Here is a 115,343-nt window from a genome sequence, read left to right on the forward strand (position 1 = left end):
TTTTATTTTTATTTTTAGTTTTATTTTTATTTTTCTTTTTATTTTACTTTTTCGTTTTCGTTTTCGTTTTCGTTTTCGTTTTCGTTTTCGTTTTCGTTTTCGAACGCGTCTTTGTCGGGGAAAATTCCAGAACTTCGTTTCGGATCGAGGTAAAATTTCGGATCGTTGTGTTTTCCGATGGAGAGGACGTTGTTTTTACGGATCTAACCTTTCGATTCGAAAGGTTTCCAACTCGCTTTCATAAAAAAAATCAGAGTTTTGAAATACGATTCGTTTTGAAATTTCCCAAAGTAGTTCGGAAGAAAAGGTTCCCCATTCTTCCCAAGGAGCTGGATGGATCAGAGTGGAATGGCGCAATCGTAACGCGTCCGGTCGAAAGGGCACGAATAAACCCGGGGAATAGTATAAATTTCCGTTTTCTTTTTTTTGAAATACATAGACCGAGGTTTCCGGTCGTATGAAATTCCATTCCCCCGCACATACCGAAACGTACGGATATTCGAGAGAAACTCCCGTTTGGTTTTTTCGAATTCTGGAAATGAAAAAATCTAAAAACGCAGGATCTTTTAACTCCGATTCTTCGTGATAGAGTCTACCGCGGGCGTCCATTCGATAGAAGTAGGATCGACCTCCGCTCACGAAACCCCCTCCGGATGGGAACCGTGACGGTTCGTGTGTCGATCGTTTCCGGCAAAACTCGGTTTGTGAACAGGCTGTGCGGACTTTTCTATTGACACCGAACTTTCCCTTAAAATCATACCGTATAACGGCGTCGTGGCCAAGTGGTAAGGCATGGCTCTGCAAAAGCTTGATCCCCGGTTCGAATCCGGGCGACGCCTCGACACTTTTGCATTCGCCTGGATGGTGGAATGGTAGACACCCAGGACTTAAAATCCTGTGAGAGCAATCTCGTGCGGGTTCAAGTCCCGCTCCAGGTACCAGCATTTCGTTGACGTTTCTACCTCGTCAACGGAAGTTCCGTATCACACATTCTCCCGAAATACAACCTCGGAACATCCGCGTTTTCCCCGTTTCTGTATCCGGTGAACCGGATTCTGAAGTCATGGAAGAAAACTCCAACCGGAAATCCGGGGGAATTTTGTTGCGGTAGGCGATCCTCGGGTTGAATCGGATTTTTCCCTCGTTTGAGCTCGAATCGAGTCGTCTTGATTTCCCGCTCCGCGTGCGCCCAATACGCCTGATCTTGGTCGAAGGATTCCCGTTCTACCACGGTTACTTCGGCTCGTGTAGGAGGATTTCGATCCCCTTCGGGTACGTAGATTCGAAACGTTAGCGGCTCGGTTCTCGGTCGCGGAGGATCCGGATATCTGTGCGTCAGACATCCTTCGATTTGAATTGGAAGTTCCGCCTGTTGTGGAGTAAGCGGCGACCCGTCCCGGGTCCGTTTTTGATTCCAATCACTTTCGAATTTTATGATATTCTTTTGTATTTCCCGGATCAGTCCCGGGTCCGTAGATCGGACTCTGCGATTGTACACCTCCAGAGGCTCCAAATTCAAACGCGGAATCCAGAAAATCCAATAGAGGAGTAAGGGAATTCCCAAAACGAAAGCCGTCTGCGCCGAATTTCGAAATCGTTGCGGAAAGGATGCGCTCGTCGGTTCCGGATCGTTTGCGGATGTTTCGTTTGGCGTTTTCGTTTCGGAAGAGGTGGAATCCGCATTGTTCCCGGCCAGAAAAAATCCACAAAATACGAAAAAAGGCAAAACGACTTCGTCGTCCAATAGATAACACTGAAAGAATCCGGCCGGAAATAAGGTTAGAATTCCGATCGATCGTAATGAAAGCGTTTCGAAACGCTCCTCCAGTTTTTTTCGGAAAAAAGTAAGAAAGATCCTTCCCCAGAAAATCAAAAATAGAATCCCCGCAAAAATTCCGCCGACGGTCGTCCAGTGGAGCAAATCGTTGTGCGCGTGCCCTCTCGGTGTGATGGAAAGTTCGTACCAAAGTTGTTCTTCCCTCTCGATCATCGTTTCGGATTGGCGGCGATGAGACTCGGAATAGTTTCCGCCTCCCACTCCGAACCAGAAATTTTCACGTATGATCGGAAGCGTGTTTTTATAGATATAATATCTCTGATTTTCCGTATTATGAATTTCGAATATTTGAGAGACCGATCTGCGTATGAGCCAGTTGTCCTTGAGAATATATGCGGAAGAAAGTAGAAGGGCGATTAAAAGTCCCGCCGTGATCCAGAGCCCCGGTTTGGAAACGGAAGGCAAACGATTTCGGAGGGATCGGTGGGCGTGTAGTAGACAACACAAAAATAGAAAAATCACCCCCAACCAAATCGATCGGCTTTGGTTGAGTAACAATACGAAGAGGCCGACCGCAACCGCGCCGGTCTGTAACCAAAAAGACGCGTTTCTCTTTCGATTCCAGGTTCCGAACCATTCCAAGATCAGACCGGGTAGAGCCAATCCCAAAAGTCCCCCGTAGGTGAGATGTGTGTTCATCATTCCGAGGGGAAGATACAACTGGATCGGGCCTACGTTTCCGGAGTAGTGTTGGAGTCGATCGCCTAACGCGTATTTGAATCCGTTCGAGACGAACTTCCCGAGTCGAACTTCCGAAAACAGACTGATGCATCCGGTCGCGATGAGCAAATACGCGGAAAAAAAGATCCAACGTTTGAGAACCATTCGATTCGTTTTCGAAGACGCGATCCGCGCGGAGATCGGCAACAGAAACAACATCCAAAAATCGCCGACCTCGGATCGTTTTACATAGGTTGAAAAAAAGGACGCGGAGGATTTCGTTTCGGAATTCGCCAAGGAAGATACGAATGCGAGAACGTAAATTCCCAGAAACAAAAGGAACAAACGAACGGAGGCGATTTCGGAATCATGCCCGTTTTTCCTGAACAACAACGCGGGAAGTCCTGCGGCGATCGTAAGCCCCGCGAAAATCTGGGAAACGCTGACCGACAAGGGAAAGGCGAGTAGAAAAAGACAAAGAGAAAAAAGGGAAACCTTTTCCATCGTATTCCAAACCGTTTCTTTCATGGGTCCTCTCGGAAGTTCTCCAAAATTACTCTAAAAAACCAATGACAGAGAAAGAATTCATTCTACCATTAGAAAAAAGACCGTTTAGGATTCATTCGGACAGATGGGAAAATCGATTCCAGCCAAGAAAAAAAAAGCCTCCTCTCCCAAAACAAAACCTGCCTTGGATTCCGCCGAAAAAAAAATTTCCGTGGCGATCATTACCTACAACGAGGAAAAAAACATTGCGGATTGTATTCGCTCGTGTTTGGAAATCGCGGATGAAATCTTGGTTTTGGATTCGATCAGCTCCGATAAAACGGAATCGATCGCCCGCTCTTTTCCCTCGGTACGATTTTTGAAACAGAAGTTCAAAGGTCATATTGAACAAAAAAACGACGCGATTTCCCTTTGTAAGTTCGATTGGATTTTGTCCCTGGATGCGGACGAACGGATTTCTCCGGAACTCAAGGATTCGATTCTAAACTTCAAAAAAGAACGAGAGGAAACCGGGATAAACGGATTTCTGGTCTCGCGTCTTACGTTTCACATGGGACGGTTTATCCGTCACAGCGGTTGGTATCCTCAGTTTCGTTATCGTCTTTTTAAAAAGGGAAACGCGGTTTGGGTCGGTGAAAATCCTCACGATTACATCAGCATCCAAGGGAAGGGGGCAAAACTCAAAGGAGATATCATTCACTTTAGTTTCCGTGATCTGACGCACCAGGTCAATACCATCAATCAATTCTCTTCCATCGTGGCGTTGACTCGTCAGAAAAAGGGGAAAAAGTTTTCCCTTTTGCGTACGATCTACAAACCTTTCTCCAAATTTTTGGAAACGTATTTTTTTAAATTCGGTTTTTTGGACGGATTTCCGGGTTGGGTCATCGCAGTGTCTTCGGCGTATTCCACGTTTCTCAAGGACGCGAAACAATTCGAACTCGAACAAAAGTTTGTGGACCGTCCTTCCAACGTAAAAGAGGATTATGGGAGTTAAATCTTTTTTCGGAAGATTGTTTTTCCGGTTCTTCCGCAAACGTAAACCCCGATCCGCTACGGAACAAACTCCTCCGGTTCGCGATAGCCTCGGTTACAAAACGGAACTTTCGCAACTTCGGGACAAGGCGGATCGTTTTTTCGTTACCAGAAAAAAAAACTCCGGTCTCGTTCACGAAACGAAATTTTATAAACTCCAAAAAAACGGTCCTAAGTTGTTCCGTTTGGAAGGAAGGGAAAAAGGGGGTCGAGAATACAACATCGTCGTTTCCACCGGAAATTTTTTGAGTCTACAAGGGGATAAAATTTCCGGAGTCGTTTTTCTACCGGAAGCGGAACTCAACCGAATTCTTTCCTACGAACATTCCGATTTAAAAAGTGTATTCTCCCGATTTCAACCCGAAGACATCGAAGAGGATCTGAAACTGCTTTACGGAGATCAGACTTCTTCCGGCGATTCCTGGAAGGACGTCTACGACTGGGAGCCGTTTTGGAAACAACAGATTCTCGTTCGTTTGAAACCGAGCGTTCTCGCGGTGTTGTTGGTCTATATGGGGCAGGAGTTCGAACAATTCTTCCAGTCTAATTCGACGAAGAGGTTGAAGTCGATCATTTCGGACGAGTTGTATTTTTTGAACGTAAGCGGAAATCAAAAAGAGAATTCTCCGAACACGGAAAATCTTTCCCTTCAGGATTTTGAAACTGCGAAACGGCAATTTTTCCGCACGATCGAACAGATTCGATACAAAAGAGGTAAAACCTACAATGGGCACTAAAGAAATCGCTCTCGGTCAAATTCGCGATTCCATTTCCACCAAACAGAAGTTAATCGATTCTGTCTTGGACGACGTCGTCAAAGCGGGTGAGATCGTCTCCAAAGCGCTTCAGAGCGGGAATACGATTTTTCTTTGCGGAAACGGGGGTTCTTCCTGTGACGCTTCCCATATCGCCGCGGAACTCGTGGTTCGTTATAAATCCGGAAACGAAAGGAAGGCTCTTCCGGCCCTTTCTCTTTCAGCGGATTCTGCCGTTTTAACGGCTTGTTCCAACGACTACGGTTACGAGGAAGTGTTCGCCAGACAAATCGAAGCCTTCGGTAAAAAAGGGGACGTTTTGATCGGTCTTTCCACGAGCGGAAATTCCAAAAACGTTTTGCTCGCTTTGGAAAAAGCCAAAACCAGAGGATTGAAAACCATATCGTTGTTAGGCGGTGACGGCGGAAAGATGAAACATCTGGCCGACTTGGACGTGCTCGTTCCCAGCAAGGTGACCGCCCGAATCCAGGAGTCCCATATTCTCATCGGACATATCCTCTGTAGCGTAGCGGAATACAATCTTTTCAAAATGGAATGAACGTTCTTGATCCGTTCGAATCCGATCGTAATCGATATCGAAAATCTCAAGGTTTCCACTCCGGGGCATCCGATCCTGAAAGGAATCGACTTTCGACTTCTTCGCGGAGAATTTCATTGTGTGGTCGGGGAATCGGGGAGCGGAAAAACGACCTTCGCGTCCTGTCTTCTGGGAATGATCGATCCTCCTTTGTTCCAAAGGACGGACCGTTTTTCACTGTTCGATCACGACGTACGGTATTGGAGTGAAACGGAATGGACTTCGCTGCGCGGGAATCGGATCGCTTTGGTTCCTCAAAATCCGATCTGGGGATTTCATCCGTATCGAAGGATCGGTTCCCAGATTTTGGAAGCCTTCTCTCGAACCAATCCTTCGATCGCGGACAAAAAACAGGTTCTTTCTTTATTAGAATCCATTCATATACACGATCCGGAAAAGGCCTTTGTCTCCCGACCGAATTTCCTTTCCGGCGGAGAAAGACAAAGGATTTTGATTCTGATGGCGGTTTATTCGGGCGCGGAAGTTTTGATCGCGGACGAACCCACGGCCGCTTTGGATCCGATCAGTGAAGCCGGAGTATTACAACTTTTGCTCCGATTTCGAAAAGAAAAGGGACTTTCCATCATTTTTATCACGCATGAAATCGCAATCGTCCAGGCTCTGGCCGATACTGTAAGTATATTGTACCAGGGAAATTGGGCGGAAATTTTGACTCGATCCGGCGACGACGATCGGATGAATCCCGTTTCGGAGTACGGAAAAAAACTGTTTGAATACGGAAGCTGATCTAAGATAGTTCGATCGATTTTATGGGACGAGTAGTTATAATATTGTTGGTTGCGGTTTTGTCTTGTCCCGTTTGGGCGCAAAAATCCCCGTTTCTTTTAGAGGATGTGGATGCGTCCTCCTATCCTTCCGTTCGTCTTACCGTACGCGATAAAAAACAATATCCTCTCGAACGGGAAAATTTTCTCGTCCGAGAATCCTCGGGAACGGAATCCAGAACCGTACTCGGAACGAAGATACTACGTAAGGAAGGGGTTCGCCCGATTCACGTCGTATTTTTAGTTCAATCGGGGATCACGTTGGAAGAGAACAACTCCAACACTCGTTTCTTACAAAAGACGGTCCAGTCTTCGGGAGAGGAGGATCGTTTTAGTTTCGTATTTTTTTCGGACGATCTGCTCGTCGTGGAAAAAGATTTGGATCGACAGTCAGCTCTTTCCAAAGCGAAGGTTCCCGGTTCGCTGAGCAACCGGAATACCGGCGTCAATTTGGATCTAGTATTCCAAAAATTGAATGGAGTTTTGACGAGAGATTCCTTCATCGTCTTACTTTTGTCCGACTCGGAATACTCCCTTCCCCGGGGAATACGACAGGGACTTTCCACCTCCGGTCTTCCGATTCAACTCGTAGGAAAAAGGAATTTTTCCAATTTCGAGCTGATACGAATTTACGGAGGGGAGTTTTACGATCTCCTCGCGGCGGATTCTCAGTCCCGGTTCTTAAGCGATTTGGAATATTTTAGAAAACACCCGGCGGAGATTCGATACGAGTCTCCGTTTCGGGAGGATTTTTGGAAAGGCAACGGAGAATTTTTGAGAGGGGATTGGGAATCGATCCGCGGCGGAAAATTCAATTTTACTTATAAACCTGGAACGATGAAACGGATCCGGTTTTTGCTTCTCAGTCCGGGGGTGTTTCTTCCGACGATCGGATTTTTACTCATACTCACTTTGATCGGACTTTTACTTTTGTTTCGCAGGGAAGGGGAAACCGACGTTTCGGGAGAATCCGAAATCGGAGAGGCGGAGAGACGTTTTCACGCGAGAGGGGAAGAACGGGAAGTCTATCAGAGGATGTACGGAGATCAATTCCATTCCTCTCCGTACGCACATCCGGAACAGGTGGTCAGCGCCCGTTCTCTTCCCGTCTACGAGTCCGAGTTCGAATCCGCGGAAGCCTACGATCTCGCCACTCTGATTCAAAAAGAAGGACGTTCCCCCGGAAAACAAGTACCGATTCGAAAGGCCGAAACCACGCTCGGCAACGGAGAATTTTCGGACGTTCTCGTATCCGATCCGGGAGTGAGTCCGGTTCACGCCCGCATTCGTAAAATCAAAAACCGCTTCGTATTGTATGATCTTATCTCCGACGGTGGAACGTATTTGAACGGGAAAAAAGTACTTCGTCCTAGGGTTTTGTACGACTTCGACGAAATCAGCTTGGGCAAAACCGTGTATGTGTTTCGCGCTCGCTGAGAATTTTCCGGCCTTCAAAACCGTTCGTGTGTCCTGAAAATAGATCCGGGTAGACGAAATGACCCGATCTTCCGACGATGGAAATTCAGAAGGATATCTTTTCTCAATTTCGAGAAACAAATCCAATCCATAAATTCCGAAAGAATTTCTTTCGGGGAGTATCAGAATCCAATGAAGACAATGTTCGAAAAAATCTGGGAAGATCATCTGGTGGGCGAGCTGGATGCGGGATCGTATTTAATTTACATCGATCGTCATCTCATTCACGAAGTCACGAGCCCCCAGGCTTTCGAAGGACTCAAACTCGCGGGCAGAAAGGTCCGCCGTCCCGAGGCGACGTTCGCCACGATGGATCATAACGTTTCCACTCGCACTCGGGATTTTAGTCTCGCCGATCCTGTTTCGGCGATTCAGATGCAGACGTTAAAAAAGAACTGCGACGAAAACGGAATCCGTCTCTATGACTTTCAAAATCCGGATCAAGGAATCATTCACGTGATCGCTCCCGAGATGGGGCTGACTCATCCCGGGATGACGATCGTATGCGGGGATTCTCATACTTCCACACACGGAGCCTTCGGCGCGCTCGCGTTCGGAATTGGAACCAGCGAAGTGGAACACGTTCTCGCGACCCAAACCCTCGTTCAAAAAAGAGCGAAGACCATGGAGATCCGCGTGGACGGAAAACTTTCCGATAAGGTCACTGCGAAAGACATCATCCTCGCGATCATCGGTAAGATCGGAACCGCGGGTGCGACCGGTTATGTGATCGAATATCGAGGTTCCGCGATTTCCGCTCTGAGCATGGAAGCCAGAATGACGATCTGCAATATGTCGATCGAGGCCGGTGCGAGAGCGGGACTGATCGCTCCGGATGAAATCACGTTCGATTATATCAAGGGAAAGGATTTCGCACCGAAGGGAGCGGAATGGGATCTCGCCGTAAAGAAGTGGAAACACTACGTGACCGACGAAGGCGCGAAGTTCGACACGACCGTAATTCTTCACGCGGACGAGATCGCTCCTATGGTCACCTGGGGAACTTCTCCGAGTCAAGTCGTATCCGTCAAAGGAACCGTTCCGAGCCCGAGCGACGCAAACGATCCGATCGAAAAAATAGGAATCGAATCCGCTCTCAAATACATGGGTTTGACTCCGGGCGAGAAGATCGAAGACATCACGATCAACAAAGTATTCATCGGTTCCTGCACCAATTCGAGGATCGAAGACTTAAGAGCCGCGGCGGCGACGATCAAAGGAAAACAAGTTTCTTCGAAGGTTCAGGCGATCGTGGTTCCCGGTTCCGGAAGAGTCAAACGACAAGCGGAACAGGAAGGATTAGATAAGATTTTTACCGCCGCCGGTTTCGAATGGAGGAATCCTGGTTGTTCCATGTGTCTCGCGATGAACGACGACGTGTTGGAACCGGGGGACCGTTGCGCTTCCACCTCGAATAGAAACTTCGAAGGGCGCCAGGGAAAAGGGGGAAGAACCCATCTCGTAGGTCCGGAAATGGCCGCAGCCGCAGCGGTGGAAGGCCGTTTCGTGGATATTCGGCACTGGAAATAATCGTTAGGAATATAAGAATATTATGAAACCTTTTACTGTATTGAACGGAATCGCCGCGTTACTCGACAGGCCGAACGTGGACACGGATCAGATCATTCCAAAACAATTCCTCAGAAAAATCGAAAGAACCGGATTCGGGGTCCATCTTTTTCACGACTGGAGATATCTGGACGACGCGGGAACCAAACCGAATCCGGAATTTTCCCTGAATCAAGACCGTTATCAAGGCGCTACCGTTTTAGTGACGAGGGACAACTTCGGCTGCGGTTCCTCGAGAGAACACGCGCCTTGGGCGTTGGAGGATTACGGATTTAGGTCCATCATCGCACCTTCTTACGCGGATATCTTTTTCAACAACTGCTTCAAAAACGGAATGCTTCCGGTCGTTTTAAAATCGGAGGAAGTGGAAGAATTGTTCCAAGCGGTTTCCGCCAACGTGGGCGCGAAAGTGATCGTGGATCTCGACAAACAAACCGTGACCGGTCCAACCGGAAACGTATATCGGTTCGAGGTGGATTCTTTCCGCAAATACTGTCTTTACAACGGACTCGACGATATCGGTCTAACTCTGAAACACGAAAGTAAGATCGGGGAGTTTGAAAAAAAGCAGAAAGAAGTTGAACCTTGGTTGTACGCTCTATAATTCTGTCGAAATCCTATGTTTGACGAAATATCCCGTTCGATCGACGAGTTCGGTAACAGTTTTCTCGGTGCACTCAATAACATTCAAAAATCGTTCGGGAGAGAGCTGAGCGTAGCGAAACCCGTAAAGGAAACGATCTTACAGATGATCGGAAACACTCCGCTCATCCGTTTGAATCAGATCGGTTCGCATATTCCCAACGTAGAGTTTTATCTCAAAGCGGAATTTTGTAATCCCACCGGTTCCGTAAAAGATAGGACGGCCCTTTCCATGATTCTTTCCTCCGAGCGCAGGGGAGAACTAAAACCCGGAGGGCAGATCGTTCAACCGGGTTACAATACTACCGCGATCAGTTTGGCTTGGATCAGTACGATTCGTCAGTATAAATTTCGTTGTCTCGTGGCGAGTGATACCGATCCCCAAAAGATCAAGGACTTACAGACCTTCGGCGCTCAGGTGGAAGTCGTCGCCGACGCAAAAGGGAATTGGGACGAAACCCTTTTGAAAAAAGCGAGAGAGCTTAAAGATAAGGAAAAAAACACGGTCATCCTCAACGAATACAAGGACATGGCCAATACAAACGCACATTATCTTTTTACGGGTCCCGAAATTTGGAGAGATCTCGCCGGGAACGTAGATGCGTTCGTAGCGGGCGGAGGTTCGGGAGGAACTCTTTCGGGAGCGGGGCGTTTTTTAAAATCCAAAAAATCTTCCTTGCGTGTGATTATGGGGGTCAGCTCCAAATCCAGATTCATCCGTAAGATGTTACAAAACGAAACTTCGATTCAACTTCCCGAATCCTTCGATCCGAAAATCGTGGACGAATACGTTGGGGTAGATCGGGAACAAGCCCTTTTGTATCAATCCGACCTTTATCAAAAAGAAGGAATTTTCGCAGGACAAACCACGGGCACAACTCTCGCCAGCGCGATCCGTTTTGCGGAAGGACTTCCCACCCGGGAAGATCAAAAATCACAAGTCTACCGAATCGTAGTGTTGTCCCCGGATCGATTTTGAAAGAACGGGACTTCTCCGATTCTTTGGAAGAATTGGAATTCGTCTATGAATCACTCGAACGCGAGAAACGGGAAGAGGAATCCATTTTTTCCAAGGATTGGCTTTCGGGTCCTTTGCAGGACAGGATCCAACTCGGAATAACGATCTATCCTCTCGTTTACGAGGAACAATCCCTGGGTCGGGACGGAAGTTGGAACGTTACGTTTCGTCTTTCCAATCCGAAAGAAATTCCGCCTAAATTTCAATCCGGGGTTCCGGTCCAGATCGGTAAGGAGAAAGAACGGATCAAAGGAGTTTTGATTTCCGTTCATCCGGAAACGGTCCGGATCGCCTTGGAAGAAGTACCCGAGTGGTGCGAGGAAGGAAAGTGTCAGTTCGATCTTCTTCCGGACGAAACCTCCTATCAGGAAATGTTCCGCGTTTTGGAAACCGTAAAGGAAGCCAAAAAAGGAACCCGCTTGTTTCATCTTCGGGAAACGTTGCTCGGATACAAACGACCCGATCCGATTCCCGAGCGTGCATCGGATATCTCCCGGGTTTCGCAACGGATCGGCGGAACACTCAACGAATCCCAAAAGAAAGCTGTGTTAGCTTCCGTATTCTGCGAAGACGTGACCGTGATTCACGGACCTCCCGGTACGGGAAAAACCACCACGTTAACCGAAATCATATACCAACTCGTAAAGGAGGAGAAACAAATTCTCGTATCCGCTCCTACCCACGCCGCCTGCGATCTTCTCGTAGAGTCCGTAAGTTCCCGGGGAATTCCGACGCTTCGTTTGGGACATCCCGCGAGGATTTCCGAAACGGTCCTACATTCCACCTTGGATTATAAACTCTTTCATCATCCGGACGGAAAATTGTTAAACGAATACAGAAAGCAAGCCGTCGAATTGAACCGGCAGGCTCGCAAATACAAACGAAACTTCGGCGCGGCGGAGCGGGAAGAGAGAAAAAATCTGCACCAGGAAGTCAAAGAACTCAAAAAGACGATCCGCACTTTGGAAAGCGGATTGATCGACCGTATCGTTTCCTCGCATCCAGTGATCGTCGCGACGCCCCTTGCATCCGCAAAATCGTTGTTAAACGGAAAAAACTTCGACGTATGCGTTTTGGACGAAGGATCCCAGGGTTTGGAACCCGCGTTTTGGATTCCGATCTCCAAAGCGGATCGTGTGATTTTGGCGGGCGATCACAAACAACTTCCGCCGACCCTATTTTCGGAAAAGAACGGGTTGGAAACCACCTTATTCGAAAAAGCAGCGATCCGCTTACGGGATTCGGGTCATGTTTTTTTACTCGATACCCAGTATCGGATGAAGGACGAGATCGCCGAGTTTTCTGCCCGGGAATTTTACGAGGGAAAACTCATTTCCGGAAGAACGGATTCGGAAAAACAAACGTCCTTTCCGGAAGGATTTCCCTTTACGGGCTCCTTCCAATGGATCGATACCTCCGGAACGGATACGGAAGAGGTTTCCGTGGAGGAAAGTCTCGCCAATCCGTTCGAAGCGGATTTGCAGATCGTTTTGTGCGGGCTTTTGATCGGTTCCGGTTGGAAGGAAGAGGAGATTACCATCCTCTCTCCGTATCGGGCGCAGGTTCGCCTCCTGGAAGAACGTTTGCGACAGGCCGGGTTTCCAAACGTTTCCGTTTCCACGATCGATTCCTTTCAAGGACGGGAAAATCGTTGTATTATACTCGGGTTTGTACGTTCGAACTCCGAAGGTAAGTCCGGATTTTTGAAGGAATCCAGACGGATCAACGTCGCTATGACCCGTGCAAGAGATCTCCTCCTTTGTATCGGAGACGGTTCGACTCTTTCGGAGGACGTGTTCCTCTCCAGATTGATCCGATTCGCGGAGGAAACGGATCGTTTCCGAACGGCCTGGGAATTCCTTTGATTGGGGCCCGGGACCGGAGGAAAGACTGAAATTTCTTAAGATATTCCGTTTTTAACGGACGAAGTTTCGTCGGCCCGGTTGCTTCGGTTTGCGTATTTTAGAATATTCCATATTTTGAATGCTTTGACGAAGGGTCGTCCGCGGGTCTTGTCTCGTTTTTTTTTTTTTGAATATTCTGTAATTTTAATGTATTTCCGACGGAGCGACGGGATATTCCGTTTACCACTTTAGAATTTTTTGAAATAGAAAAAAACCCGCGAAAAAAAGGATCAAACTCGGTGTTACGTGCGAAAAAAGGATGTGATACGAGGTTTGATCCCCGCAGAAAAATTTGAGACAAAAATTCGCCGAGGCCAAACCGAAAACGGCCGTGGTAGCCGCGGTCAGAACCGGTTTTCCGGGAAATCCGTTCCGCAAAAGAAACAAACCGGAACCGGAAAATAAGACGCTCGCGATCAAAATGACCCAGGCGCATTTTCCGATATGCGAGCCGATTTCGTGCCCTGTGATCAGATCCCAACCGAACAAACCGGCCGAATAGACGATCCAAAACAAACCGGAATAAATCGGAAAACGCACCCAACCCGAAAAGGATTCTTCCGGAAAACGCAGCCGGGACAAAATCCAGAACGATCCGATTCCGATCACGGCGATCCAAAGAAAGTCCGGAAAAAAAGAAGGAACGTGAATCCACCGAGAAGTGGTAGGAAGCCGGGAAAGAAGAATCAACCCCGCCGTCGTACCCAAGAGCGGTACGAGCCAGGACTTCGTGCGTTTGCGATCGGTGGCGGAGGGAGGTTCCGTTCCCAATTTTCGAATCAACGATTCGGTGGTTTGTTTTCCGTTTTCTAAGGTCATGGTAAAAATTTTAGAAATTTTCCGATTTTACGGATTCGGTTGGACAATAAATTCTTCCCGGATCCAATGGGAACGAATTTTTAATCGAACTCAACATCGTATTCGAAAGTTCCAAGCCGATCGTTACATGTCAGTCAAAAAAGAAATCTGGGAAGAATGTTCGACCTTGATTCGCCTTTCGAGAGAAGGCGATGCCCGGGCGTACGAACGTTTTCTGCGTTTGGTGACGGGGGTTCTTCGTTCGTATTTGGTTCCCAGAATCAACAACGGAGAGGATCGAGAAGATCTGATTCAAGAGATTTTGATCGGTTTGCACAAGGCTCGGGATTCCTATCGAAGCGACAAACATCCAGCGCCTTGGGTTTTCGCGATCGCCCGTTATAAGACCATCGATTTTCTGAGAAAGAAAAAAAACGGAGAGAAAACCTACACGACCGACCTTTTGGAAAATTTCCCTTCTCCCGAACCGGAAACGAATTCGGAAGAGCCGGAACGGGTCCGGGAAATCCTACAAGAATGGCTGACCGTTTTGGACGAACGGCAAAAGTTGATCTTTACGCACGTGAAGTTGGACGGAATGAGCGTAAAAGAGGTTTCGGAAAGAACGGGCCTTTCCGAATCGAACGTCAAAGTCATCACGCATAGGGCCGTGCGAAAGATACGAAAGCATTTTTCTCCCGATCACTGACAAAACGGCGAGCAGGCAAGTCCAAAGAGAAAGAATGTCCTCCTTTTCCAACGATATCCGAGTCGAATTCCTAAATTCCGTTCGATCGATTTCCAAAGAGGATTGGGATTCCGTTTCCGATCCGAAAAATCCCTTTTTAGAATACGACTTTTTGTCTTCTTTGGAGGAATCGGGTTGCATCGGTACTTCCACCGCTTGGGAAATTTCCTTTTGTACGTTTTGGAAAAACGGAGTTTTCGGCGGAGCGATTCCCTTTTTTAAAAAATACGATTCCTACGGAGAATATATCTTCGATTTCCAATGGGCGCAGTTTTACGCACAATCCGGTTTGCGTTATTATCCCAAAGGTTTGGTCGCCGTTCCGTTTACTCCCGCCAACGGAAAACGGATTCTCCATACGTCCCGAATTTCTTTGGAGGAGGTGGCCTCGATTTTGATCCCGGAACTGCTTCGTTTTTCCGAGGAGGTGGGTTTGTCCGGGATTCACTTTTTGTTTTTGGAATCGGAAGAAGCGGAGGTTTTACGCAAGTACGGTTTCGTTACGAGGCTTTCGCATCAGTATCATTGGAAAAACAGGAACTATTCGGATTTCAACGAGTTTCTGGCGGATTTTAAATCCAAAAAAAGGATGCAGATCAAACGGGAACGAGAAATCGTCCGCGGTTACGGTTTGAACATCCGGGTCGTGGAAGGGAATGAAATACAAAAAACGGACATGGACGCGATCTGGAATTTTTATTCGGATACACATTCCCGCAAATGGGGATCCGCGTATTTAAACCGACGTTTTTTCGATTTGGCTTGGGAGCGTTTACGCGATCGTATCGTACTCGTTCTCGCGGATAGAAACGGAACTCCGATTGCGGGGACGCTGAATTTCCGCAAAGGGGATGTTTTGTACGGAAGGTATTGGGGTTGTGTGGAATATCTTCCCCATCTTCATTTTGAATGTTGTTTTTACCGTTTGATCGAATACGCCATCGAACATAAACTTCGTCTTTTCGAAGCGGGTGCTCAGGGAGAACACAAATTTTTACGCGGGTTTCCCGCGGTTTCGACGTTTAGTTCCCATCGTATTTTTCATCCCGGAGCGCGAAATGCGATTGAACGTTTTTTGAACGAAGAGAGACTGCACATGCGGGAAATGATCGAGGACACAAACGAACAATCTCCTCTGCGCGAATTGCGGATCGATCCTCCTTCCGAGGACACAACGCGTTCGGAGGAAAAGGAACGGAATTTATGAGCGATATCTTCCGTTTCGATATAGAAGAACAAACCTTAACCAAAGAAAAGGTCAATCTCAAACGTCCTTCCAAATACAGAGTCATCCTACTCAACGACGATTTTACTCCGATGGAATTCGTCGTATGGATTTTACAAGTAGTCTTTCACAGAAGCAGCGCCGAAAGTCAGCAGATCATGCTCAAGGCGCATATCACCGGTAAAGCGTTATGCGGCGTTTACTCGCACGACGTGGCAAGAACCAAAGTCATACAAGTACAACAATTGGCCGAACAACACGGATACCCTCTACATTGTACGATGGAAGTGGAGGAAGGAGAAGAAGAATCATGATTCTTACCGAAGAAATGGAGCGCACCTTAAAAAAGGCCTGGGAAGAAGCCAAAAAAAGAAGAAACGAATTCATCACACTGGAACATATCCTTTTGGCGATCACGTTCGACGGAGTGGGTCAGGAGGTTTTGGAAGCCTGCGGCGCCGACTTGGAACGTTTACGACAGGAATTGAGTCAGTATTTGGATCGGGAACTCGAGTCCTTTCCGGAATCCTCCGGAGAAGTGGATCCGATTTATACGATCGGAGTGCAACACGTATTACAACTCGCCGAATTCCACGTTCAGTCCACGCGCAATAAAAAGATGGATGCGGGGGACGTGCTCGCGGCTTTGTTTCGGGAGGATCAGTCCAACGCAGTGTATTTTTTGGGAACTCAGGATGTATCCAGATTGGATATAGTTCGATACATTTCTCATGGAATCCGCAAGGATAGAAAACAACGGGAAAAGGAAACCATCAACGAGGACGGGGAGAAAATCCAGGATCCGCTGCGGGCGTTCTGCGTCGATCTCACGGCCAAGGCCCGGGAAGGAAAGTTGGACCCGATGGTAGGAAGGGAAGACGAACTGGACCGGACGATCCACATTCTCTGCAGAAGAAGAAAGAACAATCCCATCTTCGTTGGAGAGGCCGGGGTGGGAAAAACCTCCATCGTGGAAGGTTTGGCGCAGAAGGTCGTAGACGGAAAGGTTCCGGAACCGTTGAAGAATCTGAAGGTTTATTCGTTGGACATGGGACTACTTTTGGCGGGAACGAAATTCCGAGGGGAGTTCGAGGAACGACTCAAGAACGTGGTGACTCAGATCACTTCCCAGGAAGATCATGTTTTGTTCATAGACGAAATCCATACGATCATAGGAGCGGGCGCGGTTTCGGGCGGTTCTTTGGACGCTTCCAATCTTTTAAAACCCGCTTTGTCCAGCGGAGAATTACGTTGTATCGGAACGACCACATACAAGGAATATAAATCCATATTCGAAAAGGATCATGCGCTTTCGAGACGTTTCCAAAAGGTGGAAGTCGGCGAGCCTTCCGTTTCGGAGACGGTCGAGATCCTGAAAGGATTACTCGGAAAATACGAATCGTTCCATCGGGTGAAGTATTCCGCTTCGGCCGTCGAACAAGCCGCCGAGTTATCCGCACGATACATTCTCGATCGTAAACTTCCCGACAAGGCCATCGACCTTTTGGACGAGGCGGGAGCGAGGGTTCGTTTACGCGAGAATGGAAAAAAGACGGTGACCGTTCGGGAGATCGAGGAACTCGTTTCCAAAATCGCGAAGGTCCCTTCGGTGACGGTCAAAGCGGATGATCGGGAAAAACTCAAAAATCTCGATCAGGATTTGAAGCAAAAAATTTTCGGACAAGATTCGGCGATCGATCAACTCGTCCAATCCATTCGACTTTCAAGAAGCGGTTTGTCGGAGCCCGGGAAACCGGTGGGCTCCTTTCTTTTCGCGGGACCGACCGGAGTGGGAAAAACCGAACTCACACGGAAACTTGCCGAGATACTCGGAGTGGAGCTCGTTCGATTCGACATGAGCGAATACATGGAAAAACATACGGTCTCCCGTTTGATCGGTTCCCCTCCCGGTTACGTAGGTTTCGAACAGGGAGGACAATTGACGGACGCGGTGTATCGCAATCCACATTGTGTCCTGCTTTTGGACGAAATCGAAAAAGCTCATGAAGATATTTATAATATTCTGTTGCAGATTATGGATCACGCCACCCTTACCGACAACAACGGTCGTAAGTCGGATTTCAGACAGGTGATTCTGGTCATGACCACGAATACGGGAGCGAGGGAAAGAGCGACCAATCCGGTCGGTTTTGGCAACGACGTTTTGGAGGATCGGAGCACCAAGGCGATCGAACGTCAATTTTCCCCAGAGTTTCGAAACCGTCTTACCGCGGTGATCGAATTCTCTTCCTTGAATCCGGAAAATGTAACCAAAGTAGTTGCAAAACAGCTTGCTCTTTTACAGGAAAGATTAAACGTTAAACAAATCGAACTGGAGTTTCAGGAAGACGTGTTGCAATACGTTGCTACGCAGGCATATACGCCCGAGTTCGGAGCAAGGCCCGTACAAAGATGGCTGGACACTCATATCTCCAAACGAATTTCGGAGGAAATTCTTTTCGGAATTTTGAAAGCCGGAGGAAGGGCCAAACTCAAAGCCGGCAAGGACGGCATCGAATTCGAGTTTTTCGCCGGAAAAAAATCCTGAAATCGTTTCCGAAATATAAACCCCGATGAAATCAAAAACCGTATCGATCCTTATCCTTATTTTATTCGTTTCCTGTAGGGAACTTCCTCTCACCGTAGAAGGCAAAAAAATTTCCACGGATTTGCTCGTCCTTCCGGCGCACGAAAAACGACATTCCGATTTTTTCAGCGAAAGCGAATCACTTATGATCGCCTCCGATTCTCCGGAAGCCACCGCGGCCGGCGTGGAAGTCGGCAAGTTGGGCGGAAACGTCGTGGACGTAACGATCGCGACCTCCTTCGCGATTTCGGTTACTCGACCCCATTCCACCGGTTTGGGGGGAGGCGGGTTTTTGGTATTGTATCTGAAGGAGTTTCCGGAACCGATTGCGTTCGATTTTCGGGAACGTGCCCCCGGAGCGGCGTCTCGAAATATGTATCAGAAGAAACCGAAAGAGGATTCTCTTTTCGGTTATCGGGCCGTAGGTGTTCCGGGTAACGTGGCCGGTCTTGTGCAGATTCACAAACGATACGGAAAACTTCCCTTAAAAACCGTGATCGCACCCGCGATCCGGTTGGCGGAACAGGGGTTTCCCGTTTATCCCGATCTTCGTTCTGCGATCCAAAAATCCGCAAAGGATATGGACGAAGAAATGAAGTCGATTTTTCTCGTAAACGGGAACGCCCCGAAAGTCGGCGAACTTTTGATCCAGAAAGATCTTGCCAAAAGTCTAAACCTCATCGCCGAATCCGGGGACAGGGAATTTTATCGCGGAAAAATCGCATTGTCTCTCATTACGGCCATGCGTCTCAACGGAGGATTGGTTTCCTCTCGGGATTTGAACGATTTTAGAGTTCTGGAAAAGAAAACGCTAAAATCGACTTACAGAGATTATACGATTTTTACGATGCCTCCGCCTTCCTCGGGAATTCACCTTCTTACGATGTTATCGATGGCCGAAACCAAACCTCTTCGGGAACTGTATGAAAAGGACGCGACGGAATATTATCATTTCCTTGCGGAAGTTATGAGAAGAGGATACGCGGACCGGGCCATTTTAGGAGGAGATCCCCAGTTTACGAATATTCCCGTGGAACTGCTGCTCTCGAAAAAATACGCGGAACAGAAAATCTCCGACTTCGATCCGGAATCCGCTTCCGAAAGTTCCTCGTATTTGAAGGATCTGAATCCGAGGGCGGAATCTCCCCAGACCACGCATATCTCGGTCATGGATCGGGAAGGCAACGCGGTAGCGACGACTCAATCGATCAATTTTCGTTTCGGCGCCTCGGTCGTAATCCCGGGTTACGGGATCGTACTCAACGATACGATGGATGATTTCAGTCGGGCTCCGGGAGAACCGAACGTCTACGGTTTGATTGGGGCGGAGGCCAATTCGATTCTTCCGAAAAAAACTCCTCTGAGTAGTATGTCTCCCACGTTGGTTTTCCGAGGAAAGGAAACCGTTTTAGCTACGGGTGCTCCGGGAGGTTCGTATATCGTAAACGCGGTATTGCAGTCCTTGATTTACAATTTGGATTTTAAACTCACTCTGTACGAATCCGTAGCGAGGGGAAGGATCCATCATCAATTTTTTCCGGACGCGGTTTTTATCGAAAAACCGGTGAACGAACGGAACGTATTCGACGGACTTTCCGTGAGGAAACACGATCTTAGAATCGCACCGAACTTCGCGAAGTTGTTTTCCGTCAAACGGGAGAACGGAAAACTCTTCGGAGCTTCCGATCCACGTGGAGAAGGAGCCACAGGCGGATTTTGAAAACGAACCTACGAACCAGACCGGATTTGGAGGAACTTTCCCTCGAGCTACTTCTGAGACACGCCGTCAAAGCCAAACACGGTTTGGAAAAAGAAAGTATGCGGGTCAAACCGGACGGCACCCTCGCGGACACGCCTCACCCGGAACATCTCGGATCCAGTCTGACCAATCATTATATCAAAACCGATTTTGCGGAACCGCAGTTGGAATACGCGACCCATCCCCGACCCCGAATCGAAGCGAATATTAGAGAATTACAGGATTTGCATATCTATACGATCCGAAAGCTGAACAACGAACTGATTTGGCCATTCAGCATGCCTCCGATTTTACCCGAGGACGAATCCAAAATTCCTCTTGGACAATACGGAACTTCTCCTTCGGGAAAGTGGAAAACGATTTATCGAAACGGACTCGGGCTTCGCTACGGTAGGAGGATGCAGACCATATCGGGGGTTCATTACAACTTCTCTTTTTCCAACGTTTTTTTGCGGCAGTTTTTGCGTAAGGAAATCTCCCAGTTCACCAAAGAGGAAATCTCTTCCTTGTATCTGCACGTCATTCGAAATTTTTTAAGAAGGGTGCACTATCTCACGTATTTGACCGGTTCTTCCGCGGTTTTCGATTCCACGTTTTTAACCGATCCGAACGATCCTCGTTTCGATAAACACAAGAACTTTACGCGTTATTGCCTACACGCGACCTCGCTTCGTATGAGCGAAATCGGTTATACCAGCAGCGTTCAGGACAGTCTGGGAATTCATTACAATTCCCTGGGGGAATACGTGGATCGTATGTGTTATGCGGTTCATACCCCGTATGAGGAATACGAAAAATTTCAGACTGGACCGGACAGACAACTCAATCCGAATTATCTTCAGATAGAAAACGAATTTTACTCGCCCGTACGTCCGAAACAGGTTCCCAAAGGCGACGAACGTCCGTTAGACGCTCTTTTGCAACGAGGGATAGAATACGTCGAAATTCGTTCTCTCGATATCGATCCGTATTCTCCCGTGGGAGTATGCAGACACAATCTCGCGTTTACGCAACTGATCCTTCTGGATTCTCTTTTGAACGATTCCCCTCCTATAGAAGAAGCGGAAAGAAAAATACATAAGGAAAATCTAAATAAGGTGATCTGGGAAGGGCGGAAACCGGAACTTACCGTGGATGTGGACGGTAGTCAGAAAAATTTTCTTCAAACGGGAGAGGAATACTCCGAATCTCTGCGAAACTACGCTAAGTTGTTGGATCGACATACGGGACGCAGAACGTATCAGGATGCGATCGATTTTCAGATCAAAAAATGGAAGGATCCGCTCAAAACCCCTTCCGGAAAACTTCTTTGTGAAATCCTAAAACGGGATATCGAATTCCGGGACAAGGGGATGGAATTGGCGCGGGAAAATAGAAGAGCGCTTTCCTATTTGGAATATTCTCCGGGAACCTTGTCTCGGATCGAAAAGGAAGCGTTACGTTCTTTTCAAGAGAAGGAACAATTGGAACGGGAAGAATCCCAAACTCAGTATCCAACGGTTAAGTTATGCAATCATTGAAGTTGGGATCGGGTGAGCGGCTTTCTCCCGATCTTTTTATCCTGGAAGGTTTCGAGGATTTGGAAATTTCCTCTCAGATCGTGATCCGGGACGCTCTCAATCGAGGTTTAGAAGTTCAGATCCTGGATCGTAAGAGTCATTTTATACGGATCAAAAACGATTCCGGAAAAACCGAATACGTGAAAGAGGCTTCTAAAACGGATCTGGATTCCTACATGACCTTCTTGATCATGGAGAACAAAACGATTACGAAAATCAAACTGATCGAAGCCGGTCTGCTTGTGCCCGCCGGAGATGCGTTCGGGGATCCAGTCGAAACATTCGAATTTTGGAATCGACACTCCTCCCAAAAAATGGTGGTAAAACCTGTGACCACGAATTTCGGAATCGGAATTACGATCCTTTCCCCCGGAGCTTCTGCGGAAGACGCAAAGAAGGCGATCCAAATCGCGTTTCATCATTCAGAGTCCGTCATCGTGGAGGAATTTGCGGAAGGAAACGAATTTCGCTTTTTGGTGATCGGGGAAGAGACCGTTGCGGTCTGCAATCGAATTCCGGCGAACGTTACGGGAGACGGAATCAGTTCGGTTGAACGTTTGGTGGAAATCAAAAACGGGGACCCGAGAAGGGGAATCGGACACGTTACTCCATTGGAAAAAATTCAACTCGGCGACACCGAATTGGAAGTTTTACGCCAATCCGGTTTGGATCAGAATTCGATTCCGAAGTCCGGGGAGAAGATCTTTCTTCGTAGGAATTCCAATATCAGTACCGGAGGAGATTCTCTCGACGTTACTGACCGAACCCATCCGTTTTATAAGGAACTAGCGGTAAAAGCCGCTCGGTCCGTAAATGCTAAAATCTGCGGAGTGGATATCATTCTCAAGGATTTGGAACAGAAGGGCGATTATAGAATTTTGGAATTGAACTTTAATCCGGTTTTGTACATACACAATTATCCGTACGAAGGGAAAAACCGGGACGTAGGAAATAAAATCCTGGATCTTTTGGGATTTTAAAACCCCCGTTTCCGACGTACATAAGCGACGATGTCCCGCGATTCATACAGTTTCGTATCTCCATCTACCAAAAAAGGAACCTGACTCAAACCTCCGAGGCGAATCACCTCTTCTCTTCCGGGAGTTCCCCGGCTGGCTTCCACGAGTTCGTAATCCTTTCCCGGAACCAAACCCATTTTTTCGAATTCCTCACGGACGTACGAAGAATACGGGCAGGTTCTGTATTGGTAGAGTTTCATTACGCCGGGATCGTTCCCACCTTCTTTTGAAGTTCCCCGGTTCTGGCCATTTCCACTACGATGTCGTGACCTCCGATGAATTCTCCGTTGACGTAAAGTTGCGGTATCGTCGGCCAATTCGCGTAGTCTTTGATTCCTTGACGGATCGATTCGTCCGATAATACGTTAAACGATCCGAATTGGATCCCCAAACTTCGCAATACGTTAGACACACCGGCGGAAAAGCCGCACATCGGAGCCTCCGGAGTTCCTTTCATAAAAAGAAATACCTTGTTTTCTTTGATCAATCCTTCGATCGTATTTTTTGCGGTTTCGTTCATTCTTGTATCCTCGTTTCGAGTGCGAGCGCGTGCACTTCCTGTTTTAGTTCTTCCTTAAGAGTTTCGTATACCATTCTGTGTTGTTCCAACATCGACTTACCTTGAAATCCTTCGTAAACCACGATCGCTTTTATATGGACCCCGTCCTTGTGGGGATCCAGGATCGTTACCTTGGAATTGGGAAGTCCCGACTGGATTTTGTTTTTTATTTCTTCGATCGTCATCGTTCTTTTTTTTAGACCTTTCATTTCGTTTCGAGGGCATTTCAAAACGTTTTTCGTTTTAGCTTTTCCGATCCCCGTTTTGTTACAATCCTAAATTATACGGGCTCCGAGGTTTCGAGCGTGATCGCGTGTAGTCCGGATGTAATCCAGGGACGAAGTAGATCGTATACCATTCTGTGTTGTTCCACTTTGGATTTGCCGGAAAAAAGTCCGGATACGACCGTAATTCGAATATGGGTTCCCTCGAGTTTGTGCCCCGGGTTTCCGGAATGCCCCGCGTGTTCGGAACTGTAATCGTAAACCTCGATCGAGGAAGGTAGTAGTTCCGTTTTCAGTAGACGCAGTATTCCTTCTTGTACGCTCAGGGACGATCCGCGCAAACGTTCAGCTTCTGATTCCATAACCTCTCCTTAGAAGTATTACGGAAATCGAATATGTGATTATCGTGGATATTACGATCATCCCCAAGGCGAATCCCGGGTGGATGTCGCTTACTCCCAAAAAACCGTATCGGAACGCGTTCACCATATACAAAATCGGATTCAGTTGCGAAAGATTCCGCCAAAAAGGAGGAAGCATTTCGATCGAATAAAACACGCCCCCGAGGTACGTAAGCGGGGTAAGTATGAAAGTGGGAATGATGGTCACGTCGTCGAATTTTTTCGCGAACAAAGCGTTTAAAAATCCGCCCAGGGAAAACAGAAAGGAGCTGAGGACGACGGTTCCGAGCAGCATAAAAACGTTATATACTTCCAGTCGTGTGAAAAACAAGGAAACCGCGATTACTAGTAAACCCACCAAAATTCCCCGTACGATTCCGCCCACGGTATAACCCAATACGATGAGAGACGGAGGAGTGGGAGATACGAGTAGTTCCTCGATGTTTCTCTGAAACTTTGCCCCGAAGAAGGAGGAAACCACGTTGTTGTACGAATTTATGATCACCGACATCATCACTAAACCGGGAACGATGAATTGAATATACGTGTGATTTCCAATGTTTCCTATCTGCGATCCGACTAACTTTCCGAAGATGATGAAATAAAGAGTGATCGTGATTCCGGGAGGGATCAAGGTTTGAATCCAGATTCTCAGGATACGAACGGTTTCCTTGATGACTATTGTTTTGAACGCGTTGAATTGTTCCGTTACGGTCATGGTTTTTTCTCCACCAATTTCAGGAAAAGCTCTTCCAAACGATTGGATTTATTCCTCATACTTTCGACTTTGATTCCGCTCGATTCCAAAATCCGAAACAGATCGTTTAAGGACGCGTCTTCGTAGAGGGACGCTTCTAAAGTGGAGTCGTCGATCTGTCTGATTTCCACCCCCGGAACGTTCGTATGCGGAAGGAACGTTCCCTTGAAATCCAAAAGAAATGTTTCGTGATCCAGCTTCTGCAGAAGTTCCTTCATCGTAGTGTTTTCCACGATTTTTCCCTGGTCAATGATCGCGATATTTCTGCATAAACTTTCCGCCTCTTCCAGATAGTGTGTGGTCAGGATCACCGTGACCCCGGAAGCATTCAGTTTCTGCAAAAATTCCCATAGGGATCTGCGCAGTTCTATGTCCACACCGGCCGTTGGCTCGTCCAGGATCAGAATTTTAGGATTGTGGATGAGGGCGCGTGCGATCATCAATCTTCGTTTCATTCCACCTGAAAGTCTTCCCGCTCCTTCCTTTCTTTTTTCGTACAAGCCGAGTTGGTTTAAGTATTCAGCGGCGCGTTCGACGGCGAGTTTACGTTCCATTCCGTAGTAACCGCCTTGGTTGACGACGATCTGTTCCACTTTTTCGAAGATGTTGAAGTTGAACTCCTGAGGAACGACTCCGATGTAGGATTTCGCCTTCGCCAAATCGACGTCAATGTCCGCTTCGAAGATGCGGACTTTTCCGGAAGTTTTATTTACGAGAGAACTTAAGATTCCTATGGTCGTGGACTTTCCCGCTCCGTTCGGTCCTAAAAGCGCGAAGAAATCTCCGCTTTCCACGTTGAGATCGATTCCACGGAGCGCGTGAACACCTCCGGAATACGTCTTAGTCAGGGCTTCGATTTGAAGAGCGAATTTCATGATCTGTTTTTTTCCGTCCTTAGTTCGTTTGTAAAAGTTCTTTGGCCTTTCGAGCCGCGTTACGCGCAATCTCCGGAAGCGCGGGATGGATGTAGATCATCCTCAGCAGGTCGTCTACGGTTCCGTTCATAGTCATCAAAAGAATGAAGAGGTGAATGACGTTGGAAGCCTCGTCTCCGATCGCGTGTGCTCCAAGAACACGACCCGTTTTTTTCTCCGCCAGAAGTTTGATAAATCCGGAATCCGAAAGACGGGCCATTCCCGTGGCGCTCGCGCTGTACGGATTTTTCACCGAGATATAATCGACGTTTTCGAGGATCAATTCCTCTTCCGTTTTTCCTACCTTGGCCACCTGCGGATGAGTGAAAACCGCGTGAGGGACCGGAGGATATTCGATGGGAACTCGCTTTTTTTCCCGGTATAAGGTGCGGAATAAAAATTCCCCCTCGAAGTTGACCGAATGTCTGTAAAAATATCTTCCGATTACGTCACCCAACGCATATACGTTGGGAACGGAGGTTTCCAGGTATTCGTTGACCCGAATGTAACCGCGCTCGTCGGTTTGGATTTCCGTGTTCTCCAAACCGAGAAGATCCGTGTTCGCACGGACGCCGGTCGCAACGAGAAGCGCTTCGGCCTCGAGGCGGACCGTTTTTCCGTCGGCGATGACGTCCGCAAAAAACATATTTTCAGAATATTCAATTTTTTGAATTTTAGAGCGCAGTAATACGTTGTGGCTTTGGGTGAAAATCCGTTCGAATTCGTCGGTGATTTCCTTGTCTTCGTGTTTCAACATTCGATCCCGCACCAAAAAGGTTACGTCGGTGCCGAACGCGGAATACGCGAACCCTAATTCCAAGGCGATAAAACCTCCTCCGATTACGATCATGGATCGGGGGAGTTCGGTTCTGCGGAGCGCTTCTCTGCTGGTCATAAACGGAACCGAATCCAAACCCGGTATGTCCGGAATCGCGGGTCTGGCTCCCGCCGCGATGAAAATCCGATCGGCCTTTAGGGTTTCTCCGTTGACGGAAATCGTATCGTTGGAAAGAAAACGCGCGGTGCCGGCGAAATAATCGATGTTCGGATTTTTTTCATACGCGGGAAGAATCGAAGCGGAATCGTCGTCCACGGTTTTGGAAATACGTTCGATCAATGTTTTAAAATCGACCTGCGGTTTCTCCGGGAATCGGATTTGAAACTTTTCCGATCGGGCGGCGAGGGTCATGATTTCCGCGGGATAGAGGAGCATTTTAGACGGGATACAACCTCGGTTGAGACAGGTTCCTCCGAGGCTTTCCTTTTCGATCGCGGCCACCTTGTACCCCAATTTCGAAGGAGGGGTGACTAGTTTGGTTCCGCCCCCGGTTCCGATTACGATGATGTCGTAGTGTTTCATAACGTTTAGCGTCTCAATGCGAAATCCTTGCGAATCTCGGTTTCAAAACGAATACCGATCGGCGTGAACGGAAAGAGATTCGTATCGAATTCTTAAAAAAGAACCGTAATAGTTACACATTTTGCTCGCCTTGTTTTAGGGCAAACGATTTCCGGAAGAATTACCATTTGTCGCGGAGCGTGCGTAAGGAAACGAAGAAGTTTTTGGGAAGACGCGGATCCCAGCTTTGACCGGTTTTTTGGAGGACGGCTTGCTTCAAATCCGAGGAGGGATCCTGACAACGCAAGAATACGTTGATTTTTTTTTCCAAGGCCAAATCGTTCGTCGGAAAATCTTCGTCGGGTGCAAAGGTTTCCAAACGCCGGATCTCCTCGAGAGCCGAGGGGTTGTTGGGATCCAAGGAAAGGGTAAATCGAAGATTGGTCTCCCAGTAGTCGTGTCCCGGGTACAAAAGAATCTCGTCTTCCATCGGATAAAACTGCTCCAAAACGGTTTTGGCCAGGATTTCCGCGTCTCCTCCTCGGTAACAATTACCGACGCCTGCGTTGAACAAAGTGTCACCCGTAAAAATCGCCTTTCGTTTTCCTGCTTCAACGAGCAAAAGACAAACGTGGCAAAAGGTATGTCCGGGAGTATCCAGAATTTCCAAATGAGAGTTTTGGGACGCGAGAATTCGATCCCCCTTTTTTACGGGATGGGTCGCGTGGGGAATTTTGCCGATCGCCCCGGGATGAGCATAAACGATCGGAGAATACAAATTCACCAAACCCTCGTTGCCCGAGGTATGATCCGCGTGTTCGTGCGTGTTGAGAATGAAATCCAAGTTCCATCCTTTTTCTTCGAGGAATTTCCGGATCGGAGCGGAATCGTACGGATCCAGAGAAAGGGTTTTCCCGAGTTCCGGATTATGAAGGATATACGTGAAATTTCGTAGGGGGCTGCGGGTATAAAACCGAAAGATTTCCAAACGGATTTAGCGGATGATATCCAGATGTTTATCCAGATTGGCGATTTTTAGGATCGTCATCACGTCCCGGCTGATGTTCTTGAGTTTGAGGGAGCCGCTGCGTTCTGTGACGTATTTCTGGGAATTGAAGATCGCACCGATTCCCGAAGAATCCAAATACGCGTCTCCGGAAAAATCGAGCACGATATCCGTGAATCCCTCTCCGTGTTTTTTGATAATCAATTCCTTCAGAGCGAACGCGTTTTTGAGACTGATGCTCCCTTGAATCCGAATAGTGCAGGTAATTCCTTCTGTGAGGATTTCTGTGTTAAAGTTTTCCACGATTGCTTTGCTCGGAACTTGTTTTGAATCCTATTCGATCGGCATACTCGGTAAACAAAATTTTTTTCCGAGCCTTCCTACTGGAAGAAATTTTTCATAAATAAAAAGAATTAGCTGGAAATCCTAAAGGAATCGATAATTTTAGACAACATTTTCCTGAAAAATCCTCTTCGTTTCAAGGCTGTTTTTTTAAATTATGCGCATAAAATTTTGGGGTGTTCGCGGTTCCATTTCCTCTTCCGTTCGTGGGGAATCGATCCGAAATAAGGTTCAAAAAATCCTCAGTTTGGCGACTCCGGCCGATATCCAAAGTCCCGAGGCCATCGATACTTTTTTGGACTCGCTTTCTCTTTCCAGTTGGAGCACCTACGGGGGAAACACCACCTGTATCGAAATCCGAGATCAAAAAGACAATCTTGTCATCGTGGACGGAGGAACCGGTTTACGCGAACTCGGAAATTCGATTTTGCACGAAGGTTTTTTGGAGGGAAAGGGAAAGGCAAAATGGATCTTCACCCACACACATTGGGACCATATCCAAGGGATTCCTTTTTTTGTTCCTTTGTATTCGCCCGGAAATGCGTTTGAATTCATCAGCTCCGTGGACAACCTGGAGGAACGGCTCAAATACCAACACGCGTTCACACATTTTCCGGTTCCTTACGAAGGGTTTCGTTCCACCAAAACGTTTAAGTTCATTCCCGAAGGAAAAGCGTTTCCCGTTACAGAATCCATTTCCGCGATTTCCAAATCGGTCCGTCATCCGGGGGGAAGTTTTTCGTATCGTTTCGAGGAAAACGGTAAGTCGTTGATCTTCGCTTCGGACGCGGAATTCAATCTGGATGAAATGGAAAATATCCAGGACTACCTCAATTACTTTCGAGGGGCGGACGTGCTCGTGTTCGACACACAATATACGTTCGAAGAGTCGCTTCAAAAAATCGACTGGGGTCACAGTTCCGCGTCGATGGCCACCGACATCGCGTTGCGTGCGAACGTGAAAAAACTGGTGATGTTCCATCACGATCCTTCGTATGACGACGAAAAGTTGGACGCCGTTTATCTACGCGCCTTGAAATACAAGGAAATGTTCGACCCGGACAATCAACTGGAAATCATCATGGCTTACGAAGGATTGGAACTCGAAATTTGAAGTTCCTATTCTTTTCGTAAAGCGGAATCGAATCTTATAGTTTAAAGTTAGGGAGAAGGAATTTGCCCATGAGCGAGTATATCATCGGTATCGACGCGGGAACCACAGGGATTCGAACTTTTTGTTTTAATCGATCCGGAAACGTCATTTCCAGCGCGTATTCCGAATTCAAACAACACTATCCAAAACCGGGATGGGTGGAACACGACGCCGAGGAAATCTGGGTGAAAACCGAAAGACTCATTCTTACCGCGATCAAAAACGGAAAGTTAAAACCGGAAAACGCGGTCGCAATCGGTATTACGAATCAGAGAGAGACTACCGTACTTTTCGACAAGGATACCGGCAAGCCGGTGTACAACGCGATCGTATGGCAGTGTAGAAGGACTTCGAATACGTGTATGGATCTGAAGTCCAAAGGTTTGGAACCTCTTTTTCGGAAAAAGACGGGTTTGGTGTTGGACGCCTATTTCAGCGGAACGAAAATCCAGTGGATTTTGGAGAACGTAAAAGGGGTCAAGACCCGCGCTGAAAAGGGTAAGGTCCTATTCGGAACGATAGACACGTATCTTCTCTACAGACTTACCAACGGAAAGTCGCATAAGACGGACCATACGAACGCAAGTAGAACATTGATTTATAATATAGAGAAAAAGGAATGGGATCGCGAGCTCACCCAGGCCTTGGGAATTCCGGAAGCGATTCTGCCCGAGGCGCATAATTCCAGTTCCTTATTCGGAAGAACGGAAAAGGTAAAAGGGCTTCCCGACGGAATTCCCATTTCCTCCTTAGTCGGGGATCAGCAAGGAGCTTTGTTCGGGCAACTTTGCACCGAACCGGGAGAGGCGAAAAATACGTACGGAACGGGTTGTTTTTTGCTGTTTAACACCGGAAATAACTTTCAAATTTCTAAGAATAATTTATTGACTACGTTGGGCTGCGGACCCGAGGGAAAAACCGTATATTGCCTGGAAGGTTCCGTGTTTATAGGAGGCGCGGTCGTTCAATTTTTACGGGATAATTTGAAATTCTTTAAGGAATCCAAAATTTCGGAAAAGCTGGCGGCTTCGGTAAAGAAAGAGGACGACGTGGTTTTCGTTCCCGCCTTTGCGGGGTTAGGTGCTCCCTATTGGGATATGAACGCGAGAGGAGCGGTTTTGGGATTGACACGCGATACAACGGCGGAGCAGATCACTCGTGCAGCGCTTAAGTCCATCGCGCTACAATCGTACGAGCTGGTGGAAGCTATGGAGAACGATACCGGATCGAAACTTAAGGTGTTGAAAGTGGACGGAGGTGCTACCGGAAATTCGTGGCTCATGCAGTATCAATCCGACATACTGGGAAAACGAGTCGTTCGGCCGGCAAACGTGGATACGACCGTATTGGGCGCGGCATTTTTAGCCGGATTGGAACGAGGATTTTTTCCCTCCGTCAAGGATCTCAAGAAAAAGCTGAAAACGAGCAAAGAATTTTCTCCCCAGATGAAAGGGCCGCAGAGGGAAAAAGAGATTCGGATTTGGAAGGAAGCAGTATCCCGGATCAGGACCAATCAATAGTCGAAACTCAAAACGCAACATTCGAACGTTTTTTTTTCCGTCGTTACCCCGGCTCCACAAACGAGTCGGAATGTCGGGTAATACGGAATTTCCAGGATTCTTCCGGGTGGAATTTTTAAAAAGAACTGTTCGTCCCGTTCCCGTTTGGAGATCAGAGTGTCGAAACGGAGGATTTCGATCCACTCCGACACGCGGAAAAGGATCATACGTTCCGTAACTGCGTAGAGTTCGATGGAATTTTTTCCGCTGATCTGAAAATTAAATTTATCCGGATTAGAGACGCTGCGGAATCGAACTTCCTGCGCGGTATTCGGATCGGTTTTTATTTCCCGTTCGTTTTCACGATAAATCGAGAATATTCCATCTTCGTAATATATTTTCCTAGAAAAATTCCTGTAGATCTCCCTTTCGATCGTCTCTTCTAGAGATTCTCCCGATTCAGGTTTTTTTATCGGAGATGCGAGTACGGATTTTAGTTTGTTTTTAGAGATATTGTTTTCTATCATACTCCTGACCGGCGGGGAAAGACGGGCCAGAGAATAACGTACGATTCGTTCATCCATCGATATCAGTATCCGATTTAAGAACGGACCGTGGATCAAAGGTAGGATTTCGATTTGAAAGATTTTATCACGCAGAAAAACCGCGAATTCGGGTTCGTGGCTGAATAAATTGGATACGATCGTCTGTTCTTCGGAGGCGGTACCAGAGTACAGGATTTTAACGAGTCTAAATAGAAAATTTTTCCCTTTTGCGTCGAAATACAGGCTTTCTATTTTTTTTTCCACGTCGGCTTCCGATAGTTCCGGGTTTACGATATCCTTCAATGAAAGATAACGTGTCGAAACCGTTTTATTCCTTCTTTGACGAAAGAGTTTGAATTCCCCGTTTCTCGACGTTCCTAAGGTTGTGAGTTCGTTTTCCTCTCTGGATATGGAAAAAGGAATTTTTCCCAAAGGGCGGTGTGGATTCTGTTTCACGGGATACCGGGAACCTTCGACGATTTCGAACGTGGTTTCCGGAAAACGTTCGGAGGGTGAGTGAATCGTGCCGTTTTCGTAACGAAGATACGCCTTGCTGCGCATACTTCGGGAAGGATACGAGTTACGATTGTATTCGACCGAATATAAAAATCTAGGTATCAGTCCAAACGACGCAAACAGATGCGGAAGTTCCTCGATGTCCGTCGTATTGAAATCATAGAAAAGATCCGCCTTCGCTTTGAGTCGAACCACGGAATCCGGATTGGCAAGAATGAAAAAGTAATTCGTTCCTTCCTGAAATATCATACGTAGGGTCGGTCAATGCGTGGATTTTTCTTTTTTCGATGAAGATACGATGAAAACTTGCCTTCACGGGTTAAAAATCGAATTTTTCGATTTCCCACGAAACGGTCGTTTGATCTTTCAAAGCGTCACGATCTTCGAACATACGAGACTTCCCATTTCCCTTACGAATCAAGATAGAACTTTTTTCCCGTTTTTTTGGAGTGGAAGAAATTTCTAATTAAGAAGGTCGAATCGTTTCCGGAATCGGTTCGGATAAACCGGGAGGGGAATACGTCCGTTTTGTAAGTTTGGATACGAGAGCTTTTTTGAAGGCGGAGAAATTGTATTCCGTTTGGAGAATTTTAATTTCCTCCTCGAGACCGAACGGGAGGAAATCTATGATTTCATCTTCGCTCATGCCTGTCACGAGAGCGGTGTCTTGTAGGATTCTTCCCAATTTGCGTGTGTCTCGATCTTCCAAAACGACTATCGAAAGGATTTTTTTTTCAAGCTCGGTATATTCCAACATTTACTTCTTACGCATCATCAGGATGGTCATATCGTCTTGGATTCTTCCACCTGTATGAACCAATATCTCCTCGAATAAATCTTCCGCAATTTTTTTCAGACTATTTTTCGGAACTTCGTCGATAAAGCGAAAAAGACTTTCTCCGAAATAAAGATTTCCGTTTCCCTTCTGCTCGTAAAGCCCGTCCGTAAAACAAAAGACGATGTCGCCCGGTTTCATGTCGAATTTTCTCCGGCCGTGGACGTTTTTTAAACTTGCATTCATCGTGTTGGAAATGAATTTCCCGTCCGTTTCCACGAGCTCCGTGGTTCCTGTTTCACTTTTGTAATGTACGAAACTCGGATGAAGCCCCGAGTGTTCCACGTTTCCCTCCGAATCGGCTTTGATCAGAAGGAAAGTAGCGTATAAACTCGAATTGAACGAAGGATAACGTTCTATCCTTCGGGAAAGTTTTTCGTTGATCTCTTCGATCACGTCGTAGGGTGCGGAATGTGCGTGAACCAAAAGGGACATTTGCTGAAAAATCATCATACTGAAAAGGCCGGCCAAGTAACCGTGTCCGACCGAATCGCCGATTCCGATCCAGTAATTTCCGCGGGAGTCTTTTAAAAAATTATAGAAGTCTCCTCCGATCGGATTGTAGGTGAGGGTCCTCGCGAAAATTTCATAGTTTTCGTCCTCCAAGTCCGTAGGAAAAAGATAGTTCTGCATTCTATCGTCGCCTTTGCGGTAACGTTTCATGATTTTTCCGCGCACTTCCTCGGAGGGGAATACACGTTTGATCAGGTTGAATATAATAAATATATAATTTACTAAGTAAAGGAGCACCACGGATAACGTTCCGAATACGATCTTTTCCTTGACGGTGATCTCCAATCCGAGGATCGTAAAAACGGCCGCCAAAAGAAAAATCAGGTTCGCTGCGGGCACCAACCAACCCAATCTTTGTAAACGGACTTTCATGGAATTTTCGAAATTCATGGTTTATAAAAATATGCGTGAAACTGGAATTCCTTTTTGAGAAGATTGCGTCTTGCGATCGCAAAAAAACGATCCTCCGCGTAAGGAGCGCTCATTCCGTCCAGGAGCCCGTAGCTTTTTTCCTCGTATCCGGTTTCATACAATAATGGGACGAGGGTTTTCGTTTCGGAATCATAGTGATACAATAATTTATGCGAAAACGGGGCGTATTCAACTTGAAACGGTTCCGAATTTCCGGAATACGATAGTTCCGCCTTTTCCTGTGTTTCTAATAAGACCCAGTTTCCGGAAACGGAATAGATCCCTTTGCCGACGACGATCGTGGTCCTATACTCGTTTTTATCCTTAATTTCCCTACGAGTCGATTTTTCGAATCTTCCGGTTCCCGAATTCAAAAGTATATTTTCGTGTACTATATTTTTATAATATAGCGTGTTTCTATGGGAACGTTCCGGACGATTTCTCACATAAAGTCCGGCCGGAATCGTGGCGAGCGAAATTTCCGATCCGGAGTAGGGAAGGGTGCGAATCCAGGATGAGGAGGCACACTGGGACAGGAAGAGAATCAAGAAAAAGCGGAAAAGAGCGGTTGTGGTCCGCCGTAGGTTTCTCATCCATTCCTCCTCTCGGGAAAGTCCTTCTTTTAATTTCGGAACAACTTAGAATTGGAAATAAATAAATTCCCCTCCGCCGTCCCCGAAAACACCCAATAACAAAAGTAATAACACGCTTAAAACGGGAATCAGAAACGCGGAACGTTTTTCCAATTTACCCATCCAATTCGGATAATACTGGAAGAAGTTAAACCCCATCGTAAGTAGGATGAATAAAAATAATTCCTCCCAACGAGGAAGTATTTTTCCGGTAAAAATATTTCCGTAACTCGAAAGAAGATCCCGCATAAACGGAACCGCATTTTTACCGGCCGATCCGCCTCGGAAAAAAAGACCGGAAAACATAAAAAGGTGAAGCGTAAACGCGATTCGCAACGTTTTTATCCAAGTAAACGCGGGTTTTGTTTCGGTCGAAACAAGGTTTTGCCTAGGTTCCAAAATCCGTTCCAACGCCAAGATCAATCCCAGATAAGCTCCCCAAAGGACGAAGGCTATGTTCGCCCCGTGCCAGAGTCCACCTAAACACATCGTCAAAAACATGTTCCATTGGGATCTGAATTCCCCCTTTTTGCTTCCGCCTAACGGGATGTAGATGTAGTCGCGGAGCCAGGTCGAAAGAGTGACGTGCCACCTTCCCCAAAATTCCCGAAAGGAGGAGGATAAAAACGGGCCTCGAAAGTTTTCCGGAATGTCGTATCCGAGTAAGAAAGCTGATCCGCGGGCGATGTCCGTATAACCGGAAAAATCGCAATAAACCTGACACGCAAAACCGAACATGGCGAAGTAGGTCGAAGCCGCGTGGTATGTTCCCGGCTCCAAGAACAAAGGCCCTACGATTCCCGCGATCGAATCCGCTAAAATGGATTTTTTGAACAATCCGAAGATAAGGAGCCACAGGCCACGTTTCATTCGATCCTTGTCGATCTCGGGATGATCCAACTTAGGAAGAAAATCCGTGGAACGCATGATGGGACCTGCGATCAACTGCGGGAAAAATAGGATGAACAAAAAATAATCCCTCGCTCCGATCCGATCGGGAATCAAACCCCTGTGGATGTCCACCTGCAACGCGATCAGCTGAAACGTATAAAAACTGATGGCCAAGGGGAGCAGGATTTCCACCGAACTTCCTAAACGTTGCCAAAGTTGCATCCCGGTCACCGCGGAAAGGGAATCCATTAGAAAATAATAATATTTGAAAAAGGCAAGATTGATCGCGTTTAATACTACGATCCATTTCAGAAGGGCGGAGGTGGATCCTCCTTTTTCCCGGATTTCAAAGAGTTTATTGGAAAAGTAGAAGTTGCCTCCGATGATCAAAAGGAAGTGTAAGAGAAACGCGATATGGGAGTAACCGTAAAAAATCACGGAAGAAACGAGCAGGACCCTTTTTTTCCAAAGCCCGGAAACGTTCCAGTAGATCAGATACGTGATTAAAAAAAGGAAAAGATAGGGTAGGGAATTGAATAACATCGATATACCGGAACGTAAATTCTAAATTTATAATGTTTTTTTCAGTACGACCATAGATACAAAAAACGTACCCTTCTTTCCGATCCGAGTATTTTGGAAATCGTGGATTCGGGTTTTAACTCGGTGGATTGCACCTGATAAAAATTCGCGCGTTTGTCCAAACTCTGCGTATAGTAGATGATCCTCGGAGCGGTATTCCCGGGGGTTTTGCGATAATTCGGAAGAGCCATCGTTTCCTGAACCGCGTTTTCGAAATATCCGATACGATCGATCAGACCGTGGTGTAGCGCTTGGGACGCGGTGAAAATTCTTCCGTCCGCGAGTTTTCGTAGATCGCTCGGATTTTTTCCGGGCCTTCCGGTTTTTACCACTTCGAAAAACTTTTCATACAAATCGTCTACGATGGCTTGGAGCAGTTTTTTCTGTTCGGGAGTCAGGTCTTCGAGGGGGGAGCCGATCGTTTTGTTGCCGCCGGATCGGATGGATTGGTCTTTAATCCCCAATTTATCGAGACCTTCCTTTACGTTGATTCCGGAGAGGATGACTCCGATGGAGCCGGTCACCGACGTGGGATGCGCCATGATGAGATCGCTCGCCATCGAGATATAATAGGCTCCGCTTGCCGCTGTGTCCATGTAAAGAGAAACGACCGGAATTTTTTTCTTGGTCTTAAACTGAAGCACTTCTCGGTAGAGGATGTCGCTCGCGGTCACGGAACCTCCGGGAGAATTGATTTTGAGAATGACCGCTTTGATTTCCGGATCATTTTCCGCGATTTCCAGTTGTTTTTTTACTCCCGCGAGAATGGAATCCTCCTGACCTCCGAGGAAACTCTTTTCTCCGTCGTCGCTGATCACTCCGTCGATCGGGATGATCAGGATTTTATCTTCGTGTTTTCCGGTGAGAAGTTTTTCCCTCAAATCGCCCGCTTTGCCGGAGCCGCCTAAATTGATCGTAAAACAATGGGTGAATAAAAAGGAAAGAAGTAAGGCGTGAATCCAAAATAAAATCCGTCGTTTCAAAGAATTTCTCCTGTGGAATCGTCAGTTTTCATCACGAAAGCTGGTTTTCAATTCCTTTCCTTAAAAGCCCCCGTTTTTAAAAAAGAACGTAAAATGAATGGAAAGGATCGGGAATTCGTGCAGTTTGGACGATCGTGTCGGAAATTTTCAGCGAACGTTCCCGGATTCGATTTACCGAAAGAGGGAATCAAATCCTTTCCTGGTCATGGAAACATCCTCTGAGCGGTCAGTCCTTGGAGATTCTTTCCGGATATGATCCGAACGAGCCTTTTTTTCATTCCGGTTCTTTTCTCATGTATCCTTGGGTCAATCGTCATACGGGGGATTCGATCCAACTCGGGGAAGAGGTCCTTTCTTTAGCCGGCTTGGGAGTGCGGGACGCAAACGGATTCCCATCGCACGGACTTGCGTTCGATTGGAGGCGGAAGTTGATCGATCATTCTTCCAAGTCCTTGTTGTTCGAATTGGTTCCGGACGATGTATGGACGGATACGAGTTTGTACCGTGTGCGAATTCGAGAAGAATATTCCATCGATCGAATTTCCAACGAGGAAGTTCTGACTCTCAAAACGTATTTTCTCAATCGGAATCCGTTTCCGTTCCGTTTTTGTTACGGGTATCATCCGTATTTTAGAATGAAATCTTCGAAACGAAATCCTCTGCTTCGGTCTAATTTGAAAAAGCAGATCCCTTTGCAGGAAACTCTGATTCCGGTGTATCCGATCTACGGCAAAATGACCGATCGTTTTGAACAGGATCGGATTCCTCCGTTGGATTCCCTGTTTTACGGAGAGGAACCCTTGGTACGACTTTTGATTCCGGAAGAATCGTATCAGGTTCGGATTCAATCTTGGAGCGGAAGTTCCGATGAAATTCCTCTTTCGTATGTGCAGATTTATACGGACTTTGCCGGAGCACGGATCGCCGTCGAACCGATGAGCGCTCCGGGAGATGCGATCTCCCATGGATTTTCACTTACCAACTTACTTCCGGAGGAAGAAAAGAGCGGTTGTTTTCAGATTCTTGTCTCTCCTTTGTGAAAAATCCTTATTGTCGCATTCTACTTGACAGAAAGGGGTCGATTTTCAGTCTAAACAAACAGGAAACCAGACACAAATGAGCAAACCTTTAATCGTTCAGAGTGATAAAACCATGCTTTTGGAGGTCGATAACCCCGAATTTGAGGCCTGTCAGAGCATTGTTTCCAAATTTGCAGAACTAGAAAAAAGTCCCGAATACCTTCATACATACAGAATTTCACCGCTTTCTCTTTGGAACGCGGCTTCCATAAAAATGAGCGCGGACGAAATCGTGGAATGTCTGGAAAAATTCTCCCGTTATTCCGTTCCGAAAAACATAGTCAACGAAATCCGTGAACAGATCAGCCGTTACGGAAAAGTAAAACTCGTTAAGGAAGAATCCGGAGAACTCGCAATCATCTCGAATGAAAAAGGATTTCTTCAGGAAATCGGAAATCATAGAGCGGTTCAACCGTTCATAGAAACGACCTTCCCCGATAAGATTTATATCAAAAAAGAATACCGCGGTCATATCAAACAGGCGCTGATCAAGATCGGTTTTCCCGTGGAAGATCTCGCGGGTTACGACGAAGGAAACAAATACGGATTCAACCTAAGACCGGAAAGTATCAGCGGCAAAAAGTTCGGAATGCGCGATTACCAACGGGCTTGTGTGGAAGTTTTTCACGCGGGAGGCGGAAACGAAGGCGGTTCCGGAGTTGTGGTGCTTCCTTGTGGTGCGGGGAAAACCATCGTTGGAATCGGAGTAATGCAGATCGTGGGTGCGGAAACTTTGATTCTCGTTACAAACACTCTTTCGATTCGCCAATGGAGAAACGAAATTTTAGACAAAACCGACATTCCCCCCGAGGACATCGGCGAATATTCCGGCGAAGTCAAAGAGATTCGTCCGATCACGATCGCCACTTATAATATTCTTACCCATAGAAAGAAGAAGGGGGGGGATTTCACGCACTTCCATCTTTTCAGCGCGAACAACTGGGGATTGATCGTTTACGACGAGGTTCACTTGTTGCCCGCTCCGGTGTTTCGTATGACGTCGGAACTCCAAGCGAAACGAAGACTGGGATTGACTGCGACGCTTGTGAGAGAGGACGGTTTGGAAGAAGACGTATTCTCCCTGATCGGACCGAAAAAATACGATGTTCCTTGGAAGGAATTGGAAAGTAAATCCTGGATCGCGGAGGCCAAATGTAAGGAAATCCGAGTGAATATGGACGAGGATCTTCGTTTGAAATATTCCATAGCCGACGACCGCGAAAAATTCAGGTTGGCCTCCGAAAATCCGGAGAAAATGAAGGCGATCGAGCTGATTATGAAAAAACACTCCGAGTCGCACCTTCTCGTGATCGGACAATACATCAATCAGCTGGAAGAAATATCAAAGAAATTTAATATTCCTTTGATTACCGGTAAAACCCCTTTACCGGAAAGACAAACTTTGTATGATGCGTTCCGTTCCGGAAAAATCAAATCCCTCGTGGTCAGTAAGGTTGCAAACTTTTCGATCGACCTTCCGGACGCCAACATCGCGATTCAGGTCTCGGGAACCTTCGGTTCCAGACAGGAAGAGGCGCAGAGGTTGGGTCGGATCCTCAGGCCGAAAGGACACGACAACACGGCCGTTTTCTATTCTCTGATTTCCAGAGACACCAACGAGGAACGTTTCGGTCAGAATCGTCAGCTGTTTCTTACCGAACAAGGATACGAATACGAAATTTACACCCTCGATCAGTTCCGGGAAGCTCAGGAAGAGTTGGCGCAGCTTGCTGCTCAATGATTCCGATCTTTCGGTTTCCATCGATCGAACGACGGACTTGATACAAGTTAAAAACATACAAAGAGGAACAGCATGGATCTCAGCGCAAAAAGGCTGAACGTCATCGAGCCATCTCCCACGCTCGTAATCACCGCAAAGGCGAACGAGTTGAAAAAAAAGGGAGAGGACATTGTTAGTTTCGGAGCCGGGGAGCCGGATTTTGAAACTCCGTCCCATATCAAAGACGCCGCGAAGAAGGCGATCGATAAGGGAATGACGCGTTATACGGCTGTTTCCGGAACCGTCGAACTTAAGGAAGCGATCGTACAGAAATTCAAACGGGATAACGACCTCGCCTACGATAAAAGTCAGGTAATCGTCGGAACGGGCGGTAAACAGGTCATCTACAACTATTTCCTGGCGACGTTGAACCCGGGCGACGAGGTGATCATTCCTTCTCCGTATTGGGTGAGTTATGCGGACATCGTCCGTCTCGCGGAAGGGGTTCCGGTTCTCGTTCCCACTTCACCGGAAGGCAACTTTCAGATGAGTCCGGAACAACTCAAAAAAGCGATCACAACAAAAACGAAATGTCTGATTCTCAATTCTCCCTCGAATCCTACCGGAGCGGCGTACTCCAGAAAGGATCTGGAAGCGTTAGGCGAAATCGTGTTGTCGTCGGGTATCCAGGTCATGAGCGACGATATCTACGAAAAGATCGTCTACGACGGATTTTCCTTCTCCAATCTCGCGATGTTGTCGCCCGATCTTAAGGCCCGCACGTTCGTCATCAACGGGGTTTCTAAAACGTATTCCATGACCGGCTGGAGAATCGGCTACGGAGCGGGAGATATCCAGATCGTAAAAAATATGGATACGATCCAGAGTCAGTCCACTTCCAACCCCTCCTCGATTTCACAAGCGGCGGCGGAAGCCGCGATCGCGGGGGATCAGGTTTGTGTTGAGGAAATGAGAAAGGCTTTCGAAGAAAGAAGAAACGTCATCGTTTCCCTTTTGAACGCAATCCCCGGAGTGAGCTGTAACAAACCGCAAGGCGCATTTTATGTTTTCCCGTATCTCACGGACGTTTATAAAACTCCCGGATTCGAAAGACTAAAACGGGAATCCTCAGAAAAATCGCTGAGTAAACTTTTCTGCAACGTTCTATTAGAAAAGTATAAAGTAGCGGCGGTTCCCGGAATCGCCTTCGGAGAAGACGACGCTCTGCGTCTTTCCTATGCGATGGGCGAGGTGGATATCAAACGCGGGGTCGAAAGAATCGCGGAAATGATACGGGACCTGAGCAAGTAGACGATGAAACGGATCCTTCCGATCCTGATTTTGACCGCGATGATCTTCTCGTCGCAGTTGCGGGCGGGAGATTGGCTGGTAACCAAACCGAACGCGCCTTTGTATCTTTTCCCCGATAAAAAGTCGGAAATACTAAGGCGGTTGGGTTTCGGAGAAGTCGTAAAAAGCAAAAACGAAAAACCGAACGATAAAAATTTCCGATTCGTAACGGATAACACCGGTTTGAGCGGGTGGAGTGAAACGGCTCTTTTGTTCGACATGGAAGAGAAAGGCGGTTATCGAATCGTAGTTCGTTCCATCGATAGAATGTTGTATTCGACGAATACAGGAATCAACGAGCTGGAATCCGTGTTTCAATATCTAAGCGGTTTGGAAGAGAACGGTTTGTATCACGGCGACGAATATCTCTATCTCAAAATCCGTAGATCTGTCGTTTTGTCCAAAATTCTGGAACTGCTACAGGATGGGGAAAGTAAACGAAGGGAAGCCAAACTTCTGGATTATCTTTCCAAAAGTCCTGGCGAAATCATCCCCGGAGAACGGGGAAAACCGGCTCGTGTGAATCCGGAAATTTTTTGGAAGATCGGAGAGGAATTTAAGGACAAAGGTCCGGGCGATTTCGCGTCGTTTTTAGGGGTAAAATTCACGCCGGAAGCCGGTTGTAAACGGGACGTCTTCTGTTTTTTGAACGAAGAACGAAAACGAAGACTACGTTATCTGCAACTACAGCCGAACGGAAATTATTCAACCGTATTCGCGTCTCAGATCTCGAAACGGATGGAATCCTTTGTCAAAGATCCGGAGACGATTCCTTGCGGATCCGATCCTACGAAAAAGGAGATTTTCGAATCGTTTCGTAAGGATTTACAACTCCTTCCTTATCGTTACGGAAAACGCTATCATTCCTTTTTGAAACTCGTCCAGAAAGAATGTCTGCAATCGAATTAAATCATAAAAAGATTCCCTTCAAATCGGACGAGACCCAAACACCTCTCTGCGGTCCGATTATCGTATTACACGGATTATTCGGTTCTTCCAAAAATTGGCTGAGCGTGGGCGAATTTTTAAGCGCTTATTCGGATGTTTATCTTTTGGATCAGAGAAATCACGGCGATTCTCCTCATACGTCCGAACAATCTCTCGTTTCCATGGTGGAGGATTTGGAACTTTGGATTTCCCAAAGAAATCTTTCTTCTCCCGTGATTTTCGGACATTCCATGGGAGGTTTGACCGCCATGGGATTCGCATTAAAAAATCCGAATATTCCGGAATCGATTCTGGTTCAGGACATCGCGCCCCGCGATTATCCGTTCCGTTATGAAAGGGAATTGGCTTGTCTTCGCACCGACGTTTCGGAATTCAAATCGAGAAACGAAATCGACGCCGCCCTGGCAAAAATCCATCCGGATCCGTTTATACGCGGTTTTTTGGAAATGAATCTGGAACGGTCCGAATCCGGCGGATATCGATGGAAACTGAACGTAGAAGGGATAGCGGGTTCACCCCGTCTGTTGGAGGATTTTTTTTCACGTTATGCGGAATTCCCTTTTGCGGGTGAAACCTCGTTTATCATCGGAGGCGCTTCGGATTATTTTTCGGAGGGTGACCGAGACGTGGCCCGTTCCTTTTTTCCGAATGCAAAATTTTATTCCATCCCCGACGGTGATCATTATATTCACTTTACGAAGGCGGAAGAATTTAAAAGGGTTTTAACGTCTATTTTTCGGAAAGACGCAGATTCTGAATTTTTAACGCGATAAATCCGAGAAAAAAACAGGTTCCGATTCCGAAAGGAACCAAATACGTAAACCCGAGCCCGGTCCATTTTCCGAATCCCAGGGTGAAAACCGGAGTCGCTAGTATACAGATCGATGCGGTTGCATCCCTTAATTTTTGCATATAAGAAAAAACTGAAATTCTTCCGCTTAAAAAAATCGCGATGATCGGTCCGACGGTGTAAGAAGCGATGGACAAGCCCAGTTCCACGAGTCCGGTTTTGCGGGTCGTCAAAAACAAGGGAAGTAAGGAACTCAATAAAAGAATCGCCCCCCAAAATAAACTCAATACGTTCGATCCGAATCGTTCGATTTTTAGGTCCACTTTCGTCGTTAGAGAGAGTGAATTGATCGAACTGGATAACGTGGACATGGCCGATGCCAAAATCGCAGCCAATAAAAAGCCTGTGATCGGCGAGGGGATCTCCTCTAGGATGAATTTGGAAAAAACCTTGTCCTTGGGTAAGGCGGATCCTATATAATAAAAATATAATAGAACTCCGATCAATAAAAACAGGAAAAATTGAAAAAATACGAAAATTCCAGAAGAGATCATCGCCTTTTTCGCGTCGGTTTCTGATCTACAAGCTAACACGCGTTGTACGAACATCTGATCCACTCCGTGTGTTCCTAACGTCAATAGGATTCCTCCGAACAAAGCCGTCGGAAAGTAGTAGGGAGACGAGATCTGGGTCCATTCAAAAACCTTCAACTTTCCCGATTCGTTTGCGAGAGCCAACAAATCGAATCCGTTCTGTCCGCGTTTCCAAAGAAGATAACTCAAAAAGAAAAACGCGAAAATTCCTCCGGCGACGTAAATCAAAAACTGCAGCGAATCGACCCAAACGACCGAGCGAAACCCTCCTTGTACCGTATATAGAACCGTGATCGCTGAAATCAGGATTAGGCTCAGGATTTCGATCGATACGCCGGAGAATCTGGAAAATCCGTACTGTTTTAGGAACACTTCCAAAAGAATCGCGACGGGAATCGCAGAGGCGTACATTCGTACTCCGTCGCCTAAGATACGGGTCAGTTTAAACAGAAACGTAGTCGTCTTTTGTGCGGTTTGTCCGTAATTGGCTCCGACCCATTCGTATACGGATACGAATCCGGATCGATAATACATAGGGATAAAAAGTTGAGCCACGATGATCCTTCCCAGAACGAAACCGAGGCCTAGTCCGAGAAAGGTTAGATTTCCCGAATAACCGAGTCCGGGAATATTCAAAAAAGTGAGTGTGGAGGTTTCCGTCGCGACGATCGAAAAGCTGAGCGGAATCCAGGACAGTTCTTTTCCCGCTAAAAAATAAGAGGAGGAAGCTTCCTTGTCTTTTTTTTTCGAAGTGAACCAGCCCGAGAACAATACTAAAACGACGTATAAAAAGACCACGAGCAGATCGGCGAGAGTGAAGTTCATATCGGGCAGAATCCGTCCGCTTCTACGGTAGAAAACTCTTTTTCTTACTTCTTAATTTCGAAAAGCAAATGACGTTTTGCTTTGGAGCGAAATCCTGGTCTTAACTTTTACGTTTTCGATTCCGGGTTCGCGAAGATTGCGAACTTCGTTTTCGCCTCCTTTTACAGAATGGTTTCGATCCGTCAATATTCCATACGTGTTCCCGGAACGTCCGCGAATTTAGGTCCGGGTTTCGATTTGTTCGGTCTTGCGTTTCGTATTTACAATCGTTTTCAGTTTCGTTTTCTTCCGGAGGGCGAATTTCATACGTCGGTAAAAGGAATGGATTCGCTTCCGTTTTCTCCGGACGAAGACCTCGTTTTGGAATCGTATCGTTCTTACTTTAAGACCTTTTTGAATGACACCGCTCCCGTTCCGTATTCCCTTGTTATGGAACTCGGACTTCCGATGAAAGGTGGATTGGGTTCGAGCGCGAGCGCGGCTGTCGCAGGATTTTGTGCCGCGCGGTTCGCCCACAAAAATTTTTTTCCTAAAATTCCTCTTCCTTCCGAAAACGGCTTTTTGTATCATCTGGCTCGTATCGAAGGTCATCCCGATAATACGATTCCAGCGTATCTGGGCGGGTTTGTGTTTTCTTATTTTAACGGCGAACGTCTGGAAACGATCAAAAAGAAATTTCCGAAACGGGTGCGTTGTTTTTTACTCGTTCCGGGTTTGGAAACTTCCACACACCAATCCAGAAAGTCGCTTCCCTCGGTATATTCCACGGAGGATGTGATCTTTAATATGAGTCGCGTCGCCACGTGGATGGAGTTTTTGGATTCCGGAAAAACGGAACTCTTACGTTTGGCTTTGGAGGACAAGGTTCATACCCCGTATCGTATGCACTCGGAATTCGAATTAAATCCTTTGTTAAACGAAGTGGAAAAACATCTCATCGGATATTCGCTTTCGGGAAGCGGACCGTCCGTCCTACTTTTTTGCGAAAGAAAAAAAGCGGTTCGAGTGGAATCGATCCTACGTGAAAAAACTGCCGCATTCGCGGAACGGACGCATTTCGATTGCCGTCTTCTTTCCTTAAAAGTGGAGGAAGGGGGGGTCGAGGAATCCTTCAAGAATATTATAAATTTCTAAAATATTTCGGGGGGTGTCCCTTCGTTTCGTAATTTTAGATAAAAAACCGAAATCCAAAAAACTCCGGAGCGGCCTTCCAGAATTGTTCCCGGGCTGAAAGAGTTTTTTTTCCTTTGCTTGCATTTCGTCGATTTCCGAGGTCGATCATTCCTCTTCTTCCCGCTCCTCTTTTCCGAAAGCGTACAATCCTTTTTTTACCGGAGTTCTGCGGTTCAGTCCGGGGTGAATTTTCGTTACGGTAAAAATGAAACGCATTCTTTCCTTCCCGTAGTTGTTGATGAAAAATTCCGAGGAAAGACTGATTTCGAAATACTGGGTCATCCTTTCCTTCACCACCTTATCCGAAATACGAAAGTCCGCGTTTTTACCGATGACTTCGTAACTATCCAATTTTTCGGTGGATTCCATTTTAGAAAACGTGGGCATCGCGGGAGGTTTGAAAAGAGCGGGGGCGTTTCTAATGATTTGTATCTCGTAGTCTTCCGTATCCTTCGCCTTTTTGAAATTGAATACTAGGTGATCGTCGGAAATAGCGTTGCAATAGGTTTTGAGTTCACCGGAGGTTTGTCCGATGGTATAACGCACGTTTCTTTGGCTTTCGGAGACCACGAGTACGAAACGATCTCCTTCTTCAGGCGGAGTTCCCGAACCGGCGCCTTGTTTTTTTAGTGCGGGGTAGATGATTTCTTGAAAGAAGAGAAAGGCTAAGCCTGAAAACGCGACCAATCCCGTCAGGATCAGAAGGACGTCCAAGCCAATCGTATAGATCAAACCTAAAAAAAGGAACAAGCGGATCCTATCTTCTTACGTCGATTTTGTGTTCTGCGACATCTTCTCCCATTCGGGAACGAACCATCATGGAAAGAAGATTTTTCATTTGTTCCGGGCTGATCACTTGATTCATCCTTTCTTCAAAAGAAACGGGAGAAGGTTTCATCACCAATTCCTCGGGTTTGATCTCCTGTTTTTCCCGGAGACTCTCGGATGGCTCCGGTGAAGCGGTTTCGTTTTCCCTCGTTTGTGTAGAGTGCGGTTCCGAATTCGTTTCTCGAGCCGTCTGGGGCCAGGAGAACGAAATCGCACTGCCGTTTAATCCGGTAATCGTCATAAACCCGAACCTCCTTTTGGGTATCGTTTCTTTTCCAATTTCGAAAAGAACTTTCTCTATTAACTCTATCGGTAATAGGAAATTGACTTTAGGGTTTTTTCGTTTTTTTTTCGAAAATCCGCCCGGTTTCAAAATACAACGAACGAGGAAAACCGGTACGAAAGCCCAGCCGGAACATCCGGCAAACGGTTAGGGAAGTCGCCGAATTTATCGTTTGCCAGTGAGCCTCGGGTTTCTACTCTGGTTCGTAGGGAAGCCATTCTGCGGTTTTTCGAGCTCCTCGGGAGAAATATTTCCATGCAAGACATAATTGACAAACTTAAATCACGAGAGTTGAGACCTGTGCTCATCGTTTCTTCCGTATTCCTACTTTATATAGCGCTTACGAGTCCTTTGGTCGTGAATTTCTTTTCCCCGGATGGAATCGCCGAAATCAACGGAAAAACATATACGATCCGGGATGTAGAAAGCGAAAATCCGAAATTGGCGCGTAAGTATCATTCCGAAAACGGAGACCGTTTGTACCGTTTGCTTTCGGAATTCGCCAGTAAAAAGGTGATCGCGATGGCCGCAAAGGAGCGTAACGTCTCCGAAAAGGAATTGATGGAACCCGCCGTGGAAGAACCCACCGCGCAGGAAATGAAGGACGTCTACAATCAATTCAAGGACACTCCCGCGCTCAAGGGAAAATCCTTCGAACAGGTGAAAGCGGACATTCAAAACCACCTGATTTCCCAAAAAAAAGAGGAGGCACGTAATTCCCTCTTCGCCCAACTCCGCAATCAATATAATATTTCCGTAAAGGTTCGCGAAAAGGATTTTCCTCCCGTTCGTGATACTACTATCGCAGCGGGAAACAATCCTTCCTTGGGACCGGAAAACGCAAAAGTAACGGTCATCGAATTTTCCGATTTCGAATGTCCGTATTGCAAACGGAGCCAGGACGTGAACTCCCAATTGAGAGCGAAATACAAGGATCAGATTCGTTGGGTGTTTCGGGATTATCCTTTGTCCTTTCATCCCAACGCGATGTTCGCTCACATAGCGGCGAATTGTTCCGCACCGCAGGGGAAGTATTGGGAATTTTTCAACGTATTGTTCGAGAATTCCGGAAATCTTTCCAAGGAAAGGGTTTTGGATTTAGCCAGAAACAACGGTTTAGAGATGAAGGCGTTCAGTCAGTGTGTCAATGACGCTTCGGTTCGTAAGGAAGTGGAAGCGGATTTGGCGGAAGGAGAAAAATACGGGGTCGGCGGAACTCCCGCTTTTTTTATCAACGGAATTATGGTGGAAGGCGCTCAACCCATCGAAGCGTTTACCAAAATCATCGATCAAGAACTTAAAAATTAAATCAGAAATTAGGAGTCAGCCGACTATGAGTAAAACGGTGAAGGTCGCTGTTACGGGCGCTGCGGGACAAATCGGATATTCTCTGCTTTTTAGAATCGCTTCCGGACAAATGTTCGGATCCGATACGGCGGTGGAAATTCAAATGCTGGAATTGGAAGCGGCTCTTCCTGCGGCAAAGGGTGTGATTATGGAGTTGGAGGATTGTGCGTTCCCTCTGCTTCAAAAAGTAACCGTTTCTTCGGATTTGGACGTCGCGTTTAAGGATATCAATTGGGCGCTGCTCGTAGGATCCGTGCCTAGAAAAGCGGGTATGGAGCGGGGAGATCTTTTGAAGATCAACGGGGGAATTTTCGTCAACCAAGGAAAAGCGATCGAAAAGAACGCTTCCAACGACGTTCGGATTCTCGTGGTAGGAAATCCCTGCAATACGAATTGTCTCATTGCGATGAACAACGCGAAGGGTGTTCCGCAGGACCGTTGGTTTGCGATGACCAAACTCGACGAAAACAGGGCTAAGTCCCAACTCGCTTCCAAGGCGGGAGTTCCCGTAAAGGAAGTTACTCATCTTGGCATTTGGGGAAATCATTCCTCCACACAGTACCCCGATTTTTATAACGCAAAAATTTCCGGAAAACCGGTAACGGACGTAATTTCCGATCACGAATGGTTGCAGGGGGATTTTATCAAGAACGTCCAACAGCGGGGCGCGGAAATCATCAAGGCGAGAGGTGCTTCCTCTGCGGCCAGCGCCGCCAACGGGGTAGTCGATACGGTTCGCGGAATTTTGAATCCTACCGCGGCGGGAGACGCGTTCAGCGCGGCCGTCGTTTCCGACGGTTCGTATGGAGCGGAAAAAGGTTTGATTTTCGGTTTTCCTTTGAAGTCGGACGGAAAAAAAGTGGAGATCATTCAAGGTCTTCCTCTGAACGATTTCGCAAAGGAAAAGTTCAAAATCACACACGACGAACTCATTTCCGAAAGAAACGAAGTTAAGGAAATGCTTTAAAAAAGAAGAGGTTTTTTCGAACTGAAACCATCCAACTTTCTTCAGAAAGCCTCTTCGATCTTAGAATCCTTACGAAAGGATCTTTTGTTTCGAACCCTGGAAGTTCCTTCGGGGTTCGATTTGTCTTCCAACGATTATCTTCGATTATCCAAACATCCCCGACTGATTCAATCCCTCAAAGAGGGTTTAGATCGATACGGAGCCGGTTCCGGGGCTTCGCGTTTGGTCAGCGGGCACAGGGATTGTTTTGATTTAGCGGAACGTTCGGTTTCCGCATGGACGGGAGCCGAAGACGCGCTTTTCGTCGCCAACGGATACGCGGCGAACGTGGGTTTGCTTTCCTGTTTGAGCAACGCAAAGACGGAGGTTTTCACCGACCGACTCAATCATGCTTCGATTTTGGACGGGATTCGTCTTTCCGGTGCGGAGAAAACGTATTACAAACATCTAAACTTAAATCATCTCGAAGAACTTCTCAAAAAATCCAGCAAACGGGAAAAGATCATCGTTTCCGAAACCGTTTTTAGTATGGATGGTGATTTGGCTCCGATCGAAGAACTGCTGGAACTAAAACGACGTTATGACGCCGTTTTGATTTTGGACGACGCTCACGGAATCGGGGTATTCGGAGAAAACGGGGAAGGAAGAGCCTCCCAGATTTTGGGAAGGGATAAAATTCGGGAAGTGGACTTCATCACATATACGGCGGGAAAGGCGCTCGGATTGGAAGGGGCTTGGATCGGCACTTCCACGATCGGGCGGGATTTTCTCGTCAACCGTATGCGGACCTTCATTTACTCGACCGCCCCGTTGCCTGCAATCACACATTCGATTCCGACGGCGGTGGATTTGCTTCAATCGATGAAGGAAGAACGTACGATCATTTTGCGAACGGCCGAACGACTTCGGGAAATGCTGTTCGAAAAAGGATACCCCGCTTCGAATTCCAGGTCCCAGATCGTTCCCGCGCTTTTTCCTTCCGAAAAATCGGTGTTAGACGCCGCCGAACTCTGTAGAAACGAAGGTCTTCACGTAAAAGCGATCCGACCTCCCACCGTAACCGTTCCCCGATTGCGACTGAGCGTTCACTCCGATACGGACGAAATCCTATTAGAAAAGTTGATCTCTCTTCTCCCGGAGTTATGAATGGCCGTTTTTATTTCCGCAACCGGAACCGATGTGGGAAAAAGTTTTTTCAGCGCTTTGCTTATGGCGAAATACGGCGATTCCTACGGACTGAAATATTTCAAACCGATTCAGACGGGATCGGAGGACGACCGTGCGGCGGTGCAAGGTTTGACCGGTTTGCCGGAAAGTTCTTTCCTCAAAAATTACTATTCGTTTTCCTTCGCGGGTTCTCCGCATTACGCTTCCGAATTGGAAAAAATCCCCGTGGACACGGAGGAGTTGGTGCGTCATCTCTACAGTATTCGGGAGGAAAGGATCGTCATCGAAGGCGCAGGAGGATTGCTCGTTCCGTTGACGCGCAGTTTTCTTACCATCGATTTGATTCAAAAGTCGGAAATCCCTCTCGTGCTCGTAGTTCCCGTATCTTTGGGGGCGATCAACCATAGTTTGTTGTCCTTGGAAGCGATTCAAAAAAGAAATATAGATTGCAAAGGGATTTATTTTTTGGGAACACCGGACGATACCACCGAAGACAACGTAAGAACGATTCTTGAATGGAGCGGTGCGAAGTTTTTAGGATCGTTTTTTTTCGATTCCAAGGAAAGACTGAGCCGCGAAAAATTCACGGCGGACTGTGTACCCCGTTTCGATTCGGACGGACTTCTTAAGGATCTATTTTTGTGATTTGGTATCCGTTTACGCTTCAATACGAACCGGATTCTCCGGTAAAAATCGTCCGCGGGGAAAAGGAATTTTTATACGATGAAGGAGGGAATTCCTACATCGATGCGATTTCGTCCTGGTGGGCCAATATCCACGGACACAATCATCCGAAGATCATACAGGCGATTCGGGATCAACTCGACCGATTGGATCACGTTCTTTTAGCAGGTTTTACGCACGAACCCGCTGAAACCTTAGCCGCTCAACTTATGAAAATTACGGACGGTCTTTTTCATAAGGTACTGTATTCGGACAACGGTTCGAGCGCCGTCGAAATCATGATCAAACTCGCGTATCAGTATTTTCGGAATATCGGTCAATCCGAGCGAACTACATTCATAAAATGGAATACTTCGTATCACGGAGATACGATCGGCGCCATGAGCGTGGGCGGAGACTCCGTCTTCAACCGGGTTTTTTCCGGGCTTTTGTTTCCTACGAAGGAATTTCCTGCGCCGAATTGCAATTTTTGCCCCGTGGGAAAACTTCCCGATTCTTGTCGCACGGAATGTCTTCGAACGATCGAAGAATATTTGGAGGCACATCCGAACGAAGTCGCCGGGATCGTGATTGAACCGCTCATTTTGGGCTCGGGCGGAATGGTCTTTTATCAAGAGGAAGTGCTTCGTTCTTTGGAACGGACCGCAAAAAAATACGGAGCGTTTTTACTCGTGGATGAGGTTTTTACCGGGTTCGGACGGACGGGTTCTTTTTTTGCGTATCAAAGAGCGGGAATCCGTCCGGACCTCATCGCGGTGGCCAAGGGGCTCAGCGGAGGTTCGCTTCCGATCGCGGCCACCTTGGTTTGCGAAAAAATCCATTCCGCATTCGTGAACCCCGATCCGGAGAAGGGATTTTACCACGGTCATACGATGACTGGAAATCCTTTGGCGTGTCGAGCGGCTTTGGCTTCGATCGAACTCCTTCAGGAACCGGGTTTTCTAAAGCGCGTTCAGGAGCTCGAAAAAAAAATCAACGTGGGACTCGAGTCGCTTGAGCGGGAGTTCCCACATAGAATCCGGAATCGTCGGGTCCTCGGAGCGGTCGGCGTACTGGAATTGGAGGTAGGTTCCCAAGCGGGTTATACGTATCCGGGGAACAAAATTCTCAAAAAGAAATTTTTGGAAAAAGGGGTACTGCTGCGTCCTTTGGGAAACGTATTGTATCTGGCCCCTCCGTATTCCATCTCCGATTCCTCTTTGGAGAAGGTTTTTAACGCCATTCGCCAAACCCTCTCCGAAACCGATCTGGGGAAATAGGCTTTTCAAGAAAGACAGTTCGTCTCAACTTGTCAGAAGCATGTCCACAACTCTCTCAAAGAACGAAAAAATATTTTCCGAAGTTCCCAGCCTTGTCACCAAGGAAGAAGCTCTTTCTATTTTGGACGGATCCGTTCCGTTGACGGCTTGTTTGGATCGGGCGTATCAGGAGAGGAATCGCTACTTCGAAAATAAGGTTCGAATTCATATCTTAGATAATATCAAAAACGGATATTGCCCCGAGGATTGCGGGTATTGTGCGCAGAGAAAGAACGCGAATTCGGGAGTTCAGGAATATCCGATGAAATCCGAAACGGAAATCTACGAAGACGCGCTCCAAGCCAAACAAAACGGAGCGTACCGGTTTTGTATGGTCACTTCCGGCACCGGCCCGAACCGACCGACGACCGAAAAACTCGCTTCCACCATCCGCAGAATCACCGACGAACTGGGAATGAAGGTTTGTCTTTCGGCGGGATTGATCGACGAAGAGAAGGCGCAGCTTTTGAGCGCCGCCGGATTGGATCGTTACAATCACAACCTCAATACTTCCGAAAATCATTATCCGGAAATATGCGATACACACACGTATTCCCAAAGAGCGGAGACGCTTGCTTCCGTATCGAAAGCAGGAATCGGAATGTGCAGCGGAGTCATCGTCGGAATGGGAGAGACGCTTCGCGATATCGTGGACGTCGCTTTCGAACTCAAATCGTTTCGAGTCATTTCGATTCCGGTGAATTTCTTTATTCCCGTAAAAGGACACGCGATTCGAAATCCGAGCGTTTTGACTCCGGAGCTTTGTGTGAGAATTCTCTGTCTTTTCCGATTGGTGAATCCGGATTCTGAAATCAGGATCGCCGCAGGAAGAGAAGGGCATTTGCGTAGTTTATCCGCCACGGCGCTCTTTGCTGCAAATTCTTTGTTTTCATCAGGATATTTGAATGTGAAAGGATCCGATCTTCCGGAAACCGTCCGAATGATTCGGGATGCAGGTTTCGTACCGGAACTTGCGGACGGAGGAATTTTGGAGGAAGTGGAAGAAGGTGAATCTCTATATTCCGAAAAAAATTTTCCTGAACTCTATAAGTTCCGGAAAAAAATCTCCGAGGAAAGTGCGTAAAAAAACCAGATTTTGACATTTTTTAGGCTTTCCCGGGCAACATTTTTCGATTAATTTGAGTCTCAAGTATTTGAAACTTTTCGATTTAGGAATTCTTTCGAATGGGAAACGAAATGGTTCCAAGGAAAATTTCCGTTCTCGTTTATGGAACGAACGAAAAAGAATCGTGTTTTTTCGAAACGTAGAAGCGCGTTATGCGCTTTGTCGGAGTAAAAACGTATAACGAAAAAATACGGAACGAAAGCGGAAAAAATCCGGAAGACGAGGGATTCTTTTTTTAAAAGGAAATGGATCTATTTTTTTTTAGAATCGATTGAAAGCTCGGTTCGATCTAAAAACCTGGTATTACTGGAGTTAACTGGATGAAATATAAAATAGAAATCAATAAGCTGAAGAACGGATACATAGAAGCAAAGCTCATTGATACTGTTTCCAATAATCCGATCGAATTCAGGATTTGCGATTCGGAGGATTATCTCCAAGCCCAGATCGCGGATTGGCACAAACGATTTCATATGAAAGAACCGCAGGAGCAGTGATTCTTCCTTGGTAAGGTTACTTCCCGCCGTATTCTTTCTTTCGTTTTTCCTTTCCTGTATTTCCCTATTTAAAAAATCCTATACCGATTATTCCAGCCCCAACTTTGAATGTTGGGCGGGAAGCGGTTATCGTTCTTCTGAAACTTTCGAAAAATATCGCGTACTTTGGTCCACGATGCGGAAACTCTACCAAGAGGAAAATCGGAGGATCAAAAGCGCGAACGTGGTGTTTGCGGGCAATTCTCTCATTCAATTATTTCCTCGGGAACTTTTGGAGCGCGAGTTTCCGGGTGCGGTCAACCGTGGAATCGGCGGAGATATGACGGAATTATTCCTCGAACGTTTGGACGAAGATATCCTTTCCTTGTCTCCGAAAGTGATCGTTTTAGAGATCGGCGGAAACGACCTGATCCAGGGAAAGTGTTTGGATGGGATCGAAAAAAATCTCGTTTCTATTCTGGATAAAATTTCCAGCACCGCACCGAATACGAAAGTAGTCGTTTTGAGCGTTCCGCCGGTTCGAAATCAAACCCTGAATCAGATTTCTCCCGTACTCAATCTGAGTTGGGTTTCCATTTTACCTGCCTATAAGAACGTCGTATTTTTGGATAATTGGCAGTGGCTCCGCGAAAAAGATCGACCGGCTTTGCGACCGGAGTTTTGGTTGGAACGGGATAAGATTCATCTCAACGAAAACGCGTATCGAATTTGGGTTCAAAAACTCAAACCGCTTCTGCAACCGTATCTCTGATCTTTAAGGTACGTTTTGTTACTCATTCTCACACAAAATCCAGACTCGGTTCGGGAAAAAATTTTTTCTTCCTCCGGAAAATTGGGGAGCTTACGTTCTGCCGAAGAATGGACGAGCGGAATTGGGAAGGGGAACGCTTCGAAAGAAAACGATTCGAAAGAAAACACTTCTTCTTGGTCTCGAATGGTCTGGGGGGATCTAAAACCGTTTTCCCGCGAAGATTTGATTTCTTTGCGATCCGAGCTTGCGGAAATTCGTTCCGATTCACTACAGTTGGAAGGTCTGCTTGATCCCGATCGTAAGAGTTTATTCGCCTTCGATATGGATTCCACTTTGATTCGTCAGGAAGTGATCGACGAGTTGGCGAGATATGCCGGCGTTTACGACGAAGTGGCTTCCGTAACTCGGGAAGCAATGGAAGGCCTTCTTGATTTTCAGGAAGCTCTTTACAAACGTTGTTCGTATTTGAAAGGACTTTCCGTTTCGGTTTTTGCGGAATTGTATCCCCGTTTGGAACCCAACGACGGAGTCGCAGCACTGTTGTCCGGTCTTTCCAGTAGAAATGTGAACACGGCGGTTTTTTCGGGCGGATTTACGGATATTCTCGAATACTTTCAAAAGGATCATCCAGTCGGAGAGATTCGCGCCAATGTTCTCGAACGGGTAAACGGAATTCTTACGGGAACGGTCCTCGGAGAAATCGTGGATAAAAACAAAAAGTTGTCGTATTTCCGGGAAATCCGAGATCGGGAAGGAATCGATCCTTTGCAGACTGTCGCGGTCGGAGACGGCGCCAATGACGCCTTGATGTTGAACGAGGCTGGGATCGGGATCGGGTTTCACGCCAAAGACGGTTTGAAAAAACTCATCCTCAATTGGATCGACTTCGCTCCGATGGATTCTCTCTTACTTTTGTTTTCTTAGTTTTTTCTGAAATTCTTCCAAGGCGCGCAAGGCTTCGATCGGAGTCATTTCCTCCAATTTCAATTGAAGAATGGTTTTTTCCGTAGGGGAAAGTTCCTGCTTTTGTTCCGGCTCTTGAAACAGAAGCGGTTGTGCTTCCTGGATTTTTATTTCCTTCTTTTTGGATTCCAACTCGACCAATAGTTCTGCGGCCCGTTTTACGATCGGTTCGGGAACTCCTGCGATTTTTGCCACGTAGATCCCGAAAGATTTTTTCGCCTTTCCTGCGCGTACCTTTCGAAGAAACAAAACCTTATCCTCTTTCTCCAGGGTTTCCAGATAGAGGTTGAAAATTCCGCTCAAACGCGAAAGTTCCGTGAGCTCGTGGTAGTGAGTCGCGAAAATCGTTTTGGGTTTAACGGTCAATGAAGAAAGATATTCCAGGATCGCCCAGGCGATGCTCATTCCGTCGTAGGTAGAGGTTCCTCTTCCTACTTCGTCGAAAAGTATGAGCGACTCCTCGGTGCATCGGTTTAGTATGTTCGCGGTTTCCTTCATTTCCACATAGAACGTGGATTCGCCTGCAGTGAGATTGTCCCCGGCGCCGATTCTGGTAAATAATTTATCAACGATCGGAAGCGAGGCTTTTTTTGCGGGAACGAAAAATCCCATCTGAAACAAAATCTGATTGAGCGCGATCTGTCTCATGAACGTTGATTTTCCCGCCATATTCGGTCCGGTGAGAATTGCGATCGATTGTGTCTGCGAATCGAGTGCGATCGAATTCGGCGTGAATTCCTGTCCTACGGGAAGTGTGGCCTCGACGACTGGATGTCTGGATTCCTCCAAATCGAGGGAGCGATCCTCGGACAGACGGGGTCGGATCCAATTGTATTTGTCCTTTGCAATCAGAGACGCGATTTGAACGTCCAAGTCTCCGATTTCTTCCGAAAAAGAAAGAAGCGCGGAGGAATATTTCAAAACCTCTTCGACGAGGATCGCAAATTCGGCCCGTTCTATTTCCGCTATGATTCCGTCGGCCTCAAGGATCGTTCTTTCTATTTCCTCGAGTTTCGGAGTCGTGAATCGTTCGCTTCCGACTAACGTTTGTTTTTTGAGATAATCCTTCGGTGCTTGTTCGGCTTGAACCCGGGAGATTTCTATGAAATATCCGACGATCTTGTTGTATCTGATTTTTAAGGTGTTTAATCCGGTTCTTTTTTTCTCTTCGGTTTCTAAATCCAAGATCCAGTCTTTACCTTTGGTTCCGGCTTCGCGCGCCTGATCCAGTTTGGAGGAGAATCCAGTTTTTAAAAACGGACCGTTTCCCAAAATCACGGGAAGATCGTCGCCCGGATTCAGTCTGGCCGAGATGAATTCGGAAAGTAATTCCAACTCCCGCGTCGGAATTAGAAACGGATAGGAAAGTTCCTTCATACGTTCGGTCAGTTCTTTTCCGGTTTGAATGGAATTTAGAATCGCTCGAAAATCCCTAGGATACGCGTGGTTTCCTCGGAAGCGAGTCAGAATTCTTTCCAAATCCCCGATGTCGCGTAACGTTTGGGTGAAAGGAGTGGTCGAGGTTTTCGAAAGGAGATCCTGTTTTTCCCAGCGCGAATATAGGACGAGCGGATCACATTCCGGAAACAATATCCTCTGTTTGAGAAGTCGTTTCCCTTTGGCGGTAGAGCAGAAGTTGAGCACCGAGTATAAGGTGTGGTTTTTCTCCTTTTCGTTTTCCACGAGTTCCAGATTTAGGATCGTCTCCCGATCCATTTCCAAAAAGTTTCCCGAAGTTAAAATCCTCGGTTCACGAAGTACGAGTCGATTTCCTCTGTACGTTTCGCGTATGTATTCGTTGAGATAATACGACAGGGAAAAGAATGGATCCTTGTCCTCGGCGCGGGTTTGATCCGGTAAAACCGTAAATTCGCGATTTTTAAAATATTCTAATGTTTGAAAGAAAGAAAGATCCGATTTCGGGACACAGATTTCGGAAGGACGAAATTTCTCCAATTCCGCCGTTAATTTTTCCAATCCGGCGACGGACGCCGAGGAGTAGAAGAGTTCTCCCGTGGAGACGTCCGCCATGGCGAAATATACGAGACTTTTTTTCAGATGTAGGATCGCGAGATAATTGTTCTGATACCCGGATAATAAATTCTCCTCGATGACCGTTCCCGGAGTGATGATCCGCACCACCTCCCTTGCCATAAGTTTGGAACCGGGTTCCTCCGATTTGGATTGTTCGCAGATCGCGATTTTTTTTCCGGCGTTTAAAAGTCTGGAAATGTAGTTGTCCTTTGAATGATAGGGAATGCCGCACATAGGAACCGAGTTTTGCCGTTTGGTAAGTGCGATGTCCAAAATCGAAGAAGCGATCTTGGCGTCCTCCAAAAACATCTCGTAAAAATCCCCCATCCGGAAAAATAGGATCGCGTCCGGTAGTTCCTTTTTGATGGAAAGAAATTGTTTCATCATCGGAGTGTTCAGTGCGTCGGCGAGGTCGCTCCAATATTCCGCGTTCGTTTCCGGCGTCGTGTTCATACGATTGTTTTTGCGTTCCTGATAAATTGAATGATTTTGTGCGGATCTTTGACTCCGGGTGCGGATTCTACCCCGCTGGCTACGTCCACTCCGTACGGCTGAACCGTTTCTACGGCGGTTCTTACGTTCTCCGGAGTTAACCCTCCCGCCAATAAAAACCTACGTTGTACGCCGGATACGAGTTCCCAGCGGAAGGATTCTCCGGTTCCTCCGCCGGCGTCCTTGGAATAACTGTCTAAAATCAATAGTTCTCCGGGAACGTTCCGTAAATCGGAGTCGGAAATTTCTTTTTGAACCCGATACGAACAAATCTGGCGTGAGCCCAAAAGTTCCTCCTTGGAAATCGTACGCAACATCGGATCGTCCCAAACCCATTGAACGAGATCGTGATCCAAGGTGGAACGTACGGTTCGGATTTCCTCCGGAGAATTTTTATAGAATAAGAGTACGATCTCCGGGCCGTCGTTTTGTGAACGCAGATAACGAACGATCTCTTGCGCTTTCGATACGGTAACGTTGCGCGGACTCGCGCTTACGAAATTCAATCCGATCCAATCCGCACCTTCTCCGACACAAAGTTCGGCCGTCGGTATGTCCCGAATTCCGCAGATTTTCACTTTGGGGATAAGATTCGTTCGTAAACTCATGATCGAAGTTTTTCCAGTCTTCTTCGAGGGTTTCTTTAAATCACGTACTTTAACGGTGGTAAGATCGGTACCCGTTTGTACTTTCGGACTCGATGGCGCTGAACCGTTTGTTTCCGATTGCCGGAGGAAAAAAAATCAGGATTCTCGTTTTAGGAAAACGGGAACTTCCGGAAGGATTTTTGGAGACGGATTCACAGAAAAAAGAAATCCGTAAACGGACGGATCTTCCGGCTTCGGACGTTTATATTCTGGGTCAAGTGCACGGAGATCGAGTTCTGGATTTTGACAAATCGGACCCGAATCAAAGTCCGGAAGGGGATGCTTGGTTCGGTCTTGGTTCGAACCGGATTTTATGTATCAAAACCGCGGATTGTATGCCCTTATTTTTTTGGTCGGAAACATCCGATCGTTTTGCGGCGGTCCATTCCGGTTGGAAAGGAACGTTAGCCGGAATTTCGGAAAAAACCCTTTCTACGACGTTTCCTTCCGAGACGCTCCGAGACGGTTCCTTGCGGGGTTTTCTGGGACCCTGTGCGCGTGAGTTTCGTTACGAAGTGGGAGAGGACGTGGCTTCTCTTTTCCGGGCCGAAGATCCGGATTGTCTGTCCCCGACGGGAAATGGAAAGTTCCTTTTGAATTTGGAAAAATTTCTGAGATTCCGTCTGGAAAAACGAGGTATAAAAATCGTTCTCGAATCTTGCGGAATCGACACGTTGGAGGAAGGTTCAGATTTCTTCAGCCACCGAAAAAAGGAGAACGGAAGAAATCTGAATCTGATTTGGAAAGAAGATTAGACTTTTGGAATCTTTTTTACCGCCGCGTTGATTTTCTCCAAAACCTTTTCCCGTTTGATCGGTTTCGGAATGTAATCCAAAGCTCCGTGATCCAGTAGATTTTTGATGACCGCGGGAGTATTTTCCTCGGATACGATCACGATTCTAGGAAGAACCCCTTTGTCTTTGATCTCGAAGAAGGCCGCGTATCCGTCCATCACGGGTAGATTCAAATCCAACGTGATCAGATCCACCAAACGATGTTGGTCGAATAGTTTGACGAGTTCTTTTCCGTTTTCCGCGAAACCGATCACTTGATATCCTTCCGACTCCAGAATCTGAGCCAACTGTTTCGCTTGGAATCTGGAATTCTCCGCGACTAAAACCTGGTACGGTCTTCCGTTTGGCGCTACGCCTGCTTTCATACTTTACCTCTTTCAAAGAAAGGATTCGATGATCCGTCCGATTTCTTTCGTATCAACTACGGTAGAACCGGATTCCGCGATGTCCTTCGTTCTTTTTCCGCTTGCGATCGTTTTCCGAACCGCCGTTTCGATTTTGGAGGCTTCCTCTTCCATCGAAAAGGAATAACGGAACATCAACGCCGCGCTCAACACCTGGGCGATCGGATTCGCGATCCCTTTACCGGCGATGTCCGGAGCGGAACCTCCGGAAGGTTCGTATAAACCGAAACCGGATTCGGATAGGGAAGCGGAAGGCAACATTCCGATCGAACCGGTAATGATCGACGCTTCGTCGGACAGAATGTCGCCGAACATGTTTTCGCAAAGAACCACGTCGAACTGTTTCGGATTTACGATCAACTGCATCGCCGCGTTGTCTACGTAAAGGTGATTCAATTGGACGTCGGAAAATTCCTTCTTATGCAGTTCGATCACCACTTCTTTCCAAAAAACGGATGTGGTGAGAACGTTCGCTTTGTCTATGCTTGTCACTTTATTATTTCTTTTGCGAGCGGCCTGGAACGCGACCCTTGCGATCCTTTCTATTTCCCGCCTGGAATATTTCATCGTGTCGTATGCGAATTCTTCCGCGCCCGATCCTTCCCGGCCTTTCGGTTGTCCGAAGTAAATTCCTCCGGTCAATTCGCGCAGAATCAGAATGTCGAGTCCGTCTCCGATGATGTCGGAACGCACCGGGGAAGCGTTTTTTAATTCCGGATAAATGATGGCCGGTCTTAAATTCGCGAAAAGATCGAAGTGTTTGCGCAACGGAAGAAGCGCTCCTCGTTCGGGCTGTTTTTCCGGAGGGAGATTTTCCCACTTCGGACCGCCGACACTTCCGAATAGAATCGCGGAGGATTCCTCGCAGAGTTTGAGGGTTTCCGGCGGAAGAGGATGTCCCGTTTTGTCGATGGCGATTCCACCCACGTATCCTTCCGGAAACGTAAATTCGGAAAATTTCGCCCCGAGTGCCTTTTGTACTACGGAGAGCGCTACCTCCATTACCTCCGGGCCGATTCCGTCTCCGGAGAGCACTGCTACTTGTTTCATTCTTTTTTGGATCCTTTTAATTTTGTTTGAGTACGGATTCGAAAATGTCCAATCCTTGGTTTAAAAATTCGGGCGATATCGTGAGCGGAGGCATGATTCGAATCACCGTTTCCGCGGTGGAATTCATTACCAAACCGGCTTTGAGACAGGCTTCCACGACGGGTCGGGAAGGTATTTTGAGTTCGACTCCGATATGAAGACCTCTTCCCCGAACGTCGGCAATGACCGGATAACGTTCTTTCATTTCGTTCAACCGGGAGAAGGCAAGATCCGAACAAACGTTGACGTTGTTGAGGACCTCTCTGGTTTGAATGATTCGGATCGTTTCGTAGGCGACCGCCGCCGCGAGATGATTTCCGCCGAACGTAGATCCGTGGGAACCTACCGTGAATAAGTCCTGATATTTTTCGGCCACGACCAAGGCTCCGATGGGAAATCCGGAACCGAGTCCTTTGGCCAAGGTCATAGCATCGGGACTAAAACCGGTCGTTTCAAAGGCGAATAACGTTCCCGTCCTTCCCATCCCGGTTTGGATTTCGTCGAAGATCAGTAGTGCGTCGTTTTCGGCGGTCAATTCCCTGGATAGAGTCAAAAAGTTTTTGCTAAGAGGGATGATTCCACTTTCACCTTGGATCGGTTCCTCGATCAATGCCACGATCCTTCCCTGATATCTTTCGAAAGCGGCGACTAACGCTTCTTCGTTGTTAGGTTCCACGAATTCGATTCCCTTCAACAAATCGCCGTAACCTTTGCGGATTTTATCCTGACCGGTAAGGCTCATACCGGAGACGGATCTTCCGTGAAAGCTGTTCTCCAGAGAAAGTAGGATCGGGTCGTTGATACTTCTGGAATACGCGTATTTTCGAGCGAGTTTAAAGGCCGCTTCGATCGCTTCCGTTCCCGAGTTGGTCAAAAACACTTTTCCCGGAAAGGAATTTAGAATCAGTAGTTCGGCGAGTTTGGACGCTTCCTCCGAATAAAAAAGATTGGATGTATGAAAGAGTTTATCCGCTTGGGTGCGGACCACTTCGATGATGTCCGGGTCCGCTTGTCCCAAATTGGTGACGGCTACGCCGGAATGAAAGTCTATGTACTGTTTGTTTTCGAAGTCGAAGAGCAGCTCGTTGACCCCGTATCGAAACGCTACGTCGTATCGAGAATACGTGCCGATCAGATAACGTTCTGCAAGTTCCTTGGTGTGTTCGAAAAGTTCCTTGGGAATTTCCGCTTCGTTCATAAAAGTCCTGCCAATTGTAAAAATATTTCTTCGGAAATTCCGATTTCGGAAAGAAGTTCCGCTTTGAGTGAAACGATTTCGTTTGCGGATTGCGGAGCAAAACGGCTTTGAAAGGAGGAATAAATTTTGATCTTAGGTTCCGTTCCGGAAGGACGGATGGTAAGTTTTGCGTTGCCTTCCAGAACGACTTGGATGACGTCCGAAGAGGGACAACCGGAGAACGCGGATTTGGAAACGTTTCCTTTGGCGGCTTTGGTTTTGTAGTCCAGAACTCCCACGATCTTTCGTTTGTGGATCGTCTTACCCAATAGATCCGTGTTACGCAGAGATTCCAGGGATTTACGGATTTTCTCCTTACCCACGCTTCCTTCCAGAGTAAGAGATTTCAAACCTTCCTGAAAAAGTCCGTATTTCAGATAGATGGAATCCATGTAGGAAAGGAGATCTTTTTTTTCGGCGAGAATCTCCAAAAGCAACAACGCCGAGGAAAGGGAATCCTTATCACGCACAAAGGAAACGGGAAGATATCCGAAGGATTCCTCTCCGCCGAAAAGGAAATAGTCGGTTTTACTTTTGTCCAGTTTGGCCATCACCTGAGCGATGAACTTGAAACCGGTCAGGACGTTTTTGTATTTCACCTTGTTCTTTTTGGCGATGATTTCCTGAAGATCGGTGGTCACGATCGTTTTGATCAAAACGGCTTTTTTCTTTTTTCGGGAGGAGGAATAGGATTCACATAGATAAGCGGCCATGATCGAACCGATCTGATTTCCGTTTAACAGAACGTAGTCGCCGTTTTTGTCTTTGACGCCTATGCCCAAACGGTCGGCATCGGGATCGGTCGCGATGAACGCGTCGGCCTTTTTCGTTTTGGCGAATCTACGGGAAAGTTCCATCGCCTCGGGCTCTTCCGGGTTCGGATATTTTACCGTGGGAAATTCTCCGTTCGGATCCTTTTGTTCCGGAACTAGAAATACGTTTTTGTACCCGAATCCGTTCAAAAGTTCCTTCATGGATTTTCCGCCGGTTCCGTGTAACGGCGAATAGACGACTTTCAGAGAGGTTCGGTCTTTCGGTTTGAGCGCGGCGGATAAAATTCCCGATCGGGCCAATTCCTTTTTGTAGGAGGAAAAACAATCCTTTCCCGCCGATTTCACCATCTTTTTGTACAGAGGGTCCTTGGAGGAAAGAAGGGGAATCTCTTTCCAATCGGAGACGGATTCAATTCTTGCGATGATTTTTTTGTCGTCCGGCGGAACCAGTTGTCCTCCGTCGGAAAGATACGCCTTAAATCCGTTGTATTCCGGGGGATTGTGAGAGGCTGTGATCACGACTCCTCCGGCAGCTTTGTAATAACGGACTGCGTACGACAAAAGCGGGGTAGGAGTAACTTCCGAAAAAAGAACTACGGAAACTCCTAAGGAAGCGGCCACTCCCGCGGTCACTTCCGCGAACTCCTTGGATCTTCTTCTGGAGTCGTAGGCGATTACGAGTTTCGCTCTTTTATTTTTTTTTGCGAGATAACTTACGAAACCCAATGCGGCCCGACCCACGGTGAACTCGTTCATTCTACCGATACCGTTTCCGAGTTTTCCCCGCATTCCGCCGGTGCCGAATTCCAAAGGGATCGAAAACGCTTCTACATCCAGACTGGATTCTCCTTTTTGAAATCGTTCCAAAGCGGTTGCGGCTTCTTTGCGAACGGATGCGGGAAAGGGTTCCTGGGTCCAAGAGCGAATGAGGGATTCGGGGTGAGTCATGTTAGCAACGATTCCGAGATTTTTTTTACGAGGATTAAATTCATAAAAATCGGGTTTCTCTGAGGTTCAACCCTAATTTTGGCCGATCCTAAAAGTATGGAATCCTATGAGTTCAACCAAGACGAAAACAGGGAGTTTTTATCTCTCAGCAGAGTGTTACGTGCCGCTTCTTTTTCCTTTTTCTGCTTAACCGGGGTTTGTTTTTTTTCCGCATTTACGGCGGGAGATTTCGGAAGACTGTTTTGGTTTGCGGTTCCCGGTGTTTTGTTTTTTCTGGCCGGGGTTTGGAGTTTTAGCGCAGGCATTTCCTTCAAACGGATTACGGATACGAAGGGAGAGGATTTGGATTATTTACGGATCGGGCTAAAGAGTTTACGAATCCACTTTTGGATTCAGATCACGTTCGGATGTTTCGCCGTTTTGTTTTTATTGGGAGGAGCGATCGTCACTTTGTTGTCCTGATGGAGCCGAGGGAATTTTATATCGAGGACCGTCTCGAACGATATCGTACGAATGCGCCTTGTAATTTGGGCGAAAGCGGAATCCGAAATCTCAACTACGGAGAGTTGTTGCGACGTCTGGAAATTCTTCCGGAAGAATGGAATGATATTTCTTTGGAGGATTCTCCCAACCGCGGAGGAGCGAAGTTACGGGAAGAAATCGCGAAATTGTATCCAGGAATCGGACCGGAAGAGGTTTTGATTACGACAGGAACCGGAGAGGCTCTCTACATACTCTTTCGGCTCCTTTGCGAACCGGGAAGTTCCGTGTCGTATTTTTATCCCGCCTTCCAAGCCTTGTATGAAATCCCGAAACTCTGCGGAGCGGATCTCCATCCTGTGTCGGTTTTATCCTCGTTTTTGGAACGGAAGACTTCTTTTCTTTCCTCGAATCTGATCGGGGAATTATTCCGTGAGGGAAAGGATTTGGCGATCATCAATCATCCTCACAATCCAACCGGACTTTCTTTGGACGTTAACGCGGCGGAGGCGATCCAAAGGGAATCGATTCGACATTCTGGTTGGATTTTATTCGACGAACACTATCGGTTTTTGGATTATCACAACGAACTTTCCTGGACGGGCGCGGGCGTGAATTCGAAAAGTGTCGCCACCGGATCCATCACGAAATGTTTCGGAGTGATGGGACTTAGGATCGGTTGGATGATCGGACCGGCGTCTTTGATCGAAAAGGCGAGATCGTTTAAGGATTATTTAACCCATACGGTTTCTCCCATTTCCGAATTTCTGACTCTAAAAATTTTGCAAAAAAGAAAGGAATTGTCGGAACGAATCCTCGACGATTTAGTTTGCAATATTCAATATTTTGAATCTATATGGAAAGAGTTGCCCGGACTTAAGGATTTCGTCTCGCCTGGAGGAGGAGTGGTGTCTTTTATTCCTTTGAAAAAGGGAATCAATTCCTCGGAATATGCGGATTTACTAATGAATCAATGCGGAGTTTTTGTATTACCCGGAAGGGATTTCGAAGCGGAAGGATGGATTCGGATCGGTTTCGGGGAGACTCCGGAACGTTTTCGAGAGGGAATCGATCGTTGGAAACGTTTACGTTGGTGAGGATTGTTTTAGGTTTGCCGCAATCCCCATCCTCCAATTCGCTTTTTCGCGATCGGACAAAATGCAATGTTTTGTCCGATCGAACCGGGTTTTAGCGTTCAACCACGGACGTTTGAATGAGACAATTCGAAATGATAGAATTGTGATTATCGGGAGGACCGAGTCAAAAAGCTGCGCTTCCCTAAGGAAGCACAGCTTTTCGTGATAAATCGAAATTCTCTTAGTCGCCGAATACTACGGTGCAGTATCGTGAATAAGGTGCAAAGTAAACGTTAGGAATCGGAAGGATTCCCGGATTCGCGAATTTCGTAGAAATGATCGTTTTAAAACTCACATGTCTGATCTTTTTGATATCTCCTTTTTCAGCGGCTGCTTGCACGGAAGCGTCGCCGGTGGCGAATAGGGGAATTATGAAGGAATGATTGTATCTTGTAACACAAGACATACCCACTTTACTTCCTAAATTTCCATCCGCAGGGTAACTCAAAAGATTTTGATCCAACGTTGCCGGAAAGGTATAAGAACCTAAGGGTTCGAATCCCCCAAAGCCGGTCATCGGATATTTTCCGATAGAAACGCAGTTTACTGAAACGAAAGCTAAAACGAGAAGCGCGAAGGTCAAACGAAAGGGTTGATTTCTTTTTTTCATCTTCTGCTCCTATTAATTTCCGGTCACGATCGTACACAACGATTCTGTAATGACTCCGAAGAGAACCTTACTTTCTTCGTAGCTAATACTGGTCACTTGTGTGATCTTTCCGTCTTTCGCCGCGGTTGGAATCGAAGAATCTCCGACTGCGACTAAACCTAAATAGGAAGATTGGCAAGCCTTACCTTGTTTTGGGCCGATTTTATTAAAGTATTCTTCCGAACGGCCGTTGAAGCTGTAGAAAATACCCACAGAATCCGGTCCGTTTACGCCAAAAGAAATACAATTCCCAAAACCGATGAACAGTAGGATTGCCAAAAAAAGGTAATTAACTTTTTTTTGGATCATAACTTACCTCAGTCTCCGTATGCGATGGTACAATATTTTCCGCTAAAGCCGGGAGGTAAGAAACTCACGTCTCTTTTGGTCTTATAGGCTATCGACTTTACTCTTGCGATTTCACCTTTAGAAGCAGCCGCTCCTACGGAAGCATCGCCCCATGCGATCGGCAGCATAAAGAATAAGTCGAAACGAGTTACGCAAGACATCCCTTGTTTCGTAGAAACGAGAGTCTCCGCATTTTTGTCTGCGTTTTTATCCGCTTTGGCGTCCGCAATTGTGATTACACCGAGTGAGTTGTTGTCGGTAGGGAACGTGTAAACTCCGATCGGCTCGAGTCCGTAAACTGTGTTCATCCTTCCGTTGGCTGTTGACAAACAGTTAACGGACAAAAGAACTACAGCAACGAATACGAGGATCTTGCTGAAAGGTTTGAACTTCATGAAATTCTCCCTTAGTTTCCGGTTACGATGGTGCAGTTCTTTCTATAGATGGATCCCAAAAGAATCTTTACTTCTTCGAAAGCTACGGTGGAAACTTGGCTGATTTTTCCTTCTTTTGCCGCTCCTGGAATGGAAGCGTCACCGAAAGCGATCAGGGTTAAAATCGCGCTCTGGCAGGACTTTCCTTCTTTTGCTCCGATTTTTGTGGAGTATTCTTCGGATCTTGCGATGTCGGAATAAAGAATTCCAGCGGTATCAAACCCGCCGACGCCCATTGTTGCACAGTTTACGATTCCGGTAAACGCGGTTCCGATCAAAAGAAGTTTGAGAAAAAGTTTTTTGTTCATTCTATGAATCTCTCTGAAAATAGTTTAGTGTATCAGTTTTACCGCGATTGAATCTGTCAAATTCCTTTTAGCAAATTTTTCAATAAAACGACATAGGTTTTTCGTATGTGTCTCGTATCGAACAAAAGTTACTCCAAAGATAGACTGTTTCGGTTTCCGGAAAACGATTTAGAATTTTCGAATATACGTCGTTCCGAGAAAACGGATTTCTTTTTAGGTTTACCGATCCTAAGTTTATATATATCCTAATGCGCCGGAAGCGGTCAAAAAAGAGATAAAAAAATGCGGATTCAAACCTGCGAGTTATAAAACGGCGGTTTTTGTGTGTTTGTAGGGGGGAGCGACGTAGTAGATTTATAAAAATGTAATGTTTTTTTTCGATTCTTAAAGGAGATTTTCGAAGATCCGGGAGGCCAGACGCGAAGGATGATAGGTGGAAATTGCGCGAGAGGCGAATAAAGCCTTCCGTTCGGAAGCGGGGATATACAATCGGAATCGTTTTTCTCCTATCTCGAAAAAATCGGAAGAAAAGGGGTCTTGCCATTCCGACTCGATCCTCCACCTGAGTTCCCGCCCGAAAAAGGAGATGTTTTGTTCCTCGGGTGAAGACTTCCAACGGAACGTTTCGTCGAACAAAATCCGTTCCGCCAACCAATCGGGAAGATCCTTACGATCCAACCCTTCGGGCAGTAGGGTTCCTAAATAGTAGAACTGCGGTCGTTGTAGGTCCACGGATTTGTCCGAAGATTCTCTCCAATACCCGGAAGTAAAAAGATCGCAGAACGCTAACGGGGGCGAATAACGTTCCTCATAAAAATCCTGTTTCGAAAAGGAAGCCGCTTTTGCGGCGATCCATCGGATATGAATCTTTCCGGGTGCGCCTTGCCCAATCCAAGCCAATGGAAGCCTATCCTTCCAATCCGCAAACGGCATCGACTCCTCGCCCGTACAAAAAGAATGGAGATAGATTCGATAAGGTTTGGGCGAAGTTAGGGAAAACGAGGACGGGCCTCGTTTCGTTTCCTGTTCCGGTCGGGTCGAACGTTTCCAAGGCGGTCCTTCCCAAGTCCATAAGAAATTTCTAATCTTCTTCCAGAACAGATAGCGGAGATTCTGCGGAAACGGAAGGTTTAGAGTTTTTGTAACGGTTAATTTCTTTTTTCCTCCCGCAAAAGATTTCATTTCCGTTTCCACAGGAAGCGAACCCTCCCAATTTGCGGGAAGTTTTCCCACATGCAAATGGTCCGCATCTCGAAGCGCCCGCCCGATCCGCCGTGGTTCGACGATGGTTTCGGTTCGGAATTCTTCCTGGAAGAGAGACCTACTTTTTTGGGTCCAACGGGTTCGTTTGCTCTGAAGGATGGGACGTAGATTTACGTTCCAGATTCGTTCCCATTTGAGTTGAAGTTTTCGGAAGTAATTGCGAAACATGAGTTGGATGCGGGCAGTCTTTTTTAGGATTCCAAGATTCTCCAGTGAAAAATGAAAAAAGTCTCTTAAAATCGATCCTAAACGCCAGAAAATCGGCGGAAAAGTTGACACGAAACGGGCGCCGTCGATTCTATCCATATTATGGCCAGAAGATGTGAAGTAACCGGGAAAGGAACCGCCTCTGGAAACAACGTTTCCCATTCCCATATCAAGACTAGAAGAACCTGGAAGGTAAATCTAATCAAAAAAAGAATCTTTTTGGAAGATGAAAACCGCTGGGTGACCGTTCGTCTTTCTACCAGAGCTCTTCGTACCCTCCGAAAAAAAGGTATTAAGGCCGCCATCAAAGACAACGGCGGATCCTTAGGCGTTCTTGCCCCGAAAAAATACGCGGGAATTCAAAAGCCGGCTCCAAAAGCCTGATCCTGCGTTTCTCACTTGGTTTTCCCGAATCTTTTCGCTTTTGAGAAAAGAATTCGGGAAAGTCGAAACCCCTCTTCATTACCAAAAAGACTACGAACTTTCGATCGCCGTAATTCTGAGCGCTCAGTGTACGGACGAACGGGTCAACCAGGTTACTCCCGGGTTATTCAAATCCTTTCCCAGTTTGGAATCCTTTGCGGAAGCGGAACTTCCCGAAATAGAAAAACTCATCTTTTCCACGGGTTTTTATCATAACAAAGCCAAATCGATTCGCGGGTTCGCCCGAACTTTGTTAAACGAATTCGGAGGGAAACTTCCTCGGACGATCGCGGAACTCACACAACTTCCCGGGTTCGGACGGAAGACGGCGAACGTGGTTTTGTCCGAAGTACACGGAATCGTAGAGGGGATCGTTGTTGATACCCACGTTAATCGTCTTTCCAAGGTTTTGGGTCTTACCAAAAGCAACGATCCCGTTCAGGTGGAAAAGGATCTGATGAATCTTCTTCCGAAAAAATACTGGCGGGACATTTCCCTCTATCTTATATTTTTAGGAAGAAAGTGTTGTAAGGCGCACCGTACTTTTTGCGAGGATTGTGTTCTCAAAATCGAATGTCCTTCCTCGCTTGTTTTAAAAGGAGATTAGAATATTCTTATGGAAGTTTTTATCGATCAAAAGTTGGAAGGAATGGAATTGGCCACACAACATATCGTCATGTCGAGAGATCTCAATCAGCACGGCTTTCTTTTCGGCGGACAGATGTTGGCTTGGATCGACGAAGGATGCGCCATGTTCGTCATGGAAAAGATTCGTTACTCCAATATCGTTACGGTGAGTATGTCGGACGTCGTGTTTCGCAGTCCTGGCTTGCTCGGCGACATCATCCAGATTTTTTCCAAGATCGATAAGATCGGAAACAGCTCGATCACAATACGAAACACTTCCATCGGAAAAAGCCAAAGAAGAAAGGAACTCAAGGAAATCATCGATTGTAAGATCACCTACGTCTGTTTAGACGATAGCGGAAAACCGTTTCCGTATTTCCGCGATCATTTCGAACTGCAGGATCTAAAGTAGACGATGGCTCTTCGTTTTCCAGTTTCCGCGGAAAAGGAACAAAAACTTGCGGAGCGTATGGACTTTTTGCAGATTCGCGAATCGGATCTAGAAGAAAGTTTTACCAGGAGCGGCGGAAAAGGCGGTCAGAATGTGAACAAAGTGTCCACGGCGGTTCACATCAAACACAAACCCACAGGGATCGAAGTCAAATGTTCCCTCTATAGAACACAGGGCCTCAATCGTTACAAGGCCCGCGCGATCCTCTGCGAAAAGGTAGAAGAGCGTAATTCCAAGACCTCCGGAATCATTTCCGAATCGGACCGTAAACTGATCCGAAACAAACGTAAGGACGCCAAACGAAAAAAGGAAAAATATTCCCGGAAAGGAAAAGGTCCCGTTCCGGTTTCCTCAATCGATGAGGAGAATTTTTTGGAATCCGATTTCCATTCCGCAGAAACGAACCAATCGGATGTTGAAGAAGCCGAGTCGCAAAAAGCCGGTTTTGCCGGCGAAGAGACGGAAAAAACTTCCCGAACTTCGGAAAAAACTTCCGGATACGATTCACTGGATCAAAATCTAAATTAACTTTTTATTATGCCTGAAATCTTGAACCACACTCTGATTTTGGAAAAGATCAAAAACCTGGGAATTTCTCCCGGTTGTTATCTGTGGAAATCCAGAAAGGGCGAGGTTTTGTATGTCGGCAAAGCCAAAAATCTGGAAAAGAGGGTCCGCAATTATCTCAAGGAAAATCATCCCGACGTAAAGACGAGGGCCTTACAAAGGGAAATTTTCGACTTGGATTGGATCGCCACTGGAACGGAAAAAGAGGCTTTGATTCTCGAAGCGACCCTCATCAAAAAACACAATCCTAGATTCAACGTACGTCTTAAGGACGATAAGAAATATCCGTACATCTGCGTTTCCCTTTCGGAACCGTTTCCTATGGTCTATGTTACGAGAAAACTGAAAGACAACGGCGATCGATATTTCGGCCCGTATTCGGACGTGCGTTCCACCCGAGAAACGTTAGACATCATTCTTAGGATTTTTCCGATCCGTAAAACGAGACAAATTCTTCCTCTTCCCAAACCTAGAAGGCCTTGTTTGAATTTCGATATGGGACGTTGTCTGGCTCCTTGTCGCGGAACGGTTTCCCAAGAGGAATATAAAATCGTGGTCGATCAAGTGATTCAATTTTTGGAGGGAAAAAAGGAATCCCTCGCCAGCGATTTGAGTTCGAAGATGAATTCGTATGCGGAGACTTTGGAATTCGAAAAGGCCGCCCGTTACCGAGATATGCTCCAAAGGATCCAAAACTTTCGGGAACGACAAACCGTGGTCAGCACCGACGGAGGAGACGAGGACGTGCTCGGCTTCGCCAGAAAAGAGGACGAGGGACAGGTGGTTCTCCTGGAAATACGAGGCGGAAGGTTGGAAACAAAAAAATCGTTTCCGTTTAAGGGTGTTTTGGGTGCGGAAGATTCGGAAATCCTCGGAGCGTTTTTTCGCGATTATTATCTGAACGCGGTTCTTGTTCCTCCCGTCATTCTTCTTCCTGCGGAAGCGAAGGAGGAGGTTTCTATGGTGGTGGATATCCTTCAGGAAAAAACCGGCTTTCGACCCAAACTCAAATCCCCTCGTTCCGGGGACAAACGTTCCCTTTTGAAACTCGCCGAAAAAAACGCGGAGCTGGGTTTGACCGAACGTCTTTTGGCAACTCATTACCGGGATCAAACCGCGGGACTGAAGGAGATCCAGGAAATGTTCTCCTTGGAAAAACCTCCTCATATCATTGAGTGTTACGATATCAGCCACTTTCAGGGTTCACAACCGGTGGCCAGCGGTGTGATGTTCGTCGAAGGAAAACCTTTCAAACAAGGATATCGCAAATACAATATGAGGGGTTACGACGGAATCAACGACCCGGGTATGATGCACGAGGTGATTTCCAGACGTTTGCAGAGGATTATCAACGAAGAAGGAATTTTTCCCGATCTGATCGTGATCGACGGAGGTCCGACACAACTCACCAAAGCCTGCGAGGCGGCGGTCGAAGCGGGTGCCGAAACGATTCCTATGGTGGGTTTGGCGAAAAAACGGGAAGAAATTTATTTCCCCGGCGACAACGAACCGTTTATCTTCGAAGTAAATTCCCCCGGAATGAAGTTACTCCGACATCTCCGGGACGAAGCGCATCGTTTCGGGGTTTCGTTCCACCGTTCCCGGAGAAACAAGGAGACGATGCGCGTTTTGATTCAGGACGTTCCCGATATCGGATTCAAACGGAGTAAACTTTTACTCCAACATTTTTCCGGAGAAAAAAAGATCGAAGAGGCGAACAAGGAGGAATTGATGTCGGTTCCCGGGATCGGGGAAACTTTGGCAGAAAAAATTCTGAATTCTCTTCGAAAAAAAGAATAAAAACGAGGCCCGCTTACTTCCGAGTCGATCGTTTCCGGAACCGTTGTCAACGGAGGAAACATGAAACTCAAATCCTTATTTTTCGTTTCGCTTTTGCCCTTGTTCGTGGTCTGCTCCGGAAACGGCAAATCGCCGGTCTGGGCGGGTCCTTTGCGTCCCGGAGAATTTAAACTTTGGTATCGACCGGAAATTTCCCTAAATCCCGAACTCGTACGGGAGAATTCGGAACGTTGGAATCATACGGAAGTTCGTGCGGAAGTCGTCGAGGGAGGAGTTTGCCTTTTCGCCGGAGCCGTTCCGGTTTTCGCGGTTTCCGTTTGTGTTCCGGATGACTCTTTCGGTTCGAATCAATTAGAATTTCAGAATATTCTAACATTCTGGAAACGGAACCGGAAAGCCAGATCGGACCGGATGGTCTTTCCGTTTTCCGAATCCGGGGAGGCGTTCTTATCCGTTCGTCTTTCCAAAACGATCACGGAGGATTTGAACGAGAATTGGCTGGTTCTTTCCGGGGATGCGGAACTTGACTCCGTTTTGGACGGGATCGGATTCCCCCGTTCCAACCGAAGATCCGTTTTCGAGTCAGACTCCGAAATTCGGCCGCATTCGGTTCGTCTTTGGAACGGGTTTAGCGTTTTTGCCGGTCCGAGTCTGGTTCGAATCATATTCCATTCTCCTTATATTCTAGATTCGGAAAACGTTTTGGTTCTAGAAATTCCGGGTGACGTTTCCGTCCTTTCCGATTTTTTTGTATCGATCGAGGACCACAATCGGGAGGTTGCCGCGTTTTGTAAAAACGAACTTCCTTCCTTGACCGAATGGTTTGCCGGAACGGAGGCTCCGCTCGGTCGTTTTTTCGAAGTTGGTAACAAAAATGAATACGCGGTTTGTACCGCGAAAGCCGACGTAAAACTCGGAGAAAACGAATATTCCCTTTGGAAAAAAACGGTTTTTTTGATTCCGGGAGAAACGATTCTCCGGATCGAAACGGACAAACCGGGATTCGGGGTCGCATTTGAAAAATTTCCGTGGGCCTCTCTCAAAAAGGCCGGGTCCATTTCTATGACGGACGGGACTCGGACGAAAATTTTTTCGCTTTCCGAGAGGACGTATGAGGAAGGCGATTCCTATTATTCCGTCCAAAACGAAAGTTATTCCGTATGTGATCCGGAGATTCTTCCTAGGTTGTCCGATCGATTCTGCGGAAACCCCGGGCGGATCGAAACCTCAAACGATCCGATCGACAAACGAGACTTTTGCGGTTTGGATTCGTTTCGTTTGGAGGAAGTAAATTTTACCGGTATTTTCGCGTCCGGAAAATTGGAAGAACGCGGTAAATTTACCGACTTGGAATTCACAGGAGAAGCCGCTTGTGATCCGGACTCGCTGTCACTCTTGTTCGCGGGTTTTGAAGTTCCGATTCGAACTTCCGATCATAGGATTCATCCGGGCCAAATTCTTACCTTGGGGAGCGGGGACTTTCTGGAAAGGAAGATCCTTTTGTCCAAAGCAAATTTGAGAAAATTAGAATATTCTAATTCTATTTCCCTCCTTGATAGGGTTTCCGGACGGAAAAAGGAACTGTTTTCGATTCAGCCCTGGATACCGGTTTTACGCAGAACGGACGGTTACGTTTTGTCCCTACTTTTCCGGGAAGGAAACTGGATTCCTCATCCTTTTTCCGGCTCGGAGACGATTTTGGAAGATCTTCGTTTTAAAAACGCGATGGATCCGGGTATCAAGACGAAAGCCGTATTTCCGGAAATTCAGCCGAACGCCGAAATTTCCGAAGTTTCCTGGATGGGTTCGTACGAGGGAAATACCGCGATCAGCGCGGATCGTTTTGTAGAACTCGATTCGTCTACGGAGGGGTTTCGGCGTTTGGAAATCGGAAACGATTCCCCAGTGCGATCGTATTTGATTCCGCTCTCGAAAGGAAAAAACGTTTTCTCTTCCGGAAATCTCGTTTGTTTTCCGGACGCGATTTCCTGGATTCTTCCGGAGTTGTCTTTGGGATCTTCCGGAACGATTCGCCTTCTTCCCGAGGAGGGGATTTTCGTTTCGGATCGGCTCGTTTGGAATCAACAGACCGGACCCGGGGTGAATTCGACTTCTCAAAAAACGAGGCGTTCCGCGGTATCCGTCCGCACATTGGGGGGAGAACGGATTTGGAAAAGCAGCGGACTTTCGGATCCGACTCGCCGCAAAACGAGTTGTCCCGGAACGGAAGCAAGCCCCGGAGAAGAGAATCGCATTCATCCTTTCTTATATAAGGAAAATGGAAACTTATCGAATGCTCTCGATCCGATTTTGAGTTGGAATTTTCCCGGTTTTCTGGACGTTTCCGAAATTACACTGTTGCAAAACACACCCGCTCAGACGCAGTCTGAGAGAAGAACGGAAGCGGGGCGTTTTCTAGAGGTCTGGAGTTCGCTCCTACCGGTTTTGTCGGGCGGTTTCGTTTTTCAGAAAGATATCCTAACGTATCTTTTTCCTTCGTTCGGAGAAGGGTTGATCTTGATTCCCGCTTCCACCGGAATTTTGATCGATTCGGTTTATCCCCATCCTGCCGTTTCCTCCAACGAATGGTTTACGCTCTGTAATCGAAGCGATTTTGCGGTCGATATGCGTTCCTTGGAGATACGCGATTCTTCCGCGGCGGATCGTATCGTGGAATACTCGGCGCGTTTCGGAAATTCGCTTCCGGAAGGTTGGAATTCGTTGTATCCGAATTCCCAAAGATGGATTTTTAACGAACGATTTCTCTATTCGGGGGAATGCGGTTACGTGTTGTCTCCAGGTTTTAAAAACGAAACCCTTCCGTTTACGGAGACAGGTTACGGAAAAATTTTTACGATCGATAAAACCGCGACGATCGGAAACGGAATCTCCAAAAACGAGGGACTGGATTTATTCCAGGAACGTTCTTCCGGCTTTGTACACCTTCATAGTTACGGTAATCAACGTTCTCCGCGTCCTGCGACTATTGACGCGGATACGGGCAACGTGATTCGTCTCAAAGCCGGTAAAACGGGCGGTGGTATAGAAGATTATTCTATTCTAATAAAGGAATCCTTATGAGAACGGCATTCCTTCTGTTGTTGTTTTCGTTTCCGTTTCGTGTTTTTTCCGCTTCCGAAAGTTCCGGTTGGTACGAGTTCGGCTGGTTGGGTTGGGGTTTGGGAAGTTCCGGGAAATCCTTGTCTAGTTACGCCGATCCCAAGGAGGCGATGCAAGAAAGGACGGAAAAAGAATCGCGGATCCTTTCTTCCGTTTTTCGTTCCGGAGTCGATAAAACCTTCTCTACGGACCGGTTTCGATGGAAAATTCAAACCGACCTTTCGTTGTCGCCCGATTCAGGAATCGCCTTTTTTGCGGGAAAAAATCTCTATCTGGAATGGAAGACTAAAAATACGTCCGTATTTCTCGGACGAAAGCGGGAGGAAACGAAACGATCGTCGTTTCGGGATTGGATCGACGGAACGGACGGTGTCATCGTCGAATCGTCGTTTGGTGATTTGGGTAGAATCCGTTTGGATCTGTTCGATTTTTATTCCGGATTTCCCTTATTCGAAAAAAAGGCGTTTGCTGAAAAAATTCTGAAATCCAAACCGAAGATGGCGGTTTCCTCGGAGAAGGACGGGGAACGAGTCGTTACGGAAGAGAATACTTCTAACTCTTCGTTTCAAAACCGTTATCGAGGAGGGGTTTCCTATGGCTGGAGTTCCGAGTTTTTGGACGCAGGAATCCGATTTCAGTATTTGAATCTTCAAAATTGGGGAAATTTTTCGAACGATTTGAAAGCCGACCCGAGTTCGAACGTTTCTTCGGGGGACCGGGATTATCTCACGCATTCTACCGTGGAACTGAATTGGAAGTGGAACGGATTGTATTGTTTTCTTTCGGGAATTTTGGCGCGTGGGCAGGACAAAACGAATTGGAATCGGAATAGAAATTCGTCTTCGATCCCGATTTCCGGAGAGGCGATTTTGGTTTCCTTGGGCGTTACACTTCCTTTCGGAGATTTTCATCTTTTCGGATTTCTGCCCGATCGTGACAAACGAAATTCTCAGGATGAAGTTTTAGAGTTGGGTTTTGTCGGCATGGGCTCTTCTCCTTCTCCCGTGTTCGCCACGATTCAAAGTTTGGATTTTTATCCTTCCGCTTGGATCACGGACCGAGGTTTGGAAAAACGTAACACAAGACAAGGAGGAAGAAGGCAATCGGCTTGGTTCGGAGCCGATTTGGAATATAAGAAATCTCTGTATCAGGTTCGTTTGTATTTTGCGTCGTACACGTTCCTTTCCGAAACTGGAGAACATTCGGGAGCTCTGACGATTTCCAAAGAAACGTTTCAGAGACGATTCTTTCGGGAATTTTGTCTTCAAGGTTCTTTTTATTTTCCTTCGGAGAATCCGAAAATTCCGTTTTCGTTTTTGAAACTTTCCTTGGGTGGATGGATCGGGGATCCGAGTTCCGATCAAAAGGAAATTTTTTTCCAGATTCAGACCGGAGCGATTTTATGAAGGTAGTTGGTAGGATTTGTCTTCCGATTTGGTTCTGTTTTTTTTGTTCCGTCGGAGATTCTTCGAACGATCCCTGGTTCGACGTTCTAAGACCGAGAAGGATCGAATCCTATTTTTCCTTTCCGGGGAGATACGTTCCTGAGTCCGCAAAAAGGAACGTTCGAAACGAGATTTTGGAACTGATTCGCGGAGCTCGTTTTTCCGTGGACCTCTGGATTTATTCCTTCGACGATCCGGAAATTTTGCAGGAATTAAAAAACGCGTCACAACGGGGAGTGAATATCTCGATCGTCGCCGATCCTGAAAAGGATTATCCGCTCGGTCTGAATTCTTTGGGTTTGTTCCGGCGTTGGGAAAGATCCGGTTTACAACATTCTAAAATACTAATCATTGATCGAAGACGGGTTTTTTTAGGATCCGGAAATTTTACTTGGTACGGTTTGGAAAACGATTGGAACGGTTACGTCGAATTCGATCTTTTCGATCGGGAGGTGGAAGATTTTTATTCCTTTTTGGAGGAGGATCCCCGTTTTGTTTCCTTGGATATATCCCCGTTTCAATTTTTTAATTCTCCCTCGAAAGGTAGAACCATTCAAAATCTGCTTTTACGGGAAGCGGACCTCGCCTCGGAATCGATTCGTTATTTGATTTTCGACCATTACGATTCCGTTTTTAGCTCCCGATTGAGTTTAGCCGATAGACGCGGAGTTAAGGTTCGCGGAGTTTACGACTATCCCGTGGACGACGAAGGAATTTTTTTATCGAAAAATTTTCTGAATTCAGGATCCCGAATTTTCGCGGATGGAAACGAAGAACGCGTCGATACGGATTCCTTCGGAAAAGGTGGTTTGTTGCATCACAAGTCGATTCTCTTCGATGGTCGTGTGTTGTTGTCCGGATCCTTTAATTTTTCGATCAGTGCGCGCGATCAAAATCGTGAACTATTATTTCGAACCAAGGATCCGTATCTTTTGGAAACGTTCGGAAACGAATTCGAACGAATACGCCGCGCTTCGATTCCCCACACAAGGGACGAAAGCGGAGGATCCTCCTCGGAGAACGGATCGGTGTGGTTCTTTCGTTATCCAGACGACACGATCCCGTCCGGATCGGAGCAGTTTCTTTGCAGAGATAAATCCTCGGAGGAGGAGACTTCCTTTTTGGAGTCCGGTTCTTTTTTTCTCAAAAGTATCCTCGAATACCGTTTTAAAATCGGTGAATCCTGTAAACCCTTGAGTTCTTTTTACGCATCTAGCAGCGGTTATACGGGAAAGAAAACCAATCACCCGGTAAAATCCTCTTCGTTTAGAAAGAAGTCGTATTTGCGCGGTAAAACTGGCGAGGTTTTGATCGAACCGGATGTTTCCGACGAACAGGAACTCGGTCCGGTATTCGAAAAGCCGGTTTATCTGTTCCTTCCGGACTTTTTCTCGATCGTTTCCGGGCTGGTTCGATTCCCGGAAGGAAACGACGAGATCGGACCGGTTCGAAAGGTATTTTCGTATTATCGAGGAACGTTAGACGAAATTTCTTGGTCGCAAGGGTCCTCTTCGTTCCGGATTTTTCCCGCTCTTTCGGACGCGATGATTTTTTTTGAAGGTGACTCCTACGTTTCTGCGTTTTGTTTTCATTCTGCGGATCGGGTCGGCGCGGAATGGAACGAGCTGATCGACGAGATGATTTCCTATCGGAAGTCAACCTTTACGGTCGAAGGGAACGGGACGGTTTTGGACTTCAAGAAAGTCGAACTTGAAAAACGAGCGTTGGAGGAGAGAAGTCGAAGCAAAACCTCGTGCTTCCGCTATTGAGATTGGTCGTTCCGCGTAAAGTTTCTATCGTTGTTTGCCGGAGATGTTGTTTCGTGGGTTGTCCTCAATAAAAAGCCGCAGAGGATCCAAAAAAGTATGACCACTTCGTCGTCTTGAAAGTAACACTGAAACAAACCGGAAACGAAAAATCCGGAGAGACCGAAAAAATACAAGGATTCGCCGTAAGGAAGATTCAAATATACTAATTTACGATATAGGAATGTTCCTAAGGTCAAAAAAAGTAAAAAAGCGGGAAGTCCGAACACGGCCAATAAATGAAAGGAATCGTTGTGTGCGTGACCGCGTTGTGTCGTTTCGTAGAAATAATACAATTCCGGATAACGTTCGGAGTGGTCCTTTCTGGTTTTTTCGATTTCCCGATTGTAATTTCCGGGTCCGATTCCGGTGATCGGATTTTCACGGATCAACGGAAACGTGGAATCCCAGATGAACGTTCTTCCCGAGTCGGTGTGTTTTTGTTTTCCGAAAAGCGGATCGGTGATCTTTTGACCCGCTTCCGTAAAGGAAAGGCCGATGCCTAAAATCAAAAGAACGAAAAGACCGGCGGAAGCGAGGAAGAGTATTTTGGCTGTGGGAAGTTCTTTTCGAATGGGACCTAACACGAAAAAGGCGGTAACGCAGGAGAACATCGCTCCTATCATCGCGGAACGGGCGTTGTTCAGAAATACTACGTATAAAAAAAGAAGAAGTATGATTCCGTTTCGGAAAGAAGCCTTTTTGTCGTTTTCAAAAAGGGATTTGAGAAAAAGAAACGCGGGCAACGGAAAGAAAAACTGCAATAGACCGCCGAAGGTCAAGTGTGTATTCATCAAACCGATCGGCAAAAACAGCGGAATTCCGACGATTTGACCCATCGGATGTGTGAATTTCCAGTTCGGAGAATCTCGATACAAATCGCTGATCAATCGGGAAAGGCGGACCGAAGAAAAACTGGAAACGATTCCAGTGATTAAAAGAATCCAAAAAAGGATACGCAAGGCTTTGAAAACGGCGGGAAACTCCTCCTTTCGGAGATTCCAAGCTACGACCACTCCGCTAAAAAGAAATACGTCCTTTAACTCCGCGTTCCAGGCGGTTTTCGCATACGACAGGAAATTATTTTCGTAACTCGCGTGGATCAGAAAGTTGGAAAAATACCAACCGAAAAATAAAAGCGCAACGAGGATCGTCGGTTCTTTCCAAAACCCGGAGGTTTTTGGACGGAACAAGGTTGAGAGAAACGCAAGAACCAAAAATCCCTGGCTGAGCGAGACCGAAACTCCTATCGTTACGATACTGGCGCAAAATAAAAAAAGAGTGATTTTTCTAAGACGTTCCGACATCTTTTCCAATCGATTGAATCCAAATTCTCGGAAAGCGGAGAATTGTAAATTCGATATTTTTCCGCACGCTTGTGGATCGATGAAAACGAGTTGCGACGTCCATTAGGAGACTAAAATGAGAATTCTTTATTTTTCCGATACGTTTCTTCCTAAGGTGGACGGCGTCGCCATTTCGATGAAAAATTTCGCGGAACTTCTCGCGCAAAGAGGACATTCGTTTTTGATCTGTTGTCCGAAATACGGGGAAGGCGACTTTGATCGGATCGGGGATTCGATTCGAATCGAACGTTTTCGCAGCGGTTATCTTCCAAGTTATCCGGATATCAAGGTAGTACTTCCCTCTCCGAGTAAGATCAAACGGATCATAAAAGAATTCGAGCCGGATTTGGTTCACATTCACACTCCGGGTCTTTTGGGTTTGTACGGAATCAACGCGACCGAAAAATACGGAATTCCCACGATAGGAACCTATCACACCCTCATGTCCGAGCAGGATATGTATCTTTCCTTTTACAGATTGTTAAAACTCGACAAACTCTTTTTACGAGCCAGCAAGTCGAATAAAAAGCTCAAGATGAAGGATCTGAGTAAGATCGAGAAGTTCGACAAGTTCAATATCCGCAAAAAGATCATCCTGAAAATTTCGAACAATATCTACGAACGTTGCGATCTGATCGTTTCTCCTTCGCACCTGATCGAAAAACAACTCAGGGACTTCGGTTTAAAAACCAAAATCGCGGTCATCTCCAACGGTTTGGATTTGAAGAGTTTCCAAGGAACGATCAAAAAACTTTCCTCGGCTCCGAAACTCCTTCACGTGGGGAGAATTTCCTACGAAAAAAATTGCGACGTCGTTTTGAATGCGTTTAAATTGATTCACGATCGGATTCCCGAAGCAACGTTAACCATCATCGGAGACGGCCCGGCTCTTCCTTCCTTGAAAGTGCAGGCTCAAAATTTGGGCTTGGAGAAGTCGGTGATCTTCACCGGTTTCATCAAGCGGGAATCCCTTCCCTCCGAATATCCGAAATACGACCTTTTTCTCACCGCTTCCACGATGGAAACGCAGGGTCTCGTGATTTTGGAATCGGTCGCCTGCGGACTTCCAGCCGTCGGAGTGGATTCTTTCGCCATTCCGGAATTGATCCACGACGGTAAAAACGGTTATATCGCCAAGGCGTTCGACGTACAAGGTATGGCGGAAAAAGCGATCACCATTCTCAAGGATCCGGCTTTGTACGAAAAATTTTCGGAGGAGTCGCTCGCTATCTCCAAAGGTCATGAGATGAGTGTTTGTGTGGATAAGATGGAGGAAGTTTACAAGACTATCGCCAGCGTGAAAAATAAGAAGAAAAGAAACACCCTCATCAATATGCTTTTTTCTCTGCCCGATCCTTTGGATCAGTTTTTACGATACTTCGAATAAATCGATTTCACCGTACAAACTGAATATTAGAAATACGGAATCTTATTTCTCCGAGTCGGCTACGGGTTAGGGAGAGGTCAGAACAATGTGTTTATGTTGTAAACAACACGGATACGTTTGATTACGTCCTCGGGTTGGATCCACTCCATACAGGCGAAATCTTTACGAAAGCAGGTCGTGTTTCCGTAGATGCTGCAAGGTCTGCAGGGAAGATTATCGATTTGTAATACTCCTGAATCTTCCTGCCCGAAAGGTGCAAATCCGGAATAGGGATGGGTGGTTCCGTAAATTCCTATGACGGGTCGTTTTAAAAGCGCGGCGATATGAACGTTCGAGGAATCCATCCCTATCATAAGATCCATTTTTTCCATGATCCCGAGTTCTCCCCGGATTCCGAGTTTTCCGCCCGATACTATCTTTAGGGAGTCCTCGCTTCCCTTACTCCAGTCCTCGAGAATTTTCGATTCTTCCTTCGAGCCGAAGAGGAATATCTTCACCCCTGGAAATTCTTCGAGAAGCAGTTTCAGCAGATTTCTACTTTTTTCACGAGGCCATTCCTTGAGTTCGTGCCCTGCGAACGGGGCAAAGCCGATCCAAAGACTTTCTTTTTTTTGAATATTCTGGGATCCGAAAAATTCCTTCGCGAATATCTTAGACTCAGGATCCACGTTGATCCAAGGTCCTTTGCGGACCGAGGCGGGAAAACCGGCGTTTTCGAAAACTTTAAGATATCGATCCACCGTGTGCGGAAGCGGAGAAAGTATCTTTTTTTTCTGTCGGATTTGCCTGAGTTTTTCCTTTCTTCCTTTTACGATCCGAAATACCCCGATCCCTCGGATGGAAAACAGTAAACTGATCAGGCGGGAGCGGACGGAAGAATGTAGATCGATGATTTTTTCGTAGGGACCGAGTTTGTTGATTTCCTGAAAAAGACGATAGAGTCCGCGAATCCCACGATATCGTTTTAGATTGAATCCAACGACGTTTACGTTGGGAATATTGTAGAAGAAGGGGGCGTAGTTACCCCGTGTAACGATCGTTAGTTGAATGTTGGTGTATTTCGCCGCGATAGCGATGATCGCGGGTGCCATAAGGGCCACGTCCCCCATGGCCGAAAAACGCATGACCAGTAAATTCATGATTTTTTGGAATACAAGGAAGGATTCAGGTTTTGATCGTTGTACATTTTCATCTGCCTGTAAACCTTATAGAACTTATCCCCTTTTTGCAGATCGTCGAGAAGTTCGTCAAGACAGCGTGACAGATCGACCCTTTGTTCCAAAAGGACCTCCAACTTTTTTTTGCAAGTATCGATATGCGTTTGGTCGGCGTCTTTTCTTTGGGTCTGCTCTTCCATGTGATAGATTTTCAGTTCCAGAATGCTCATTCGATCGATGAGCCAAGCCGGCGTTTCGGAATTCATACGTGCGGTCGGTTTTCGGGCGACGTCCTTGTACTGGGAGGATATTCTATCATCGAGAATTTCTACTAAATCCGTCCGCTCCTGATTGAGTTTGTCGATCTGTCGTTTGAACCCGACCAAGTCCTTATCCGGAAGGTCCGGTCTGCGAATTTCGTCTTCTACGTGCCATTGGATCGTATCGATCTGATTTTTGCTGTAAAGAATGGATTCTACGCTGTCGGCCGGAAAGGGATTGGGAGAAGGGGCCTCCTTTTTATGCCAATCCAATACGGATTGCCGAAAAACGGATACGACGGAGTTCGCTTGTAAGGTCATTGTGTATAACTTCGAGCGACGAGCCAGAAAATCAAGAGAAAAGCGTCGAAACGGTTCCGATTCGAAACCGGAGCTTTGAGAAATCCTTTACATTCTCGTCGGATTGATTTAGAGTCAACGGCGTTCTATGGCACGAAAAATTCATCCAGAAATTCTGAAATTTCTTTCGGGAATTTCCCTCTTTCAAAAATTGTCTCCCGCCGTTTTGACGCGTATTTATCAAAACATAGAGGAACGGAACGTCTTCAACCACGACGTTATCTACTATCGAGGGGACTTATCGGATAAGTTGTTCATCGTTCGACACGGAGAAGTGATGTTGACGTTCGGAGAATCGGGGAAGGCAGTGAAGTATTTGGGCGAAGGGGAATTTTTCGCCGAAAACAGTCTGATGACCAGAACACAACACGCGGGTTCTGCGGTGGCCGTGATGGATTCTTTATTGTATGTTTTGGACGGGCATTTTTTTCTCAAACTCGCGGAAAAAGAGCAAATCCTTTCCGGAAATTTAATCCGACTGATGAGCAATCGTTTTCGGGAACACCTGGAGCCGGAGGTTAAACTTTCTTCGGTTCCGCGCAGAATGATCTGTCATATTCCGTTGGAAACCGTACAAGGTTACAAAGATAAACTCGCCTCGATCGTAAGGATAGGCGGTAATTCGCACGAAGGAAAGATGACTTTGCTTTCCATAGAATCTTTCGAAAAACAAAGTCTCCAGGATTCGATAAGAAAGTTATCCCAGTTGCGGAATCAATTCCCCGTAATCCATCTTTACTTTCAAAACCCAGGTTTAAAACCGGAGTTGGATAAGCTCGTCTTTCAGGCGGATCAGATCGTATTCTGGGAGGACAACCCCGAACGGAATCAAAAAAAGAAAACGGAGATTCTCACGTATTTCCGTTCCCGGATTCGGAACTTCGCGGGAAGAACGATCCGATACATCGATTCCTCTAGTTCTATCCTTCCCGAGGACAGCGTAAAACATCAGAAGATTTTCCATCAGGAAGAAACCTTCGGCAGATATCTCGTTTCCCGCACCAGAGGACTTGCGTTAGGCGGTGGAGGCGCGCGGGCTTTGGCGCACGTCGGTCTTCTGAGAGTATTAGAAAGAGAGAATATAAAGGTGGACTTCGTTTCCGGGGCTTCTTTCGGCGCGGTGATCGCCGCTTTGTATGCGCGCGGAGAAAACACGGATTCCATCCACAAGATGATCTATAAGTTTTTCGGGGGAATCGACAAACCTTTCGATCCCACGGTTCCGCTCGTTTCGTTTTTCAAGGGAAAAAAGATGAATCGTATGCTCAAGGAAGCGTTCGGTTCCACGTTGATCGAAGATATGAAAATTCCGTTCGTCACTTCCGCCGTAGATTTACATAGCGGAGAGGAATACGTTATGGATCGTGGTCCGGTTTGGGAGGCGCTCGCCGCGGCGATGAGTTTACCGGGGATGTTTCCCCCCGTGTTTCACGGAGATCATCTGCTCGTGGACGGCGGTGTGATCAACAATGTTCCCGAAAATTTAATCCGACAAAAGGGTGCCGATATCATCCTTTCCGCGAACGTTTCTCCGCTTCGCGACGAAGCCATCGTGCGACTTCTGGAAGACAGAAAGATAACGGGGAAATCATTCTTTAAGAATTTATGGGAAGATTTAAAGTATCCTCCGATTCTAAAAATCATGGGAAGAGCGATTACTCTGGAAGGAAGGGAAATCACACGGTTGAGAAAGGATAAGATGGATCTGTTCATCAATCTTCATATCGAAGAGTATTCGTTTTTCGATTTCGGTCGGTTCCGGGAAATCATACGCAAGGGGGAGGAAGAGGTGGAGAAACACCTGGAGGAGATCTATGATCTTTTTTATCCGGGTAAAAAGAATTCAAACAAGAAGAGATAAGATCCATTTTTGAAGTCGATCGGATTCGACTCGATAGTTGGTTTTCCATTCCTCGCTTCCGCTCGGTCCCACTCCGTTGGTAAGCGCGAATAACGCGCCAAAAGGGATTTTAAAACGGGAACAAACGGAGGCGAGTCCCCAACACTCCATGTTTTCGAAACCGAGGTCGTTTTCGCGGAGATATTCCAAAACCTTTCCGCTCACGGTTTCGATCGTCAAGGAACCTGTGGCGTTCGTTTTAGAAATCAGAAGTTCCTCGTTCGTATCCGAAACTTGGAACGGATTTTCAAAGGATAGGGAATCCGGAACGATTTCCGGAACGTGGATTTTTTTTTCGATCTTAGACGGCTCTTGAATTTGGATTTCGAAAGAATGACCGAACTTGCCTTTCCAAAAACGGGGATGAATCCAGGGATAGACTCCCGCGGAACCGACGAAAAGAATCTTAGACGGAAGGGTTTGTCCGTGCCGTTTTAGGTCGGAAAGAAATTCCCAGAGTCGTAAAGCGGCCTCCAAATTTCCTATGCCGCAAAGAAAGGTTTTTAACCTTCCATCGGCGGCGATTTTGTCGGACTCGGCGGCGATCGCGGAACAAAGGAGAGTATCCTTCGGATCAATCTTCATCGTTTTCGTACAAGGATTGGATCACGTCGTGATACATCGAGAAAACGACGTTCCGTTTGAGTTTCATGGTTTCGGTCATTTCTTTTCCTTTTTCGAATTCTTTAGGAAGAATATGAACGTGCGCGATTTTTTCGAAGGTTTTGAATCCGGCCTTCGTGGAGATTTTTTCCTTTACGATGTTTTTAAAAAAAACGGAAATTTCTTTGGAGGAATTCCATTCGTTCGGATCCTTGGGAATCGATTTGCCCGATTTTTTGAATTCTTCCGCGACCCTCTCGAAAAACGGAACGATCAAAACTCCGAGATTTTTTCGATCCTGACCGACGACGATCACTTGGTTGATAAATTCCGATTCCGTCAGTTTTGCTTCGATCGGGGCCGGCTCTAAATTTTCACCTCCGGAAAGGACGATCGTATCTTTCGCTCTTCCTGCGAATTTTAATTCACCCGTTTGTGTCCAAGTGAGAATGTCCCCGGAATCCAACCAACCGTCCTGCAATGCCTTGGCCGTTTTTTCCGGTTCTTTATAATAACCCGCGGTTACGTGCGGGCCCTTATGCCAGGCGACTCCTTTTTCTCCGGGGCGGGTGACGATTCTACCGTCTTCTCCCACAAGTTTGATGGAGGTTCCGGGTAACGGAATTCCTATACTTCCGTTTTTTGGAAGAGGGAATTCTCCGATGGCGCCAAGGCCGGTGGTTTCGGTCATACCGTAGGTTTCGATGATCGGAATTCCTGCGCTTCGAAAGAAAAACTGAATGTGAGAGGGCATCGCACCGGCGCCGCATAACGCGAAACGCATTCTTCCCCCGAAAAGATCGCGGACCCTCTGTAGAATTTTGTAGGAGATCACTTTCAACGGATACAAAGTTAGGAGAAGAAGACCGGCCACAAGACGATCGAGTATTTTTTGATTGGGGTTTTCCTCTTCCAGAGAGGAATACGAATCGCGCAGCGTGTCTTGGAGTGCGGTCGTAATCGCAGAGATTTTTACGGCGAAGTGAAACAGATTTTGGCGCAGAGGCGGCGACTTACGAACCGTGTCATGGATCCGTTTGTAAAGTCCTTCCCAAAGTCGGGGAACGGAAACGAGAACGGTCGGTTTCACCTTCTGCATATCCGCCGGGATCGTAGGTACGGAAGAACAAGCCATCGAAGCCCCCCAAGCGATGAGCGTCGTTTCTAAAAGACGTTCCGCGATATGCCAAGGTGGAAGAAAGATGATCGTCCGATCCTGGTACGAACCGGGAACGAATTCCTGAAGTTGATGAATTCCCCAAGTAAAACTTCTGTGATGAAGCATCACTCCTTTCGGAGCCCCGGTGGTTCCGGAAGTATAGATGATCGTAGCGAGATCCTTTCCCGTGAGAATTTCTCCTCGTTGTTGATACGGTTTTTCCCCTTTTTTGAGGCGAAAGGATTCGCCCTCCAGGAGAGCGTCGTCCAAAAAGAAAAATTTGATTCCGGGAAGGCGGGATTTTGCGGATTCCAAATCCTTCCATTTGGAAGGAGGATCGATCAAAAGTATCGTTTTAACGTCCGCAAAACTCGAGGTTTCTTCCAGAAGTTTTTTGAGAACCTTTTCGTTTTCCAGAAAAAGGACCTTAGCTTCCGAATGGGAAAGAATGTATTTGAGATCGTCGAGGGTTGCGTCGCATCCTCGTGGAACGTCCACACAACCGATGGTCACGAGAGAAAGCGAACACAAGGACCATTCGTAACGATTGTCGCAGATCAGACCGGCGGTGTTTCCTTTTTCCATTCCGATCTGAAGTAGAAACGAAGAAAGATTTTTCAGGTTTTCATACCAATCTTTGTAGGAGATTCCCCGAAAATCGCCCGATTCCTCTCTGACCCAATACATGGGACGATCCGCATAAACCGTGCTAACGTCCCGGAGTAAATGGTACAAGCTCGTCTTTTCCATAGGCGTTTACGGGAGTAATCCGGTCGTTTCCGGATTTCCTGTCATTAGGTTGATATTTTGTAGAGCTTGTCCAGCCGCGCCTTTTACCAAGTTGTCCAAGGCGGAAACGACGACTAACGTGTTTCCTTTTCGTCTCAGGGAAATGTCCAGAAAATTCGTGTTCTGTATTTTTTTGAGTTCGATTTCTTCGGGAGTTTTGCGGATCCGAACAAACGGTTCGTTTTGAGAAGAGGAAAGTAGCATTTCCATCGGGTCGGAGGCAGGTTCGGATTCGAATTCCAAGACGATCGTTGACAAAATTCCCCGATACACGGGAAGAAGATGCGGCACGAATATTACTTCCGGTTCGGGAAGATCCGATTTCAAGAAAACGTATTCTCGGATCTCCGGTTCGTGTTGGTGTGTCGTTACCTTATACGCTCGAAAATTTTCGTACACTCCCGTGTAGGAAAAACCCGAGTCTTCGGTTCTTCCGCCGGCACCGGAAACCCCGGATTTGGAGTCGGCGACGATCCTGGGTTTTAGATTTTTTCTGAGTTCGTTTAACAAAAATACGGGAAGGATCACCGACGTGGAAAAACAACCGGGATTGGAAACGAAATCCGCACCCAGAAGTTTTTCCCGAAACATTTCCGGAATTCCGAACACGGCTTTGTCCACGTAGGAGAATCTGGTGTGTTCGAGTTTATAAGCCTTTTCGAATATTTCCCGGTTATGAAGTCGATATACTCCGGATAGATCGATCACCTTGTGACCTGCGTTCAGAAATTTAGGAGCCGCCTCGATGGAAACCTCGTTCGGAACGGCAAGCACGACTAACGAGCCGCGTGGAAGCGGATCTTCGTGTTTTCGAAAAGTCAGATTTTTAGGGAATGGGATTTCCGGAAACACTTCCGAAAGTGTTTTTCCGGCGAGTTTATCGCTCGTGATATGAACCACTTGGTGCGTAGATTGATGCGAAAGGAGGGAGAGAAGTTCCTTACCGGTAAGTCCACCTGCGCCTAAAATACTGATCTCTGTCATAATCCTCTTTTTAAGAGAGAATTTAATCCGGGGAAAAAGCTGTAACTAAAAAAAAACGCCGAATGATTTCTCATCCGGCGGTCAAGGGTTCCTAAAAAGAAAGCCAGTGTTATCCTGCAGCCTGCTCCAATTTCTCTTCTTTTTCTTTGCGGGGCTTTTTCTCCTGTTGCTCCAGCAAAGGCAGACTGTTCAAGTCGCGAATCATATTCTCGACCGTTACTGCCACGTCGGGGTTGTTTTTCAAAAACTCTTTAGCGGCGTCTTTTCCTTGTCCGATTTTTTCCGTATTATAAGAATACCATGCCCCGGCCTTGCTAATGATATCATGTTTTACACCGAGGTCAACCAGAGAACCTTCTCGGCTGATTCCCGCGTTGAAGATTATGTCGAATTCGGCTTGTTTGAATGGCGGTGCCATTTTGTTTTTGACGACTTTTACCCGAACCCGATTTCCAATCGATTCCTCTTTTTCTTTGATGGTTTCGATCTTCCGGATATCCAGACGCACCGAGCAGTAGAACTTGAGGGCGTTTCCTCCCGTGGTCGTCTCCGGAGAACCGAACATGACTCCGATTTTCATTCGGATTTGGTTGATAAAAATAACCACTGTCTTGGATTTTGCGATGGTTCCGGTCAATTTACGAAGCGCTTGGGACATCAGCCTGGCTTGCAGTCCCATATGAGAATCCCCCATATCCCCCTCGATTTCCGCCTTAGGAACAAGGGCCGCTACGGAGTCGATTACGATCAGATCGATGGCGTTGCTTCGGACCAAGGATTCGCAGATTTCCAGGGCCTCTTCTCCATTGTCCGGCTGAGAGACCAAAAGTTCGTCGATATTGACCCCGAGTTTTTTGGCATAGGAGGGATCCAAAGCATGTTCCGCGTCGATGAACGCCGCCACTCCGCCTCGTTTTTGGGCTTCCGCAATCGCGGAAAGTGTCAACGTGGTCTTCCCGGAAGATTCCGGACCGTAAATTTCTACAATCCTACCTACCGGATATCCTCCGATTCCCAACGCGATGTCCAGGTCCAAAGAACCCGACGGAATCACCTGAACCGCTTGTTTGGCCGCGTCCGAGCCCAATTTCATAATTGCGCCTTTGCCGAATTGTTTCTCAATTTGGCTCATGGCCTGTTCGATCGCCAATTTTTTGGAATCGTCTACGTTCAATGCTTCTTCTTTGTTCTTCTTCATAATACCTTCTCCCATAAGTTTTTGCCTCCGGATCATCGGTTCCGAGGCAGGAGCCCGCGTTTAAGAGCGGTTCACTTTTTTTAGTATAAATCAAACTCCGGACAAAAAAAGAATCAGCCGGTTCGAAAAAGTCGGTTTGATTCGATTTTCGAAAATCTTGGGTTTATGTCACCAGGTTTTCTGGAGACAAATCTAAAATAGAAGTAAGTATTTGTATAGTAAATTTTTGATTATTATCGGGAAAGGATCGATTTTTTTTCTTGGTCCAGATCTTTTTGGGATTGGATCGCTTTGCGAAGAGTTTCCCGATTGCGAATCAAAAAACTGCGCAAAAAGAATCCCAGCACGAGGGCTGCGGCGAGGCAGAGTGCAGAAGCGACTCCGAACCGGAACCAAAAGGAGATCGAGGTTTGAGAGGGAAACAAAAACAACGTTCCCGAAGACAAACGCAAAACCTCGCAGTCACGGCACGAATTTTTGCGGGATTTGAAGTAGGCTTGAAAATCCGAAAATGAGAAATTTTTTATTTCCTCGTGTTCCGGAGAATTTTGCGAGTATAACAAAACCTCGTCTTCGGAAAAATAATAGAACGCGGACGTAATTCCCGTTTTCGGAAATTCCACCAAACCGGTGTTTTGCGGTCTTCCGAGATAAAAGTCCACGAAATACGTACCGGTCGTAAAACTGGAAATCTGAGAAAGATTGGGAAATTCCTTTCCCGAAGTAAGAAACAAGAACAGATCCGACTTCGAATTTCGAATCCTAAGTCCTCCCAAATTCGGAATCGTTTTGAGTTCCTTTTGGAGAATTTCTTTGGAGGGAAATTTGGTTTCGGACAACTTGGGTTTTAAAATCGTTTTGAGAACGGTTTCCAGACGAACGGTTTCGTCCTTTTTCCAAACGGGGATCGTTTCGAGGAGCCAAGCACGTTCGACCGAAATCGGATCTCCTAAAAATCTGCGTAAAGAAATCAATCGTTCCGAAGACGAGTCCGCGTTTGCGGAGGAAAAAAAAGGCGAGAAAAGAAAAAGTAGAACGAGATTTCGTTTCATAAATCACACAAGCCGGTTTTTAAAAATAAGTGGTTTCTATCTTCCGAAAAAAACGGATTCTGAAAAGAAGAAATCGGATTTCCCGAGGAAGAAATTCCCGTTTTCGAAAAATGAAAAAGCGGATTTTTTTCTATACATACGACCTTCTTCGGAATACTATACGAATCCGTCCGGTTCCGTTTATGAAAGATTGTCCTATTTGTAGATTCTTTGAGTCCCTTTCTCCGAACGATACTTTGGGGACGTTCGGGGAATTCTCCGTTCGTCACAGCGAGGTAGAAAAACACCTTCCCGGATATCTCTATATCGAACCGAAATCGCATTGGACCTCGTATGCGGATTGGAATCCGGAAAGTTTTTCCGATTTCGGAAACGCGCTCCGTTTCGCCACGCAGTGGATTTACGAATTTCATTCTCCGTTAAAGGTTTATACGGTTACGGTTTCCGAAATGGTTCCCCATATGCACTTTCACCTTATACCGCGTTATACGGACGATCTGAGAGGAATGGATTATATCCGTCTGGCGTTACAAGGACAACTTCCCGAATCGGAGCATATTCGTAATTTATAATGTATTAATCTAAGGAAGGGTCGGAATGAAAACTAAAATCGGAATTTTTTTCTTCGTTTTGGCGGCGTTCGCCGTTTTTACGCAGAGTTGTATCTACCGCGACATCAGAGTTCCCGGACTGGGAACGAACTTCACACAGTATGTCGTTTCCTCGGATGATTTTCAGATTTTGGGAACCGTGGAAACGGAAGGAGTTTATACGAGTTGGTTTATGTTGGTGGTTCTCGGTGAAACCGGTTACAGGGAATTGCTCGATAAATCCAAGGGTTTGGGAGGAGACGAAATCATGAATTACCGTTTCGAGATCCAGGAAACGAGCGTTTTGTTTTTCGTTTGGAATCGGATCAAGTGGAAAGCGACTGCTCAAGCCATAAAATTCAGGGAAAAAATCAAGAAGCCGTGATAGAAACGGACTCTCCTTCGGCTTCGGAGTCTAAAAGGATAGAATGCATACAAACAAAGCCCACCTCATTCTGGAAGCGGGACTTTCCAGACACGCGGATTTCGTCGAAATATTCGAGGAAGAAACCAGATCCTCTTCCGTAAGTTTACGGGATCGGAAAATAGAACAGAGTTTTGCAGGCATCGATTACGGGATCGGAATCCGTCTGATCTACGGAACCGACGTCCTCTACGCTCATACGAACAACGACGATCCGGAGCATTTGATTTCCTTAATCGATCTCTTGGCCGATTCGAGGGCGGCCGCCCGTGGTACGGGGCAAACCTTCGTTCTGCGAGGGGATATACATTCGCCTTCGTTTCCGGCGAACGTTCGTGATCCGAGAAAGGTGACTCCCGAGGAAAAATTGGAACTGTTGTTTCGCGCGGATCGAACCGCAAGAAACGTTTCCGCGCAGGTGGTTCAGGTCAGCGCGTCCGCTTCGGACTCGGTTTCCAGGATCGCAATTTACAACTCGGAAGGATTGGCTCTGGAAGATCTACGTGTGAGAAGCCGTTTCAATATCAACGTCGCCGCCGAAAATAAAGGAGAACGATTCGTGGCTTCCGAAACTCCGGGTGCCGGGAAAGGGTTCGAGTTTTTTACCGACTTACCTGTGGAACAACTTTCTAGAACGGCTGCGGATCGGGCCTTATTGATGTTGTCGGCCGGTTATATCCAAGGCAAAAAAATGCCCGTACTCATGGGCAACGGATTCGGCGGGGTGATCTTTCACGAAGCGTGCGGGCATCCTCTGGAAACGGAGGCGATTCGTAAGAAGTCTTCTCCGTTCGTAGGTAAGTTGGGAGAATCGATCGCGCAATCCTGTCTCACCGCGATCGACGACGGAACCATTCCCGATTCCTGGGGAAGCATTCGTGTGGACGACGAAGGTTTAGCTCCTCAAAAAACGCTTCTGATCGAAAACGGAATCCTCAAAAATTATCTGGCCGATCGTGTCGGAGCGGCCGAGGTGGGAGTTCCTAGAACGGGAAGCGGTCGTCGGGAAAGTTATATGTATGCCCCCGTTTCGCGAATGAGAAACACATACATCGCTCCTGGAAAAGATTCCGTCTCGGAAATGCTGGCGGGAGTGGACTACGGATTGTTCGCCAAAAAAATGGGAGGAGGTTCCGTGAATCCTTCTACGGGAGAATTCAACTTTTCCGTAGAAGAAGGTTACGTTATCCGAAACGGCAAAATCGCGGAGCCGGTACGAGGGGCTACTCTCATCGGTAAAGGAGACGAAATTCTCCCCAAAATCAGTATGGTGGGGCACGATCTGGAGCTCGCTGCAGGCATGTGCGGAGCAGCGTCCGGGTCGGTTCCCGTAACGGTCGGACAACCCACTCTCAAGGTGGATGAAATCCTCGTGGGAGGTCGCTGATGAATCTCGAACAATCCGTCGAATTCGTGTTAGACGAATGTAAGAAGAAGGGACTACGTCACTTCGATCTCGTCGGTGCAGAGTCCAAGGAAGTGGGAATCGAACTTTTTAAGAAGAGGGTGAGTAATACCGAACTCTCCAATTCGAGAGGAATCGGAATCCGTCTGATCGAAAATTCCCGCCCCGGTTATTCCTACAGCGAACGTTTGTCCGAGGATGCGCTTTCGCAGATGGTGGAGGATGCCTTGGCGCAATCCAAGGTTTCCGACGTTTTGGACGTGGACCTTCCCGGTCCCGCAGAACTTCCGAACGTAACGATACGATCCTATGAGGAATCCTTGGAGTCCTTGGGTTTCGACTGGTTGAAATCAACGGGAGAAAAACTCGACGACCTGGCCTGGTCGGCGGGTAGTCAGATAGAAAACGTTCCGTACTCCTATGCGGGTAAAACCTGGAGCAGATTCATATTAGCGAATTCGAATGGACTCTATCATACCGAAAAGTCCAATCTCGTTTCGGCGGGAGTTGCGCTCGTCGCGAGCGACGGAAAGTCCAAAAAAATGGGCGGTTACAGTCGGTCCGGTCTCGATCTGGAAAGAATACAACCCGAGTTGATCGTCTCGACCGCGACCGAACGTTCGATCGCGCTTTTGGGAGCGGAGCCGGTTGTAAGCGGAAGTTATCCGATCGTACTTTCCAATCGGATCAGTCCGCAGATTTTCGGAATGTTTTCGTCTCCGTTTTCTGCGGACGGAGTTCAAAAAGGTCTTTCCCGCTTGGAAGGCAAGTTGGGGACGAAAATCGCATCACCGATTTTGAATGTGTTTTGCGATCCCCACGTTTCCGATTATCCGGGTTCCCGTTTGTTGGACGCGGAAGGCGTTTTGACCAGGAAAAAAGCGGTGATTCAGGACGGGATGCTTCAAACGTATCTTTACAATTTGGAATCGGCGAAAAAAGCGGGAGTCGCTCCCACAGGAAACGCGGTCCGATCCTACGGAGGAAGGGTAGGCACTTCGTTTAACAATTACGTCGTTCCCAAAGGAAAAGAGACTCTGGAAGAATTGCTCGGTCGTTATCCGGAATGTATCTACGTATTGAAGTTGGAAGGCGGATCCGGGTGTAGCGCGGTTTCCGGGGAGATATCGATCGGAGTGCAGGGGTTTTATTATAAAAACGGAAAACCCGTTCATCCGGTGGATCGGATAACAATGAATCTCAACTTTTTTGATCTGCTTTTATCCATCGAAGGGATTTCGAACGAATACAACGATTCGTATTCTTCCGTAAAGATTCCCGACGTATTGATACGAGAAGCGAACATTGCGGGATAAACGTTAGTTTTCGCTTGCTTCCCTTTGAGTTCGAGGTTTTATTTCCGAAATAACGTTTTCACTCGGGAGAAAACCTTGAACTCAGTTCCTCTTCGTTCTCTTTTTTCAAAGACATCTTTTTTATTTTTATTTCTATTCTCCTTCGTTTTAGAAGCGCAGGTTCGCGTGGAATTCAACCCTACCGGAGAAGTAAAAAAACCGGCGCAGGTTCGGGCTCGTTTTTCGGAATCGATGATTCCATTAGGAAATCCTAAATTCTCTTTGTCTCCGTTTTCTATCCGTTGTCCGATCGGAGGAACCGAACGTTGGGTGGACGATAAAAATTGGGTTTTGGAGTTTTATTCCCCGCTTCCCGGAGGAGTGGAATGTAGTTTCGAGACCCAAAAGGCGAAATCCGTCGCCGGAAATTCCCTAAACGGAGGGGAGAAGTTTTCGTTTTTTACAGGAGGCCCCGAAGTGGATTCGTCCTCTCCGTATATGGGTGGAATTATAGACGAGGATCAGATTTTCATTTTGGACTTCGATACGGAAGTGGATCCTTCCTCGGCGGGAGATCATCTGTATTTCGTCGTGGACGGTTTGTCGGACCGGATCGGTTTTAGCTCCGTGAGTTCCGCCTCGGAAAAGGAAATTTTAAAAGCCGCCTATCGCGGTACGACGAAACCGGCGGAAACCTGGATCGTTCGACCCGATCGTAAATTTCCGAGCAACAAACGGGTGGTTCTCGTTTTGGAACAGGGCTTAAAATCCAAGTCCGGAGTGGCCAGAACCTCCACAAGAAAAATTGAATATATGGTGCGTAAGCCGTTCACCGCGGAATTCAATTGCGATCGCGTCAACGCAAAGGCGGCTTGTATTCCTTCTCTTCCGCTCAGTCTGAACTTTAGCGCGCCCGTTCCGGTGGAAATTCTAAAAAAAATACAACTACAAACCGCGGACGGTAAGTCCATCCCTGCAAAGATTTCCGGAGAAGGTTTCCATCAATACGGAGTGAGTTTTCCTACTCCGCTCGCGCCCAAATCCAAATTTCAAATCAAAATTCCTTCCGGAGTAAAGGACGATTCCGGAAGAACTCTTTCGAACGAATCCTCCTTTCCTCTGACGGTTTCCACGGACGATTATCCTCCTTTGTTGAAGTTCTCGTCTACGTTCGGAATTTTGGAACGTTTTCCGGAAGCGGTTCTACCGGTGACGATCCGCAATTTGGAAGCGGAAAATCCCGTTCGATTGTATCAGGTGAAAACCGCTCCTGCCTCTGCCTCTCAGGAAATTCTCAATCAACAGTTCGACAAACTCAAGGATAAAGGAAAGGAATTTCTGGATTGGGCGACCGGCAAGGACCAGAAAGAGACACAAACTCCACCGAAACAATTCACCGGAAAGGAAACGGTTCTCGGTCCGGGACAAATTGCGGAAATTATAAAATACTTAAAGATGCTGGAAACTCTGGAACACAGGGAATCCGCGTTCGAACCCTCCCGGAATCCTCCGGTTTCCAACGAAATAAAACTACAATCCAAACACGGAAGTCGTAGGTTCGAAGTGGTCGGGATTCCACTGCGATCTCCCGGTTTCCATTTTATAGAAATGAAGTCGGACGTATTAGGAAATTCTTTATTAGGAATCAATCAACCGTTTTTCGTACGGACGGGGGCGCTCGTAACCAATCTATCCCTGCATTTCAAATGGGGAAAGGAATCTTCCCTCGCCTGGGTGACTAAGTTGAACGACGGAAAACCCGCCGCGGGAGCCGAGGTTCAAATTTACAACTGTAAAAACGAAAGGATTTTTTCGGGAAAAACTTCCTCGCAGGGTACGGTTCTGATCCGCGGAATTCCGAATAAAAACAACGCTCCACACTGTTCCTGGCGTTCTTATGAAAACGGACTTTTTCTGACGGCGGCTCTGGAGGACGACTTTACGTTCACTCATACTCGTTGGCAAAACGGGATCGAAAATTGGAGGTTCAATCTTCCGGTCGATTACGAAAACCGTTCGGTGTTGTTTCATCCCGTTTTGGACCGGACCTTGTTTCGCGCGGGAGAAACCGTTTCGATGAAGATCGTCTCCAGAGCGAAACGTTCGCTTGGATTCGACATTCCCGGGCAAAACGATTATCCTTCCTTCGCCAAAATCGTACATTCCGGAACGGAAAAAGAATATTCCATTTCTTTAAAGTGGAATCAGGACGGCACTTCGTCCGCACAATTCAAAATCCCGAAAGAGGCCAATCTAGGAGTGTATCGAATCGTTCTGAGCGAATTTCCCGACAAGGGAAGTTCTCAAGTATATGCGGGGGATTTCCGAGTGGAGGAATTTCGGGTTCCGTTGATGAAGGCGGATTTTCAGACCGTAGGTTCCCTGATCGCTCCTTCCAAAATCGGCGTCGCAGGAAATTTACGTTATCTCTCCGGAGGGGGGGCCGGAAAACTTCCCGTGATTCTTCGCACCCGGGTCGTTTCCAGTCCGGGCGAATTTTTTTCCGATTACTCCGAGTTTTCGTTCGATCAAGGAAAATTGAAACTCGCCGATTCGGATTCCGAAAGCGAGGAAGATTCGGGGCCTAGACAGGAATTCCTAAAAACGCAAATCACCTTGGACGCAAAGGGCTTTTTCGAAAATACGGTGAAGTCGATTCCGGAGTCGGACGCTCCGCAACGTTTGGAGGTAGAACTCGAATACAGGGATCCGAACGGAGAAATCCAAAGTTCGTTCCGCTCTTTCCGAATTTTTCCCTCCGAATATCACGTCGGAATCGCGTCGGAAGGTTGGGCGGCGGTCCAGGATTCGGTGCGTTTTAAGATCGCGGTTCTGGATCTAAACGGAAAACCCGCCTCGGATAAAAAAGTCACTGTGCGGTACTTTACAAAAAAATACTATTCTAATAGAAAACGTCTGGTCGGAGGTTTTTACAGTTACGAACACAGATCCGAGATCAACGATTTGGGGGAATTCTGTTCGGGAAAAACGGACGCGAAGGGATTTTTATTTTGTTCCGGGGCCGTTCAGGCAACCGGTGAAATTTATTTCGAAGCCTCCGTCTCAGGAGAGAACGTAAAGACCAATACTTCGGTATGGATCAGCGGTAAGGAGGATCTTTGGTTCGCGGCGAGCGATCACGATCGTATGGATCTTCTTCCCGAAAAAAAGGAATATCAAGCCGGTGAAAAAGCGAAGTTCCAGGTGAGAATGCCGTTCCGCGAGGCGACCGCGTTGGTTACCGTGGAACGGGAAGGTATTTTGACTTCGTTTATCAAAACCTTGAGCGGAAAGGATCCGGTGATCGAAATTCCCGTGGAAAACGCCTACGCTCCGAACGTTTTCGTTTCCGTTTTGGCGGTGCGCGGTCGTGTGGATAACCCGAAAGAAACCGCGTTAGTCGATCTTGCTCGACCTTCCTTTCGTTTGGGATTGGCGCAGATTCGAGTCGGTTGGAAGCCCTTTGAAATTCCGGTTCGGGTGGAAACGGATAAGGCCGTTTACGGAACCAGACAAAAGGCGAAAGTGAAAATACGTATCGAACATCCTTCTCCCCAAGTCAAAAAAGACGCGAGGATTTCCTTAGCCGCGGTGGACCAAGGACTTTTGGAATTAAAATCCAACGATACCTGGGATCTTTTGCGGGCGATGATGAGGGAACGAGGAAATTCCGTGGAAACGTCCACCGCACAGTTGCAGGTGATCGGACGCAGACATTTCGGTTTAAAAAATCTTCCTCCCGGAGGCGGAGGAGGAGGTTCCACTACGAGGGAATTGTTCGATACTCTTCTTTTCTGGAAGTCGGATCTGAAACCGGATGAAAACGGAAACCTGGAATTGGAAGTTCCGCTCAACGATTCTTTGACTTCCTTTAAGATCGTCGCGATCGTTCACTCCGGCAAGGATAAGTTCGGCTCCAATGCGACGCAGATCCAAACAACGCGGAACGTTCTTGTGTATCCGAGCATCGCTCCCTTTGCGAGGGAAAAGGATTCCATCTCGAGCGGTTTATCCGTAAAAAACACTACGGACCGTCCTCTGCAGTTGGAGATCTCCGTGAAAACTTCTCCCGAATTGAATCTGGAAACCAAAAAACTGGAGTTAGGCGGAGGAGAATCCAAAATCGTAAACTGGAATATCTCCGTTCCGGAAAGAAAGGACGAAATCGTATACGAATTCCAAACCAAACAAATCGGCGGAGAGTTCAACGATACGGTGCGTTTTAGACAAAAGGTCGGGGAATCGGTTCCTGTGAGAGTTCTTCAATCCACATTTCGAAGGATCGAAGACGGAAAATTGAGCGTTCCAATCCTGGAAAATCAGGAAGCGATCGAAGGAAGCGGCGTTTTGGAAATCGCGTTAAAATCGACTCTTACGGGTGGTGCCGTTCTTTCGGCTCGCGATCATATGAGTCGTTATCCTTATACGTGTCTGGAACAAAAACTTTCCAAGGCCATTGCATCGGGATCCAGAAAGGATTGGGATCAGATCATGGATCAACTCGGTTCTTATATGGACGGAGACGGATTGTTGAAGTTCTTTCCGAACTCCATCTACGGCAGTGAAATTTTAACGGCGTATCTCTTTTTTCTTTCTTCCGAATCGGGTTTTAAAATTCCGGACGCAACTCGGGAGACTTTGGTCGAGGCTCTCAATCGATACAGCCGCGATCTCATCTACCGAAGTAGTTACGTTTCGAATACCGATACGAGGTTGAAGAAGATCATCGTTCTCGACGCGTTATCGAGATTTGTGCCGATCTCGGACGATACGATCCGCGCGATTCAAACCGATCCTAAAATCCTACCTACGGAGGTTTTAGTGAGTTTGCGAAACGTCTATTCCAGATCCAACACGTTTAAGAATCAAATTCCCGCGTTAGACGTCCTTTTACGGTCCAGGTTTAGGATTCAGGGAACCTCGTATAATTTCGCGGACGAGTCCGCGCTTTGGTGGTTGTTGTCTTCCAACGATTCTTCCGTGATGCGTGTAATTCTTTCCGTTTTAAAGGATCCGTCCTGGAAGGAGGATCTTCCCTGGATGATTCGAGGAACCATAGCCAGACAATCCAAGGGACATTGGGATATCACGACCGCGAACGCCCTTGGTATATTAGCGTTTCAGAATTATTCCAAGGTTTTTGAAAAGGAAACGGTGGACGGAAACACCAAAATCACCCTGGAATCGCAGACGAACCTACTCGAATGGAAGAACCAAAAGGAGCCGGCCCCCGTTTCGATGCGGATGCCGCGTTCCGCGCAAAACCTGGAATTCGTACAGAACGGAAACGGAAAACCGTACGCGGTGATTCACACCAAGGCCGCCCTCCCGTTGAAAGAAAAATTAGAAAGCGGCATGAGAATCGATAAGGAAATTCTGAGCGAATCGGGAGGCAAAAAGTCGTCGTTTCAGGAAGGCGATATCGTTCGAGTGCGCATAACGTTAAAGACGGAATCCGATCTTTCCTGGATTGCCGTCCGGGATCCGATTCCGGCGGGAGCGAGTATTTTAGGATCCGGGCTGGGCAACGATTCCAAATCCGGATCCGAGTTGGCTCGAGACGACAATTGGTGGTCCTCGCCCACGTTCGTGGAAAGAAAGTGGGAAGGATACACGGCTTATTTCGAATTTCTTCCCGCGGGCACCGTTACTCTGGAATACGTCTATCGTATCAACAACGCCGGCAAATTTGTACTTCCGCCGACTCGGGCCGAAGCGATGTATCTGCCCGATCAATTCGCGGAATTGCCGAATCGGGATCAGGAAGTTTCTCGGGAGTAATTTCGTTTTGAAATTATATCGGACGATACAAATCCTTTGGTTTGTCTGTATATTAGTATATTCGAATTCTCTTATGTCTCAGCCTTTGAAGGAAATTCCCTCCTTCGAGTCGATACGGAATTCGTATCTGCCTTCGGACGCTACGTTTACGGACAGATACGGGAGAATTTTACAGACTGTACGTTTGGAAAAGAAGGAGAGAAAACTCTCTTGGACCGAGGAAGGCGAAATTCCCGAAACCTTGTTGGTCGTTCTGCTCCTTCAAGAAGACAAACGTTTTTTCGAACATTCCGGAGTGGATTGGCTCGCGATTTTAGGGGCGGTTCGCGACCGGGTCTTAGGAAATTCTAAACGCGGAGCCAGTACGTTGTCCATGCAGCTCGCTGGAATATTTCTCCAAACCAAACCCGGAAGAAGAAACATTTTCGATAAATGGGAGCAGATGACTCTTGCAAAAGAACTGGAGCGTCGTTGGAAAAAGAACGAAATCATCATCGCCTATCTCAATCTGGTTCAATTCAGGGGAGAATACAAGGGAATACGAGCCGCAAGCCGAGGCCTTTTTTCGAAAGAACCGTCCGCGTTAACCGACATCGAATCGATACTCCTGGTTTCCATGCTTCCCTTTCCTGAGGCCAATTTAGATTCCTTAAATAAACGGGCCTGTAATCTTTCCGAAAAAATAGGCGAACGTGTGTTTTGCGATTCGATCGTCATCGCCTCCAAGGAGATTCGAAAAAAAAGGAAATCATTGTTTGCGGAAGATGGAATTGCGTATCACGCCGCACGGAGAAGTTTGCGTTCGGGCGAAGCGGCTCCGGATCGCAACGGAATCCGAAGAACTACTTTAGACTTCGATCTTCAATGGAAGATCGTACTCTCAGCTAAAAACGTTTTGGAGGGATTAAAACGACAAAACGTGGCCGAGGCGGGTGTTCTCGTTTTGGAAAACTCCTCCGGAGCGGTTCTCGCATACGTCGGAAATTTAGAAAATTCTAAATCGTTTTACGTGGATGCAGTCCAATCCAGAAGACAGGCGGGTTCTACACTCAAACCGTTTTTATACGCGTTGGCATTCGAAAAAAATCTTCTAAAACCGGATTCGTTATTGGACGATTCGCCCTACGAATGGAACGCGGTGTCCGGGATCTATAGGCCTTCCAATTACGGCGACGTATACCACGGAAAAGTCGCGGCGGGCGTGGCATTAGCTTCCTCCTTGAATATTCCTGCGATTCACGTCCTGGAGTTGGTCGGGGTTTCCGAGTTCGTAAAAATGTTAAACGAACTGGGAATCGACGGATTAAAGAGACCCGATTATTACGGATCCTCTTTGGCATTGGGAACGGCGGACGTAACGCTCGAAGAACTTACGAACGCATATCGAACCCTTGCCAACGGCGGTTCTTATTCTCCGATTACCTTGGATCCGTTCGTCGCAAAACAGATGTTTGACGATTTTGGTTCCGATTCTCCGTATTTTTGGAAACGTACGTATTCGGCTTCCACAGCGGAAAAACTTTCCTCCATACTTTCCGATCGTGAATTTCGCTCCTTGTCTTTCGGTTTAAACAATCATCTCAGCACTCGTTTTTTTACGGCGGTAAAGACCGGAACTTCCCAGGACATGAGGGATAATTGGTGTGTCGGATACTCTAAGCGTTATACTGTCGGCGTTTGGGTCGGAAACATGGACGGAAGTCCGATGTGGGACGTGAGCGGCGTGACGGGGGCCGCGCCGATTTGGAATTCGGTGATGAATCTGCTCTCCGAGCGGGAATCCGAAACTTCTTCTTCTATACAAACCGCGGAATTTAAAACGACATCGTCTAAACCGAAAACCGCGGACCTTTCTCTGATTCCGAAAATTCTTTCCCCAGGAAACGATACCGTTTTCGCGTTGGATCCGGATATACCAGGCGAAAGACAAAGAATACGATTTCTCTCGTCGGCGTTCGAGCCCGGATTCGATTGGATATTAAACGGAAAAAAATTGGATCTTTCGAACACGAAAGAAGTTTATTGGAAACCTGAAAAGGGGTTTCATATCCTTTCTCTTCGGGATCGGGAAGGAAAGATGATCGACTCGGTGGTTTTTGAAGTCAGATAAGGAACGGATTTTTTCTTGCAGGCAGGGACCTCTGCGATAGAATTCTTCTTAGACTTCTCATGAAACAATCCACGGAAACATATCTATTGTCCCCCGCCTTAGAAGAGGCGATTTTGCTCGCGGAAGTGACTTCTCGACCGCTTTTGTTAAAGGGAGAACCCGGCACCGGTAAATCCTTGTTAGCCGAATATCTGGCAGAACAGAGAAAACTTCCCCTTTATACGTGGCATATCAAATCCATCACACAGGCAAAGGAAGGTCTTTACTTTTACGACGCCGTTTCGCGACTCAACGACTCTCGTTTTTCCGAGAACTCGGAAAGGGTAAAAGACATTGGAAATTATATTCGCTTGGGTTCGTTGGGAGAGGCTTTCGAAAAGGATCAAAAGTCCATCGTATTGATCGACGAAATCGACAAAGCGGATATCGAATTCCCCAACGATTTGTTGTTGGAGTTGGATCGGATGGAATTTTATATCCCGGAATTGTCGAAACGTGTAACGGCGAAACACAGACCGCTTACGATCATCACCTCCAATAACGAAAAGGAGCTGCCGGCGGCGTTTTTAAGAAGATGTATTTTTCATTATATAGAATTTCCGGATCCGGAGTTTATGAAAAAGATCATACTTTCTCATTTTCCCGGGATAGGAAACACGATTTTGATCAAGGCCTTGGAGATGTTTTATCTAATCCGAAGGATGGACGATCTGAAGAAAAAACCCGGCACGAGCGAATTGTTGGATTGGATTCAGATTTTGGTGCATCAAGGAGCCGTCCTAAAGGAAGAGGTTCGAATCCCTTTTTTAGGCGCTCTTATCAAAAACGAAGAGGATATGCGTCTGTTTAGGAACTGATATGTTTATCCCTTTTTTTTACAGGTTGAAGGCGGAGGGTGTTCCGGTCACCACGGGGGAATTTCTGGATTTTCTCAAGGTGGTGGATCATTATACCACGCACAAAAAAGCGTGGATCGATCTGAACGAACTCTATCGTTTTTCCAGAGCCTGTATGGTTAAGGACATTAAATACTTCGACGCGTTCGATCTGGTTTTCTCCGAGGTTTTCGGAGAAAAAGGAGCGTTAAATCTTTCTCTCCGGGAAGAGCTTTTACACTGGCTCGAAACTATATTCAAAAATCAGAATCCTCTTCCTCCTTCCCTGATTCCTCCCGAACAACTTTTGGACGAATTGAAAAAAAGGCTCGAGGAACAAAAAGGAGAACATCACGGCGGACGAAAATGGGTGGGGACGGGGGGTTCTTCTCCGTTCGGTCACAACGGCTCTAATCCGGAAGGGGTGCGTGTGGGCGGGGACGGTGGAAATCGGTCCGCCGTTTTCCAGGCTTTGGAACGTCGTTATAAGGAATACCGGACGGACGAGCAACTGGATGTTCGACAAATCAAAACCGCGTTAAAAAAATTGAGAAATTTACGTAAGGAAGGAACCTCGGAGTTCCATCTTTCGAAAACGATCGATTCCACTTGCAGGAACGCGGGGGACATACAGATCGAATTCGAACGCTCCCGTAAAAACGGTTTGAAAATTTTGCTTATGATGGATACCGGCGGAAGTATGACCGGGCATGCGGAACGGGTGAATAAACTTTTTTCCGCCGCACATCAGATCAATCATTTTAAGGAATTTCATCATTACTATTTTCATAATATCGTCTACGACGCGGTTTATCCGAAGGCGGATTTAAGAACCCCATTGTCGCTTCAAAAATTGTTCAAGAAACACAGCGACGACACCAAGCTGATCCTGATCGGAGACGCTTATATGGCCCCTTACGAATTGACGGATCCTACCTACGGTTTTTATCACAGTCGATTTCTCACGGATTTTCGAGTTCCGGAAAATCCGGAGTCGGGACTCGACTCGCTCAAACGAATCCGACGTCATTTTAAGGATTCCGTCTGGTTGAATCCCGAGCCGATCCGCTATTGGGACGCGCCTACGATCCGGGAAATCGGAGCGCAGGTTCCTATGTATTTTCTTTCTTTGGACGGATTGGAAAAGAGTATTAAGAAACTATTGAATTCTCTCTGAATGATCCGCGAGTTTTAAAAGAGAATAAATCGTTCTGATCCGGGGAATCGGCGTTCCGTGTCGATCGGCGAACCGAATCGTGTTACCCAGAATCGCTTCAACTTCCATCGGTCGGCCCGCTTCGAAATCCAAAAGCATACTCGTTTTGTACGGTTTCATTGCCTCGGTCATTTTAACGAATGTTTCGATCTGCGATTCTAAAACCTCCGCCCCGTCCAAAAGGGAAAGTTGGCGGACTTCTTTCATGATTTCGATCACGAGTTCTCTCGTAGCAGGCAAAGATAATATCTCGGAAGTATTTTTTCCGCCGGTTAAAACGCTGATGGGATTAAACGGAGCGTTCCACATTAATTTTTTCCATCGAGCCGCACGGATGGATTCGGTATATTGGATCGGAACGTTCGAGGCGCGGAAAAATCGAACCAGTGTGTCGCAGATCGGGGACGAGGATCTGTTCCAAGAACCGATCATCAACTCGCCGTAATCCAAGTGAAGTATGACGCCTTCCTTGAGCCGATTGGCGCAGACAAAAGCCAGACCGCTGAGAATTTCGTTGTTCGGATAAAGGGAACAGACCGGATCTTCTATGCCGATTCCGTTTTGTAAAAGTAGAATCGGAAGTTTCGGCGGTATCGTTTTTCCCAGGATGGATTCCAGACTGATGGCCGGAAGCGACTTTAGGCAGTTAATTACAAGATCATAATTTTCTAAATTAGAGGGCTTGGTTTCGAAAGCAGAGTCGGGGAGATATTCGAAATTTCCCCAGGGAATACTTTCCACGCGGAATCCGTTTTTCTTGAGTTCTTCCGAATTACGGCGGACCCAAAAATGGACTTCGCAGCCGGCCTGCTTGAGTTTCCCCGCGTACAAACCGGCGATCGCACCGGAACCTAAAATCAAAATACGAAACAAATCAACCCGCCTGAGAAAATTTTTTTTCGATCTTTCGTAAAATTTCGGTTATTGCCTGAACATATCCGTCGTAAACGCCCCGGTCATACTCGTTTAAGGATTTGTAGTTTAATCCTTGCATTTCTTTGAGATGACTGCGTAGTTCGTCGTCGATATAGTTTTTTCGAATATAAAGAGTTTCGAATACTTTCGGATGCATGATTCTCTCCTGTTCGTTCGGTAACAACGGCTTGATTCCGATTGATCGATCTGCGTAAACTTCGACCGATTATCCCCGATCCTCAAAACGGTGAAAACTATTTTTCAACCAAAGATTCGCTCTTCGGTAATCCGGAAATTTTTTTTCGAACGCGCGAAACTCCCTCCCGTGGATGACGTTTTTACCGTTTTTTCTACGAGGAGGAAAACGGACGTGCAATAATTCGTGAAACACGATGTATTCCAGGACGTAATCGGGTACGAATTCGTTGGCAAGGATCGGATTGATTACGATCATATCCTGGGATGGATCGTAGTGACCGAGTCTCGTCTTCGATTTTCTTTTGCCCCAGTGAATTTTCGTCCCGGAAAGATTCAGGCTCAGGTGGATCGTGTTGAGTTTGTCTAGGATTTCCCGCAGTCTTCCGTTTTTGGATTCGGAACGTTCGATTTGTTTGTTCCGTTTTTTAAGAGGAGAGTCCGTTTTCGAAAACTCGCCGTAAATTTCCTGTATCCTCGCATTCAGGCTTTCCGGCACGGAAATTCCGCAGAGTTTATACAAAAGCACATCGACGACCGTCCTTAGGTATTCTTCCGATTTTAGATATTGCGAATGGATTTTGAACTCGATATACGTTCGAGAAACCCGAACCGTACTTCCGAAGTTGGAGTACGGAAAAAATTTAATACGAATTCCTTTGTCACGAAGAAAGATACGTTTCGTGCCGGTTTCGAATTCCGAAATTATATTCCGCAGAAGTTTTTCGGCTTCCGTTTCCGTGATCGAGACGAACGTTGTTTCGAAACCTAAGGACATGCGGATCAGTTTTCGAAATAATTCTGGATTCTCGAAAACGATTCCGAAGTCGTTTTCGGTTTTGCGGTTTCGTTTCCCGAGTCCGTTTTAGAAATCGTTTTCCCGGGATACAATCGAAGTTGATAAACCGTTTCCGGAGAAGGAATCTCACTCAAAAAACGGGATAATTTCGTATAATACGGACCGGATCTGGATTGGGCCAAAGAAGCGCGCGTGAGATACAATTCCTTTCGTGCCCTTGTGATCGCTACATAGAACAATCTTCGTTCTTCTTCCGTATCCGGATTTTTGCCGGAAGGAAACGATCCCTCGGTGCTGTTCAAAACGAATACTACGTCGAATTCCAAACCCTTGGCGGAATGGACCGTGGATAAATTGAGCAGATCGGATTCGGTGTCGTCGGGTTTGATTTTTTCCAAGCTGAGCGCCGCGTGATCGAGGGTCAGATCGGATAAAAAATCGGAAAGAGAGCGGTATTTCAGTGCGAAACCGAGAACAGAATCCAGATCTTCCGATCTTCGTTTTGAATCGTCGTAGTTTTTTTCCAGAAGGACGCGGTAGTAATCGATAAAATCGGAGACGACCTTTTTCACCTCCGCATCCGTGTCGGAATGTTTTTGATAGAGATGATACAACGGGTTGAGGAATTTCCCGAGGGAAGCGGATTGTCGGCCGAGGATTTCTTTGTTTCCGCCGGATCCGCGTATTTCCGTAAGTATTTCGTTGGATTTGGCGTTTCCGATACCGGGGATCAGTTTGAGGATTCGAATCCAGGAGACCGAATCCACGGGATTGATCAGCAGTTTCAAAAAAGAAAGTAGATCCTTGATATGCGCGGTTTCTATGAATTTTCTTCCACCGAATTTGACGAATGGAATATTCCGTTTTGCTAATACAAGTTCGAGCTGATTGGAATTCCAACCCGCACGGAACAGGACGCTCATTCTGTGAAAGGGAATTCCTTCCTCCTTTTTTTGAAGCAGTAGTTCGGCGATCCCCTCCGCTTCTTCGAGTTCGTCCGAGAATTGTAGGACGGCCGGCAACGGCCCGTTTTCGTTTTCCGTAAAAAGATATTTTTCGTATTTTTCGGAGAAATTCTGTAGGACGGAATTGGCCAGATTCAGGATTGCGGGAGTGCTGCGATAGTTTTTCTCTAAGAATATCGTCTTCGTATCGGGAAATATATTAGGAAAATCTAAAATTCCTCGGACGCTCGCCCCGCGAAACGTATAAATACATTGGGCGTCGTCGCCTACGACCATAAGATTGGTATGTTCTGAAGCGAGAAGACATGCGATATGGGCCTGAATCCTGTTCGTGTCCTGGAATTCGTCAACCATGATGAATCTGTATTTTTCGGAAAGAGCCGATCGAACTCCGCCGTGGTTGACCAACAAGTCTCTCGTGAAATACAAAAGATCGTCGTAGTCCAGAAGAGATCGTTCGGATTTATACAGTTTATAGTCCTCGAAAATCCGTTCTATGTCCTTTTCCCTTTGTAAAAAAGAGGGATATTCTTTTTCTAAAAGTTCTCGCAGCTTTTTTCCCGTGTTGTTGATTTCTCCGTGAAGTTTTACGAGGGTTTCGTTGGAAGGAAACCGAGTTTTCGTTTTTGCAAAATCCCGTTCGTTTCTCAAGAATTGAAATACGTCCAAAGTATCCGCTTCGTCCAAAATCGTAAATCCGGAGGAAAGACCGAGTGCAGGGGCAAACCTACGCAAAACGGAACTGCAAAAAGAATGAAAGGTTCCGCCCTGAACTTCGGAACAACGCGGATCCCCCAAGGAAGAGGCTCGCAAAATCATTTCTCGCGCGGCTTTGCGCGTAAACGTCAAGAGTAGGATGGAAGAAGCGGAAACCCCGGAAGAGACGAGGTGCGCTAAGCGGCTGACGATGGTTTTGGTTTTTCCGGTACCGGCGCCCGCTAAAACGAGCACCGGACCCTCCTGGGTAAGGACGGCTTCCAGTTGAGCCGAATTTAATTCTTCCTTCCAGGACGACATGAACTTTTAGAAAAATCTCTCAGTGATGATGATGTCCACCTTCTCCATGAACGTGTCCATGGGAAATTTCCTCTTCCGTCGCCTCGCGGATTCCGGTCAATTCGACGTCGAACACGAGATTCATTCCGGCGAGAGGATGGTTCCCGTCCACGATCACGGAATCCTCCTGTAGTTCGGTGATGGTAAACACCTTATCCGGTTCGTCGGTTTGGAACATCATACCGATTTGAAGATCCTCGTTGGGAGGGAATTGCGTTCGAGGAACATCGAAAATCAAATCCGGATCCTTAGGACCGTATGCACTTTCGGCGGGAACGTTGATTTTCTTTTTTTCTCCGGTGCCCATCTTTTTCATTTCCTCTTCCAAGCCGGAGATAATATGACCGACTCCTTCCAGATACGATAAAGGGTCTTTTCCCTCGGAAGAATCGATCAAATTGCCTTCGGTGTCGCGAAGCGTGTAATGAAACGTAATCACTCTCGTTTTCATGGATAACTCCAAATAGATAGATAAGTCAAAGTTCTGGCAGGAATCGGGTGTGAAAAATACCGGAATCTAAGTAGATTTCAGGCTAAATCGCGGTCGGTTTAACTCAATCAGAATTTTAATTTAGGCTTCCGATTCATACTGAAAATCAAAATCCACCTTGGTTCGATCCGCTTCCCGCAAAAACGTTTCGATCCGATTGGAAAGAAAAAACCAGGTATTCTTGTTGAGAGTTTCTTGAAAACGCACGGAAAATGGAAGATAACTCGTCTCTGCGATGTTCGTATCTCCCGTATAATCCAAAAGAAGTGTGTAAGAAATCAAAAGAACGTTTCTGTCCACGCCGTTGGCTACCGAAAGTTCCACGGATTTTCGGGGCTCCTGCAGTAGAATTCTCCGCTTGAACCCATTTCTTGTTACGAAGAGCGGGGGGGAATCCTTGTTTTTACCACTGAGGGCACCGGAATAAATTTTCATACGCAATCGTTCGAAGTTCTATTCGTAATAAAATTCCCGGAACGAATCCAAATCCGATCCTCCGAATGATCGTATTGGATTTGAATCCGCCGGGAGAGAGGCTTGGCCCAGAAACGCGCCTGAAATTGAGGAGATTCGGATTGGCAATTTCAAGCATTCTCCCTGATCCAAGAGTTGCTACTCTTGACGCAGTTGAGAATTATGGGTGGATTCTAAAACAAAAATGAAACATTTGCAACAATAAAATCGCAATCTTACGATTTATGCACCTTTTTTTTGAATTTCCCGGGGAGGGCGTTTTTCCCAAATTTCAGAGCGTTCTTTTTTTTCCCAAGCCGACGGATTCGAAATTGCCGCAAGGGAATAGCCGCTCGTCCGTAGGATGAATTTTTCGGAAAGAAGTCGAATTCGTTTTTTGTTTTGAACACGATACGCCGTCTTGAGTGCGATCCGCAAAAGATTCAAATCAGACGGATGGAGTAGACAGGCTTGGACGATCCAAGAGCAAGCCTCTTCCTCCTTTCCTTCCTGAAGAGCCCGTTTCCCTTCTCGCACGAGCGTGGAAATTTTTTTCCGCAAAATTTCCCGTTGTGCGGTGGATTTGGTTCGAATTCTCATAAAACTCAAATCGTCCGAAAGTTCCCCTTTTTGGAGCAACCTTTCTTCCAGCTCGGAAAGTGTGTTCGGTGCGGAAGCCGCGACTTCTAAAAAAATTTCAGGAGCCGAGGTTTTTCGTTTTTCGGAAGATTGTTCGACCGGGAGATACAGATCTTCTCTTCCGTCCGATCCGAGTAGAATCGTATCACCATCTTCTAATATTTGATAGTGTATCTTGAGTTTGAGAGACGTTTCGGATACGGGAAATCCCAGTTTCGGAAGGATTTCTTCCGTGGAAAGGGGAAATACGCTTCCGTTCCGCACGAGAAGTAACGGAGGATGTTCGCAGTTTAGATAAAAAAAATCTCCGGTTTCAAATCGTACCAAGGCCAAGACCGCGGATACGAACATACTCCCGTCCAAGGATTGGAAAACCGCCTGTAGATTTTTATACAAGAGAAAGAGCCAATTCTCCGGACTACGATCGGGATAATCGGGGGTTTGTAGAAAACTTTTTACGATGGAACAAAAGATGAGGGCTCCGCTTGCTCCTTGGATGGATTTCCCCATCGCGTCCGCGTTGATGACCACCCGGTAAGGAATTCCGGAGATCAAAACCGTTTCGCAAAAAGCTACGTCTCCTCCGATCTCGTATTCCTTCTTTTTAAACTGGAATCGTTTGTACTGTTTTCGATGGGTTTCTATTTTTCCTTCCGGTGTTTCCAGATCCGAAGACAAAAACGGACGAAAGAGCAGGGTGATCAGAAAATAATCCCCGTCTTGTTGTTCTTTGAGGGTTTTGATCTTTTGAACGCTTTGGGTCAATTCTTCGGTTCGTGCAGCGATCCCCTTTTCTAATACGGCATTCCAGGAATCGAGTTTGGCGCGCATTTGTACGAATCGATTGGCCAAGGTAAGACAAAGAAAAAACAAAAAACATACTACGCCCATTCCTGATATTCTAAAACTTCTGAAATTGCCGCGTTCGGCGAGCACGTCCACGATTACGAACGAGATCAAACATAGAATTCCGCATAAAATCCTTTTTGCGTCCCGATCTTTTGGCGCGCTCGGAAGGACGATCCAGAACGAAAGTAACGCGTATCCGATCCAGGTGGTCTGTAGACCGTTACGGTTGACTCGATCCAAAAAATCAACGTCCGGAGCAAAAACGAAAAGGAGCGCAAAAACAAAAGAGCTACATTCCAAAATTCTCCGGAAACGAAGCCTCGTTTCGGGCCGGAATACCTCGGGTAAGGAAGCGGCTAAATCCCTTTTTTTTCCTCCGATTGGGCGTCGAAACCTCCGCAATCCCTTTTTCGGAACGGAGAAAAAAAAGGATTCCAAAAAAGCGCAGAAGGTCGGGAACAATAACACGAGAAATGAATATTCAAATTTCTTTAAATATATCATTTTTATTCCCGTAAAATATTTGAACTCACAGAGTGATATCTGATACAAGGAAAAGGAAATCAGAAAAATTCCGAAATAAAGGTTTTCCTTTCCCTTTTTTTCCTGTGCGAATACGAATAGGAAAAAAATTCCGATTAAACAAAACGAGGCGAAGGTGAGAAGTCCGGCGATTTCGGAGCGGACCCAACGTTTCCAGATCTGCGCGGAAGGACCGTAGACGATTTCCCCCGATAGAATTCCGAACTCATATTCGAAATAGGGTTTGAGATAGATTCGGATTTCGTTTTCACGTAGGATCGTTTCCGGTGGAATCGAATACATACGATGTCGATCGTATCCCTGCGGAGTTTCCGCCGCGTAGGCGGAAAAAAATTCCTCTCCGACTTCTTTCCCGTTCCAAAACACCCGGGTTCGGTCCGAAATTTTTCCCAGGCAAAGGGTGCGGGAAACGGAGGCAGATCCCGAAACATCTGTTTCCGTGAATCTTTTGCGAAGCAGTACCCACCCGTTTCCCGGTTCGAGTTCTTTTTTTAGATTTCGAGGAAGGTCGATTCGGATCCAGGGTTCGGTTTTGTAGGATCCGGGTAGGTGCGCCGAGTTCGATTCCGAAGGTTCCTCCACCGGAAAACGATACAACTCCCAGGATCGGGACAAATCGATTGCGACGAATTCGTTTTTGTTCGGATTTGAGTTTTGTCGATTTGCGGATTCTTCCGAAGACGGAAACCCGGTCGTTTCCGGTTTAAACGTCCAAAATTTCCCGTTTTCACATCCTGTCGAAAACGCGACGATCCATAAGAAGATTATAATTTTTGAATGCAAGAGCGTTCCCCCGACCCAAACGGTTCCTCGTTTTGCGCCGGGAGAACTGAGAATCGGAAAAAAACGGAGTTTTTTTCTTAATTTCTACCGCTTCCTATGGAAATCGCGGCCTCGAATCCTTCGAACATCGCACGTTTTGCGTCGATACCGGATGCGTCTTTGGCTCCTCCGATCAAAAAGGCGGGAATTCCCGTGTTTTTTTGTAGGAACTCCTCATATACGCCGACTTCGCTGAGCTGGCCCGCGCACAAGATGATGGAATCACATTCGATCGTTAGGTCCCCGTCCTTTTTGGTTTCTACGACCAATCCCTTGTCCGTCACTTCCTTATAACTCAGAGAAGTGTAAAATCCAACCTGTTTGTTTTCCAATTCCTGTAAAAGCGCCCAAGCTGTGGTCGCTCCCAATCCGGAGCCGATCTTTCCGGAACGACGAAAGATGGATACGTTTCGCTCCGCTTTTTCCGGTTGAATTTTGGCTTCGGTGTAGGTGCGAACGTTGTATTTTTGAAAGTAACTTTCGATCGTAGGAGCTTCCTCTTCGGTAAGTTTGTGCGCCACGTCGCATCCGATTCCGCCGCCCCCGATCACCGCTACATTTTTGCCGGGTACGAATTTTCCCGACAAATAGTCCGCATAGGACGCGGTTTTCTTTTTTTCGATTCCGGGGAGTGTGAATTCCCTCGGTTTGACTCCCGTCGCAAAGATGACCGCGTCTGGTTTTAAGGCCAGAATACTTTCGACGGTGGCTTTGTGTCCGAATTGAATTTCCACACCGAGCGTTTTTAATTCGTTTTGAAAATAACGGATCGTTTCCAAAAATTCTGACTTTCCGGGAATTTGAGCGGCGAGATTGAGTTGTCCTCCGATTTTATCGGTCGCCTCGAGAATCGTAACCTTGTGACCTCGACCGGCGCTGACTCGTGCCGATTCCAATCCGCCCGGTCCGGAACCAACGATCACCACGTGTTTTTTTTCGGCCGGTTCTAACTTGGCGATTTCCCATTCCCGGTTGGCGGAAGGATTCACCAAACAGGAAACCATTTGCTCTTTAAAGGTATGATCCAAACAGGCTTGGTTGCAGGCGATACAAGTGTTGATCCTTTCTTCCTGATCTGCTTTGATTTTTTGCAGTATATCCGGGTCCGCTAAAAAAGGACGGGCCATACTGAGTAGGTCCGCTTCGTTTTCTTTGAGAATTCGAGACATCGTTTCCGGCATATTCACCCGGTTGGAGGCGATGATCGGAATATCCTTGACTTTCTCCTTGATCTTTCCGGAAATTTTCGCCCAGGCTCCCCGGGGAACCAACATCGAAATCGTGGGAATTCTGGATTCGTGCCATCCGATTCCTATGTTCAGCGCATCGGCTCCCGTCTCCTTGAGTTTTTCCGCCAAGACGACCACTTCCTCGAACGTAGGATTTCCGGGAATCAAATCGATTCCGGACATTCGATATACGACGGGAAAATCCTTTCCTACTTTTTTCCGTATGTTTTTCATAACTTCGATCGCAAAGTTCATCCGTTTTTCCGGACTTCCCCCGAAGTAATCCTCTCTTTGATTGGTCACCGGAGAAAAGAATTGATTGATCAAATATCCTTCGCTCCCCATTACTTCCACCGCGCCGAATCCAACCTCTCTCGCTCTCAGCGCCGAATCTCCGAAATCCTCGATCGTTTTCCAAGCCTCTTCTTCACTCAGTGCTTTCGGGATGTATCGATTGATGGGTGCGCGTAACGCGGAAGGGGCGACGAGTTCCCGGTGATAGGAATATCTTCCCGCGTGGAACAATTGTGCGCAGAAAACTCCCTTGGGTTTGAGCGCGTTGGCCACGACCGAAAGTTCCTTACAATCCTCATCCTTCTGAAAATTAAAAAAGATATTGGATCCTTTTCCCTCGTGATTGACCGAAATTCCTCCGGTTGTGATAAAACAAGCTCCGCCGTCGAATCGTCTTCCGTAAAAGGCGATCATTCGTTCCGCGGTGGCGGGCATTCCTTCCAATCCCAAGTGCATGGATCCCATGATCACACGATGGGGCAACGTGATCGATCCGAGTCGGATCGGCTGAAAAATCTCTGAGTATTTCATAACAAACCTTTTGTTCCAAAGTCCAGTTCGAATTCTACGTTGGAATCGTATCTACTTTCGGGCAAGAGAATTCCTACGTTCGAACCCATATTGTTTGAAATCAAACTAAGAGGAACTTCGTTCGGGAGAGGGGTGTACAACGAGGGATTTGTGGACGATTGGTTGGAAGAGTAAACTCGAACGCGGCAGTTACAGTCGGTTGAGGGCCGATATATACGCTCTCGAACAGGCTTCGATGATATCCGTGGAACTTCCTTTTCCTACGACTCGTTCTCCTTTGTATTCGAGTGTGACCGAGGCTTCCGCCATCGCATCCTGTCCTTCGGTAACCGGAGAAATCACAAGACGGGAAACCTCCGGATCCATCCCGGTCGTTTTTTGAATGGCCTTGTAAATCGCATCCACAGGTCCGTCTCCCGTGGCGGATTCTTCCCGTATGTGACCGTCGATCGAAATTCTCACTCCGGCCGTGGGTGTACTTTTGGTTCCCGTAGAAACCGTAAATCCCTCGAGTTGAAATCGATCTTCCGTTGACTTTCTGGTTTCTTCGGAAAAGAGGGCGCGGATGTCCTCGTCATAGATTTCTTTTTTACGGTCTGCGATTTCCAAAAATCTTTGATACGCCGCCTCGAGTTCTTCGGGTTGCGGAGAAAAACCGAGTTTGACGATTCTATCCTTAAAACCGGCGCGTCCGCTGTGTCTTCCGAGAACCATTCGGTTGGAGGAAAGTCCCACCGTCTCCGGTTTCATGATCTCATAGGTTTCCCTGTGTTTGATGACCCCGTCCTGGTGAATTCCGGATTCGTGTGCGAACGCGTTGGCTCCTACGATCGCCTTGTTGGGTTGAACGAGCATTCCCGTGATGGTTTTTACGAGATACGATGCGCGGGCGATTTCTTCGGTTTTGATTCTCGATTGAATCCCCAGCGTGTCTTTACGGGTTTTCATGGCCATCACGACTTCTTCCATCGCCGTATTTCCGGCGCGTTCTCCGATTCCGTTGATCGTACATTCGATTTGACGCGCGCCGTTTTGAACCGCCGCCAGAGAATTGGCAGTGGCCAAACCGAGATCGTTGTGACAGTGCGCGGAAAAAATCGCCTTGTCCGCTCCTCGTACGTTTGAAATCAAAAACTGAAAGAGACTTCCGTATTCTGCGGGAGTCGTATAACCGACCGTATCGGGAATGTTGATCGTGGTCGCTCCCGCGGCGATTACG

At 46.9% G+C, this 115,343-nt stretch carries 102 protein-coding genes, 2 tRNA genes and 1 pseudogene (1 of these 105 running past the window's edge); 56 read left to right on the top strand and 49 right to left on the bottom strand.

Translation table 11 applies throughout. From position 1 onward, the window contains the following. Positions 1-195: 195 nt before the first annotated feature. The gene (locus EHQ17_RS06690) at positions 196-639 is read right to left on the bottom strand and encodes a DUF4505 family protein (protein ID WP_135736165.1); all 444 of its coding nucleotides are present in this window, start codon (positions 637-639) and stop codon (positions 196-198) included. A 129-nt stretch (positions 640-768) separates the two neighbouring features. Between EHQ17_RS06690 and EHQ17_RS06695 the strand changes: the two genes are divergently transcribed. Both EHQ17_RS06695 and EHQ17_RS06700 read left to right on the top strand, forming a co-directional pair. Further along, positions 769-839 (top strand) — tRNA-Cys (locus EHQ17_RS06695). Positions 840-855: 16 nt separating this feature from the next. Further along, a tRNA-Leu gene (locus EHQ17_RS06700) sits at positions 856-941 on the top strand. A gap of 17 nt (positions 942-958) precedes the next feature. Here EHQ17_RS06700 and EHQ17_RS06705 read toward each other — a convergent pair. Continuing rightward, positions 959-3,025, bottom strand: a complete 2,067-nt coding sequence (locus tag EHQ17_RS06705; RefSeq protein WP_135590801.1) for an O-antigen ligase family protein — start codon at positions 3,023-3,025, stop codon at positions 959-961. A 103-nt stretch (positions 3,026-3,128) separates the two neighbouring features. Between EHQ17_RS06705 and EHQ17_RS06710 the strand changes: the two genes are divergently transcribed. The 9 genes from EHQ17_RS06710 to EHQ17_RS06755 all read left to right on the top strand — a co-directional run bounded on the left by EHQ17_RS06710 (position 3,129) and on the right by EHQ17_RS06755 (position 12,747). Next, positions 3,129-4,001 carry a glycosyltransferase family 2 protein gene (locus EHQ17_RS06710; RefSeq protein WP_135590802.1) on the top strand — a complete coding sequence of 291 codons (873 nt, stop codon included), beginning with the start codon at positions 3,129-3,131 and terminating at the stop codon, positions 3,999-4,001. Continuing rightward, positions 3,991-4,776, top strand: a complete 786-nt coding sequence (locus EHQ17_RS06715) for an LBBP_01157 family protein (protein ID WP_135590803.1) — start codon at positions 3,991-3,993, stop codon at positions 4,774-4,776. Before EHQ17_RS06710 ends, EHQ17_RS06715 begins: the two co-directional genes overlap by 11 nt. Beyond that, the gene (gene gmhA, locus EHQ17_RS06720) at positions 4,766-5,353 is read left to right on the top strand and encodes a D-sedoheptulose 7-phosphate isomerase (RefSeq protein WP_135590804.1); all 588 of its coding nucleotides are present in this window, start codon (positions 4,766-4,768) and stop codon (positions 5,351-5,353) included. Before EHQ17_RS06715 ends, gmhA begins: the two co-directional genes overlap by 11 nt. A gap of 9 nt (positions 5,354-5,362) precedes the next feature. Then, positions 5,363-6,139 (top strand): ABC transporter ATP-binding protein, encoded by a 777-nt coding sequence (locus EHQ17_RS06725; RefSeq protein WP_135590806.1) that lies wholly within the window; start codon positions 5,363-5,365, stop codon positions 6,137-6,139. Between the two features lie 23 nt (positions 6,140-6,162). After that, positions 6,163-7,614 (top strand): FHA domain-containing protein, encoded by a 1,452-nt coding sequence (locus EHQ17_RS06730; RefSeq protein WP_135736166.1) that lies wholly within the window; start codon positions 6,163-6,165, stop codon positions 7,612-7,614. 171 nt (positions 7,615-7,785) lie between these two features. Further along, positions 7,786-9,183 carry a 3-isopropylmalate dehydratase large subunit gene (gene leuC / locus EHQ17_RS06740; RefSeq protein WP_135592301.1) on the top strand — a complete coding sequence of 466 codons (1,398 nt, stop codon included), beginning with the start codon at positions 7,786-7,788 and terminating at the stop codon, positions 9,181-9,183. A 22-nt stretch (positions 9,184-9,205) separates the two neighbouring features. Next, positions 9,206-9,826, top strand: coding sequence for a 3-isopropylmalate dehydratase small subunit (gene leuD, locus EHQ17_RS06745; protein ID WP_135592303.1), 621 nt, complete (start codon positions 9,206-9,208; stop codon positions 9,824-9,826). A 15-nt stretch (positions 9,827-9,841) separates the two neighbouring features. Further along, positions 9,842-10,843, top strand: coding sequence for a PLP-dependent cysteine synthase family protein (locus EHQ17_RS06750; protein ID WP_135592305.1), 1,002 nt, complete (start codon positions 9,842-9,844; stop codon positions 10,841-10,843). Further along, positions 10,840-12,747 carry an AAA domain-containing protein gene (locus tag EHQ17_RS06755; protein ID WP_135592307.1) on the top strand — a complete coding sequence of 636 codons (1,908 nt, stop codon included), beginning with the start codon at positions 10,840-10,842 and terminating at the stop codon, positions 12,745-12,747. Before EHQ17_RS06750 ends, EHQ17_RS06755 begins: the two co-directional genes overlap by 4 nt. Positions 12,748-12,966: 219 nt before the next feature. Here EHQ17_RS06755 and EHQ17_RS06760 read toward each other — a convergent pair whose 3' ends face one another. Continuing rightward, complete coding sequence (locus tag EHQ17_RS06760; protein WP_135592309.1) at positions 12,967-13,605, bottom strand: NrsF family protein; 639 nt, start codon at positions 13,603-13,605, stop codon at positions 12,967-12,969. A 127-nt stretch (positions 13,606-13,732) separates the two neighbouring features. Here EHQ17_RS06760 and EHQ17_RS06765 point away from each other — a divergent pair, with 127 nt between their 5' ends. From EHQ17_RS06765 to gshAB, 7 genes are all read left to right on the top strand, one after another. Further along, positions 13,733-14,293: a sigma-70 family RNA polymerase sigma factor gene (locus EHQ17_RS06765; protein WP_135592311.1), complete on the top strand. Its 561-nt coding sequence runs from the start codon at positions 13,733-13,735 to the stop codon at positions 14,291-14,293. A 34-nt stretch (positions 14,294-14,327) separates the two neighbouring features. Beyond that, positions 14,328-15,539, top strand: a complete 1,212-nt coding sequence (locus tag EHQ17_RS06770; protein WP_135592313.1) for a GNAT family N-acetyltransferase — start codon at positions 14,328-14,330, stop codon at positions 15,537-15,539. Beyond that, positions 15,536-15,871, top strand: coding sequence for an ATP-dependent Clp protease adapter ClpS (gene clpS / locus EHQ17_RS06775; RefSeq protein WP_135592316.1), 336 nt, complete (start codon positions 15,536-15,538; stop codon positions 15,869-15,871). The genes EHQ17_RS06770 and clpS overlap by 4 nt, the downstream gene beginning before the upstream one ends. Beyond that, entirely contained in the window at positions 15,868-18,105 is a 2,238-nt protein-coding gene (gene clpA, locus EHQ17_RS06780; RefSeq protein WP_135592318.1) for an ATP-dependent Clp protease ATP-binding subunit ClpA, read from the top strand. Before clpS ends, clpA begins: the two co-directional genes overlap by 4 nt. A 25-nt stretch (positions 18,106-18,130) precedes the next feature. Further along, on the top strand, positions 18,131-19,864 hold the full coding sequence (ggt, locus tag EHQ17_RS06785; RefSeq protein ID WP_135592320.1) for a gamma-glutamyltransferase: 1,734 nt from the start codon (positions 18,131-18,133) through the stop codon (positions 19,862-19,864). Positions 19,865-19,962: 98 nt separating this feature from the next. Next, positions 19,963-21,423, top strand: a complete 1,461-nt coding sequence (gshA, locus tag EHQ17_RS06790; RefSeq protein WP_246057449.1) for a glutamate--cysteine ligase — start codon at positions 19,963-19,965, stop codon at positions 21,421-21,423. Further along, on the top strand, positions 21,411-22,442 hold the full coding sequence (gshAB, locus tag EHQ17_RS06795; RefSeq protein WP_135592324.1) for a bifunctional glutamate--cysteine ligase GshA/glutathione synthetase GshB: 1,032 nt from the start codon (positions 21,411-21,413) through the stop codon (positions 22,440-22,442). The genes gshA and gshAB overlap by 13 nt, the downstream gene beginning before the upstream one ends. Here gshAB and EHQ17_RS06800 read toward each other — a convergent pair. The 9 genes from EHQ17_RS06800 to EHQ17_RS06840 all read right to left on the bottom strand — a co-directional run bounded on the left by EHQ17_RS06800 (position 22,439) and on the right by EHQ17_RS06840 (position 27,984). Then, positions 22,439-22,681, bottom strand: coding sequence for a glutathione S-transferase N-terminal domain-containing protein (locus tag EHQ17_RS06800; RefSeq protein WP_135592326.1), 243 nt, complete (start codon positions 22,679-22,681; stop codon positions 22,439-22,441). The two genes, gshAB and EHQ17_RS06800, sit on opposite strands and share 4 nt — an antisense overlap. Then, a complete protein-coding gene (gene grxD, locus EHQ17_RS06805; RefSeq protein ID WP_135592327.1) occupies positions 22,681-23,001 on the bottom strand; it encodes a Grx4 family monothiol glutaredoxin in 321 nt (106 codons plus the stop codon). The genes EHQ17_RS06800 and grxD overlap by 1 nt, the downstream gene beginning before the upstream one ends. Further along, a complete protein-coding gene (locus EHQ17_RS06810; protein ID WP_135592484.1) occupies positions 22,998-23,225 on the bottom strand; it encodes a BolA/IbaG family iron-sulfur metabolism protein in 228 nt (75 codons plus the stop codon). The genes grxD and EHQ17_RS06810 overlap by 4 nt, the downstream gene beginning before the upstream one ends. Before the next feature lie 95 nt (positions 23,226-23,320). Beyond that, complete coding sequence (locus tag EHQ17_RS06815) at positions 23,321-23,590, bottom strand: BolA family protein (RefSeq protein WP_135592486.1); 270 nt, start codon at positions 23,588-23,590, stop codon at positions 23,321-23,323. Between the two features lie 19 nt (positions 23,591-23,609). Then, complete coding sequence (locus EHQ17_RS06820; protein WP_135592329.1) at positions 23,610-24,383, bottom strand: ABC transporter permease; 774 nt, start codon at positions 24,381-24,383, stop codon at positions 23,610-23,612. Then, positions 24,380-25,297: an ABC transporter ATP-binding protein gene (locus tag EHQ17_RS06825; RefSeq protein WP_135592331.1), complete on the bottom strand. Its 918-nt coding sequence runs from the start codon at positions 25,295-25,297 to the stop codon at positions 24,380-24,382. The genes EHQ17_RS06820 and EHQ17_RS06825 overlap by 4 nt, the downstream gene beginning before the upstream one ends. 19 nt (positions 25,298-25,316) lie before the next feature. Further along, positions 25,317-26,696, bottom strand: a complete 1,380-nt coding sequence (locus EHQ17_RS06830) for a dihydrolipoyl dehydrogenase (protein WP_135592333.1) — start codon at positions 26,694-26,696, stop codon at positions 25,317-25,319. A gap of 160 nt (positions 26,697-26,856) precedes the next feature. Further along, the gene (locus EHQ17_RS06835) at positions 26,857-27,663 is read right to left on the bottom strand and encodes a hydroxyacylglutathione hydrolase (protein ID WP_135592335.1); all 807 of its coding nucleotides are present in this window, start codon (positions 27,661-27,663) and stop codon (positions 26,857-26,859) included. Positions 27,664-27,669: 6 nt separating this feature from the next. Further along, positions 27,670-27,984 carry an STAS domain-containing protein gene (locus tag EHQ17_RS06840; protein ID WP_135592337.1) on the bottom strand — a complete coding sequence of 105 codons (315 nt, stop codon included), beginning with the start codon at positions 27,982-27,984 and terminating at the stop codon, positions 27,670-27,672. 196 nt (positions 27,985-28,180) lie between these two features. On the opposite strand from EHQ17_RS06840, the gene EHQ17_RS06845 reads away from it, so the two are divergent. Together EHQ17_RS06845 and glpK are read left to right on the top strand one after the other, a co-directional pair. Beyond that, positions 28,181-29,137 (top strand): MBL fold metallo-hydrolase, encoded by a 957-nt coding sequence (locus EHQ17_RS06845; RefSeq protein WP_135592339.1) that lies wholly within the window; start codon positions 28,181-28,183, stop codon positions 29,135-29,137. 68 nt (positions 29,138-29,205) lie between these two features. Then, positions 29,206-30,696: a glycerol kinase GlpK gene (gene glpK, locus EHQ17_RS06850; RefSeq protein ID WP_135592341.1), complete on the top strand. Its 1,491-nt coding sequence runs from the start codon at positions 29,206-29,208 to the stop codon at positions 30,694-30,696. Here the strand turns inward: glpK and EHQ17_RS06855 are convergent. The 6 genes from EHQ17_RS06855 to sppA all read right to left on the bottom strand — a co-directional run bounded on the left by EHQ17_RS06855 (position 30,690) and on the right by sppA (position 36,583). Further along, the gene (locus EHQ17_RS06855) at positions 30,690-31,985 is read right to left on the bottom strand and encodes a PH domain-containing protein (RefSeq protein WP_135592343.1); all 1,296 of its coding nucleotides are present in this window, start codon (positions 31,983-31,985) and stop codon (positions 30,690-30,692) included. The genes glpK and EHQ17_RS06855 overlap by 7 nt on opposite strands. A gap of 217 nt (positions 31,986-32,202) precedes the next feature. Further along, on the bottom strand, positions 32,203-32,493 hold the full coding sequence (locus tag EHQ17_RS06860; RefSeq protein WP_135592345.1) for a hypothetical protein: 291 nt from the start codon (positions 32,491-32,493) through the stop codon (positions 32,203-32,205). Continuing rightward, positions 32,494-33,474: a PP2C family protein-serine/threonine phosphatase gene (locus EHQ17_RS06865; RefSeq protein ID WP_135592347.1), complete on the bottom strand. Its 981-nt coding sequence runs from the start codon at positions 33,472-33,474 to the stop codon at positions 32,494-32,496. It abuts the gene before it with no gap. Further along, the gene (locus EHQ17_RS06870; protein WP_135592349.1) at positions 33,471-34,088 is read right to left on the bottom strand and encodes a hypothetical protein; all 618 of its coding nucleotides are present in this window, start codon (positions 34,086-34,088) and stop codon (positions 33,471-33,473) included. The genes EHQ17_RS06865 and EHQ17_RS06870 overlap by 4 nt, the downstream gene beginning before the upstream one ends. Positions 34,089-34,133: 45 nt before the next feature. After that, positions 34,134-35,561: an MBOAT family O-acyltransferase gene (locus EHQ17_RS06875; protein ID WP_135592351.1), complete on the bottom strand. Its 1,428-nt coding sequence runs from the start codon at positions 35,559-35,561 to the stop codon at positions 34,134-34,136. Between the two features lie 41 nt (positions 35,562-35,602). Continuing rightward, a complete protein-coding gene (gene sppA, locus EHQ17_RS06880) occupies positions 35,603-36,583 on the bottom strand; it encodes a signal peptide peptidase SppA (protein WP_135592353.1) in 981 nt (326 codons plus the stop codon). A 134-nt stretch (positions 36,584-36,717) separates the two neighbouring features. Here sppA and EHQ17_RS06885 point away from each other — a divergent pair, with 134 nt between their 5' ends. From EHQ17_RS06885 to EHQ17_RS06905, 5 genes are all read left to right on the top strand, one after another. After that, complete coding sequence (locus EHQ17_RS06885; RefSeq protein WP_135592355.1) at positions 36,718-37,623, top strand: aldose epimerase family protein; 906 nt, start codon at positions 36,718-36,720, stop codon at positions 37,621-37,623. A gap of 76 nt (positions 37,624-37,699) precedes the next feature. After that, positions 37,700-39,403 carry a DNA repair helicase XPB gene (locus EHQ17_RS06890; protein ID WP_135592357.1) on the top strand — a complete coding sequence of 568 codons (1,704 nt, stop codon included), beginning with the start codon at positions 37,700-37,702 and terminating at the stop codon, positions 39,401-39,403. Between the two features lie 72 nt (positions 39,404-39,475). Beyond that, positions 39,476-40,693 carry a pyridoxal phosphate-dependent aminotransferase gene (locus EHQ17_RS06895; RefSeq protein ID WP_135592359.1) on the top strand — a complete coding sequence of 406 codons (1,218 nt, stop codon included), beginning with the start codon at positions 39,476-39,478 and terminating at the stop codon, positions 40,691-40,693. Between the two features lie 3 nt (positions 40,694-40,696). Continuing rightward, the gene (locus EHQ17_RS06900) at positions 40,697-41,641 is read left to right on the top strand and encodes a hypothetical protein (protein WP_135592361.1); all 945 of its coding nucleotides are present in this window, start codon (positions 40,697-40,699) and stop codon (positions 41,639-41,641) included. Continuing rightward, complete coding sequence (locus EHQ17_RS06905) at positions 41,623-42,453, top strand: alpha/beta fold hydrolase (protein WP_135592363.1); 831 nt, start codon at positions 41,623-41,625, stop codon at positions 42,451-42,453. The genes EHQ17_RS06900 and EHQ17_RS06905 overlap by 19 nt, the downstream gene beginning before the upstream one ends. Here the strand turns inward: EHQ17_RS06905 and EHQ17_RS06910 are convergent. Then, positions 42,410-43,888, bottom strand: a complete 1,479-nt coding sequence (locus EHQ17_RS06910; RefSeq protein WP_135592365.1) for a sodium:solute symporter family transporter — start codon at positions 43,886-43,888, stop codon at positions 42,410-42,412. The two genes, EHQ17_RS06905 and EHQ17_RS06910, sit on opposite strands and share 44 nt — an antisense overlap. Before the next feature lie 168 nt (positions 43,889-44,056). Here EHQ17_RS06910 and thrB point away from each other — a divergent pair, with 168 nt between their 5' ends. Continuing rightward, positions 44,057-45,022 carry a homoserine kinase gene (thrB, locus tag EHQ17_RS06915; protein WP_135736169.1) on the top strand — a complete coding sequence of 322 codons (966 nt, stop codon included), beginning with the start codon at positions 44,057-44,059 and terminating at the stop codon, positions 45,020-45,022. 144 nt (positions 45,023-45,166) lie between these two features. Here the strand turns inward: thrB and EHQ17_RS06920 are convergent, their stop codons facing one another. Next, positions 45,167-45,811, bottom strand: a complete 645-nt coding sequence (locus tag EHQ17_RS06920) for a hypothetical protein (protein WP_135592369.1) — start codon at positions 45,809-45,811, stop codon at positions 45,167-45,169. A gap of 7 nt (positions 45,812-45,818) precedes the next feature. Further along, positions 45,819-46,130, bottom strand: coding sequence for a hypothetical protein (locus EHQ17_RS06925; RefSeq protein WP_135592371.1), 312 nt, complete (start codon positions 46,128-46,130; stop codon positions 45,819-45,821). Positions 46,131-46,427: 297 nt separating this feature from the next. On the opposite strand from EHQ17_RS06925, the gene EHQ17_RS06930 reads away from it, so the two are divergent. The 9 genes from EHQ17_RS06930 (at position 46,428) to serB (ending at position 54,933) form a co-directional block, all read left to right on the top strand. Next, a complete protein-coding gene (locus EHQ17_RS06930) occupies positions 46,428-47,480 on the top strand; it encodes a DsbA family protein (protein ID WP_135592373.1) in 1,053 nt (350 codons plus the stop codon). A gap of 25 nt (positions 47,481-47,505) precedes the next feature. Beyond that, the gene (locus EHQ17_RS06935) at positions 47,506-48,486 is read left to right on the top strand and encodes a malate dehydrogenase (RefSeq protein WP_135592375.1); all 981 of its coding nucleotides are present in this window, start codon (positions 47,506-47,508) and stop codon (positions 48,484-48,486) included. 21 nt (positions 48,487-48,507) lie between these two features. Then, positions 48,508-49,632, top strand: coding sequence for an aminotransferase class I/II-fold pyridoxal phosphate-dependent enzyme (locus EHQ17_RS06940; RefSeq protein ID WP_135592377.1), 1,125 nt, complete (start codon positions 48,508-48,510; stop codon positions 49,630-49,632). Beyond that, complete coding sequence (gene bioD / locus EHQ17_RS06945; RefSeq protein ID WP_135592379.1) at positions 49,633-50,298, top strand: dethiobiotin synthase; 666 nt, start codon at positions 49,633-49,635, stop codon at positions 50,296-50,298. It begins immediately after the preceding gene. Further along, positions 50,295-51,596, top strand: a complete 1,302-nt coding sequence (gene bioA / locus EHQ17_RS06950) for an adenosylmethionine--8-amino-7-oxononanoate transaminase (protein ID WP_135592381.1) — start codon at positions 50,295-50,297, stop codon at positions 51,594-51,596. The genes bioD and bioA overlap by 4 nt, the downstream gene beginning before the upstream one ends. A 40-nt stretch (positions 51,597-51,636) precedes the next feature. Beyond that, positions 51,637-52,719, top strand: coding sequence for a biotin synthase BioB (bioB, locus tag EHQ17_RS06955; protein ID WP_135592383.1), 1,083 nt, complete (start codon positions 51,637-51,639; stop codon positions 52,717-52,719). A 362-nt stretch (positions 52,720-53,081) separates the two neighbouring features. After that, on the top strand, positions 53,082-53,258 hold the full coding sequence (locus EHQ17_RS19760) for a hypothetical protein (protein ID WP_165783426.1): 177 nt from the start codon (positions 53,082-53,084) through the stop codon (positions 53,256-53,258). Between the two features lie 7 nt (positions 53,259-53,265). Then, entirely contained in the window at positions 53,266-54,009 is a 744-nt protein-coding gene (locus EHQ17_RS06960) for a GDSL-type esterase/lipase family protein (RefSeq protein WP_135592384.1), read from the top strand. A gap of 15 nt (positions 54,010-54,024) precedes the next feature. Further along, positions 54,025-54,933: a phosphoserine phosphatase SerB gene (serB, locus tag EHQ17_RS06965; RefSeq protein ID WP_135592386.1), complete on the top strand. Its 909-nt coding sequence runs from the start codon at positions 54,025-54,027 to the stop codon at positions 54,931-54,933. Here the strand turns inward: serB and mutS are convergent. After that, positions 54,916-57,459, bottom strand: coding sequence for a DNA mismatch repair protein MutS (mutS, locus tag EHQ17_RS06970; RefSeq protein ID WP_135592388.1), 2,544 nt, complete (start codon positions 57,457-57,459; stop codon positions 54,916-54,918). The two genes, serB and mutS, sit on opposite strands and share 18 nt — an antisense overlap. Then, positions 57,456-58,106, bottom strand: coding sequence for a phosphoribosylanthranilate isomerase (locus EHQ17_RS06975; RefSeq protein ID WP_135592390.1), 651 nt, complete (start codon positions 58,104-58,106; stop codon positions 57,456-57,458). The genes mutS and EHQ17_RS06975 overlap by 4 nt, the downstream gene beginning before the upstream one ends. A 92-nt stretch (positions 58,107-58,198) precedes the next feature. Here EHQ17_RS06975 and EHQ17_RS06980 point away from each other — a divergent pair, with 92 nt between their 5' ends. Further along, positions 58,199-58,900 (top strand): purine nucleoside phosphorylase YfiH/LACC1 family protein, encoded by a 702-nt coding sequence (locus EHQ17_RS06980; RefSeq protein WP_135592392.1) that lies wholly within the window; start codon positions 58,199-58,201, stop codon positions 58,898-58,900. Here EHQ17_RS06980 and EHQ17_RS06985 read toward each other — a convergent pair. From EHQ17_RS06985 to EHQ17_RS07000, 4 genes are read right to left on the bottom strand one after another with little or no spacing between them, the layout of a single operon-like run. After that, positions 58,897-59,304: a response regulator gene (locus EHQ17_RS06985; RefSeq protein WP_135592394.1), complete on the bottom strand. Its 408-nt coding sequence runs from the start codon at positions 59,302-59,304 to the stop codon at positions 58,897-58,899. The two genes, EHQ17_RS06980 and EHQ17_RS06985, sit on opposite strands and share 4 nt — an antisense overlap. A gap of 12 nt (positions 59,305-59,316) precedes the next feature. Then, entirely contained in the window at positions 59,317-60,393 is a 1,077-nt protein-coding gene (leuB, locus tag EHQ17_RS06990) for a 3-isopropylmalate dehydrogenase (RefSeq protein WP_135592395.1), read from the bottom strand. 16 nt (positions 60,394-60,409) lie between these two features. Then, on the bottom strand, positions 60,410-61,630 hold the full coding sequence (locus tag EHQ17_RS06995; protein WP_135592396.1) for an aspartate aminotransferase family protein: 1,221 nt from the start codon (positions 61,628-61,630) through the stop codon (positions 60,410-60,412). Continuing rightward, entirely contained in the window at positions 61,627-63,390 is a 1,764-nt protein-coding gene (locus tag EHQ17_RS07000; RefSeq protein ID WP_135592397.1) for a phospho-sugar mutase, read from the bottom strand. The genes EHQ17_RS06995 and EHQ17_RS07000 overlap by 4 nt, the downstream gene beginning before the upstream one ends. A 96-nt stretch (positions 63,391-63,486) precedes the next feature. Here EHQ17_RS07000 and EHQ17_RS07005 point away from each other — a divergent pair, with 96 nt between their 5' ends. Both EHQ17_RS07005 and EHQ17_RS07010 read left to right on the top strand, forming a co-directional pair. Continuing rightward, positions 63,487-63,852 carry a hypothetical protein gene (locus tag EHQ17_RS07005; RefSeq protein ID WP_135592488.1) on the top strand — a complete coding sequence of 122 codons (366 nt, stop codon included), beginning with the start codon at positions 63,487-63,489 and terminating at the stop codon, positions 63,850-63,852. Next, positions 63,852-64,967, top strand: a complete 1,116-nt coding sequence (locus tag EHQ17_RS07010) for a pyridoxal phosphate-dependent aminotransferase (protein WP_135592398.1) — start codon at positions 63,852-63,854, stop codon at positions 64,965-64,967. The genes EHQ17_RS07005 and EHQ17_RS07010 overlap by 1 nt, the downstream gene beginning before the upstream one ends. A gap of 220 nt (positions 64,968-65,187) precedes the next feature. On the opposite strand, the gene EHQ17_RS07015 is transcribed toward EHQ17_RS07010, so the two are convergent. From EHQ17_RS07015 to EHQ17_RS07035, 5 genes are all read right to left on the bottom strand, one after another. Next, the gene (locus EHQ17_RS07015; protein WP_135592399.1) at positions 65,188-65,616 is read right to left on the bottom strand and encodes a TRL domain-containing protein; all 429 of its coding nucleotides are present in this window, start codon (positions 65,614-65,616) and stop codon (positions 65,188-65,190) included. Between the two features lie 12 nt (positions 65,617-65,628). After that, positions 65,629-65,964, bottom strand: a complete 336-nt coding sequence (locus EHQ17_RS07020; protein ID WP_135592401.1) for a TRL domain-containing protein — start codon at positions 65,962-65,964, stop codon at positions 65,629-65,631. An 8-nt stretch (positions 65,965-65,972) separates the two neighbouring features. Further along, positions 65,973-66,398: a TRL domain-containing protein gene (locus EHQ17_RS07025; RefSeq protein WP_135592403.1), complete on the bottom strand. Its 426-nt coding sequence runs from the start codon at positions 66,396-66,398 to the stop codon at positions 65,973-65,975. An 11-nt stretch (positions 66,399-66,409) separates the two neighbouring features. Then, on the bottom strand, positions 66,410-66,745 hold the full coding sequence (locus EHQ17_RS07030) for a TRL domain-containing protein (RefSeq protein WP_135592405.1): 336 nt from the start codon (positions 66,743-66,745) through the stop codon (positions 66,410-66,412). Between the two features lie 384 nt (positions 66,746-67,129). Further along, positions 67,130-67,927, bottom strand: coding sequence for a hypothetical protein (locus EHQ17_RS07035; RefSeq protein WP_135592407.1), 798 nt, complete (start codon positions 67,925-67,927; stop codon positions 67,130-67,132). 390 nt (positions 67,928-68,317) lie between these two features. On the opposite strand from EHQ17_RS07035, the gene rpmB reads away from it, so the two are divergent. The 8 genes and pseudogenes from rpmB to EHQ17_RS07075 all read left to right on the top strand — a co-directional run bounded on the left by rpmB (position 68,318) and on the right by EHQ17_RS07075 (position 78,417). After that, the gene (gene rpmB, locus EHQ17_RS07040) at positions 68,318-68,599 is read left to right on the top strand and encodes a 50S ribosomal protein L28 (protein WP_135592409.1); all 282 of its coding nucleotides are present in this window, start codon (positions 68,318-68,320) and stop codon (positions 68,597-68,599) included. Further along, complete coding sequence (locus tag EHQ17_RS07045; protein WP_135592411.1) at positions 68,550-69,245, top strand: endonuclease III domain-containing protein; 696 nt, start codon at positions 68,550-68,552, stop codon at positions 69,243-69,245. The genes rpmB and EHQ17_RS07045 overlap by 50 nt, the downstream gene beginning before the upstream one ends. Positions 69,246-69,254: 9 nt before the next feature. After that, complete coding sequence (locus tag EHQ17_RS07050) at positions 69,255-69,677, top strand: acyl-CoA thioesterase (protein WP_135592413.1); 423 nt, start codon at positions 69,255-69,257, stop codon at positions 69,675-69,677. Between the two features lie 3 nt (positions 69,678-69,680). Then, positions 69,681-70,088, top strand: a pseudogene (locus EHQ17_RS07055) (peptide chain release factor family protein); the annotation flags it as partial. A 165-nt stretch (positions 70,089-70,253) separates the two neighbouring features. After that, a complete protein-coding gene (gene uvrC, locus EHQ17_RS07060; protein WP_135592417.1) occupies positions 70,254-72,083 on the top strand; it encodes an excinuclease ABC subunit UvrC in 1,830 nt (609 codons plus the stop codon). Positions 72,084-72,143: 60 nt separating this feature from the next. After that, positions 72,144-75,164 carry an LIC11755 family lipoprotein gene (locus tag EHQ17_RS07065; protein WP_135592419.1) on the top strand — a complete coding sequence of 1,007 codons (3,021 nt, stop codon included), beginning with the start codon at positions 72,144-72,146 and terminating at the stop codon, positions 75,162-75,164. Next, positions 75,161-76,609: an LA_2168 family protein gene (locus tag EHQ17_RS07070; protein ID WP_135592421.1), complete on the top strand. Its 1,449-nt coding sequence runs from the start codon at positions 75,161-75,163 to the stop codon at positions 76,607-76,609. Before EHQ17_RS07065 ends, EHQ17_RS07070 begins: the two co-directional genes overlap by 4 nt. Beyond that, the gene (locus tag EHQ17_RS07075) at positions 76,606-78,417 is read left to right on the top strand and encodes a phospholipase D-like domain-containing protein (protein ID WP_167881181.1); all 1,812 of its coding nucleotides are present in this window, start codon (positions 76,606-76,608) and stop codon (positions 78,415-78,417) included. The genes EHQ17_RS07070 and EHQ17_RS07075 overlap by 4 nt, the downstream gene beginning before the upstream one ends. On the opposite strand, the gene EHQ17_RS07080 is transcribed toward EHQ17_RS07075, so the two are convergent. Next, on the bottom strand, positions 78,411-79,760 hold the full coding sequence (locus EHQ17_RS07080; protein ID WP_135592425.1) for an O-antigen ligase family protein: 1,350 nt from the start codon (positions 79,758-79,760) through the stop codon (positions 78,411-78,413). The genes EHQ17_RS07075 and EHQ17_RS07080 overlap by 7 nt on opposite strands. A gap of 115 nt (positions 79,761-79,875) precedes the next feature. Between EHQ17_RS07080 and EHQ17_RS07085 the strand changes: the two genes are divergently transcribed. Continuing rightward, the gene (locus EHQ17_RS07085; protein WP_135592427.1) at positions 79,876-81,186 is read left to right on the top strand and encodes a glycosyltransferase; all 1,311 of its coding nucleotides are present in this window, start codon (positions 79,876-79,878) and stop codon (positions 81,184-81,186) included. Between the two features lie 77 nt (positions 81,187-81,263). On the opposite strand, the gene EHQ17_RS07090 is transcribed toward EHQ17_RS07085, so the two are convergent. Together EHQ17_RS07090 and EHQ17_RS07095 are read right to left on the bottom strand one after the other, a co-directional pair. Continuing rightward, positions 81,264-82,325 (bottom strand): glycosyltransferase family 9 protein, encoded by a 1,062-nt coding sequence (locus EHQ17_RS07090; protein WP_135592428.1) that lies wholly within the window; start codon positions 82,323-82,325, stop codon positions 81,264-81,266. Then, entirely contained in the window at positions 82,322-82,924 is a 603-nt protein-coding gene (locus tag EHQ17_RS07095; protein WP_135592430.1) for a DUF4254 domain-containing protein, read from the bottom strand. The genes EHQ17_RS07090 and EHQ17_RS07095 overlap by 4 nt, the downstream gene beginning before the upstream one ends. A gap of 127 nt (positions 82,925-83,051) precedes the next feature. On the opposite strand from EHQ17_RS07095, the gene EHQ17_RS07100 reads away from it, so the two are divergent. Next, a complete protein-coding gene (locus EHQ17_RS07100) occupies positions 83,052-84,824 on the top strand; it encodes a patatin-like phospholipase family protein (protein ID WP_135592432.1) in 1,773 nt (590 codons plus the stop codon). Here EHQ17_RS07100 and EHQ17_RS07105 read toward each other — a convergent pair. From EHQ17_RS07105 to EHQ17_RS07125, 5 genes are all read right to left on the bottom strand, one after another. After that, positions 84,807-85,448 (bottom strand): nucleoside phosphorylase-I family protein, encoded by a 642-nt coding sequence (locus EHQ17_RS07105; RefSeq protein ID WP_135592434.1) that lies wholly within the window; start codon positions 85,446-85,448, stop codon positions 84,807-84,809. The genes EHQ17_RS07100 and EHQ17_RS07105 overlap by 18 nt on opposite strands. Beyond that, positions 85,438-87,375, bottom strand: a complete 1,938-nt coding sequence (locus EHQ17_RS07110; RefSeq protein ID WP_135592436.1) for an AMP-binding protein — start codon at positions 87,373-87,375, stop codon at positions 85,438-85,440. Before EHQ17_RS07110 ends, EHQ17_RS07105 begins: the two co-directional genes overlap by 11 nt. Positions 87,376-87,381: 6 nt before the next feature. Continuing rightward, on the bottom strand, positions 87,382-88,398 hold the full coding sequence (gene argC / locus EHQ17_RS07115; RefSeq protein WP_135592438.1) for an N-acetyl-gamma-glutamyl-phosphate reductase: 1,017 nt from the start codon (positions 88,396-88,398) through the stop codon (positions 87,382-87,384). A gap of 109 nt (positions 88,399-88,507) precedes the next feature. Then, positions 88,508-89,611: a recombinase RecA gene (recA, locus tag EHQ17_RS07120; RefSeq protein ID WP_135592440.1), complete on the bottom strand. Its 1,104-nt coding sequence runs from the start codon at positions 89,609-89,611 to the stop codon at positions 88,508-88,510. Between the two features lie 218 nt (positions 89,612-89,829). Next, entirely contained in the window at positions 89,830-90,648 is an 819-nt protein-coding gene (locus tag EHQ17_RS07125; protein ID WP_246057439.1) for a hypothetical protein, read from the bottom strand. 182 nt (positions 90,649-90,830) lie between these two features. Here EHQ17_RS07125 and EHQ17_RS07130 point away from each other — a divergent pair, with 182 nt between their 5' ends. The 8 genes from EHQ17_RS07130 to EHQ17_RS07165 all read left to right on the top strand — a co-directional run bounded on the left by EHQ17_RS07130 (position 90,831) and on the right by EHQ17_RS07165 (position 104,305). Further along, positions 90,831-91,220 (top strand): HIT family protein, encoded by a 390-nt coding sequence (locus EHQ17_RS07130; RefSeq protein ID WP_135592441.1) that lies wholly within the window; start codon positions 90,831-90,833, stop codon positions 91,218-91,220. 25 nt (positions 91,221-91,245) lie between these two features. Further along, positions 91,246-91,623 carry an LIC11742 family lipoprotein gene (locus tag EHQ17_RS07135; RefSeq protein ID WP_135592443.1) on the top strand — a complete coding sequence of 126 codons (378 nt, stop codon included), beginning with the start codon at positions 91,246-91,248 and terminating at the stop codon, positions 91,621-91,623. Positions 91,624-91,666: 43 nt separating this feature from the next. Then, positions 91,667-93,049 (top strand): TldD/PmbA family protein, encoded by a 1,383-nt coding sequence (locus EHQ17_RS07140; protein WP_135592445.1) that lies wholly within the window; start codon positions 91,667-91,669, stop codon positions 93,047-93,049. Further along, a complete protein-coding gene (locus tag EHQ17_RS07145) occupies positions 93,049-94,383 on the top strand; it encodes a TldD/PmbA family protein (RefSeq protein WP_135592447.1) in 1,335 nt (444 codons plus the stop codon). The genes EHQ17_RS07140 and EHQ17_RS07145 overlap by 1 nt, the downstream gene beginning before the upstream one ends. 75 nt (positions 94,384-94,458) lie before the next feature. Continuing rightward, entirely contained in the window at positions 94,459-100,143 is a 5,685-nt protein-coding gene (locus EHQ17_RS07150; protein ID WP_425460684.1) for an alpha-2-macroglobulin family protein, read from the top strand. 73 nt (positions 100,144-100,216) lie between these two features. Continuing rightward, the gene (pbpC, locus tag EHQ17_RS07155; protein WP_135592449.1) at positions 100,217-102,253 is read left to right on the top strand and encodes a penicillin-binding protein 1C; all 2,037 of its coding nucleotides are present in this window, start codon (positions 100,217-100,219) and stop codon (positions 102,251-102,253) included. A gap of 59 nt (positions 102,254-102,312) precedes the next feature. Then, positions 102,313-103,110 (top strand): AAA family ATPase, encoded by a 798-nt coding sequence (locus EHQ17_RS07160; protein ID WP_135592451.1) that lies wholly within the window; start codon positions 102,313-102,315, stop codon positions 103,108-103,110. Between the two features lies 1 nt (position 103,111). Further along, entirely contained in the window at positions 103,112-104,305 is a 1,194-nt protein-coding gene (locus EHQ17_RS07165) for a VWA containing CoxE family protein (protein WP_135592453.1), read from the top strand. Here the strand turns inward: EHQ17_RS07165 and EHQ17_RS07170 are convergent. The 9 genes from EHQ17_RS07170 to EHQ17_RS07210 form a co-directional block, all read right to left on the bottom strand. Continuing rightward, complete coding sequence (locus EHQ17_RS07170) at positions 104,288-105,217, bottom strand: ketopantoate reductase family protein (RefSeq protein ID WP_135592455.1); 930 nt, start codon at positions 105,215-105,217, stop codon at positions 104,288-104,290. The genes EHQ17_RS07165 and EHQ17_RS07170 overlap by 18 nt on opposite strands. A gap of 1 nt (position 105,218) precedes the next feature. Then, entirely contained in the window at positions 105,219-105,416 is a 198-nt protein-coding gene (locus EHQ17_RS07175; protein WP_100765012.1) for a hypothetical protein, read from the bottom strand. 69 nt (positions 105,417-105,485) lie between these two features. Then, positions 105,486-106,232, bottom strand: a complete 747-nt coding sequence (locus EHQ17_RS07180) for a YgjP-like metallopeptidase domain-containing protein (protein WP_135592457.1) — start codon at positions 106,230-106,232, stop codon at positions 105,486-105,488. Positions 106,233-106,237: 5 nt separating this feature from the next. Then, on the bottom strand, positions 106,238-108,235 hold the full coding sequence (locus EHQ17_RS07185; RefSeq protein WP_135592459.1) for an ATP-dependent helicase: 1,998 nt from the start codon (positions 108,233-108,235) through the stop codon (positions 106,238-106,240). A gap of 19 nt (positions 108,236-108,254) precedes the next feature. Next, positions 108,255-108,725, bottom strand: a complete 471-nt coding sequence (locus tag EHQ17_RS07190) for an FKBP-type peptidyl-prolyl cis-trans isomerase (RefSeq protein WP_135592461.1) — start codon at positions 108,723-108,725, stop codon at positions 108,255-108,257. A gap of 120 nt (positions 108,726-108,845) precedes the next feature. Further along, entirely contained in the window at positions 108,846-109,199 is a 354-nt protein-coding gene (locus EHQ17_RS07195) for an LIC14007 family protein (protein ID WP_135592463.1), read from the bottom strand. Between the two features lie 261 nt (positions 109,200-109,460). Continuing rightward, positions 109,461-111,863: a SpoIIE family protein phosphatase gene (locus EHQ17_RS07200; protein WP_135592465.1), complete on the bottom strand. Its 2,403-nt coding sequence runs from the start codon at positions 111,861-111,863 to the stop codon at positions 109,461-109,463. Positions 111,864-112,108: 245 nt separating this feature from the next. After that, a complete protein-coding gene (locus EHQ17_RS07205; RefSeq protein WP_135592467.1) occupies positions 112,109-114,124 on the bottom strand; it encodes an oxidoreductase in 2,016 nt (671 codons plus the stop codon). A 189-nt stretch (positions 114,125-114,313) separates the two neighbouring features. Beyond that, positions 114,314-115,343: the 3' portion of a 2-isopropylmalate synthase gene (locus EHQ17_RS07210; protein WP_246057441.1), read on the bottom strand. The gene runs 485 nt beyond the window's last position; only the last 1,030 of its 1,515 coding nucleotides appear in the window; its start codon lies off the right edge, out of view; it ends in the stop codon at positions 114,314-114,316.

It is taken from the genome of Leptospira gomenensis (assembly GCF_004770155.1).
In the GTDB taxonomy this organism is placed as follows: Bacteria; Spirochaetota; Leptospiria; order Leptospirales; family Leptospiraceae; genus Leptospira; species Leptospira gomenensis.

Coding starts and splice junctions, on each gene's coding strand:
- EHQ17_RS06705 (WP_135590801.1), bottom strand. CDS start 3,025: ATGAAAGAAACGGTTTGGAATACGATGGAAAAGGTTTCCCTTTTTTCT.
- EHQ17_RS06710 (WP_135590802.1), top strand. CDS start 3,129: ATGGGAAAATCGATTCCAGCCAAGAAAAAAAAAGCCTCCTCTCCCAAA.
- EHQ17_RS06715 (WP_135590803.1), top strand. CDS start 3,991: ATGGGAGTTAAATCTTTTTTCGGAAGATTGTTTTTCCGGTTCTTCCGC.
- gmhA (WP_135590804.1), top strand. CDS start 4,766: ATGGGCACTAAAGAAATCGCTCTCGGTCAAATTCGCGATTCCATTTCC.
- EHQ17_RS06730 (WP_135736166.1), top strand. CDS start 6,163: ATGGGACGAGTAGTTATAATATTGTTGGTTGCGGTTTTGTCTTGTCCC.
- leuC (WP_135592301.1), top strand. CDS start 7,786: ATGAAGACAATGTTCGAAAAAATCTGGGAAGATCATCTGGTGGGCGAG.
- leuD (WP_135592303.1), top strand. CDS start 9,206: ATGAAACCTTTTACTGTATTGAACGGAATCGCCGCGTTACTCGACAGG.
- EHQ17_RS06750 (WP_135592305.1), top strand. CDS start 9,842: ATGTTTGACGAAATATCCCGTTCGATCGACGAGTTCGGTAACAGTTTT.
- EHQ17_RS06760 (WP_135592309.1), bottom strand. CDS start 13,605: ATGACCTTAGAAAACGGAAAACAAACCACCGAATCGTTGATTCGAAAA.
- EHQ17_RS06765 (WP_135592311.1), top strand. CDS start 13,733: ATGTCAGTCAAAAAAGAAATCTGGGAAGAATGTTCGACCTTGATTCGC.
- EHQ17_RS06770 (WP_135592313.1), top strand. CDS start 14,328: ATGTCCTCCTTTTCCAACGATATCCGAGTCGAATTCCTAAATTCCGTT.
- clpS (WP_135592316.1), top strand. CDS start 15,536: ATGAGCGATATCTTCCGTTTCGATATAGAAGAACAAACCTTAACCAAA.
- clpA (WP_135592318.1), top strand. CDS start 15,868: ATGATTCTTACCGAAGAAATGGAGCGCACCTTAAAAAAGGCCTGGGAA.
- ggt (WP_135592320.1), top strand. CDS start 18,131: ATGAAATCAAAAACCGTATCGATCCTTATCCTTATTTTATTCGTTTCC.
- gshA (WP_246057449.1), top strand. CDS start 19,963: ATGCGGGTCAAACCGGACGGCACCCTCGCGGACACGCCTCACCCGGAA.
- gshAB (WP_135592324.1), top strand. CDS start 21,411: ATGCAATCATTGAAGTTGGGATCGGGTGAGCGGCTTTCTCCCGATCTT.
- EHQ17_RS06800 (WP_135592326.1), bottom strand. CDS start 22,681: ATGAAACTCTACCAATACAGAACCTGCCCGTATTCTTCGTACGTCCGT.
- grxD (WP_135592327.1), bottom strand. CDS start 23,001: ATGAACGAAACCGCAAAAAATACGATCGAAGGATTGATCAAAGAAAAC.
- EHQ17_RS06810 (WP_135592484.1), bottom strand. CDS start 23,225: ATGACGATCGAAGAAATAAAAAACAAAATCCAGTCGGGACTTCCCAAT.
- EHQ17_RS06820 (WP_135592329.1), bottom strand. CDS start 24,383: ATGACCGTAACGGAACAATTCAACGCGTTCAAAACAATAGTCATCAAG.
- EHQ17_RS06825 (WP_135592331.1), bottom strand. CDS start 25,297: ATGAAATTCGCTCTTCAAATCGAAGCCCTGACTAAGACGTATTCCGGA.
- EHQ17_RS06830 (WP_135592333.1), bottom strand. CDS start 26,696: ATGAAACACTACGACATCATCGTAATCGGAACCGGGGGCGGAACCAAA.
- EHQ17_RS06845 (WP_135592339.1), top strand. CDS start 28,181: ATGCGCATAAAATTTTGGGGTGTTCGCGGTTCCATTTCCTCTTCCGTT.
- glpK (WP_135592341.1), top strand. CDS start 29,206: ATGAGCGAGTATATCATCGGTATCGACGCGGGAACCACAGGGATTCGA.
- EHQ17_RS06855 (WP_135592343.1), bottom strand. CDS start 31,985: ATGATATTTCAGGAAGGAACGAATTACTTTTTCATTCTTGCCAATCCG.
- EHQ17_RS06860 (WP_135592345.1), bottom strand. CDS start 32,493: ATGTTGGAATATACCGAGCTTGAAAAAAAAATCCTTTCGATAGTCGTT.
- EHQ17_RS06865 (WP_135592347.1), bottom strand. CDS start 33,474: ATGAATTTCGAAAATTCCATGAAAGTCCGTTTACAAAGATTGGGTTGG.
- EHQ17_RS06870 (WP_135592349.1), bottom strand. CDS start 34,088: ATGAGAAACCTACGGCGGACCACAACCGCTCTTTTCCGCTTTTTCTTG.
- EHQ17_RS06875 (WP_135592351.1), bottom strand. CDS start 35,561: ATGTTATTCAATTCCCTACCCTATCTTTTCCTTTTTTTAATCACGTAT.
- EHQ17_RS06890 (WP_135592357.1), top strand. CDS start 37,700: ATGAGCAAACCTTTAATCGTTCAGAGTGATAAAACCATGCTTTTGGAG.
- EHQ17_RS06895 (WP_135592359.1), top strand. CDS start 39,476: ATGGATCTCAGCGCAAAAAGGCTGAACGTCATCGAGCCATCTCCCACG.
- EHQ17_RS06900 (WP_135592361.1), top strand. CDS start 40,697: ATGAAACGGATCCTTCCGATCCTGATTTTGACCGCGATGATCTTCTCG.
- EHQ17_RS06905 (WP_135592363.1), top strand. CDS start 41,623: ATGTCTGCAATCGAATTAAATCATAAAAAGATTCCCTTCAAATCGGAC.
- EHQ17_RS06910 (WP_135592365.1), bottom strand. CDS start 43,888: ATGAACTTCACTCTCGCCGATCTGCTCGTGGTCTTTTTATACGTCGTT.
- thrB (WP_135736169.1), top strand. CDS start 44,057: ATGGTTTCGATCCGTCAATATTCCATACGTGTTCCCGGAACGTCCGCG.
- EHQ17_RS06925 (WP_135592371.1), bottom strand. CDS start 46,130: ATGACGATTACCGGATTAAACGGCAGTGCGATTTCGTTCTCCTGGCCC.
- EHQ17_RS06930 (WP_135592373.1), top strand. CDS start 46,428: ATGCAAGACATAATTGACAAACTTAAATCACGAGAGTTGAGACCTGTG.
- EHQ17_RS06935 (WP_135592375.1), top strand. CDS start 47,506: ATGAGTAAAACGGTGAAGGTCGCTGTTACGGGCGCTGCGGGACAAATC.
- bioD (WP_135592379.1), top strand. CDS start 49,633: ATGGCCGTTTTTATTTCCGCAACCGGAACCGATGTGGGAAAAAGTTTT.
- bioB (WP_135592383.1), top strand. CDS start 51,637: ATGTCCACAACTCTCTCAAAGAACGAAAAAATATTTTCCGAAGTTCCC.
- EHQ17_RS19760 (WP_165783426.1), top strand. CDS start 53,082: ATGAAATATAAAATAGAAATCAATAAGCTGAAGAACGGATACATAGAA.
- mutS (WP_135592388.1), bottom strand. CDS start 57,459: ATGAACACGACGCCGGAAACGAACGCGGAATATTGGAGCGACCTCGCC.
- EHQ17_RS06975 (WP_135592390.1), bottom strand. CDS start 58,106: ATGAGTTTACGAACGAATCTTATCCCCAAAGTGAAAATCTGCGGAATT.
- EHQ17_RS06980 (WP_135592392.1), top strand. CDS start 58,199: ATGGCGCTGAACCGTTTGTTTCCGATTGCCGGAGGAAAAAAAATCAGG.
- EHQ17_RS06985 (WP_135592394.1), bottom strand. CDS start 59,304: ATGAAAGCAGGCGTAGCGCCAAACGGAAGACCGTACCAGGTTTTAGTC.
- leuB (WP_135592395.1), bottom strand. CDS start 60,393: ATGAAACAAGTAGCAGTGCTCTCCGGAGACGGAATCGGCCCGGAGGTA.
- EHQ17_RS06995 (WP_135592396.1), bottom strand. CDS start 61,630: ATGAACGAAGCGGAAATTCCCAAGGAACTTTTCGAACACACCAAGGAA.
- EHQ17_RS07000 (WP_135592397.1), bottom strand. CDS start 63,390: ATGACTCACCCCGAATCCCTCATTCGCTCTTGGACCCAGGAACCCTTT.
- EHQ17_RS07005 (WP_135592488.1), top strand. CDS start 63,487: ATGGAATCCTATGAGTTCAACCAAGACGAAAACAGGGAGTTTTTATCT.
- EHQ17_RS07010 (WP_135592398.1), top strand. CDS start 63,852: ATGGAGCCGAGGGAATTTTATATCGAGGACCGTCTCGAACGATATCGT.
- EHQ17_RS07015 (WP_135592399.1), bottom strand. CDS start 65,616: ATGAAAAAAAGAAATCAACCCTTTCGTTTGACCTTCGCGCTTCTCGTT.
- EHQ17_RS07020 (WP_135592401.1), bottom strand. CDS start 65,964: ATGATCCAAAAAAAAGTTAATTACCTTTTTTTGGCAATCCTACTGTTC.
- EHQ17_RS07025 (WP_135592403.1), bottom strand. CDS start 66,398: ATGAAGTTCAAACCTTTCAGCAAGATCCTCGTATTCGTTGCTGTAGTT.
- EHQ17_RS07030 (WP_135592405.1), bottom strand. CDS start 66,745: ATGAACAAAAAACTTTTTCTCAAACTTCTTTTGATCGGAACCGCGTTT.
- EHQ17_RS07035 (WP_135592407.1), bottom strand. CDS start 67,927: ATGAAATCTTTTGCGGGAGGAAAAAAGAAATTAACCGTTACAAAAACT.
- rpmB (WP_135592409.1), top strand. CDS start 68,318: ATGGCCAGAAGATGTGAAGTAACCGGGAAAGGAACCGCCTCTGGAAAC.
- EHQ17_RS07050 (WP_135592413.1), top strand. CDS start 69,255: ATGGAAGTTTTTATCGATCAAAAGTTGGAAGGAATGGAATTGGCCACA.
- uvrC (WP_135592417.1), top strand. CDS start 70,254: ATGCCTGAAATCTTGAACCACACTCTGATTTTGGAAAAGATCAAAAAC.
- EHQ17_RS07065 (WP_135592419.1), top strand. CDS start 72,144: ATGAAACTCAAATCCTTATTTTTCGTTTCGCTTTTGCCCTTGTTCGTG.
- EHQ17_RS07070 (WP_135592421.1), top strand. CDS start 75,161: ATGAGAACGGCATTCCTTCTGTTGTTGTTTTCGTTTCCGTTTCGTGTT.
- EHQ17_RS07075 (WP_167881181.1), top strand. CDS start 76,606: ATGAAGGTAGTTGGTAGGATTTGTCTTCCGATTTGGTTCTGTTTTTTT.
- EHQ17_RS07080 (WP_135592425.1), bottom strand. CDS start 79,760: ATGTCGGAACGTCTTAGAAAAATCACTCTTTTTTTATTTTGCGCCAGT.
- EHQ17_RS07085 (WP_135592427.1), top strand. CDS start 79,876: ATGAGAATTCTTTATTTTTCCGATACGTTTCTTCCTAAGGTGGACGGC.
- EHQ17_RS07090 (WP_135592428.1), bottom strand. CDS start 82,325: ATGAATTTACTGGTCATGCGTTTTTCGGCCATGGGGGACGTGGCCCTT.
- EHQ17_RS07095 (WP_135592430.1), bottom strand. CDS start 82,924: ATGACCTTACAAGCGAACTCCGTCGTATCCGTTTTTCGGCAATCCGTA.
- EHQ17_RS07100 (WP_135592432.1), top strand. CDS start 83,052: ATGGCACGAAAAATTCATCCAGAAATTCTGAAATTTCTTTCGGGAATT.
- EHQ17_RS07105 (WP_135592434.1), bottom strand. CDS start 85,448: ATGAAGATTGATCCGAAGGATACTCTCCTTTGTTCCGCGATCGCCGCC.
- EHQ17_RS07110 (WP_135592436.1), bottom strand. CDS start 87,375: ATGGAAAAGACGAGCTTGTACCATTTACTCCGGGACGTTAGCACGGTT.
- argC (WP_135592438.1), bottom strand. CDS start 88,398: ATGACAGAGATCAGTATTTTAGGCGCAGGTGGACTTACCGGTAAGGAA.
- recA (WP_135592440.1), bottom strand. CDS start 89,611: ATGGGAGAAGGTATTATGAAGAAGAACAAAGAAGAAGCATTGAACGTA.
- EHQ17_RS07125 (WP_246057439.1), bottom strand. CDS start 90,648: ATGAAACGAAATCTCGTTCTACTTTTTCTTTTCTCGCCTTTTTTTTCC.
- EHQ17_RS07130 (WP_135592441.1), top strand. CDS start 90,831: ATGAAAGATTGTCCTATTTGTAGATTCTTTGAGTCCCTTTCTCCGAAC.
- EHQ17_RS07135 (WP_135592443.1), top strand. CDS start 91,246: ATGAAAACTAAAATCGGAATTTTTTTCTTCGTTTTGGCGGCGTTCGCC.
- EHQ17_RS07140 (WP_135592445.1), top strand. CDS start 91,667: ATGCATACAAACAAAGCCCACCTCATTCTGGAAGCGGGACTTTCCAGA.
- EHQ17_RS07145 (WP_135592447.1), top strand. CDS start 93,049: ATGAATCTCGAACAATCCGTCGAATTCGTGTTAGACGAATGTAAGAAG.
- pbpC (WP_135592449.1), top strand. CDS start 100,217: ATGTCTCAGCCTTTGAAGGAAATTCCCTCCTTCGAGTCGATACGGAAT.
- EHQ17_RS07160 (WP_135592451.1), top strand. CDS start 102,313: ATGAAACAATCCACGGAAACATATCTATTGTCCCCCGCCTTAGAAGAG.
- EHQ17_RS07165 (WP_135592453.1), top strand. CDS start 103,112: ATGTTTATCCCTTTTTTTTACAGGTTGAAGGCGGAGGGTGTTCCGGTC.
- EHQ17_RS07175 (WP_100765012.1), bottom strand. CDS start 105,416: ATGCATCCGAAAGTATTCGAAACTCTTTATATTCGAAAAAACTATATC.
- EHQ17_RS07180 (WP_135592457.1), bottom strand. CDS start 106,232: ATGTCCTTAGGTTTCGAAACAACGTTCGTCTCGATCACGGAAACGGAA.
- EHQ17_RS07185 (WP_135592459.1), bottom strand. CDS start 108,235: ATGTCGTCCTGGAAGGAAGAATTAAATTCGGCTCAACTGGAAGCCGTC.
- EHQ17_RS07190 (WP_135592461.1), bottom strand. CDS start 108,725: ATGAAAACGAGAGTGATTACGTTTCATTACACGCTTCGCGACACCGAA.
- EHQ17_RS07195 (WP_135592463.1), bottom strand. CDS start 109,199: ATGAAAATTTATTCCGGTGCCCTCAGTGGTAAAAACAAGGATTCCCCC.
- EHQ17_RS07205 (WP_135592467.1), bottom strand. CDS start 114,124: ATGAAATACTCAGAGATTTTTCAGCCGATCCGACTCGGATCGATCACG.